Consider the following 112906-nt stretch of genomic DNA (forward strand, 5'->3'; position numbering starts at 1 on the left):
AAGGGCATGCAAGCCGCGACTATGCCTCACCTCACGTACGGATTGAGCACCTCAGGACCAGCGAGCATTATAAAGAAGGGAGTTTCAACGATGGATGGTGTCCCAGGGCAGGTTCGAACTGCCAACCTTCCCCTTAGGAGGGGGATGCTCTATCCAATTGAGCTACTGGGACATTCGTTTGTCGCAGCAGACGCTGCATAACGGACGGCGTGCATGTTAACCACCGAACCCCGATTTGTCATGTCGTCCGTAGGCTTTTTAAGTGTAGGCAGGAGCCCTGTGATGCTGCGGGAAGAATTACCGTGCATTTTGCACTCCCCCTAAAAAGCCATCATTGCAGATTGCAACCTGCACAATCCGAAAAACCCGCTCAAATGCTTGTTTTTAAAGGACTTAACAGAGGTTAAACTGTTGGCACGAGGGCTGCTTTGTCTGTTCTATTAGAAGAACATTCGGAGCTACACCCATGAACAGCACCCTTTTGCTTGCAAACGCAATTGCTCTAGCGGTTTTGGTGGGTTTCCATTTTGTGGCCGAAAGCGACTCGCCGGAGCCATTGGCCCAGCGCATGCCACATTACTTGCAGGTTCAAAGAGCACCCCAACTGGCGGTGCTGAGCGATCAGGACACCTCTACCCCACAGGCCGTCAGCAACTCTGAGCAGGTGCGACCAGCACTGACCTCCGAACGTCTGGTTTTTTGAAATATTTTCAGGAGTACAACATGTCCAAGTCAGCTGCGGGATTTCTGATCCTCGCCCTATTGAGCGGCGTTGTGCATTTATCGCTGTTCGAGGGCGCTGAAATCACCCTGCCCCTGATTGGCTGCGCTGTTTGTACCGTGCTATTTGTGCTCGCATTGGCCGCAGGACGAAAGATCAAATTTGATCCGGTTTTACGCTGAGCCTGATCAGACGCAAGAGACCATTCACGGCATCCGCCAAGTCTCCGGAATTGTCGATTAGATGTACCGGCGCATCACTTGATCTTCTATCCTTGAACAACACGTTGCGAGCCAGCCTTGCGTTAATCTGCTCAAGCGTTTCTCGGCCGCGCCTGAGCAAGCGCTCTCGCAACACTTCATCCCTGACCGTCAACAAAACCGGCAGCAGTTCTGGATAGCGCTCCATTGCCTGACGCAGATTGGCCCGCGAGCCATTGACCAATACATGCCGTCCAGCATTCAGCCATTGATCCATTTTCACTGGAATCCCGTAGGCAAGGCCGTTGGCACGCCAGGCCAGTGAGAAACCGCCGACGAGCTCGCGGCGCTCGAACTCCTCCGGCGTCACGCCAATAGCATCCTCCCCCACCGATTCAGCAGATCGCGTGATCACCCGGCGAATCACTTGGCAGTTCAACGCAAGTAATGGCTCGCGCGCGGCCTCAATCAAACTGTCCTTGCCTGAACCGGACGGCCCCATCAAATAAATTAGCTTGCCATCCATCCCGAAAATGCCCTCGGCAGGTGTCTGCCACTAGTAAATCGGCAATTTGCCACTATTCTGTAAAGGTAAGGAACAAGGATGCAGAACCCGCATAGCATGCACGTTCTGATGCCATCGGACATCAATTGATGTGCAGCAAGAAGCGGACAAGGATGCGGGCAGAGGTAAAGATTTCAAACCAGTCCGCATTTCTGATGATTGGTGCTGGCATTACGCCTTTACCCAGCTCAATATTTGTCACAGAATTGACGCCAATGATCTGGCAATTTTGAGGCATGATGCGGGCCTCTTAACAATTCAGGTTGAACCATTTGGCGCGGATGCTTGTCCTACCACACATCCTGCGGCCAATCCCGAGAACCGCTCCCCTGAACTAACCGGTTAAATATATGCGCCCATTGAAACAGGCAATTTATTCCAGCCGTACGGCTGACAAGTTCGTCGTACGTCTGCCAGACGGAATGCGTGAACGCATTGCCGAGGTGGCTCGCAATCATCATCGCAGCATGAACTCCGAGATCATCGCGCGCCTTGAGCAGAGTCTTATTCAGGAAGGCGCACTGGGCGAAGAGCTGAGCATGCGCCTGGACAGCCCGGAGCTGTCGTTGCACGAGCGCGAGCTGTTGCAACGTTTCCGTCAACTGTCTCACCGCCAACAGAACGCACTGGTGTCCTTGATTGCCCACGACGCCGAAATGGCAGCAGACGCGTCCTGAGTCATACCGAACATCTCAAGCCAGCTTAACCGCTGGCTTTTTTTTGCGTGGAATTTGAGATTTCGCAGACACAAAAAAGCCCGCCAATTGGCGGGCAGTTTCGCTAATACCGATCAGAGCAGGAAGATTGTCGCCAACCCCAAGAAGATGAAGAAGCCGCCACTGTCAGTCATCGCGGTAATCATCACGCTCGCACCCATGGCAGGGTCCCGCCCCATTTTTGCCAGGGTCATCGGAATCAATACCCCCATCAGGGCTGCCAACAACAGATTGAGCGTCATTGCCGCAGTCATTACCACGCCCAACGACCAACTGCCGTAAAGCAGGTAAGCAACCACACCAATCACACCACCCCAGACAAGGCCATTGATCAAGCCAACGGCCAATTCCTTGCGCATCAGGCGCGAAGTATTGCCGGTGCTGACCTGGTCGAGCGCCATGGCGCGAACGATCATGGTGATGGTCTGGTTACCGGAGTTGCCGCCAATACCGGCCACGATCGGCATCAGTGCTGCGAGCGCTACCAGTTTCTCGATCGAGCCTTCGAACAGACCGATCACTCGAGAGGCGACAAACGCAGTGATCAGGTTGACCGCCAGCCATGCCCAACGGTTGCGTAAAGACTTCCAGACGGAGGCAAAGATGTCTTCCTCTTCACGCAGACCGGCCATGTTGAGAACTTCGCTCTCACTCTCTTCACGAATCAGGTCAACCATTTCATCAATGGTCAGACGACCGATCAGCTTGCCGTTCTTGTCGACCACAGGAGCCGAGATCAAGTCGTAACGTTCGAACGCCTGAGCAGCGTCGTAAGCATCTTCGTCCGGATGGAAACTTACCGGATCGCTAGCCATCACCTCGGCAACCTGCTTGTCTGGATCATTGACCAACAGACGCTTGATCGGCAGCACACCTTTGAGCACACCGTCGTAGTCGACAACGAACAGCTTGTCGGTGTGACCCGGCAACTCTTTGAGGCGACGCAGGTAACGCAGAACCACTTCAAGGCTGACATCCTCACGGATAGTCACCATCTCGAAGTCCATCAACGCACCGACCTGCTCCTCGTCGTAAGACAAGGCCGACCGCACGCGCTCACGCTGCTGGTTATCCAGACTCTCCATCAGTTCATGGACGACGTCTCGCGGCAGCTCGGAAGCCAGGTCAGCAAGTTCATCGGCATCCATGTCCTTGGCGGCAGCCAGGAGCTCGTGATCATCCATGTCGGCGATCAGCGTTTCACGAACGGAGTCGGATACTTCGAGAAGAATGTCGCCGTCGCGATCAGCCTTGACCAATTGCCAGAGCGTCAGACGATCGTCCAGCGGCAAGGCTTCAAGGATATAGGCGACGTCGGCGGAGTGCAGATCATCAAGCTTGCGTTGCAGCTCGACGAGATTTTGCCGGTGAACCAGATTTTCGACGCGATCGTGATGCGCGCCTTCCTGGCGATGAGTCAGGTCTTCGACGACCCGCTGACGCTGCAGCAGTTCGACGACCTGAGCCAGGCGATCCTGCAGGCTTTCTTGTGTTTTCTTTACTTCGATTTCAGACATAGGCGAACTCCACTCCCAGCAGCGGGGCACGCCGGAAGGATCAATCAGTCAATTCATGATTGGTGAAACTATTTACTGAGTAACTACTGGGTAAGTCCATGGAGGTTTTCCATAAGCCCCGGCGGGGCTGACGGGCGCAATGATACACCGCCTGACGGTTTTAAACGTTAAAAAATCACGGTCGAAACAAGCGCTTGCGAAACAAACCTGAGCACTGTCCTGATCCCTGCAAATGCGACGACTCATCCTGAAAAGAAAACACACCGGCACCGAAAAATGCATCGACTACCCTTGAGCGTAGATCGTCATGGAGGACGTCGAATGCCATTTAAAACACCTCACCTTGTAGTCGCCAGCCTGCTCTGCCTGCCCCCTGACGCCGCCGCGATCACGCTTCATCGCTGTGAAGCCGCTGATGGCAGCGTCACGTTCACCTCGATGAGCTGTGCGCACGGTGAACGGCGCTCAGCACAGGAAGTCCACCCCTACTCCCCCGGATCAGTCACGGCAGTGATGCCGGAGCACAACCACGAAGAAACATCAGGCATGACAACGCGAAATAGAGAACCAGGCATCATTGGTCACAATGAAGACAAATGCGGAAACCTGATCGACGCGAGACAACGTCGCGCAGCGATCATCAATCAACGCGTGATTGCCGGCATGAATCAGCAAGACGTCGAAAGCGCGCTAGGCAAACCGGACAAGGTGAATATTCGAACGTCGACGACGAGCTACCGATACGACCTCAAGCGAGGCCGTAGTGCTCAAATAGATTTTGATGAGCGAGGATGCGTAAAGGCAAAAACCAAATCCCGGACAGCAAAAAGCCCGCGTTAAACGCGGGCTTTTCGGTATATGGTGCACTCGACAGGATTCGAACCTGTGACCGCTCGGTTCGTAGCCGAGTACTCTATCCAGCTGAGCTACGAGTGCATTTGTGTTTTTAGCCCAGACCACAACTGGATGAAGCCAAGTTAGCTGCATTACTGCAATCAACTCTTAAATGGTGCACTCGACAGGATTCGAACCTGTGACCGCTCGGTTCGTAGCCGAGTACTCTATCCAGCTGAGCTACGAGTGCATTTGTGTTTTTAGACCAGATCACATCTGGTTGAAGCCAAGTCATTTACATTGCTGTAACTGACTCTTAAATGGTGCACTCGACAGGATTCGAACCTGTGACCGCTCGGTTCGTAGCCGAGTACTCTATCCAGCTGAGCTACGAGTGCATTTGTTGCGCCGCATTATAGCCCGTCTAATCTCTATTCCAACCACTTTTTCTATTAATTTCAACAACTTACAGAAAAAGCCAGATTACGACGTACTAAGCAAATAATGGCGGAGAACGGGGGATTCGAACCCCCGACACCCTTGTGAGGTGTACTCCCTTAGCAGGGGAGCGCCTTCGGCCACTCGGCCAGCTCTCCGCAACACGGGGCGTATCTTAACCAACCTTTTCCCCGTTTGCAAACATAAAAATCGATAAAAATTAATGGCTTGGTTCTTCGTCCTTCTCTTTCTTTATACGCAGGTAAATTTCCTCACGGTGCACGGCAACCTCTTTCGGGGCGTTGACGCCGATACGCACTTGGTTTCCTTTAACGCCGAGCACGGTCACGGTGATTTCGCCATCACCAATAATCAGGCTTTCTGCGCACCGACGAGTCAGAATCAGCATACCTTTCTCCTCACGCAATTCAGTTCAGGGACAACAGTCTGCAAAAAAAAGGCACCCGACCTACAACCGGAGCGATCGTAGCCCTACATGCCTGAGTATTGACCAGCGCGAGCAAAAGAACAGTTGAGGGCTCGCGCCATTCAAAAAATAAAGGGCGCGGTCAGACCGCGCCCTTCAAGAAACGGAATTACTCGCCTTGACGGGCGGGAGCATCCAGTTCGAAAGCCGTGTGCAGGGCGCGCACGGCCAGTTCCAGGTACTTCTCTTCGATGACCACGGAAACCTTGATTTCCGAAGTCGAGATCATCTGGATGTTGATGCTTTCTTTTGCCAGGGATTCGAACATGCGGCTGGCCACGCCTGCGTGGGAACGCATGCCGACGCCGACGATCGAGACCTTGGCAATCTTGGTGTCGCCTACGACTTCACGGGCACCGATCTCGCGAGCGGTGTTTTCCAGCACGGTCTGTGCGGCCTGGTAGTCGTTGCGGTGCACGGTGAAGGTGAAGTCGGTGGTGTTATCGTGCGCGACGTTCTGCACGATCATGTCGACTTCGATGTTCGCGGCACTGATCGGGCCGAGAATCTTGAACGCCACGCCCGGGGTGTCTGGCACGCCACGGATGGTCAGCTTGGCTTCATCGCGGTTGAAAGCGATGCCGGAAATGATCGGCTGTTCCATGGTTTCCTCTTCATCAATAGTAATGAGGGTGCCCGGACCCTCCTTGAAGCTGTGCAGTACGCGCAGCGGAACGTTGTATTTGCCGGCGAATTCCACCGCACGGATCTGCAACACCTTGGAACCGAGGCTGGCCATTTCCAGCATCTCTTCAAAGGTAATCTTGTCGAGACGCTGAGCGACTGGCACGACACGCGGGTCAGTGGTGTAAACACCATCGACGTCGGTGTAGATCTGGCACTCGTCAGCCTTCAACGCAGCAGCCAGCGCCACGCCGGTGGTATCCGAACCGCCACGACCGAGGGTGGTGATGTTGCCGTGTTCGTCGACGCCCTGGAAACCGGCGACAACCACCACGCGACCCGCTTTCAGATCACCGCGAATCTTCTGGTCATCAATCTGCAAGATACGCGCTTTATTGTGCGCACTGTCGGTCAGGATCCGCACCTGATTACCGGTGTACGACACCGCTGGCACGCCGCGCTTGATCAGCGCCATGGCCAACAGGGCAATCGTCACCTGCTCACCAGTGGAAACGATCACATCCAGTTCACGCGGAACCGGTTGAGTGTCGCCACTGATTTGTTTGGCCAGATCGATCAGACGGTTGGTTTCGCCGCTCATTGCAGACAGCACAACCACCAGGTCATCGCCGGCATCGCGGAATTTCTTAACCTTGTCGGCGACCTGCTCGATTCTCTCGACAGTACCGACCGAGGTGCCTCCAAATTTCTGTACGATCAAAGCCATTTCAAAGCCGCCTCTGCCCATGAAGGGCGCCCAATAATCACTCGAACAGCCGCCGGGCCCGCCACTAGACTGCGGGCCCGACGGGCCGTCTTATAAACCCTGCTCGACGAATGGAACGGTCAGCGCCAGTGCGCCATCCAGTGCGCCGGCGTCAATACCGCCGCCCTGCGCCATGTCCGGACGACCACCGCCCTTCCCGCCCACTGCCGCAGCAGCCTGCTTCATCAAATCACCGGCTTTGAGTTGGCCAGTCAGGTCCTTGGTTACGCCTGCAACCAGTACGACCTTTTCCTCATGGACACTGCCGAGCAGGATCACTGCGCGGCCGAGTTTGTTCTTCAACTGATCAACCAGCGCCAGTAGCGCCTTGGCGTCCTGCCCATCCAGACGTGCGGCCAAGACCTTCACGCCCTTGACGTCCAGTGCCGAAGACGACAGATCGTCACCCGCAGCGCTGGCCGCCTTGGCTTGCAACTGCTCGAGTTGCTTCTCCAGTTGGCGATTGCGCTCCAGCACAGCCGACAGCTTGTCGATCAGGTTGTCGCGGCTGCCCTTGACCAGGCTGGCCGCTTCCTTGAGTTGTTCTTCTGCCGCGTTCAAGTAGGCCAGTGCCGCAGCACCAGTGACTGCCTCGATACGACGCACGCCCGATGCCACACCGCCTTCGCTGATGATTTTCAGCAGGCCGATGTCGCCGGTACGGTTGGCGTGGATACCGCCGCACAGCTCGACGGAGAAATCACCGCCCATGCTCAGGACGCGCACGTTGTCGCCGTACTTCTCGCCGAACAGCGCCATCGCGCCTTTGTTCTTCGCGGTTTCGATGTCGGTTTCTTCGGTTTCAACGGCGGAGTTCTTGCGGATCTCGGCGTTGACGATGTCTTCCAGCGCTTTGATCTGCTCAGGCTTGATCGCTTCGAAGTGGCTGAAGTCGAAACGCAGGCGCTGGCTATCCACCAACGAACCTTTCTGCTGAACGTGCTCGCCCAGTACCTGACGCAGCGCAGCGTGCAGCAAGTGCGTGGCCGAATGGTTCAGCGAAGTCGCGTGACGCACTTCGGCGTCGACGTGGGTTTCCACTGGCGCGCCGATGGTCAGGCTGCCCGAATCCAGCACGCCGTGGTGCAGGAAGGCGCCGCCAGTCTTGGTGGTGTCACGTACGTCGAAACGCGCGCTGCCCGCCTGAAGGAAACCGCAGTCGCCGATCTGGCCGCCGGATTCAGCGTAGAACGGCGTCTGGTTCAGAACGATCACCGCCTCTTCGCCTTCATTCAAGACGTCGACCGACTGGCCATCTTTATAGATAGCGACAATTTTTGCCGAACCGCTGGTGTCTTTGTAACCGGTGAACTCGGTGGCCACATCAACCTTGACCAGGGTGTTGTAGTCCAGACCGAAGGAGCTGGCCGAACGCGCGCGAACACGCTGGGCTTCCATCTCACGTTCGAAGCCGACTTCGTCGACCGTCAGGCTGCGCTCGCGGGCGATGTCGGCGGTCAGGTCCATCGGGAAACCGTAGGTGTCGTAGAGTTTGAACACCACGTCGCCCGGCACCACGGTGCCTTTGAGTTCCAGCAGATCCTGCTCGAGAATTTTCAGGCCGTGCTCCAGAGTCTTGGAGAACTGCTCTTCTTCAGCCTTGAGCACGCGCTCGATGTTGCTCTGCTGCTTCTTCAGTTCCGGGAAGGCTTCGCCCATCTCGGCAACCAGCGCCGCGACGATCTTGTAGAAGAAGCTGCCAGTGGCGCCCAGCTTGTTACCGTGACGGCAGGCGCGACGGATGATCCGGCGCAGCACATAACCGCGACCTTCGTTGGACGGCAGCACGCCATCGGCAATCAGGAAACCGCACGAACGGATGTGGTCAGACACGACTTTCAGCGAAGACTGGTCGCCGTTTTCGCAACCGATTGCCTCAGCCGAAGCTTTCAGCAGGTTCTTGAACAGGTCGATGTCGTAGTTGGAATTGACGTGCTGCATCACCGCACTGATCCGCTCCAGGCCCATACCGGTATCGACCGACGGCGCTGGCAACGGATGCAACACGCCGTCGGCGGTGCGGTTGAACTGCATGAACACGTTGTTCCAGATCTCGATGTAACGGTCGCCGTCTTCTTCCGGCGAGCCCGGCGGGCCACCCCAGATGTGATCGCCGTGATCGTAGAAAATCTCGGTGCATGGGCCGCACGGGCCGGTATCGCCCATGGTCCAGAAGTTGTCGGAGGCGTACGGTGCGCCTTTGTTGTCGCCGATGCGGATCATGCGCTCGGCAGGCACACCGATTTCTTTGGTCCAGATGTCATACGCTTCGTCATCCGAGGCGTAAACGGTAACCCAGAGTTTTTCCTTCGGCAGTTGCAGTACGCCGGTCAGGAAGGTCCACGCGTAGGTGATCGCGTCCTTCTTGAAATAGTCACCGAAGCTGAAGTTACCGAGCATTTCGAAGAACGTGTGGTGACGAGCGGTATAACCGACGTTTTCCAGGTCGCTGTTCTTGCCACCGGCACGCACGCATTTCTGGCTGCTGGTCGCGCGGGTGTACGCACGTTTTTCCTGGCCCAGGAAGCAGTCCTTGAACTGGTTCATCCCCGCGTTAGTGAACAGCAGGGTTGGGTCGTTGCCCGGAATCAAAGAGCTGGAGGCTACACGGGTGTGGCCTTGCTCTTCGAAGAAGCGAAGGAAGGCTTCACGGATTTCTGCGCTTTTCATTAGGTTCTTCCACGGAGGCTGCGGCCAAAGGCCTGTTCGAAACGTCAACAGACGAAGCGACGGCAAAGGGCCGCATTATATCGGCCCTGCGCGCGGGGTACAGCGTGTTTATACGATAGAAACGGTCAATTGGACGGCTAACGCTGTCACTTGCGCGAAAAGTCGACGAATGTCGCGATCACTTGCTCGATTTGCGAGCGATTGACGTCCATGTGCGTGACCATGCGCAGACGCGCGGCGGCGCTCAATTTGATCCCGCGCTCGCCGGCAAAGGCCTTGATCGCTTCGGCTTTGTCGCCCATTTGCACATAAACCATGTTGGTTTGCACCGGTTCGACGATGAAACCTGCTTCACGCAAGCCGTCGGCGAGCAATTGCGCGTTGGCGTGGTCGTCCGCCAGACGCTCAACGTTGTGATCCAGCGCATACAGACCCGCCGCCGCCAACAGCCCGGCCTGGCGCATGCCGCCACCAACCATTTTGCGCAAACGACGAGCCTTGCCGATCAGTTGCTCAGAACCGCACAACACCGAGCCGACCGGCGCGCCAAGACCTTTGGACAGGCACACCGATACCGAATCAAAGTACTGAGTGATTTCCCGGGCATCGACGCCCAGCTTGACCGCCGCGTTGTACAGGCGCGCGCCGTCGAGGTGCAGTTGCAAGCCTTTATCCTGAGTGAAGCGGCGGGCCCGAGCCAGATATTCCAGTGGCAGCACTTTGCCCTGCATGGTGTTTTCCAGCGCCAGCAAACGGGTCCGGGCGAAATGGAAGTCGTCAGGCTTGATCGCCGCCGCGACCTGATCCAGATCCAGCGAGCCGTCAGCCTGCACTTCCAGTGGTTGCGGCTGGATCGAACCGAGCACCGCCGCGCCACCGCCCTCGTACTTGTAGGTATGCGCCTGTTGGCCAACGATATATTCGTCGCCGCGCTCGCAATGCGCCATCAACCCCAGCAAGTTGCTCATGGTGCCAGTCGGCACGAACAGCGCGGCGGCAAAGCCCAGACGCTTGGCCAGTTCGGCTTCCAGGCGATTGACCGTCGGATCTTCGCCGTACACGTCATCACCGGTGTCCGCCGCGGTCATCGCGTCGAGCATGGCGGGAGTCGGTTGGGTGACGGTGTCGCTGCGAAGATCGATAACGCTCATGAACCTGGCCTCAAGTCAGCAGGGGAAATCCCTTTACGAAGTTGAATTACTGCGGTCATCGCGCGGATTAATCAAGCCTTGCGCAAGGAAAAGCCGTTTCGAACCGCCAGAAAATTCGATGGCAATCATCAGAAAGGCGCAATGCACAGAGCCACAATCTGTGTTAAAAACGCTGCGCCGCCCGAGAAAGGGCGGCAAAAACGTTCTCAGGGCGGGGTGCAATTCCCCACCGGCGGTAATTGCGCGCAATGCGCATAGCCCGCGAGCGCTTGGCGACGAACACGGCAAAAGCTGTGATCGCGGCAAGGTCAGCAGACCCGGTGTGATTCCGGGGCCGACGGTCATAGTCCGGATGAAGAGAGAACGGGATTAACGCCAAAGGGCCGTCCGCGCGATGTTGTGCGTGTGCGCACCCTTGAATCCCTTTCGATTCATAACGCCCTGTTTTTCACACAAACAGGAGTCAGAACATGCAACCCACCGCTATCGACAGCAAAAGCAAACACCCTCACGGCGAGCGCGTCGCGTTCATCCAGGCCTGCTGGCACAAGGAAATCGTCGACCAGAGCCGTAAAGGCTTCGTCGCCGAAATGATTGCCTTGGGTTATCAGGAATCGGACATCGATATCTTCGAAGTCGGCGGCGCCTTTGAAATGCCTCTGCACGCGAAGTTGCTGGCCAAGACCGGTCGTTATGCCGGCATCGTCGCCGCAGCCCTGGTTGTCGACGGCGGCATCTATCGTCACGAGTTCGTCGCTCAGTCGGTGGTCAGCGGCCTGATGCAGGTGCAGCTGGAAACCGAAGTGCCGGTGTTCTCGGTGTCCCTCACTCCGCACCACTTCCATGCTGGCGACGAACATCAGAAGTTCTTCTTTGACCACTTTGTGCACAAGGGTCAGGAAGCGGCGCGGACTTGCGCGGATACGCTGCGCAAGGTTCGCGCTCTGCGCCGCACCGAGCCGCATGCTGTAGCGGTCTGACGCCGAGTGAGGTTTTGACCTCACTCAAATCAAATGCGGGAGCGAGCCTGCTCGCGAAGAGGGACTGCCAGCCGACGACAAGTTGACTGGTAGACCGCTTTCGCGAGCAGGCTCGCTCCCACATTGGTTTTGTGCCGGTTTAGAGATCGCTATCAGGCGAGGTTTTCGTCGGTGGTCGGGACGATCAGGATGCCCGCGCGCAAGCCATTCTTGACCTTGGGATTGGGGAAGATGATCCGCGCGCCCTGCTCTTCGATGATCCAGCGGGTATTGGCCAGATCTTCGGCCAGCACATAACCCATCTCCAGCTCTGAAAAGTTCTCGATGTCCTGCGGCAGGTTCAGGCGGAACGCATCGCTGTGCTTGATGATTTCCCGGGCGACACTGAACAGCTGCAAACCGTCCAGCCCCTGCTCCGCCATCTCCGGCTCGGTGCCTTCAATGATCTGTTTCAAACGGGTTTCCAGCAGCGATACGTTAACCCCGTCGTTCTGCCCGAACGGCCGCGCCTTGCCCAATTCCAGCGTGAAAGCCTCGGCACCGAGCTTGTCGTAGGTGTACGAGCTGAACACGATTGAAGGCTTGTTCTGCAACAGCACTGCTTCCATGCCAGCAGCACGCAAACGCGCCAGCTCAACACGCGAATGCTGGCGACCTTCCTTCCACGGATACAGCGCGAACTGTTCGATCTTCGAGCCACGAATCGCCGTGTGCAGGTCGTAGTGCAGACGCTGGCGATCCGGCAGGCTGAAGAAACTCGCCGCCAGACGCTCCAGCTCACAGGCACGCAGTGCTTCGCTGCCACTGCTTTGTTCATGACGGCCGTTGAACAGCCGATTGACGTCCTGCTCGATGAAACGCTCGCCTTTGCGAATCGCCTCGGGGTTACCGAACAGGAACAGAATGCGTGCGCGCGGCTTCAGATCGCCACGTGCGATGTCGTGCAGCAACCGATCAAGCAACTCGATCGGCGCTGTTTCGTTGCCGTGGATACCTGCCGACAGCAGCAGGTCCAGGCCATTGTCGCGGGCTTCGGGTGGCCGGACTTCCAGCGCACCTTCGCTCAACCAGCGCATACGCACGCCTTCGACAGTCAGTTGAGTCTTCTCCGCCGGTTCGCGGCCGGCGAGGGTCAGTTCAAGCAGTTTGCCGAGGGCGAGCATAGAGCGGTTTCCTTAGTGATCGTGGTTGCAATCCGGGCCGTGCACGTGGTCTTCGTCGTCGCCGACATCAGCCGGTTCCATTTCCAGTTGCAGACTTACCAGATTAGTCGCCAATGGGCGCAGCAGCAGGTTGGCGTACTCGGCGTCACCTTCTTCAACGTCCACGCCGATCAGCAGTTGGCCACGGCCGTCCTGCTGGATCCACAGCTCTTTGCCTTGCCACATGACCGCGACGCGGGTGCACGAGGTTTGCAGTTGCGTGCCGTCGGTGTCTTCAAGGATCAGCTGCAGGGAATCGCTCATGTTTTTACTCTCTTGGGGAGACAAGCCGCGCGCCGCGTTCAGGCGACGCGCCGGCCATCAATTGATCTGGAATGGATAAACCGCGCCCAGTTTAAGGATTTGCGTCAGTTCATCCAGTGCCGTCCGGCATTCAAGCAGCAATTGCGGATCCGCCAGATCGGTTTCACTCAGGCGGTCGCGGTAGTGCTTTTCAACCCATGCGGTCAACGAACCGTACAACGGTGGCGTCATGATAACCCCTGGGTTGACCGCCGCCAGTTCGGTTTCGTTAAGCGCGACACGAAGACGCAGACACGCCGGGCCACCGCCGTTCTGCATGCTTTGCTTGAGGTCGAAGACTTTCACTTCGCGGATCAGACCGCCGGAGCTGGTCAGACTTTGCAGGTAAGTCCAGACGCGTTCGTTGGCCTGGCACTCTTGCGGCACGATCAACAACATCGAGCCATCAGGACGCGAGAGCAACTGGCTGTTGAACAGGTAGGAACGCACCGCATCATCCACGGTGACTGCCGAACGCGGCACACACACGGACTGGAAGTTGCCACCGACCTTGGCCAGTTTGCCTTGCAGTTCGGCCAGCATCTGGTCGGTCTCGAGGAAGGCATCCTCGTGATAGAACAGCACCTCGCCATTGCCCACGGCGATCACGTCGTTGTGGAACACGCCCTGATCGATCACGTTCGGGTTTTGCTGAGCGTAAACCACGCCTTCATCACGCAGACCGTGCAGACGCGCAACCGCTTGCGAGGCTTCGAGGGTCTGGCGCGCCGGGTACTTTTGCGGCGCCGGGAAACGATTGTCGAAGGCACTGCGACCGAACACAAAAAACTCGACGCCCGCCTCGCCATATTCACGGCAGAAACGCGTGTGGTTGGCCGCGCCTTCGTCACCGAACTGTGCCACTGCCGGCAGGGCGGCGTGGTGGGCGAAGTGCTGCTGATTGGCGAACATCGCGCCGAGCACGCGGCTGGTGGTCGGGTGCTCGATGCTGCGGTGGTATTTGCAGTTGAGGTTGGCGGCGGTGAAATGCACGCGACCGTCAGCGGTGTCGGCACTCGGGCTAACCGTGGCGGCGTTGGCCACCCACATGCTCGACGCCGAGCAACTGGCGACCAGCAGCGGCATGGCTTCTTTAGCGGCGCGCTCGATCACCTGAGCGTCGGTGCCACTGAAACCCAGACGGCGCAGAGCGGCCACGTCCGGACGTTCCTGCGGTGCCAGCACACCTTGCTGAAAGCCCATTTCCATCAGCGCTTTCATCTTCGCCAGACCTTGCAGCGCCGCTTCCTTCGGGTTCGAGGACTGCTGGCTGTTGCTCTGGGAGGCAACGTTGCCGTAGGACAGACCACCGTAGTTATGGGTCGGCCCCACTAGACCGTCAAAATTGACTTCATAGGATTTCATCAGCGAGGCTCCACGAGAATCTGTTGTTATAGGCTTCAGTAACTGTTCTTTAAGACCGCGGTGCGGCCATCGCTGGCAAGCCAGCTCCCACAGGATTGGTGGTGTTCACAGATTCTGTGGACGACTCGACCCCTGTGGGAGCTGGCTTGCCAGCGATTGGCATCACGCCATCTTCACGCCAGGCGTCAGGGCGGCAGGCAACACCAGGCTTGGAGTCTCCAGCGACGCCACCGGGTACGCGCAGTAATCCGCTGCGTAATAGGCGCTGGCGCGATGGTTACCCGAGGCACCGACACCGCCGAACGGCGCGCTGCTCGCAGCACCGGTCAGCTGTTTGTTCCAGTTGACGATCCCGGCGCGGCTTTCCAGCCAGAACTGCTGATAACGCGCTTCGGAATCCGACAACAAACCAGCGGCCAAGCCGTAAGCGGTGTTGTTCGCCTCAGTGATCGCCGCTTCGAAGTCGATGTAGCGAATTACTTGCAGCAACGGGCCAAACAGCTCTTCGTCCGGACGCTCGGCAACCGCCGTCACATCGAGAATGCCCGGGGTCAGCAACGCGGCCTGTGCCTGTGGCTGAGTCATCGCCAGCAACGACACCGCGCCATTGGCCAACAGATGTGCTTGAGCGTCCATCAGCGCTTTCGCCGCGCCGAGGGAAATCACCGAGCCCATGAACGGCGCGGGTTGCTGATCGAATGCACCGACCTCGATGGTCGAGCTGACTTCAACCAAACGCTTGAGCAGGCTGTCGCCCCACGCGCCTTGGGGCACCAGCAGACGGCGTGCACAGGTGCAACGCTGGCCGGCAGAAATGAACGCCGACTGAATGATCGTGTAAACAGCTGCATCGAGATCCGCGACCTGGTCGACCACCAGCGGGTTATTCCCGCCCATTTCCAGCGCGAGAATCTTGTCCGGACGCCCGGCGAATTGCTGGTGCAGATGATTGCCGGTGCGGCTCGAACCGGTGAAGAACAGACCATCGATGCCCGGGTTCGCCGCCAGCGCGATGCCGGTTTCGCGAGCGCCTTGCAGCAGGTTCAAAACGCCTGCCGGCAAGCCCGCTTCGATCCAGCATTTAACCGTCAGCTCGGCAACTTTCGGGGTCAGTTCGCTCGGTTTGAACAGCACGCTGTTACCGGCCAGCAGCGCCGGAACGATGTGACCGTTGGGCAAGTGACCGGGGAAGTTGTAAGGGCCGAACACCGCGACCACGCCGTGCGGTTTGTGGCGCAACACGGCAGTGGCGTCGCCCAACGGGCCGCTCTTCTCGCCAGTACGCTCGCGGTAGCTCTGCACCGAGATCGCGATCTTGTTGACCATGCTGGTCACTTCGGTCGCAGCTTCCCACAGCGGTTTGCCGGTCTCTTCACCAATGGTGCGAGCCAGTTCGTCAGCGTGGTTTTTCAGCGACGCGGCGAAAGCCTCAAGCACGCTGATGCGCTCTTCCAGCGTACGACGTGCCCAACCCGGAAACGCCTGACGCGCAGCCTGCACCGCCGATTCAACCTGAGCAGCGGTGGCGCCCTCCCCCGACCACAGCACTTGCTGTGTCACCGGGTTCAACGATTGAAAGGCTTCGCCCTGACCGGCCAGCCACTCACCTGCGATGTATAGCGAATTCATTATTTCGACTCCCGTGCAGCGGACAACGCCACGGCGCGCACTTGGTCGCCAGCGTTGAGTTGAAGACGTTTTGCGGTCTGCGGATCGACCACCAGCGTACCGGCAGCCAGACGCGCCGGCGCAGCGGTGATACGGCAGTCTTCGCGCTTGCGGTTATGGATGATGAACGGCGTGGCGTCGTCGCCCGGTGTACCGACAGCGAGCACCAGCGCTTCACTGTCACGCACCGCGCGGATCTTGCCGGTTTCGCATTCGATGGCGGGACCTGCGTCGAAGATGTCGACGTAACCCTGATAGCTGAAACCTTCGCCCTTGAGCATCGCCAAGGCTGGCTCGGTGTCCGGGTGAACCTGACCGATGACACTGCGCGCGCCTTCGGAGAGGAAGCAGGTGTACAGCGGGAATTTCGGCATCAGTTCAGCGATGAACGCCTTGTTGCCAACCCCGGTGAGGTAGTCAGCCTGACTGAATTCCATTTTGAAGAAGTGCCGACCGAGGCTTTCCCAGAACGGCGAACGGCCAGCGTCATCGGAGACACCGCGCATTTCGGCAATGATCTTGTTGCCGAACAGCTCAGGGAATTCCGCGATGAACAGCATCCGCGCCTTCGACAGCATGCGACCGTTCAGACCGCTGCGGTAATCGGCATGCAGGAACAGCGAGCACAGTTCGGAATTGCCGGTCAGGTCGTTGGCCAGAAACAGCGTCGGAATCTCGCGATAGATGTTCAGCTCTTGCGAAGCGCTGACAGTGAGGCCGACACGGAAGTTGTACCAGGGCTCACGCATACCGACCGCGCCGGCGATGGCAGAAATCCCCACCACGCGGCCGTCGTCGTCTTCGAGCACGAACAGGTAGTCCGCATCGCCACGGCCGGCTTCGCCGCGAAAGGTCTTCTCGGCCCAGCCGACCCGGTGGGCCAGACGTTCTTCGTTGGCCGGCAATGTGGTCAGGCCGGTGCCGGTGCTGCGGGCCAGGTCGATCAGCGCGGATAAATCGCTGCTGCGTACGGGACGAACAATCATGCTATCTCCTCAAACGGGCCGCCTTCGCCACCCGTGAAACTCGCTAAGGCGTTAAACCGCCACCAGGCGCACGCTGGCACCTTCACCGACGCCCAGGGCTTCGGCCGCTTCCAGATCCAGAGTCACCGGTTTGCCCGGCGCGTAATCCAGTTCCAGCAGCACCGCGCGGTAATCCTGCAACTGCGCATTGGCCACCAGATACTGGCGCCCGGCACCTTTGACCGGCTCGCCGATCTTCACCGGCACCACGCGGCTCTGGGCGATCGAACGGATCCCCGAAACGCGCGCATGCAGGGTCGGGCCACCGTCGAAAATGTCGATGTAGTGATCGGTCTCGAAGCCTTCGCGCATCAGGATGTCGAAGGTGATCTGCGCACGCGGATGCACCTGGCCCATCGCCTCTTGGGCGGAATCCGGCAGCAGCGGCACGTAGATCGGGTAATGCGGCATCAGCTCGGCAAGGAACGTGCGGCTTTTCAGCCCGCACAGACGTTCGGCTTCGGCGTAGTTGAGGTCGAAGAAGTTGCGACCGATCGCATCCCAGAATGGCGAGTCGCCGTTCTCGTCGCTGTAACCGACGATCTCGGTGACCACCGAATCAGCGAAACGCTCCGGATGGCTGGCGACGAATAACAGACGGCCACGGGAATTGAGCTCGGACCACGGCGAACCGACCAGCTCGCGCTGCACGTAGAAACTGGTCAGCAAGCTGTTGCCGGTCAGGTCGTGGCACTGCGAGAGCACGTGGATCTTGTTGTGGATCTTCAGCTCGCGCGAAGCATGCACGAAGGTCTCGTTGCGGAAGCTGTAGAAAGGTTCCGAATAACCGGCCGAAGCGACGATGGCCGAGCAGCCGACCAGCTTGCCGGTGGTGGAATCTTCAAGGACGAAGAAGTAACTCTCTTCGCCGTTGAAGCTCACTTCGGCGGCGAACGACGCTTCGCTCGCCGCGATCTTGTCGCTCAGACGTTCCACGTCATCCGGCAAGGAAGTGACACCAATCGGGCTGTCCGCAGCCAGACGCTGTACCTCGCCCAGATCAGCCATTTGCGCGGGGCGCATCACCAGCATGGTGTCACTCCTTTCTCTTATCAATTCACAGAAAAAAACACCGGACACTGTGGGAGCGAGCTTGCTCGCGAAAGCGGTGTATCAGTCAGCATAGATGGCGACTGAAACTCCCTCTTCGCGAGCAAGCTCGCTCCCACAATGAATCTCACCGGCATCAAAAATTGGGTTCGACGCCTGAAAAACTCCAGGCGTCGAAGGCTCTATCAGGCTTGCGTCAGTGCTGCAGCAGCGCGTTCGAAACGGTCGAGACCGGCATCGATATCAGCGTCTTCCACCACCAGGCTCGGGGCGAAACGAATCACGTCCGGGCCGGCTTGCAGAATCATCAGGCCTTCTTTTTCAGCGGCGTTGAAGATGTCTTTGGCCTTGCCTTTCCAGGCATCGTTCAGTACGCAACCGATCAGCAGACCGAGGCCACGCACCTGAGTGAACAGGCCGTACTTCTCGCCGATCTGCTCAAGGCGCGCTTTGAACTTGTCGTGTTTGGCGTTCACACCGTTCAGCACTTCTGGCGTGTTGATCACGTCGATTACCGCTTCAGCGACCGCACACGCCAGCGGGTTGCCGCCGTACGTGGTGCCGTGAGTACCGACGACCAGATGTTTGGCCAGCGCTTCGGTGGTCAGCATTGCCGCGATCGGGAAACCGCCGCCCAGGCTCTTGGCGCTGGTCAGGATGTCCGGAGTCACGCCGTAATGCTGGTAGGCGAACAGCTTGCCGCTGCGGCCCATGCCGGTCTGCACTTCGTCGAACACCAGCAGCGCGTTGTTCGCGTCGCACAGTTCGCGGGCACCTTGCAGGTAAGCCAGTTCGGCCGGCAGCACGCCGCCCTCGCCCTGGATCGGTTCCAGCACGACTGCGCAGGTCTTGTCGGAAACGGCGGCTTTCAGCGCGGCCAGATCGTTATAAGGCACGTGAGTGATGCCGGTGATTTTCGGGCCGAAACCGTCGGAGTACTTCGACTGGCCACCGACGTTGACGGTGAACAGGGTACGGCCGTGGAAGCTGTTCAGCGCGGCGATGATTTCGTACTTCTCAGTGCCAAAACGGTCGAACGCCACACGGCGGGCCAGCTTGAACGCGGCCTCGTTGGCTTCAGCGCCGGAGTTGCAGAAGAACACGCGCTCAGCGAACGTGGCGTCGATCAGCTTGTGCGCCAGGCGCAGGGCTGGCTCGTTGGTGAACACGTTGGACACATGCCACAGCTTGTTCGCCTGTTCGGTCAAGGCACCGACCAGCGCCGGGTGCGCGTGGCCCAATACGTTGACGGCGATGCCGCCGGCGAAGTCGATCAGCTCGCGGCCGGCCTGATCCCAGACGCGGGAACCGGCGCCACGCACTGGAATGAAAGCGGCAGGCGCGTAGTTGGGAACCATTACCTGGTCGAAGTCGGCGCGTTGTACCGCAGCGTGCTCAACGGACATCGGAGTCTCCTGATGAGAAACACTCGCCTGAAACTGGCGAGCTTGGTGAGGATTGTAAGGACAGTTTTCAGCCCGGCCTTGTCGCCAAGCGACAACTTCTTATAGCGCAAACCCCGGATTTTCACGGGTTTACGGCAATGCGACAAATAGCGTCGCAAAGGCGCAGTTTAACTGGCGCCGCCGATTTGCGGCAGGCCGCAGAGAATACCAACTCAACCTCGCTGCAAAGCTATAAATATGTACCGCACCTCGATCCGCACTTGCTGATTTGCTTGGCATCTTCAATGGCCCAAGGATCGACACCATGCAGCAAGCTGACGGATTGCCCTCCAGCGACTCCACCGATACAGACTCTCCACAGAACCCCGACAGTCATTATCAGCCCCTCAGAGACCGCCTCCCCGACTGGCTGGGCAGCGCTTCAGAAACCCGGCGTCTGGCACTCACAAATATCACACCGCAACGCTCGAGCAATCTGCACACGGCACCGGCGGCTCAGCACGAAGCACTGAACGACCTCAACATCGCTCACTGGAACGCGCAAAGCGCGGTCGACCGAAGCCTGGAACACCTGCAGGACGCCAGCGCCTTTGCCGAACCGCTGCTCAGGCAAGCACTGAAGAAGGACTTCGATCTGGATGTGGATGTGCGCAATACTTTCGTGCGCCTGTACATCCCCGCGACCACGCCGTGGTTCCCGATCAGGACCGGCACGCGCGCCTGGACCGTCTCGCTGCTGGATGCTGCGTTGCATAACTTCGAAGAAAAGGAGACGGACGAAAACGCCTTCGAACCCGACTCCACCTTCATTACCCGGCCCTCCGTCACCGGCCAGTTCATGACCTTGCCGTGGATCAAGGCCAAATTGAGCATTGCAGCCTTCACCAGGCTGTGCCGAACACTGGATATCGGTGCGCAGTACAAAACCCGTCTCGAAGAAAACCTCGGTTACACCGATCCGATGGTGGCGTCCGTCCTGCGCCTGAAAATAGACACCAGCCAGAAAGCCGCAATGAAAGCGGCCCTGCAGTGGGCGCGGATGAACCGCGATGTTTCGGAAAGTTATTTTCGCTTGATCGACGCCGTGCTCGACGGCATGAAAGGCCTGTATGTCGGCGGCGCACCCGTTCTGTGCCATGACATGGGCATGCTGTGTGCGCCGCTCACCGGCATCGTCGTGTTTGCCCCCGACCTGTACATTTCGCGAACCGCTGCGCGCGTAGTGGCTTACGTCCCGGACGACCCCGAGCACCCCTTCAAGGAGTACGCCACGACCTATGATCTGATCGTCGAACTGACACGCCAGTTACGCTCGAAGGATTACCAAGAGTTTTTCAGTCGCTTCGTGAACCACGAACATCGAGGGTTTTTCTTCAGCACACTCAACAGTCGCTTGAGCCAGCTGAAGTGGCATCCGACCGAACCAGGCAGTTCTCTGCCGGCGTGGCGCGACACCCCTGTCGAGCGACCTGATCTGCAGACCACGCTCACGCCGTTTCAAGACAATCTGTGGCAACACTTCTATCAGGCGAAACTGAACAAGATCTTCAATGACGCCAGAGTGATCGCCGTGCCCACCGCGGTGGTCGATCAAAAAGCACGCTGGGCTTTCTGGGACTCCGTCACCAACATCATCTCGACCATCGTGCAGACCGCCGCGCTGATCGTCGCGCCGTTCGTGCCGGTACTCGGCGAAGCGATGATGGCGTACATGGCTTATCAAATGCTCGACGAGGTCTTCGAGGGCATCATCGAATGGGGGCAAGGTCGCACTACCGAAGCCTTTGAACACTTGATGGGCACCCTGGAGTCGATGATTCAACTGGGCATGTTCGCGGTGGGCGGGGCGATTGGCGCCGGTGAATTTCGCAAGGTCCTGCCCAAAGAGATCGTCGCGTTCATCGACCGCTTCAAACCAGTGCAACTGGCCAATGGCAAAACCCGCTACTGGGATCCCGATCTGGCCCGTTACGAACACCCGGCTGTGCCTGACGCCAGCTCGACACCCAACGAGTTGGGCCTGCACCCGCACCAGGGCAAACAACTGCTGCCAATCGAAGACGCTCGTTTTGCCGTGAGCGAAAGCCCGGTTCCCGGCCAGTACCGTATTGAACACCCGACCCGCGCCGACGCCTACCAACCGGTATTGCGCCACAACGGCGCCGGCGCCTGGCATACCGAACTGGAACAACCACTGGGATGGGACACCGACACCGCACTGCGGCGAATCGGCCCGGCAGTCGAGTCGTTTTCACCCGCCGAGCGCGAGACCATTCTTCAGGTCAGCGGCGTCAACGAAGATGCCGTGCGCAAGATGCACGCCGACCAGCAAACACCTCCCCCGCTGCTGGCCGACAGCATCCAGCGCTTCAAGATCGATCAGGAGCTGCAACGCCTGGTCGATCGGCTCGAGAGTGACGTGGCCGACGAATATCGCCGCGCCGATCCCGTAGCCCAACTGCAACTGTTGACCGAGCACGGGCGCTGGCCGAGTAACCAACGCCTGCGTCTGGTTGATCGACAGGGCGAACTGATCTGGCAATCTTCGGCAGACGAAACCTTGCCGCTGACCGAGCTGGATCAAAGCAGCCTGATCGGTGACGACCTGCTCAAGACCCTGCTGTATTCGCTCGACGAGCAACAAACCAAAGCCTTGCTCGCAGAACCCTTCGGCGGGCCGACACCTTCGCTGGACGTGCGCAGCCAAACCCTGCGCAAGCAATTGGCTCATCTCGCCCGACGACACAGAAGTTCCCTGTTCGAAGCGCGCTATCAGGCACTCCAGTCCATCGATGATCCGCTGGCACGACAGCTGAGCCAACACCCACCGGCATTACCCGCCAGCGTGACCCGCGAACTGCTCGACACCGCCAGTGGCGAAGAACTGCTGCAGATCAGCGCGGGACAATTGCCACCGCGCCAACAGGAGCTCATGCAACTGGCCAGCCAGGAAGTGCGCATCACCCGCGCTTATGAGGGTCTGGAACTGAACGCCGTGAACAATCCCGATTCCGACGCTCTTGCGCTGCACAGCCTCAAGCTGTTGCCAGGCTGGAGCGGCGATGTGCGCATCGAGATTCGCGACGGACATTACGAAGGGGCTGCGCTCGACAGCATCGGGCGCGAAGATGCCCCCGCGCAAAAAGTCCTGGTTCGCCAGCCTGACGGCCGCTATCAACCTTTTGATGACCGCGGCCAGGAATTGCATTCGTCCACGGACTTCTACTCCAGCCTGTTGTACGCGCTGCCGGATGGCGAGCGTCAGAGCCTGAACCTGCAGATCGGCCAGGGTGCTGCGCTGAAAGCGGCAATTCGCGAGCGAACACTGGAGCGTAACGCTTTGCGCACAGTGATGTTCGACACACCGATTCGCCAGCCTGCCGTGGACACACTGCGCCTGGCAGGTTTGGGAGATGAGCAGCCGAACCTATCAAGACGCCTTGAAGATGCGAACTTTTTTGAAGCGGGCGAACTGGGCGCAATCAGCATAGAGAACCAGGACTTTCTGACCACCACGGGCCGGCCGATCACCAGCCCCGAAGCGCGCGTGCAAGCGCTCTATCGAGGCATGTCCACCGAAGAAGCGCAAAACTTTGTCGCCGCGTTCCGCAATGATCCGGGAGCGTTCAACGCCGAACTGGCCAGGGGTCGCAACGAATACGCCAGACTCAGCGATGACTTGAGCCGCTGGGAGCACGACGTCCCCACCCATCACCCAGCGACCGGCCAGCCATTGAGTTACATCGAACGCCGTGCAGCCCAGCAGAATCGTGCGTTGTTCAGGGACGCGGTGCTGCGTTGCTGGCGTCGGGAAACCCGCGGCCCCGCCGGGCATATGTTGCAGATTGCGCAACCGGTATTGGGTGACCTGCCCGCGCTGGAAGCAGATTTCAGCCACGTCCACATGCTGTCCATCAATGGCAGCGCCAGCACCGGGGCCGTGGACGCCTTCATGCAACGTTTTCCGAGCCTGAGGTATCTGGATGCACAAAATCTCGATATGCCAAGCCTGCCCCCGTCCGTTGCTGCAATGCCCAATCTGCGCCAATTGATCTTGCGCAATTGTGGTATCAAGCACTCGGCTGCCAACCAGCAAGTGCTGACATCCTTGCCCAATCTCTCGTTACTGGATTTGCGGGGCAATCCATTGGGCACGCCTCCCGACATCAGCGCGATGGCCCGGTTACGCTACCTCAATCTGTCGAACACGGGCATCTCCACGCCGCCCGCCAATGTGCTCGATCATCCGCATCTGATCGTCGGCAATTTCGAAGGCAACCATCTGACGGAAATACCGGAACCCTTTTTCAACCTGGCCAGTTCCCTCAGTGACGGTTTCGGTTTCGCCGACAACCCGCTGTCGACCGCCACACGCGAGAAGCTGAAAACGTTCTATGAGCAAACCGGCAAACACTTTGGGGTCGGCGCGGAGCCAGCGGATGTTCTGCGCACCACAACGTTGTTTCCTGCCCTGAGTGCCGAGCAGGCCAGTGAGTTGCTTTATCGACTTCCAGGCACATGGAGCGAAAGCCTGACCCAGCTCGCCCGTTGGGAAAACGAGTTCACCACGCTACAGATCGAGCTCGGCGAATGGGTCAACCAGATTCCTGCACTCGACCCCGTGTTCCAAAGGCCATTGACGCTCAATGAGCAAACGCTGGAACGCGAGGCGAGGCGCGTGTTCAGTCAAAAGCTGGAACAGTTCTGGCGCTCCAGAACATTCACTGGCAGAGAGTCCGAACTGACCGCAACGCTTGGTTTCATGGGTGACCTGCCGGCACTCAGCGCCAACTTCGACCACGTCTCGCGACTGACGCTGATGGGCAATAAAACCGTCACGGCAACCCTGCCATTCCTCCAGCGCTTTACCAATCTGACCACGCTGGAGATGCACGCCTTTGACCTGGAACCGATTACGCTGTCACAGATCAGGCAGCCTCACCTGCGTGTATTGGAGCTCAACGACTGCGGTGTCGTATTGACCCCGGAGAACGAGGCCACACTGCTTTCTCTCAACAACCTGCACAGACTGGATTTGAGCAACAACCCCTTGGGGACTTTTCCCGATCTGAACCTTCTCCCCGAACTGACTCACCTCGACCTGTCCAATTGCGGCATCACCGCAGTGCCCGATGGGGTGGCCAGCCACCCGAATCTGGACACGGCCATTTTCAACGGTAACCGCATCACCGAAATACCCGATGAGCTATTCGAGCTGTCGGGCGATCTGAGTGACAGCCTGGATTTCTCTGAAAACCCGCTGTCGCTTGCCACACGCAACAAGATCAAGACCTTTTTCCGACGTACCGGTTACGATTTTGCGGTGCGCGCCGAAAACACCGACATCGCCCTCACACGACAACTGTTCCCGGCCCTGGACGAGCAACAGGCCAGCGATCTGATCTACGACTTGCCCGGAACAATCACGGACAGTCGTACGCAGCTCGTGGCATGGCGGGCGGAACTCAATCAAATGACAGCGAACCTGAACTCTTGGGCAACACAGGTTCCAAGCGTACATCCCGTGACTGGAGAGGTCCTCACGCCGATCGAGGTGTTTGATCAGTTCGCGGCGCGGTCCGAGTTCGGACAACTGCTGGAGCGGTTCTGGCGCTACAGAAATGGCGAGTCAGGCATGCGCGCGGACTTTCTCGAAGCCGACGCGAAGTTTTTCGGTGACTTCCCCCAACTGACAACCGACTTCAGTCATGTTTCAACGGTGAAGCTCAAGGGCAACGCTGCCATTGGTGCTCCGGACGGGTTCATCAATCTGTTCACCAATGCACGTGAACTGGCGCTGCGACAGTTTCCACTGGGTGAAATCCCCCAGACCGTGACTCAACTGTCCAACCTGACGGAACTCACGCTGAGCGACTGTGGCGTGACACTCACCCCCGCCGATCAGAGCACACTCGCCACACTCAACGGCCTTGAACTTCTGGATCTGAGCGACAACCCACTGACGGTAGCACCTGACCTTCAGTCGCTACCGGCCATGCGTGACATCCTGCTGTCCAATACCGGCATTACGTCGCTGCCAAATGGCCTCGCCACTCACCCGAGCCTGAAAAACGCCCTGCTGAACGGCAACCGCATCACTAACCTGCCCGAGGCTTTTTTCAGCCTCGATCTGGACCTCGCCGATGGCGTCAGTCTGGCCAGCAACCCGTTGTCCCTGGCCGCTCGCGAACGCATCAAAACCTACTACGTCGAGCACGGGCGCCTGTTTGACGTCATGCCGGACGTCGGTGACCTGGCCAGCGCGCAAAGGCTGTATCCGTGGATGGACATCGATGACGCCAGTCACATGATCTATCACCTGCCCGGCACACTGCAGGCCGGCACCGATCAACTGGTGCGCTGGGAAGCGGAGATCAGCCAGATGATCAGCGATCTGAGCGCCTGGTCCGAACGCGTGCCCGTGCGCAATCCTTCGACAGGCGAACACTGGGACGCTGTAGAACGAACGACAGAACAACTCAGGAGAAAGCGGTTCAGTCAGCAACTTGAGCAGTTCTGGCGCGCCAGAACCGTCGACAGGCCGGAACTGCGACTCAACACGCTGGAAATCGAGGCGCCTCTCGCCGGTGAGTTACCGACGCTGACGGCCGACTTCAATCACGTCATCCGCTTGTCCATCCAGGGTAATCCGGCCTTGAATGCTCCGGATGGGTTTCTCGCACGCTTCGGCGGATTGCAGTCTCTGGAGATGCGCAATTTCGCCCTGCGCCGGTTCCCCTCGGCACTGACAGCCATGCCGGGTCTCGAAACGCTGACGTTGAGCCGTTGCGGTGTTGAATTCGATGCGGCGGGACAAGCGACGCTTTCCACGCTGACGCGACTGAAAGAACTGGATCTTTACGGCAATCCCTTGGGCACCGCACCGGATATCCGCACCTTGCCAGCGCTGACGACCCTGGACCTCACACGCACAGGGATCAGTCAGATTCCCGTCGGCGTTGGGCAATCGCTGCGGCTGCGTGATGCCTTCCTCGGCGAAAACGCGATCGTGGAGTTGCCGGAAGACTTGCGAGGCCTTTCCGCCAATGGCGTCGTCCTGAGAGCCAATCCGCTCTCCGCTGCGTCAAGAGAACGCATAAAGATCTTTTCCCGGGACTCTTATCAGTACCTGGGCGTTACGGCCGACCCGGAGGAAATTGCCTTGGTACGAGCACTGTACCCCGCCATCAGCGAAGTAGAAGCCAACCGCCTGATCTATCGTCTGCCCGGTACATTGGCCGATGGCCATAGCGAATTGCTGCGGCGCCATAACAACCTCACCACGCTGCTCGGCGAGCTCGATGTGTGGGTGAGAGAAACGCCACGAGACCCGCTCACGGGCACCGAGCTGGAGGGCGAAGCGCTACGCCTGGAAAATGCCCGGCGCATGGGCTTCAGGGATAACCTGGAAGGAGAGTTACGCAAGGCGCCAAGGTATCTTCCGTCCACTGAGGTTACGCTCGACCTGTCTTTAAACGGCGAGCTGCCGGCACTGAGCGGACGTTTCGAGCAAATCAGAGAATTGACGCTGACGAGCACCGCCAATGTACCGCCTCGAGTTGACCGACTGCTTGAGCTGTTCCCGAACCTGGAGGAACTGAATATCAAGGGCTATCCACTCAACGAAATTCCCCTGGCGGTTTTCGACATGAACCAGCTGACCGACCTGAGATTGCCGCGCTGTCGCATCGTCCTGACTGAGCAAACCGTGAACGCACTGGCAGCCATGAAAAACCTGGAAGGACTGGACTTGAGTCACAACCCGCTGGACCGGGCACCCGACCTGAGAAACCTGCAGAAGTGTCAGACGCTGCGCTTGAACAACACCGGACTGACCGACGTCCCGACCGGCCTGTTTGGCATGCAACGATTGACGTACGCAGACCTTTCGGAAAACGCCATCGCCGAACTCCCTGACCCACTGCCTGCTCCCGGTGACGACAGGCCGGTGACCTACAACTTCAGTGAAAATCCATTGACCCCCCGGAGTCAGCGCAGCCTGGCGACGTACAACGCGGCAAATGACCTACGACTGCTCGAGGAGCGCAGGAGGATGGACGAAATACACAGAGCGCTCGAAGACTTCGAGGATTCAGATTTTTCCAACGGTGAAGAACAACCATAAGCGCAGTGATCACTGGCCAGTGTTGGCCAACCAGTGTCTAGCCGCGTTCAGGTGGCACTGACGACAATTCGAACGGGCTGCTGCTGCGCCGCTGGTTGCGATCTTCCCGCGGCGTGGCACCGAAGAAGTTGCGATAGGCGCTGGAGAAATGCGGCCCCGAAGAGAAGCCACACGAAAGGCCGATCTGGATGATCGACTTGCTGGTTTGCATCAACATTTGCCGTGCCTTGTTCAGGCGCAATTCCAGGTAATACTGGCTCGGCACACGGTTGAGGTATTGCTTGAAGATCCGCTCCAACTGCCGACGGGACACGCACACATGCTGGGCGATTTCGTCGGTGGTCAGCGGTTCTTCGATGTTGGCTTCCATCAGCAACACCGCTTGGGTGAGCTTCGGATGGCTGGAACCGAGACGGTTCTGCAACGGGATGCGCTGACGCTCGCCACCTTCGCGGATGCGTTCAACCACCAGTTCTTCCGAAACCGCACCGGCCAGTTCCGCACCGTGATCACGGGCCAGCACCGCCAGCAACAGATCAAGCACCGACATGCCGCCACACGCGGTCAGACGATCGCGATCCCAGTCGAACAAGTGACTGGTGGCGATGACTTTCGGGAAGCGCTCGGCGAAATCGTCCTGCCAGCGCCAGTGCACGGCAGCGCGATAACCGTCGAGCAAACCGAGTTGCGCCAACGGGTACACACCGGCGGACAGACCGCCGATGACCGTGCCCGCACGCACCAGTTGCTTGAGCGCACTGCTAAGAGCCGGGGCCAACGTGGTCGGCGGCTCATCAGCGAGCAGGAATAGTTTCTGGAAGTTTTCGAGCTTGCCGGTCCAGGCTTCACCGGGTAATTGCCAGGCACCTTCGGCCGGTGGCTCGGCTTGCAGGAACGACAGTTCGTAAACCACGTCCGGGTGCACACGCTGAGCAACACGCAAGGCTTCCTCCGCCAGCGCCAGCGTCAACGCTTTAGTGCTGGGCCAAATCAGGAAACCAATTCGATGGGCAGTCATGGGCGGGCAATCCGAAGCGAAGAACAGTGATGAAGGCATGGGCCAATGCTAGCCCGTAAATGAACACAAATCTTGAAACCAACACCGATCCATTGTGGGAGCTGGCTTGCCAGCGATGGCGATATGTCTGTACCAGATATGCAATCTGATACTCCGCTATCGCTGGCAAGCCAGCTCCCACAGGGATTGGAGCCGGCTTTCAGGTCGCGAAGCATGACCTAATCTGGTGCATAACGGCAGCGATTACTTGAGGCTGCCCGAGAGGAATTGTTGCAGACGTTCCGATTGCGGATTGACCAGCACTTCGCGCGGGTTGCCGCTTTCTTCAACAACGCCTTTGTGCAGGAACACCAACTGGTTAGACACTTCACGGGCGAAGCCCATTTCGTGTGTCACCACAACCATGGTGCGACCTTCCTGAGCCAGTGCTTGCATGACCTTCAGCACGTCGCCCACCAGTTCCGGGTCGAGGGCCGAAGTCGGTTCGTCGAACAGCATCACTTCCGGTTCCATCGCCAACGCACGGGCAATCGCCACACGCTGCTGCTCGCCACCGGACATGTGCCCAGGGAACGCGTCTTTACGATGGGCCACGCCGACCTTGTTCAGGTAGTGCTCGGCTTTCTCGCGAGCTTCAGCCTTGGAGACGCCGAGTACATGCACCGGCGCTTCCATGATGTTTTCCAGCGCGGTCATGTGCGACCACAGGTTGAAATGCTGGAACACCATCGACAGGCGCGAACGCATGCGTTGCAGCTGTTTCGGGTCAGCGGCTTTCAGCGCGCCGTCCTTGTTCGCTACCAGTTTCAGCTCTTCGTTGTTGAGCAGAATCTTGCCCGCGTGCGGCTGCTCGAGCAGGTTGATGCAGCGCAGGAAAGTACTTTTGCCGGAGCCACTGGAGCCGATGATGCTGATCACATCGCCGGCTACCGCTTTCAGGGACACGCCCTTGAGCACTTCGTGACTGCCATAGCGTTTATGCAGGTCTTGGACTTCAAGTTTGTACATGCGGTCGGTTCTCACAAAAACAGTCAGTCGTTGAGCAAGCGCCCGTGACGCAGCGCTTCGCGCCCCGCCACCTTGGCCAGCCAGAAACCGGGTTGGGCATAACGCAGCCGTTCAATGGCAAACAGCACCCCGGAGGTACCAGCACACACCGTGCTGACCCGATCGGACAGAGGATCAATCACTTCAAAAATCTCGTCGCCGGCCTCGACCCATTCGCCGGGCTTGCGCAGAAAACTCACGACGCCCGGGTGCGGTGCGAGCAGCAACTCGGTGCCCTCGAAAGGCATGCCTTCACAGGCTTCGTGCGCCGGGTTCGGCCACTCGCCGGTGATCAAGCCCTGCTCGGCGAGGAACGCGAGAATGCCTTCTGCATAGGCGCAGGCTTCAGCGCGACCGGTGTCGGCCTGACCGCCCAATTCGATTGTCGTCGCCAGACAGGCCAGCGGAATCTGCGCATCGGGGAACTGCCGCGACAGACGCAGCCACGGCAACGAGCAGGCTTCATCGAACGAGCTGCCGCCGGAATCTTCCGCGAGCAGCCCCACCTTCACACTCAGGTGCGCAGCCAGCGAACGCCACTGCGGCCAGTGCTGCGGCAACGCGTACATGTGCAGCGCGGCTTCGGCATCGCAGTGCAAGTCCAGCACCACATCAGCGGTGCAAGCGTGGCTGAGCAACACGCGCTGCATGCCTTGCAACTGGTTGCTCGCCTCCGGCAATGCCGCCAGATGATCAGCCATCGCCTGACGGATCAGGCGCACATTGGCGTGCGGATCATCACCGAGGCTGTCGGCCAGCGCGGCGGCAACCGGCGCACTCAGCTCGACGAAATCACGGTTGAAATTCTTGCCGCTGCCCGCTTCAAAACGGCCCTGGTGATTGCCTTGCAGCAATTGCCCGAGACCCAACGGATTGGCGACCGGCACTAGTTCGATGACGCCGTTGAGCAGGCCTTTGGCTTCGAGTTCGCCGAGGCGCTTTTTCAGCTCCCAAGCGGTGCGCATGCCCGGTAATTCGTCAGCATGGAGGCTGGCCTGAATGTAGGCCTTGCGCTCGCCGTGGCCAAAGCGGAACACGGAAATCTTGCGCTCGCTGCCCAGATGGCTCCACGGCAATACGTGGTCGATGCGTTCCATATCAGTGCTTCCGCGGGGCCAGGTAGCTCAACCAGCGACGCTCGGCCAGTTTGAACAGCTTGACCAGAATGAACGTCAGGCACAGGTAGAACACGCCAGCGGTGATGTACGCCTCGAACGGCAGATAGAACTGCGCGTTGACCGTGCGCGCCGCACCGGTGATGTCGATCAGGGTGACGATGGAGGCCAGACTGGTGGTCTGCAGCATCATGATCACTTCGTTGCTGTACTGCGGCAGTGCCCGGCGCAGGGCCGATGGCAGCAGGATGCGTTTGTACAGTTTGAAGCGCGACATGCCCATGGCCTTGGCCGCTTCGATCTCACCGTTCGGCGTAGCCTTGAGGCTGCCGGCGATGATCTCGGCGGTGTAGGCGCTGGTGTTGACGGCGAAGGCCAGACACGCGCAGAACGTTGCGCTGGACAGCCACGGCCACAAGAAGCTTTCGCGTACCGCTTCAAACTGCGCCAGACCGTAGTAGATCAGGAACAGTTGCACCAGCATCGGCGTGCCACGGATCACGTAGGTGTAAAGCCACGCGGCGCCGTTGACGACCGGGTTCTTCGAGACGCGCATCAGCCCCAGCGGCAGGGCAGCGAGCAGACCGAAAAACAGCGACAGCGCGAGCAATTTGAGGGTGGTCAGCAGGCCGCCGAGGTACAGCGGCATGGCCTCCCAAATGACGTTGTAGTCGAAGATCATAGATCAGCCGCCCTTACGCCTACCGAGTAGCGCTTCTCAAGGTGACGCAATGCCAGCAACGAGACACTGGTGATCACCAGGTACATCGCCGCCACTGCGAGGAAGAAGGTGAAAGGCTCGCGAGTGGCATCTGCCGCCTGCTTGGCCTTGAACATCATGTCTTGCAGACCGACCACGGAAATCAGTGCGGTCGCCTTGGTCAGTACCAGCCAGTTGTTGGTGAAGCCCGGTATCGCCAGGCGAATCATCTGCGGCACCATCACCCGGAAGAACACCTGAAAACTGCTCATGCCGTACGCCATGCCCGCTTCAGCCTGACCTTTCGGAATGGCCATGAACGCGCCACGGAAGGTTTCCGACAGGTACGCACCGAAGATGAAACCGAGGGTGCCGATACCGGCGGCCAATGGATTCAGGTCGATGTAATCGTCATATCCGAGCATCGGTGCGACGCGGTTGAGCAAGTCCTGACCGCCGTAGAAGATCAGCAGGATCAGCACCAGATCGGGAATCCCGCGGATCACCGTGGAATACAGATCGCCCAGCCAGGCCAGCCAGCGCACCGGCGACAGGCGCAACGCGACACCGATCAGCCCGAGAACGATGGCCAGAGCCATGGACGACAAGGCGAGCTGAAGCGTCAGCCATGCGCCATCGAGGATGACAGCCCCGTAGCCTTTCAACATGATTCAGGTCCTCGAAAGTTGGGATGAAAAAATGGCGCAAACCGCAGAGATCCTGTTGCTTGCGCCATTTCGGACTTGTCGCAGAGACGTCTTACTTGCCGTAGATATCGAAGGCGAAGTACTTGTCCTGGATTGCTTTGTATTTGCCGTTTTCGCGGATGGCCGCGATGGCAGCGTTGATCTTGTCTTTCAGGGCGTCGCCCTTGCGCACTGCAATGCCTACGCCGTCGCCGAAGTATTTGACGTCGGTGAACGCCGGGCCGGCGAAGGCGAAACCTTTGCCGGCGTCGGTGTTCAGGAAGCCGTCTTGCAGCAGGGTAGCGTCAGCCACGGTACCGTCGAGACGACCGGCAGCCACGTCGAGGTAGATTTCGTTCTGCGAACCGTACGGCTTGATCTCGGCGCCCAGTGGGGCCAGGACTTCGCGAGCGAAGCGCTCGTGGATCGAACCACGTTGCACGCCGATGTTCTTGCCCTTCAGCTCAGACAGGTTGTCGCTGACAACGGAGCCTTGCTTCATGACCAGACGGGCCGGGGTGTTGTAGTACTTGTTGGTGAAGTCGACCGACTTCTTGCGATCTTCAGTGATCGACATGGACGACAGAATCGCGTCGATCTTGCGCACTTTCAGTGCCGGGATCAGACCGTCGAACTCTTGCTCGACCCACACACACTTGACCTGCATCTGCTCGCACAGAGCGTTGCCGATGTCGTAGTCGAAACCAACGATGCTGCCATCCGGCGCCTTCGAGGCGAACGGAGGGTAAGCCGCTTCGATACCGATCTTCAGAGGTTTTTCGTCAGCGAAGGCGTTCATCGACAGCACGGACAGTGCCAGGGCGCCAAGCAGCACAAGTTTCTTCATCTTGGGACTCCATCGGTAAAGGGCAAAAACGGCAGAGTGAGCGACAGCCCAATATGCGAATGGGTGAATCGGGAAATCGGTTGCTGCATCGGTGGGAAATTTCCCGTCGAAACCGTCGGAGGTTTCAACGTCAGCCACGATGAGCGAGTGATCGGCATTCTAACGACAGGCCGGAAGCCGATATTTCTTCAATGCGACAACTAATTACAGATGCATAGAGAAAGCGACTTTGGCGCATTGACAGCCTTGCAATTTCATGCAAGAGCGAAAGACAGTGAACCGATCTATGCTGCAAATTGCGGGCCTATTATTCGCAAACCCTTCTAATCCGGCAAGCGCAGCGTTGTGTCTTATTTTTCACCGGGGGTTTGGAGGCTCTAAAACGGGGCGATGCGTTTCCCTTTGCCCCGTCGCGGGGCGAGCGGTTACACATTCGGTTACGTGGAAGATGTTGGGTAACAGAGGGAAATGTCTTACGGGGGAGATCGATAATTATTGGTTGGGTGGTCTTGTGTTCCGACAGTGGACTACACAGTTGCCTGACAGATTGCTATCGCTGGCAAGCCAGCTCCCACAGGGATATGCGGCGAAGCTGAAATTTCCGACACACCACAAACTCTGTGGGAGCTGGCTTGCCAGCGATGAGGCCAACCCTATCAACCCAAATCCGCGCAGGACCACAAACTGCCAACACACCACAAAACCTGTGGGAGCTGGCTTGCCAGCGATGAGGCCAACCCTATCAACCCAAATCCGCGCAGGACCACAAACTGCCAACACACCACAAACTCTGTGGGAGCTGGCTTGCCAGCGATGAGGCCCGCCCAGCCAACACAAAACCTGCAGACACAAAAAAGCCCCGCCCGGCAAAACCGGACAGGGCTTCTATGGTGCTAATGCTTAAGCAACATTCATGGTCTTGTGCGTATCAATCAAATGCTGCACCACACCCGGATCCGCCAGCGTCGAGATATCCCCCAACCCGTCATATTCCGCCGTGGCAATCTTGCGCAGAATCCGGCGCATGATCTTGCCCGAACGGGTCTTCGGCAGCCCCGGTGCCCACTGGATCACGTCCGGCGAAGCAATCGGCCCGATCTCTTTGCGTACCCAGTTCTTCAACTCCAGACGCAGTTGCTCGGTCGGCTCCTCGCCATTCTTCAACGTGACATAGACATAAATGCCCTGCCCCTTGATGTCGTGCGGCACACCCACCACCGCCGCTTCAGCGACTTTCGGATGCGCAACCATCGCGCTCTCGATCTCGGCCGTGCCCATACGGTGGCCGGACACGTTGAGCACGTCATCGACACGCCCGGTGATCCAGTAGTAACCATCGGCATCACGGCGTGCGCCGTCACCGGTGAAATACATGCCACGGAAGGTCTTGAAGTAGGTATCCACGAAACGATCATGGTCGCCATACAGCGTGCGCGCCTGACCTGGCCACGAATCGAGAATCACCAGATTGCCCTCAGCCTCGCCCTCAATAATGTTACCGAGGTTGTCGACCAGCGCCGGCACCACACCAAAGAACGGACGCGCCGCCGAACCCGGCTTCAGCGCGTGCGCACCCGGCAACGGGCTCATCATGTTGCCGCCGGTTTCGGTCTGCCACCAGGTATCAACGATCGGGCAACGCGACTTGCCGACATTCTTGTAGTACCAGTCCCACGCTTCCGGGTTGATCGGCTCGCCGACCGAACCGAGCAGACGCAGACTGCTGCCATCCGCGCCTTCAACAGCGGCTTGACCCGAGGCCATCATCGCGCGAATCGCGGTCGGTGCGGTGTAGAGGATGTTGACCTTGTGCTTGTCGACGATCTTCGCCACCCGGGTGATGTCCGGATAGTTCGGCACGCCTTCGAACAGCAGCGTGGTCGCGCCGTTGGCCAGCGGGCCGTAGACGATGTAGCTGTGGCCGGTGACCCAGCCGACGTCGGCGGTGCACCAGTAGACTTCGCCCGGACGGTAATCGAACACGCGCTCGTGGGTCATTGCCGCATACAGCAGATAACCGCCGGTGGTGTGCTGCACGCCCTTCGGCTTGCCGGTGGAGCCTGAGGTATAAAGGATGAACAGCGCTTCTTCAGCGCCCATCTCTTTCGGCGCGCAAACGGTGCCCGCCACTTTCATCAGGTCTTCGTACCAGATGTCGCGATGCTGGTTCCACTTGATGTCGCCACCGGTGCGCTTGCAGACGATGACTTTCTGGATGCTGCTGGTTTCCGGGTTGGTCAGCGCATCGTCGACGTTGGCCTTGAGGGAAATCTTCTTGCCAGCGCGGATACCTTCGTCAGCGGTGATCACCACTTTCGATTTGCAGTCGATGATGCGACCGGCCAGGGCTTCCGGTGAGAAACCACCGAACACCACCGAGTGAATCGCGCCGATCCGGGTGCAGGCCAGCATGGCGACCACGGCTTCGGGAATCATCGGCATATAAATGGTCACCACGTCGCCGCGGTGCACGTCCTGACCGCGCAGGGCGTTGGCCAGTTTGCACACTTGCTCGTGCAGTTCGCGGTAGGTGATGTTGCGGCTTTCGGAAGGATCGTCGCCTTCCCAGATGATCGCGACTTGATCGCCGCGCTCGGCCAGATGACGGTCGAGGCAGTTGTAGGAAACATTCAGGGTGCCGTCGGCAAACCACTTGATGTCGACATGGTGATCGTCGAACGACGTCTGTTTCACCGTGGTGAAAGGTTTGATCCAGTCGAGGCGCTGAGCTTGCTCGCGCCAGAAACCGTCAGGGTTGACGACCGACTGCTGGTACATGGCTTTGTAGGTCGCCTCGTCAGTCAGCGTGTTAGCCAGAACCTCGGGACGAACGGGATACAGAGAAGCCGCACTCATCTTTCCTACCTCGGTGTAATAGTTGTTTTTGTATGACCCTGTTGTAACGGGGCGGGGGCCATAGAACCATTCGACGATGGTAGTAACAAGCCCCTACAAATCCTCCACCTACCTCGTTTACTAGCCAGACACCAACCTCCAAAACACCCGCGAACCCTGTGGGAGCTGGCTTGCCAGCGATTCAGACAACTCGGTCCCACAGACAAAACACCCGGTTTTCAATCCAGCCTCTACCCCATCTCAAGGGATTGTTACCAAATCTGCCAAAGGTGTTTATCAAAACCCGCTCTGTTTACCCCCGCCCCATCTCCCTAAAATTCACCTCGCCAACAAGGCAAACGCGATTAACAACGATACAGCCCCCACGAAGGCCGTTAATCCAGCTCTCAAGTAATAACTGCAAACGATGAAGTTACACACGCAACCCCATAAAGGTTGCGTGACCCCACTCGACCTCAAAAAGGTAAATCCGAATGAAAGCTTTATTGGTTCTGGCCCTCAGCAGTCTGTGCGCAACCGCCATGGCAGATGAGGGTCCGACTGATGTCGCGCAGCAACAACCGGTTATCGAGGAATACACTTACTCCACCCACCTGGACATCGCCAACGTTGTATCGATGAGTGAAATTCCCAACGTCTGCGAAGTAGTACCGGCAAAAATGGAGTACGACGACTCCAAAGGCCAGCGCCACATCCTGCGTTACAGCGTCATGGGCAACGGCTGCACCAATTGATGATTCGAGACTGCACCGAATTGGATCTCTCAGCGCTTCATTGAGGGTCGATTCCAGCCCGACTTCGGTCGGGCTCAGTTGTGTCTGAAGTCATCAAAAATGCTTGCAAACCACTAGATGTAGTGAAAACCGCCGTTTTTTGTTCGTTTTTTGAGCAAATTCACATTGGCGAGATTTTTACGAAAAAAAATCTATCCCCGGCAAAGCCCTGTAAACCCTCACTCTCGTCGAAAAACCACCCTCCTCGACCGCTCCATGCGCGGATTCGCCTCAGCACAGCCGTGTTTTTTTCCCTATAATGCCGCCCCATACGGGTCAGCAATATTCCCTTACAGGGAGCAAAAGCCATTCTGAAGCCCCGCAGCAGCGTTCAACGCTGATTGCGCCCATCAGAGGCTCTCGGAACCCGTCAAAATTTCTGTTTATTTGCCTGCGTGCATCGCTGCAAAAAACGACATCCAACGCGGTCTGTACGACCGTGTGAAAAACCAACCAATCAGGTTTCACACGGGCACAGGCCCTCACGCAGGAGACGACACGTCATGCTGAGCTGGGACGAATTCGACAAAGAAGACAGTGAAGTAGCAACCGTGAAAGGCGCCAACGCCGGCCACGCTACTGAAGCCAACATGGACCGCCTCGACAACGCTGGCGGTGCTGCCGCCATCGAAGCTCGCGCCGTGACCGCCGACGACTCGGCCGCTGTCGCCCGCGCCAAGGCTGCACTGAACTCCCTCGACGTCGCCGAAGGCCTCGCCGAACTCGAAGGCGCCTCCGCCCGTGTCGCCGTTGACGAAAAGCGCATGATCAACTGCCGCGCCGACCTCAACCAACTCGTGCCATTCAAGTACGACTGGGCCTGGCAGAAGTATCTGGACGGTTGCGCAAACCACTGGATGCCGCAAGAAGTCAACATGACCGCCGACATCGCCCTCTGGAAAGACCCGGAAGGCCTGACCGACGACGAGCGCCGCATCGTCATGCGCAACCTCGGCTTCTTCTCCACCGCCGACTCCCTGGTTGCCAACAACCTGGTACTGGCCGTTTACCGCCTGATCACCAACCCGGAATGCCGCCAGTACATCCTGCGCCAGGCTTTCGAAGAGGCGATCCACACCCACGCCTACCAGTACTGCATCGAATCGCTGGCCATGGATGAAGGCGAAATCTTCAACATGTACCACGAGATCCCATCGGTCGCGAAAAAAGCAGCCTGGGGCTTGAAATACACCCGTTCGATCTCCGATCCGAAGTTCGAAACCGGCACCCCGGATACCGATAAAGAGCTGCTGCGCAACCTGATCGCCTACTACTGCGTTCTGGAAGGCATCTTCTTCTACTGCGGCTTCACCCAAATCCTCTCCATGGGCCGCCGCAACAAAATGACCGGCGTCGCCGAGCAGTTCCAATACATCCTGCGCGACGAATCCATGCACCTGAACTTCGGCATCGACGTGATCAACCAGATCAAAATCGAAAACCCGCACTTGTGGGATGCTGAGATGAAGGAAGAAGCGACCCAGATGATCCTGCAGGGTACGCAGCTGGAGATCGAATACGCGCGTGACACCATGCCTCGCGGGGTGTTGGGTATGAACGCGGCGATGATGGAGGATTATCTGAAGTTCATCGCTAACCGTCGTTTGTCGCAGATTGGCTTGAAAGAAGAGTATCCAGGGACGACTAACCCGTTCCCTTGGATGAGCGAGATTATGGACTTGAAGAAAGAGAAGAATTTCTTTGAGACGCGGGTTATTGAGTATCAGACTGGTGGGGCGTTGAGCTGGGACTAACTAACAGTCTCGCTCGCCACGATTTGACGATTGCTGCCTGAGTCGACAAGTCGAGAAAGCAAAAAGCCCCGATCTGATCGGGGCTTTTTTATTGGGCATGTCGAAATATAAGCCGGTTGTATGACTAAGCACTTCTTTCTACAGAGGAATAATCATTGAAGGACGCTTCGACCTCACCTCATCATCGAAAAACTGTCGGAACGTAATGACGTTATCGTAGCCCGCATAAGCAGACTCGTTAGCTTTCTTCAAGGACTCCGGTACGATCAGGGTGATTGAATTTTTATCCATCTCAGTAATGGCCTCACCCGACACACGATCATCAACAGTCGCGAGAAAAATTGCCCCAAACGGTTTCTCTAGCGCCAACTGTTTCCATCTTTCACGCAGGGTTGTCTTCAAGGAAACGATTACAGCGTCCCCCTTGATGTTGAGTTCCTTAACGTCCGGCAAAACAAAGTCCGGGCGACGACCACCAAAGACAGCCTGCGCTTCGTGGCGAATTCGGCCGTCCTTGAAAAGTCTACCTACATGATGCTCGAACGATAGCCCCGCCCTGCTCTTTCGGGTTTGCGCCGCACTGAGAAATATTGAGTCGAGCTCAGAGAACGCCCGAACCAGATTTCCAACAGGATCACCTCCTCCATGAAGGAGAAGTCGGGCGACCTGAGCTGCACGAAAACGGAGTTCCGCCTGCTTGTAGATAGAATATTCAATGTCCCTGCTAATGCGCATTACCGCGTCACCAGGCATGGAGACACAGTACGGATTCATATCACTCAGATCATTTTCACCGAGCCATTTTTCCTGGGCCATTCCCGCTAGTGTCTCTGGAGATGGCAGAGTCTGCTTCTTGATAAATTGCTCTAACGTTCCATCCTTGATCGCCTGCGACAATTCAGCAATGAGCTGGTCGGTTTCGGAAGCAGGCTTGGCAAGAGCAGTCGGATCGAATAATCCATAGTGAAAATCGGCCCCCAACTCGAACGCAGTCTCAATAATTTCTGCTTCTTCGCTCACCGAATCGACGACGATGAACCAATAGCTTGAACCAAAATGCGCTTGCTTGAGCTTTCCAATAACGAGCAGCGATGCTGGAGAAAGCTGCTGGAATTGCTCCTTAGGTATACCCGTATGCTGCCACTCGTACCTTGGCCTTGCCTTCTCTTTATCAGCCGGATTACGCATCGAAAAATATTTGATTGTCGATGTTTTGATCTCGCCAGAGGCTGGCCAGAACGTTGGATACTCCACATCGTAAATATGCGGTTTTTCCGGATTTGAATTACTCAGCTTGGGAAAGAAGTCAGACTCAGCCACAGGACGAGGGATAAAAAATCCGTTCTGATGCCCATTCTTGGAACTATCCGCCCATGATGAGTCATTGCGAGACAGCTTCTTAATGAAGATGCTCTCGCTTTGATTGACCAAAGCAGAAATATCATTCCATTCAGGATGGAAACCCATCGTAATTCCTTATTTATGATATTCAGGTGAACCTTAATAGGCTCAAACAGCTCGACTGGGATCACTACAATTGCATATTTTAGCGAACTGCCAATGAGCTTCAGCCCACGCTAATGTGAGGAGCCACATCCCGGACTCAACATATTTTCGTCGATCTGGATATATTTAGATCCATTTTTAAGCCAGCTAGCAATCAGGTCAACAAGCAATAAGGACTTCTCTTTTCTCATCGACCTTACAGCACACTCCCAAACGACAAGAATTCTCCAGCCCATCGCTTTGAGCGCTTCTTCCTGCAGGCTATCGCGTCTTTGATTTTTGCCGATCTTCTCCAGCCAGAACTCGGGGCGAGTCTGAGGAACCTTGAAATATCTACACGCATGCCCGTGCCAAAAACACCCATGTACGAAGATGAGAGCGCGATATTTCGGCAACACCAGATCTGGTTTACCGGGAAGGTCTTTGACGTGCAAACGAAAGCGAAAGCCCCGCGCATGCAGGGCTTTGCGGATTAGAATTTCAGGCTTGGTATTTTTACCCTGAATTCCAGCCATCATTCTTGAACGAGTAGCTACATCCACGACATCAGTCATTTCGCATCCATATTGTCGTCAGATCGGCCGAAGCGTCTCCAGCATCAAGTGGGAAGGGCGAACTCCAATTGAGGCTGCCCAGTATCGGCCATTTTCTCCTTCGCTTTCAGGATGCGCTCTTTCATCAACTGGGCCACCGCTTCGAAAACCGGAACGGCAACCGAGTTTCCAAACTGACGATATGCCTGGGTATCAGATACTGGAATCACAAACTTGCTTTCCCCCGGCTTGTCGAAACCCATCAGGCGCGAGCACTCATGCGGAGTCAGACGACGCGGACGATTGAGCTGATTCAATTCACTGTTGAAGTCCAGCGTTTCCACAAATCCACGGTCAACCAGAATTTCCGACCCGTCTTTGTGATATCTCGCGGAGAGGGTGCGAGCAACGTCGTTAGGACGGGTCAAACCAAAACCAAAGCCGTTGCCCTTCTCACGATGCTTGGCAGCGTAGCGGTAGAGGTAATCCCAAAGCTTCGGAGTCAGGATGTATTTTTCGTCCACTTCCTTATCAAGCAGATCACCGAAACTAGGTCGCTGCTTTGGTATGAGCTTACTGATTTCGCTCAGCGTGAATCCTTGGTGAACGTTCAAGTCGCGGCGGAAGCCGACCAGCACGATTCGCTCACGATGCTGTGGCACGAAATGCCTGGCATCAATGACCTTCGGATCTGATCCCTTTGGCGCATTTACATCTGCAACCTCATAGCCCAATTCATCCAGCGCTTCGCAAATGATCCGGAAGGTATTGCCCTTGTCATGGCTTTTCAGGTTTTTTACGTTTTCAAGCAAGAATGCGGCTGGCCGCTTCGCGGCAATGATCCGGGCCACGTCGAAGAACAGAGTGCCTTGGGTCTCACATTCAAAACCGTGCTTGCGCCCCAAAGAGTTCTTCTTGGATACACCTGCAAGCGAAAACGGCTGGCATGGGAAACCTGCCAGCAGAACATCGTGGTCAGGAATTTCGCGATCAATGTTCTTGTAGGCTTCCTCGTCACTGATTTCTGGCTTGTCTGAGAGCGTGACCGAGCGGATATCGAGATTGAAGCGATGACGGGCAGGATCGCAATAGTGGTTCGCTTTGTACGTTTTAACGGCGTACTTGTTCCATTCGGATGTGAACAAGCACTCGCCACCGATGGCTTCAAACCCTTTCCTAATACCGCCAATGCCGGCAAAGAGATCGATAAAGGTGAATGAAGGTTTGTGGTTCAAACGCTTGGGCAAAAGATCCTTGAGACGAGTGAACTCAATATGGGAGAGCTTCGGCGAGGCCTTGCCCTTGATCCAGCGATTGATGGTTTCTCGGCACCAGTGGCTCGGGCTAACGTCGTTGAGAATTTCGGCCAGCTGCCCTTGGTCGTAAATCTCCAAGAGCTTGTTCAGCAGCGCCAAGTCGGTCACAGGATGGGTATCAGGCTCGTACGAACCCGAGGTTGTTTCGCTCAAGGATTCAAAAGACGGTATTTCAAAAAGATTCATGAGCCCGAAATTCCTCTGGGTCAAAGCTGTGACGAATGGTCACCATTCTAGCCCGCAAAACTTCAAAGTAAATGAAATTTCCTGGATTCCGTGAGATGAGTCATGGCTACACGGATGTGGGAGCTGCGGGGTTCGATGGCGACCAAAGGCTGGATATAAACACAGCATAATTTACTCCGCATCTTTGTCCAGGTTTCCTTTCGCCTCAGGACCAGTAGGAAAAGTCGCTGGTTGACGACCATCCCTGATGCCCCTACCCTCAGCTCCGAGCCTAAGAAACTCTAAAAACCAGAGCGGTTCTCCGCACCCGACAGTCATGCGGCTTTTTTTCGTCTGCGGTTTCTCTACGTCTGCGAAAAATCCCGTTATGTCGGGAGTGGGCGAATACAAGACCCGAAAGGGGAATATGTCCGGCCCGTCTCTGGTGGGTTTCTTAGCTCCCGACACCCTAACGAATGCCCTAAGAAAGCAGCCAGAGGTAAATGGAAATGCCTGGATATCAAACCTTCATGATGAAGGTGAATCGCTGTACCCGCCGTTCGAATCCCGTGCTTCCAGGTCAGGAGGCATACCATGTCTGAACCACTTCTCCCGACTCGTTTCATACGCAACAAAACCCACCTGCACGCCCTTCTGGTTGAGAACCAAGCGTGGTTCTGTGTCCATGAACTGGGCCGGTTGATGGGCAAACATCTTGATGAGCGCCAATTGCGTAAACTCGACGCTGATCAGCAGCAGATGATGCGCGTGGAGATCTATGGCGAAGCTGAGGACCACATGATGGTGAGTGAGTCCGGCGTATATGCGCTACTGATCTATCACTACTGTCCTGAGCATCGGCAGCTTCGTGAGTGGCTGACGCATCAGGTTGTGCCTGCTCTGCGTGATGCTCGTAAGGCGCGCTCGGTTGAGCGTCCGACGTTGAGTGTTTTGAGTTGGCCGCGAATGTCGTTGAGTACGTTGCACTGGCAGGACGAGCCGTGGATTCGGTTGCGGGATATGCCTTGTTTGTTGGCGGAGGATCCGTTCAATCGGCAGGAATCCTGGTGGCGTAGAGCTTCGCGATTGTTGCGTGGTTGCTGAGGGTTTCAAGATCCGCTGTTTGAGGTTCAAGCAGCGGATTTTTTGTGCCTCAAAATGCTTGGGGCTGTTTCGCAGTCCAGCGGGAGCAAGCTCCCTCGACACAGCGTGATGCGTGGCCTGCGATGTCGGCGTGAGTATTGAATCTGGTTGATGCCGAGAATCCCCAGCAGTCTTGCTCCCACAGGTTTTGCATCATCCTGAAAACAATCAGTGCAACCCGCGCCGCCTCCCGCTATTAATACCCCTCCCCCACTCAAGGAACCGAGCCCCACCATGAAATTCGATCTCGCCTACTGCCTCAGCCTCGACGACAAGTTGTCGATCTATGATGTTCGCGATCTCAATTTCGATGAGACGGTGGCCTTCGACTCCGCGAAGGAACACTTCCAGTGCCCCAACGATGCCTGTCGTTCGGCGTTCGAGGCTTCCAATGAGTTGGGCACGTTCAACGCCAAGAATGTGAATTACGTGCGCACGCCGCACTTCAAGAATCTGCCCACGACGCAGCATGTGGCGGGTTGTCCGTATGTGAGTTTGAAGGCTTCAGCGTCTGGTGTTGAGACAGCGGATGGTGAGGTGGATGACGGTCGCGAAGAACACTTCCCATCAGAGTTGTTACTGACCCGGCGTGAGTATGTGCGCAAGCCTGTCGCGCCAGCGGGGGTGGCGGATGTGTTGCGGGATGATCCGGTGCGGGTGGCGGCGGAGAGTGGTAGAGAGTCGGCGGGTCGTGAGTCGGCGCCGGACAAGACCAGTGTGTTTGCGCATCCGGTGGAGTGTTTTGTTTCGAACTTCGCCGACAAGGAGTTGCTTAAGCGGATGCCGTTGAAGGTCGGTGAGCATTCGGCGCCGTACAGTTCGTTCTTCAAGAAGATCGAGTATCTGACGGACAACAAGGGGCTGATTTACTGGGGGCGGATCAAGAAGATCGAGGACTTCCACAGTGCCAGTTTTCGTATCGATTTCGAGGATAAGGTCTGGTTCAAGAAGCCCGAGGACAGTAAGAAGAAGCCGTATCCGGTCAGCGTTTATCTGAACAAGAAGCTGATCGACAACTACCGCAAGCGCAAGGCGTTTCTGGAGGAGATCAAGCACGCGGTGGATAGCGACAAGGCGTTGTTCTGTTTCTTCTATGGGGTGACGCCGGAGTTGAAGCAGGTGCCGGGCAAGAAGAACCCCGAAAAGCCTTTCGAGGTCTTCAATGCCAATATCGAGAATCTGGATCACTTCATTATTCGTGAAGCGCCGGGGCTGGAGTGACGGTTAACCCTGGGGCAGTTGCAGGTTGACGGCGCCGGGGTGTTGTTTGACGAGTGAGTACGGCAGGATCGACCAGTCGGGTGAATCGCAGGCTCGCTCGACGCGGGCGAAATACGCGCCGATGTACAAACCTTTTTCGGTGAAGTGCCAGTTGGAATAGCTCCAGTTATCTTCATTGGTGAAGTCGCAACTGTCTTCATCTCCGCCTACCGGTTTCTTCATTTCATCCGGATACAGCGCGGTGAGTTGTTTGATCAGCCACGGCTTGAAGACTTCGCTTTGGTACTTTGAGCGCGCTGCGTCTTCGGCCTCGGTCAATGGCTGGTCACCACCTCGGTAGCGATCAGCGTGAAGGATTGGCTGACCCTCGCCCACCCAGAGCACGTCTTCGAGCGACAACGGATGGCCGGTTTTCACATCGATGTTAAGTGGTGAATCGCCGAAGTCTGGGTGCGCACCGCCGCAGTCGTAGCTGGTGGAAATGTTCAGGCTGATGACGCTGGGCGAGATAAATGTCGGGGTGACGTCCTGAAGGAATTCGGCGTAACCGCGACCTCGCAACTGGCAACCGTAGTAACTGATGGCCTCGTCCCACAAGCGCCCGAGCAACTGCTGGTTAACCCGTTGCAGATCTTCTTTTGGCATCCCGGATTCGATGCTGAACATGGACATCTTGGTATCAGGCTCTTCCCACCATTGCAGGGAGTAGCCCATGAAGTCCTGCTTTTTACCAGGTTTGAGTTTCAATCCCTGAAGCCGCAGATATTCGTAGGGCTCGCTCTTGGGCAACTTGGCGATGTAGGGCAATGCATTCGCCGGCACTTCGGGAAGTGGCGTATCAGTGACGAGTACGGGCAACTTTTTGCCCTTCGGGTTTTGCCATTCGCCCTTCCAGCCGCCATCAATCTGTTGCAGTTTCAGCGTGGGTAACGGCTTGCCCGGCTCCATACGATCACTGCCCTCTGTGAGCAGCAAGACGTCATTTTTATAGGTGCCGTTAAGCTCTAGATCGCGGTGAAATTTCTCATAAAAGTAACGACCGGTGACTTGCTCCGGGTCACTAATATCGACTTCGAAAACGATCGGCATTTTGCCCAACGTGCCGGTGAACACCATCCGGTTATCTTCGGCGTGTGCGAAGGATAGCAGCGAGAACAGCACAGCGGCGCAGGTTGCCAGACGCATCAGTCCCTTGAGCATTGATCGTTCCTTGAAAGAGGCGGAGGCCGCGCCGCCATTGGAGGACCGGCGCGGATAAATTCGCGGCGATTATGGCGGGGTTACGCCTGGTAATCGAGAGTCTGCGCTTGAAAGATAACGCCACCTCAAGGCAGTTGCAGTGCAACCCCGCCCGGATGTTGTTTGACGATTGTGTACGGCAGAACGCTCCAGTCCACGAATCCGCAGACCGCCGCGACGTGGGCAAATGATGGCTCGAGCTTGATGCCCTGTTCCGTGAAGTACCAACCCGGATAATGCCAGGGATAATCCTCGTCGTAGCCGCAATCGTTTTCACCCTCGGGGGTGACGGTCATTTCGTTTGGGTAGAGTTTCAGCAACTGTGCGACCAACCAAGGTGCCAGTTCAGTGTTGCGGTAGTTCGACCACGCTGTCGAAGAGCCGGGTGAGCCCGCGGCGAAATCTTCATGTTCCTCGTAGTGCAACGGCTTGCCCTGCCCCACCCACAAAACATCATCAAGGGTCAGAAGCTTGCCTGTCTTGGTATCGATGTTGAGCGCGTCGTGGCTTTGATCCGGATAGGCACCGCCACAGTAATAGTCCGATGAAATCCGCACACTCATCACTGTGGGCGACATCCACAGTGGCTGGCTCCACTGCGCATAACTTCCAGAACAGCCATAAGACGACAACACTTCGCCCCACAAACGCGCCATCAATTGTTGGTTGATACGTCGACGCTCTTCGAGGGAGTAACCGGTCACCACTTCGAACAGAGAAGTGTCTGTCTTCGGCTCGGTCCACCACTGCAGCGTGTAGCCCATGAAGGTGTCGGTCTTGCCTTTTTTGAGGGTGACGCCCTGCAGTCGCAGATATTCGTAAGGATACTTGTCGTGAAGGATGGTGAAAAAGGGCAAGGCATCGTCGGGTACATCGGGGATGACGGCTGGTTCTAACTCGACCTTCAGGATTTTCCCAGCGGTACTCGTCCACTCGCCATACCAACCATGAGTTGTCGGCTGCAGACGAAGGGTCGGGCGCGAGTCTTCCATCCGCGAACCTTCTTCCAGCATCAGTGTTTCCCCGTCCAGGGCACCGTCGAGTGGCAGATCCTTGCGATACTTCTTATAGAAGTAACGACCGTCTCCAGTGCGAGTATTTATTTCGAGGACGATGGCCGCTTTACCCAAGGTGCCGGTGTACACCTGCGCGCCGTTGTCGGCCCACGTTGCAGTCGAGACAAACAAGCCCGTCAGAAAAAGAACAGCGAACAGGCGTAACAATCCTCGGAACATCACTTCATCCTTGAATAAACGAGCAACTGCCCGCCAAAAGAAGCTGCGGATTATGTCGAGGTTGCGCGAGGGAATCGAGCGCTGTCGCCTTCAACTCAAGCACATGCTGATCATCACCATCAGCAACAGCCCGATGTACACACGCGCATGCACCCGATCCGGGATCCGCCCAATCCATGGCTCGGCCAATCGAATCCCGATGAGCGCCCCCACCGTCAGCACCGCAAACGCCAGCAAATCCACATACCCGACAAACCATGCGCCCAGGTCAGCCTGACTGAACCCGGCCAACGCCATATACGTCAGCGTCCCGGCCAATGCCACCGGCACGCTCAACGGATTGGCCATGGACGTCGCTTGCGACATGCTCAATCCACAACGGCGCAACAACGGCACGGTCATGACGCTTCCTCCTACACCGAGAAACGTCGCGATGGCGCCAATGCCTACACCACCTGCGGAAGTTTCCGTAGTGCCAAGTCGGCGTGGGATGACATCTGCATTTTGAGTGAGGAATCCGCGTCGTAACAGGCAATCGATAATGGTCACGCCGAGGTAGCCGATGAACGCATAGCGAATCACGTCGCCGCTAACCCACGCCGCCGCTATTGCACCCACGACCGCACCCACTCCGATGAACCCTCCCAACGGCCACAGGTAATGGCGGATGAGATTGCCAGCGCGACGGTGTTTGTCGGTGGCGATCAGGGCGTTGACGATCATCACGCAGGTCGAGGTGGCGACGGCGATGTGCATCGCCGATTGGCTGATCGGGCCGTCGGCGCCGTGGCTCGAGGTGAGCAGGCGATACAGCAGCGGCACCACGACGAAGCCGCCGCCGAAGCCGAACAGGACTGCGGTGATGCCGGTCAGGCAGCCGAAGAGGGTCAGCAGTAAATAGAACATGTCGAGGCGTCCGTGGTGGGAGAGCGGTCGACGATAGAGCGGTGGCGCTTGGCCTGCTTCAGCAAGTCAGCCAATAATGTTTGCGTTTACGCCAACCACCGGGAAAAGCCTGATGCGCAATGTTTCGATCAATCTGCTGGATGACACGCCGCGCGCGGTGGTGGCGATCGGTACGGATTATTCCCACGGTCACTTGCTGCCTTTTCATACGCATAGACGGGCGCAGTTGCTGTACGGCGCGACCGGGGTGATGCAGGTAAGTACCCATGACGGCAATTGGGTGGTGCCGCCGCAGCGAGCGGTGTGGATTCCGCCGGGTGTGGCGCATGAGGTGTTGATGCTTGGGGTCAGCACTCGCAGCTTGTATATCGAACCCGGTGCGGTGGATTTGGGTGAGCGCTGCCAGGTGATCAGTGTGTCGCCGTTGATGCGGCATTTGCTGATGGAGGCCGTGGAGTTACCGCTGACCTATGACTTGGGCGGACGCGATGGCGTGTTGATCGACCTGTTGTTGCATGAACTGAGGCGCAGTGCGCCGCTGCCGTTGCACATTCCGCTGCCGACTGACGGAAAGCTCCTGTCTCTGTGTCAGACCTTTCTGCATCAGCCGTACGCCCATCAATCTCCACAGCAGTGGGCCGAGCAGTTACACATAAGCTTGCGCACCTTCAACAGGATGTTTCGGCAACAGACCGGATTGAGCTTCAGGCAATGGCGGCAGCAGGCGTGCGTGGTCCTGGCGCTGGCGCGACTGGCCTCGGGTGAAGCGGTGACGCGCATCGCGCTGGACTTCGGTTATGAAAGCCCGGCGGCGTTCTCGACGATGTTCCGGCGGATCCTCGGGCAGGCACCGTCCGTCTGGTTGGAGGCGGCGAATTAGCGCAAATCAAAAAATGCGTTTGATCCCGGCCGAAAACAACTGTACAAAAACACAGTACATTTTCAATCAGCACTCTTGAGCCCGGAGCACACCATGGCCTCTCTTGCGATGAACCACATCCTCGAACGCATTGCCCTTTTCCAGTTCACCCCGACGCACTGCGTCCAGGCCCGAGCGATGCTGGGCTGGAGCGTGGAACAGCTATCGCGGGAGGCTGAAGTTTCGGTTGAAGACATTCAACGCTTTGAAACGCAGCAGGATGTCGCGGATGCGGCGCGGCTGGCGTTGGCTTACCGGTTCGAGGCGCAGGGGCTGGTGTTCTTTCCCGGGTTTGCACCGGGGCGTAGTGCGAGTGTTCAGGGCGTGTCATCGGAAGCGGTGGGACGTGGGGATTTTGCGATGGCTGAGTAAGACAATCGCCCCCGAAGGGGCGAACTGGCGAAGATCTATCAGGCGCTCTGCACCACCGCCTCACTCTCCCCTTCAACCGCCAACCACCACGCCTCCCCGCGTTGCGGTTGAGCGATGTTAAACGCCTGCCCCATCTGCGGCGTGGTAATGGAAATACTACGTTCCCACGCCAGTGCCAGAATACGGTCGAACGGTTCGTGCCAGGCGTGCATCGCCAAGTCGAAGGTGCCGTTGTGGATCGGGAAGAGCCAACGGCCCTTGAGGTCGATGTGCGCTTGCAGGGTTTCTTCTGGCTGCATGTGCACGTGCGGCCATTCGACGTTGTAGGCGCCGGTTTCCATCAGGGTCAGGTCGAACGGGCCGTATTGTTCGCCGATGCGTTTGAAGCCGTCGAAGTAACCGCTGTCGCCGCTGAAGAAAATCCGGGTGTCGCCGTCGATCATCACCCAGGACGCCCACAGGGAGCTGTTGCCATCGAACAGGCCACGGCCGGAAAAGTGTTGCGACGGTGTGGCGACGAAACGGATGCCGGCAATCTCGGCGCCCTGCCACCAGTCGTACTGGCGGACTTTGCTGGCGTCGATGCCCCATTTGATCAGGGTATCGCCGACGCCCAGCGGGGTCAGAAACAGGTTGGTTTTGGCCGCCAGTCTGAGCACGGCCTGGTAATCGAGGTGGTCGTAATGGTTGTGCGACAGGATCACCGCTTCGATCGGTGGCAACTGGTCGATGCTGATCGGTGGCTGGTGGAAACGTTTCGGCCCGGCCCATTGTACCGGCGATGCGCGCTCGGCGAAGACCGGGTCAGTGATGAAGAATTTGTCGCGCAGCTTCAGCAACAGGGTCGAGTGACCGAGGCGATAGACGCTGTGGTTGGGCGCTGCCAACAGTTCTTCCCGGGTCAACGCTTGCACCGGGATTGGTGCTGCGGGCCGGGTGTTGCGCGGTTTGTGGAAAATCATGTTCCACATGATCCGCAGCATTTTGCGCAGGCCTTCGCGTTGCACAGGTGCGTGGTTGCGAAACAGCCCCTGATGCTGCCGCGAGGCTTCAGGCGTGGATGTGTTATCCGGGATCGAAACTGGATTGGCCATGACTGAATGACTCCAGAAAAACCGCGCAATTCACGGTTTTTCCACGGTGGGACGATAAATGGCCAAAGCTGCACGCATAGGCCGAACTGTCTGGTTTTTAAGTTACGAGGATTAACGCAACATTACACTGCTCGGTGTAGTTTCTAGGTTGCATCAAAGCGGATGACAAGTAAACTGCCAAGTGTAATTTCATCTTTTCTCTGCCGAAGCGTACTTATGACAGCTCCACTGCGACTCACCGACCGTAAACGCGAAGCCATTATTCAGGCGGCGATTGCCGAATTCCGTGCCCACGGTTTCGAGATCACCAGCATGGACAAGATCGCGGCCACCGCCGGTGTGTCGAAGCGCACGGTGTACAACCATTTCCCCAGCAAAGAAGAGTTGTTCGCCGAAATTCTCAACCAGTTGTGGGCACGAATCAGCGCCGAGCAAGCAGTGACCTACAGCCGCGATCAGCCGTTGCGCGAGCAATTACGGCAGATGCTGCAGGCCAAGGTGCAGTTGATGGCTGACGAAAATTTTCTGACCCTGGCACGGGTGGCGATTGCTGCGACCATTCACTCGCCTGAGCGCGCGCAGAACATGGTCGAGCGTATGGGCGAACGCGAAGAAGGTCTGACCGTGTGGATTCGCGCCGCGCAGGCCGATGGACGATTGAAACCGGTCGACCCGGAATTCGCCGCGCATCAAGTGCAAGGCCTGCTCAAGACCTTTGGCTTCTGGCCACAGATGTCGATGGGCCGCGCCGCTCTTGATGTCGACATGCAGAACACCGTCGCCGAATCGGCGCTGGAAATGTTTTTGGCCCACTATCAGCTCTAAATCGCCCTTTTCCTGTGCGAGTCATCGATTAAATGGCTCGGAAGGACACTGATTATTCCCGTTGGAATAAATGACAATGTCCGACAATCGACCGACGAACGGTTAGCCTGAGAAAATACTGCAAAGTATTTCAGGATGAATTTCGCGCAGGGCACCATGGAAAACCAACGCGGCAAAGGCTTGTCATTCGCCCGACGCATTTACCTGCCCAGGGCCATCGGTCTGGGGATCGGCTTCTTCAGCGTCGGTGCTGCGTTGTATCCGCTGAACATGCCCGGCTGGGTCTGGGCGCTGTTGCTGTTCAACGGCTTCGCCTGGCCACATCTGGCTTATCAACTCTCCACTCGCTCGGCGTTCCCGTATCAGGCTGAACGCCGCAACTTGCTGTATGACTCGCTGTGCGGGGGATTCTGGGCGGCGAGCTTTCAATTCAGTCCGCTGACCACCGTGACCATCCTGTCGATGATGACCATGAACAACGTCGCCGCTGGCGGCTATCGACTGTTCGTGTTCGGTGCCCTCGCCCAACTTGCTGGTGTGCTGCTGGGCTGGGCGATGTTTGGCGTCAAATTCAGCCTGACGATGACACAGGAGCAAGTCTGGGCCTGCCTGCCGATGCTGACTCTTTATCCGCTGGCGCTGGGCATGGTCTGTTATCGGCTGGCGATCAAACTCTCCCAACACAAACGCGCACTGAGCGCCCTCAGCCGTACCGACAGCCTCACCGGCCTGCTCAACCACGGTGCCTGGAAAGACCTGCTGCACCTGAAATTTCAGCAGTGCCGCCAACACAACAGCCAAGCCACGCTGGCGTTGATCGACATCGACCATTTCAAGGACATCAACGACAGCTTCGGGCACATCGTCGGCGATGCGGTGCTGCGGCAATTGAGTCACGACCTCAAACGCCTGCTCGATCAATACGAACTGGCCGGACGCTACGGCGGTGACGAGTTCTGCGTGATCCTGCCGACACTGCCGCTGAACAAGGCTGAAGCGCTGATGGAGCAGTTGCGCGAGGCATTGCAGCAGTATCGTCATCCGCAGGTGCCAGACTTGCGAGTGGGTCTGAGTATCGGTCTGGCGCGGTATCAGCCTTTGTACAAGGATGCCCTCGACTGGCTGGACGATGCCGACAAAGCGCTCTACACCGCCAAACATACGGGCCGCAACACCATCAGCACTGCCTTGAGCCATGCCGTGGCGGACAATGCCTGCGCCTAAAAAGTTATACAAAATTACAAATAATTACTTCCTTGTACAACTTTATGAAGTTTTGTATAAGTAGCCATCTGCCAGTTAAGGAATGCTGGCATTGAGCAGCCACCGCCGAATGCCGTCCGCGCATTCGGTCTGCCAGCGCGGAAATAGGGACTGAATCCTCGATATTCCCCTCTTCCAGAGTACTGCGAGCATGTTCTTCAATCGCCACAAAGCCGTCGTCGACGATCTTCAGCGCACCCTCACCGAACAAGCCGGCCTGCTCGATGCGATCAATCGCTCGATGGCGGTGATCGAGTTCGACCTCGATGGCGTGGTGCTGCGCGCCAACGACAACTTTCTCAAAACCATGGGTTACACCGCCGAACAAGCGATCGGTCAACCGCATCGGCGCTTTTGCACACCAGAGTTCGGCCGTAGTGCTCAGTACACGGATTTGTGGTCTCGCCTGAAAAACGGCCAGTTTCAGTCCGGTACGTTTGAACGGGTCGACGGCAAGGGCCAGCCGATCTGGCTGGAAGCCAGTTACAACCCGATCAAGGATGCCTCGGGCCGTGTGGTGAAAGTGGTCAAGTACGCCATGGACGTGACCGCCAAGGTGCAGCAGGAAAGTGAGGCCAATGCCAAGTTGCAGGCGATTGACCGGGCAATGGCGGTCATCGAGTTCAATCTCGACGGCAGTATTCTTACGGCCAATCAGAATTTTCTGACGCGCATGGGTTACACCCTCGCCGAGCTGAAAGGTAAACATCACCGTTTGTTCTGCACGTCGGCACTGGTCAACAGCAGCGCCTATGAGGATTTCTGGCGGCGTTTGAATCAGGGCGAGCTTTTCCAGGGCCAGTTCGAACGCGTGGATAAACGCGGGCAAACGGTGTGGCTCGAAGCCAACTACAACCCGGTTTACGACGCTGCCGGACGCTTGTGCAAAGTGGTGAAGTTCGCCTCCGACGTGACTAACCGCGTCGAGCAACACGAACAGGACGCGCGCAGTGCCAGCGCGGCGTATCACATCTCGGTGGCGACACGAAAAGTCGCCGAGCAAGGTACGCAGGTGATCCAGCAAGCCGCCAGCGAAATGCGCGAAATCGCCGAGGACATTGCCGAGTCTTCAACGCTGATTGCACAACTGGGGGAACGCTCCGAGCAGATCACCGCGATCGTCAACACCATCCGCGCGATTGCCGACCAGACTAATTTGTTGGCGCTCAATGCCGCGATTGAAGCCGCGCGTGCCGGTGAACAGGGGCGAGGGTTTGCCGTGGTCGCCGATGAAGTGCGGCAATTGGCGGCTCGAACCAGCGGCTCGACCGCGGAGATTTCCAGCATGATCGGGCTGATCCAGAACGAGACCCGCCAAGCCATCAAGAGCATGGAAGGCACCCGGGGTCGCGCGGCTGAAGGGGTCGAGTTGGCGAATCAAGCGGGGACGGTGATTCTGCAGATTCGTGATGGCGCCAGCGAGGCGGTGGATGCGGTGAGCATGTTTGCCAATGAGCGGGTGCCGGGTTAAGGCTTGTGCAAGGCAGGTAGACCGCGTCGCGGCCTTCGCGAGCAGGCTCGCTCCCACAGGGAAATGCATTCCAGTGTGGGAGCGAGCCTGCTCGCGAAAGGGCCATGAGCTGCAATGCAGGACTATAGTGACTTTCAGTCCCAAGCCCTGCCGAGTGCATCATGACCACTGATAAACCCGCCCCCACCACCGCTCCCGTCGATCACCTGCGCTTCCACCGCCCCCACGCCCACCTCAGCACCACCTTCGGCAACGACAAATTCGCCCTGCGCGCCGAGGCGTTTGCACGTTTTTTCGGTACGCCGATGTTTCTCGGCGCACAAACCCTGATTGTGCTGTTGTGGGTTTGCCTCAACGTGTTTGGCGTGACCACTTTCGACGTCTACCCGTTCATTCTGTTGAACCTCGCTTTCAGCCTGCAATCGGCCTACGCCGCGCCGCTGATTCTGCTGGCACAAACCCGTCAGGCCGCCCGCGACAAGGCGCAAGCCGATGCCGATGCGCAACACCGTGAAGCGCTGGCACAGGCCAATACCGAGCGCCAGGCCCAAGCCGCGAAGAACACCGCGCAACTGCTTGAACTGCTGGAGCAGAACACCCGCCTCACCGAAATGACCAAAAACCTCACCGAACGCATCGCCAGCCTGACCAGCGAGCTGCACGATCACATGCGCCAGAACCCGCAGCGCTGATCACGGCAACCGCAGCGCCCGCCCCAATTCATCGAACAGCGTCACCACCGAGCGCAGCGCCCGGCAATCCGGGCGAGTCAGCAGCCACAGCGCGGTGTCGTAACCGTGCAGCGGCTCGCTCAACGCCTGCATACCCTCGGTGATCAGAAAGTCCGGTAACGCCGCCACGCCGAGGCCCGCGCGAACCAGCTCAGTGACTGACAACATGCTGTTGCATCGATAGCCCGGTGTCACGCCCGGCAGGTGTTGCCGACGCCAGGCGATGGTTGGGTGATCGGGGAGAAAGTCGTCCGGGGCGATCCAGGTCAGCGCTGCCAGATCCGCCGCATCGACGTTTTGCAGATAGCGCGTACTGGCGCAGACCCGGTAGGAAATCTTCGCCAGTTGCCGTCCGACCAGATGCTCCGGCGGTGTACGCGTCAGGCGCAGGGCAATGTCGGCATCGCGACGGCTGAGATTGGCAAAATCGTTGGAGGTGCTCAATTCGAGGGTCAGCGCCGGGTAATTGGGCATGAAGTGCGCCAGCGCCGGCAGCAGCAAGCTCTGCAACACCGAATCGGTGCAGGTCAGCCGCACCGTGCCGCTGACCACTTCGCCGCCCTGCTCCACGCCAATGCGCGCGGCCTCTAGTGCTTGTTCGGCACGTTCGGCTTGTTCGGCCAGCGTCTGCGCGAGAGTTGTCGGTAAATAGCCGGCGCGGCTTTTTTCGAACAGTTGCTGACCGAGTGCAGCTTCGAGACGGCGCACGGCGCGAAACACCGTCGACACGTCGACTTTCAACAGCTGCGCGGCCCGGGCCAGCGAGCCGCCGCGCACCAAGGCCAGAATCAGGGCGAGATCGGGGTAATCGAGTCGATAGTGCGTCGCTGCATTAATCACTTGGGTAAACGCCCATATTGAGTGCGTGAACGCCAATCTATAGTGAGTGCCATCAATCAACAAGCGCAGGGAACTCCCATGGAAAACAGCGCCATCCTTATCGCTCTGATCGGCGATTACGACCCGCAGGTCACCGCTCACCAAGCCATTCCCGTCGCCCTCGGGCTGGTCGCCGAACACCTCAACCGCGACGTGCAATTCGAATGGTTGCCCACCGAGCAGATCCACGCCGATACGCCGCTCGAGCGGTTCGACGGTTTCTGGTGCGTACCGGCCAGCCCTTACAAAAGTGAAGCCGGCGCACTGCGAGCAATCCGTTTTGCCCGCGAACACCAGCGACCTTTTCTCGGCACTTGCGGCGGTTTTCAGCATGCGGTGCTGGAATTTTCCCGCAACGTGTTGGGTTGGGAGGATGCGGAACACGGTGAAACATCGCCCGACTCTGAACGCGCGGTACTCACTCCGTTGACCTGTTCGCTGGTCGAAGCAGTGGACAGCATTCACTTGGTTCCCGGTTCGTTGATCGCCCGGGCGTACGAAACGTCGCAGATTCGTGAAGGCTATCGCTGCCGCTTCGGTGTGAATCCGCTGTTCGAACGGGAATTGTTGAACGATCGGCTACAAGCTGTCGGTCATGATTCGTCAGGGGATTTACGCGCGATTGAACTCAAGGATCATCCATTCTTTGTGGCGACGTTGTTCCAACCGGAACGCGCGGCGCTCAAAGGGTTGATGCCGCCGCTGGTGCGCGCGTTTGTTGAAGCCTGCGCGGAGCGACGCTGATGACTTCTTGCTTTGCGGTGATTTTTACGTCGACCCGCACCGAGGGTGACAACGGGTATGCCGAGGCGGCTGAGCGCATGGCCGCGTTAGTGAGTGAGCAGCCGGGGTTTCTGGGTGTCGAGTCGGTTCGTGGGGCGGATGGCGTGGGGATTACGGTGTCTTATTGGGAAAGCGAAGCGGCGATTCTGGCGTGGCGGCAGCATCCTGAGCATCGGGAGATTCAAGCGCGTGGTCGCTCGCAATGGTATTCGGCTTTTCATACGCGGGTGTGTCGGGTTGAGCGGGAGTATCAATTCAGCCTGTGATATTGGTGGTGAATTCACCGGCCTCATCGCTGGCAAGCCAGCTCCCACAGGTTATGCGCGGCTCGGAGGATTACATCGTACCTGTGGGAGCTGGCTTGCCAGCGATGGGGCCAGTACAGCCACTACAAAATCTCAGCCGCGCACCAGACTCCGCAACGCGACAATCTCCGGCACCTCGACCTTGCTCATATAAACGCGCAACGGCTCGGTGATGTTGATCCGGTCATCAATATTCTGATCCAGTAGCAACTGAATCAACTCGCGTTTAAGCGTCATGGTCTGCGCTGTCGCCGGCGCCCAGACGAATTCGTTCACAGGAATAATGCCGTCATCGGCCACGTCCATGCCGAACGAATCTTCGCTAAATCTGACGATGTACTGACCGGTCTTGCGGTTGAGGCCGACAAAACCCTTGAGATCGTCGGCAGCCTGGCAGATGAGTTGGGAGGTGATGCGCATGGTAAACCTCACGAAAAATGATCGATGGTTTACACGCAGGGCAACGGAGCGGCGCGCCCTCTACCGTGACGTCTGCCGTGGGCAAGCGTACTGCAAACCGCGCCACAAAAGTGCAGGAAAAATCGCTTTTAATACGTTTATGTCGGTCCTGCGATAGCACGCAATCGATTCAGTTGTTAAAAGGTACGTCTTTGAAAATGCCCTGCGAAAGGAACTCGAACATGCCCGCCACTTTCACCAAAAGCGCTCTGGTCCTGAGCCTGCTGCTCGGTCTTGGTCAGGCACACGCTGCCAGCCAAACCGATCCGAAAGCGATCGCTGCCGCCAACGGCATCCCGCACCCAGCGGTTATCGCTCACCGTGGCGCGTCTTTCGATGCACCGGAATCCACCGCTGCCTCCTACAAACTGGCTCGCGATCTGGGCGCCGATTACCTGGAAATGGACTTGCAGCGCAGCAAGGACGGCGTGCTGTTCGCCCTGCACGACGACAATCTGCAACGCACTACCGACGTCGCCACCAGGTTTCCGGAGCGTAAAGACAGTTCGGCCACCGCGTTCACCATGGCCGAACTGAAAACCCTCGATGCCGGTAGCTGGTTTAACGCCAAGTACCCGGATCGCGCTCGCCCGTCCTACGCCGGGCTGAAAATTCTGACCCTCGATGAAATCATCGACATCGCCCAGGCCAACCCGCAACACAAACCGGGCCTGTACATCGAGACCAAAGAGCCGCAGCTGTTTCCCGGGATCGAGAAAGACCTGAAAGAGAAATTGCAGGATCGAGGCTGGCTGAGCCCGGCCGGTTCGAAACTGGCGAAAAGCGCATTGGGCGTGGGTCAGGGCAAAGGCAAGGTGATCCTGCAAACGTTCGAGAAAAACAGCCTCGAACTGCTGGAAAAAGAAATGCCGCAGGTGCCGAAAATCCTTCTGTTGTGGGTGGGCGAAGGCAGCATCGAGCCGAAATCGAAAGTGACGTTTGCCGAATCCGGCGAGAAAGACAAAAACGTTTTTTACGGCAAACAAGAGCCGAAGTCTGAAGCTGAATTCAAGCAATGGGTGGACTACGCGAAGTCGCAAGGTGCCATCGGTACCGGTCCGTCGGCGAAGCTGACCAAGGGCGGCGACCAGAGCTATTCGGATCTGGTGCAACCGTGGATGAATAAATACACCCACGATCAAGGCCTGCTGGTGCACGTCTACACCGTCGACGAGCCGGTGGACTTCGAGAAAGTCATGGCGGCCGGTGTCGACGGCATCTTCACCAACCGCGCCAGCGAGCTGTTGAAATTCTACAAACGCCCGGCGGCCGGCAGTGTTGATCAGGTGTTGAAGAACAACGGTTTCTGATCTGAAATCGAGGCGCCTTCATCGCGGGCAGCCACGCTCCCACAGGTTCTGTGCAGGTGCATGGCTTGCCCGTTTTGTTTGGGGTTGGCGTTTTAAGGGTAAGTTAAGTTGTGGCGGTTAACCTGAGGCCACTTAAACGAATCACCCCAAGGAACGAACCGATGAAAACTTTGACTGCTCTGTTTACCGCCGCTGCCCTGACTCTTACCGCTGGCCTGGCCCAGGCTGATGTTCGCGTCGACCAGATTCCTGAACTGGTTAAGTCGGGCAAGATCAAGCCGCTGGAGTCGATGAACGCCGAAGCGCTGAAACTGCATCCGGGTGCGACTATTACTGACACTGACCTGGATAACCACTTCAATGGTTATGAGTACGAAGTTGAGCTGAAGACGGCTGACGGTAAAGAGTTCGATGTGGACTTTGATGCGACCACTGGCAAGGTGTTGAGCAACAAGCAAGACACTTGATACCGAGCATAAAGAAAGCCGCACGATTGAGAGATCGTGCGGCTTTTTTGTGTTCGGCTTTTTAATTGGTTGTCAGTGAGATTTTCTCCCCCTCACCCCAGCCCTCTCCCCCAGGGGGGCGAGGGGGAAAGGGAGCCGATCGGGGGCTATTCAAGTCCTGAGCGCGCCTCGATATTTCAGGTCGGCGTACCTCAAATAGTCACCACGGTCAGTCCCCTCTCCCTCTGGGAGAGGGCTAGGGTGAGGGGAAAAGGCATCACGCCGAGGTGCTGACCAGCGAACCGGAAGTGCTGCTGTCGGAATCCTGCAACGCCTGCAACAGCGAGGCTGTGGCGGTTGACAGAGAAGCCGAGGTAGCGGTGATCTGCGCCTGTGCGGCAGCGACCTCGGCGACCTTCGCATCAGATTTTTCCTGCTTCGCCTGTGCCGCTTGCAATGCCTGCTGTTCTTCCTGCAATTGCTTCTGCAACTCGGCAATCTGCTTGCGCAGTTCCTTCACCGAATCCGATTCTTCACTGCTGCCGGAACCGCTGTCACCCGCCGGAGCGGCACCACCACCGGCGGCGACTTTACCGGTATCGGCAGTCGCACCCGTGCTGGCGGTTGCGGTAGTAGACGTGTCGTCACCAACGTCACTGATCGACGTTTTGCTGGTCGGTGCGCTGACGGTCTGATTGATCGAAACAGAAGTGATGCTGACCATGGAAAGGCTCCAATGCCGGTTATAGATAACCGGTCATCGACCACGGCCGCCTCAATTTGAGATCGACTGTGTACCGACTCGGTATCCGAACCGGTACACAGTCAATTGCGTCAGGCGCTCAGGCGCGCAGTGACTTCGTTCAGTTGCCCGGACAGACCATGCAGGTTCTGGCTGGCGCTTTCGGTGCGCTGCACGTTGTCGAGGTTGGTGCTGGCGATCGAGGTGATCTCGGTGAGGTTGCGCGAGATGTCTTCGGCCACCGAGGTCTGCTCTTCCGCAGCAGTAGCGATCTGACGGTTCATGTCGCGGATCGCTTCCACGGCGTGCGTGATGCGCTCCAGCATCGCGCCCGCCTGGGTCACTTGCTCAACGCTTTCATCACTGCGCGTCTGGCCGCTGTCGATGGCTTGTGCGGCGTCCACCGCACCGGTCTGCACGCTCTGAATGATTTGGTTGATCTCGATAATCGACTCGGCGGTGCGCTGCGCGAGATTACGCACTTCATCGGCGACCACGGCAAAACCACGCCCGGCCTCACCAGCCCGCGCCGCCTCGATCGCAGCATTGAGCGCCAGCAGGTTGGTCTGTTCGGCGATGCCGCGAATCACTTCCAGCACTTTGCCGATACGGCCGCTGTCGGCTTCGAGACGACGAATCACCGAGGCGGTATTGGCGATTTCACCGCGCATCTGGGTGATCGAGTGGATGGTGCTCTGCATGACCTTTTCACCCTGCTGCGCAGACTGATCGGCATCGTCAGCCGCACGCGCGGCGTCTGCGGCGTGACGCGCCACTTCCTGGGCGGTGGCGGACATTTCGTTCATCGCCGTGGCCACTTGGTCGGTGCGATTGAACTGCTCGTTGGTGCCGCCGGCCATGGTCGTGGCGATCGCATTCAACTCACCGCTGGCGCTGTCCAGATCACTGGCGCTGCGTTGCAAACGGGTGAAGGTGTCGGCGAGGAAATCGCGCAGGGTGTTGGCAGCGGCGGCAAGATTGCCCAGTTCATCCTGACGGTCGCTGACCACACGCTCGGCCAGTTTGCCGCGACTCAACTGCGTGACGTAATCGATCAGTTTGCGGATCGGTTCGACCAGGTTGCGGTTGACCAGCCACAGGCTGAGCAGGCCGATCAACAGGCCCGACGCGAGCATCACCAGCAGACCGAACAACACCGTACGATCGGCCTCGGCACTGATCAGCGCCGACTGCTCTGTCCCTTGCTTGCGCAACTCGCTGACCAGTTCGCTCATCTGATCGCTGGTGGCGCGGTCAACGCCTTTGACCGCGGCGTCACCTGCCGTTGGATCGCCACCAGCCGCCACGTAGGCATCGCGGCCCTTCTGATAGGCGGAACCGAGTTGACGATGCTCATCACGCAAACGTTCGATGCGGCTTTTCAGGCTCGGCTCGAGGCCTTTCTGGCTGGCCAGTTCTCCGAGGATGTTTTGCACATCGCGCTGGCGATCTTCGAACTGGCTCCAGTATTTGGCCAGGTCCGCCGGTTGTTTGCCGCGCAGCAGAACGTTTTTCCACTCCTGCACCTGCACCTTGAATTGCAGGTTGGCTTCGTCGATCAATTGCGAGGTGTGCAAGGGACCGGCGATCAACTGGCTGTAGCTTTGCACGCCGTTGGACAGGAAATGAAAACACGCCAGCGCAATCAACAGCATCGCCAGCAGGCTGCCGCTCAGCAGGGCGAGAATTTGCGCTCTCAAGGATTTTTGCAGCATCGAAAGATACTCAGGACAAGGATGAGGCACGCCCGGTAAGGCGTGAAAGTTTGCCGGACATCCATGTCGGCGAGCCTTGGCTCATGGCCAAGCGCGCGCAACGTAACCTAAGCGTGATCGGCGCACCAGAGCGCTTCTTGAAGAGAATCCGACCACCGGTAAGTCGCTGATTTGACGTCACTTTGCTGTCACATAAATGTCATGTGACATTGCGATGATGCGGCTCAGTGAACCTGCCATTTGCGCACCGACGCACCCTCCTCGCAGCGAGCCTTCATGAACCACAGCCTCGATATCAGTCATCGCGATCCTGATCTGTTTGGCCTGCTCTACGGCTATCGCTTCCTGCCCGGCGAACGGGGCCGCGAGGTCGACTCGGCCACGGCGTTGCGCTGTTTGCAGGACGACAGCGACAGTGGCGAATTTCTTTGGCTGCACCTCAATCTGGCGCATGCGGCGTGCGAGCGCTGGATGAAAAGTCATCTGCAATTGCCCGAAGAATTTTTCGAGGCGCTGCACGAAGGCTCGCGTTCGACGCGCATTGAGCATGTCGACTCGGCGTTGCTGGCGGTGGTCAACGATGTGGTGTTCAACCTCAGCAGCATGGTCTCCTCGGATGTGTCGACGCTGTGGGTTTGTGTGCGCAGCAAACTGATCGTCAGCGCGCGCTTGCAACCGCTGCACTCGGTGGACAAATTGCGTTCGTCGGTGAAGGCCGGCGAGCGCTTTCGTTCGCCCTCGGAACTGCTGGTGCACCTGCTCCGTGATCAAGGCGAAGTGCTGACGCAGATCGTGCGCAAGACCAGCCTGAGCGTCGATCAGGTCGAGGACGAATTGCTTTCCTCGCGACTGTCGACCAACCGCGCCGAACTCGGTGCCAATCGTCGGGTGCTGGTGCGTTTGCAACGGCTGCTGGCGCTGGAACCCGGATCGCTGCTGCGTCTGCTTAACCGGCCGCCGCCGTGGTTGCAGAAGGAGGACGTCAAGGAACTGCGCAAATCCACCGAGGAGTTTGCGCTGATCATCAACGACCTCACTGCCCTCGGTGAGCGGATCAAATTGCTCCAGGAAGAGATCGCCGCCAACCTCAACGAACAGAGCAACCGCACGCTGTTCACCCTGACGGTGGTCACGGTGCTGGCGCTGCCGATCAACATCATTGCCGGTTTTTTCGGGATGAATGTGGGTGGCGTGCCGTTGTCGCAGGATCCACAAGGGTTCTGGATATTGGTCGCGCTGGTGGCGACGTTTACCGTGATTGCCGGGCGTTGGGCGTTTCGCAAGCGCGGGGATTATTGACCACCGAACCTTATGTCCAGCACAGATCCCCTGTGGGAGCGAGCCTGCTCGCGAAAGCGATCTGTCATTCAACAATGATGGTGACTGACACTCCGTCTTCGCGAGCAGGCTCGCTCCCACAGGGGACCTCATCGGCCTTAAGACCGACGGCGGGATTAATCAGCCCAAACACTGACATGGCGCAGTCTCTCTGTAACATTCTGCAACGATCATGGGCGACATTCCTTCCCTCGCTCAGGATTGTCCGCTCATGGCTACTCCCTCCCTGACCGCCAGCCCCGCGTCCGCCGCCAGCGGCAGGCCGGCCCTCGACAAGAAAACCGGCCCGTTTACCTACGTGATCTTTTTCGCCGTGCTGGCGATGGGAATGCTGTTCACCGCTTACAGCCTGATGCACGACATGCACGAACTCGGCACGGTGGTCACCACGTGGACGCCGTTCCTGCTGCTCGGAGTGGCGCTGCTGATTGCCCTGGGCTTTGAGTTCGTTAACGGTTTCCATGACACCGCCAACGCCGTCGCGACGGTGATCTACACCCACTCGCTGCCACCGAATGTCGCGGTGGTCTGGTCGGGGTTCTTCAACTTTCTCGGTGTGCTGCTTTCGAGTGGCGCGGTGGCGTTCGGCATCATTGCGTTGCTGCCGGTGGAGCTGATTCTGCAGGTCGGTTCGTCTGCCGGCTTCTCGATGATTTTCGCCCTGCTGATCGCGGCGATCCTGTGGAACCTCGGCACCTGGTGGTTGGGCTTGCCGGCCTCGTCGTCGCACACCTTGATCGGTTCGATCATCGGCGTCGGTGTGGCCAATGCCTTGATGCACGGCCGCGACGGCACCAGCGGTGTCGACTGGGCGCAGGCGACCAAAATCGGTTACGCCTTGCTGCTGTCGCCGCTGGTGGGTTTCGGTTGTGCGGCGCTGTTGCTGTTGGCACTGCGGGCGTTCGTGAAGAATCGTTCGCTGTATAAAGCGCCGGAAGGCAACACGCCGCCGCCATGGTGGATTCGCGGTTTGCTGATTCTGACCTGCACCGGCGTGTCCTTCGCTCACGGCTCCAACGACGGCCAGAAAGGCATGGGCCTGATCATGTTGATTCTGGTCGGCACCTTGCCGATGGCCTATGCCTTGAACCGCACCATGCCGGAAGAACAGTCGTTGCAGTTTGCCGCCGTGGCGCAAGTCACCCAGCAAGCGCTGGTGAAAAGTGCACCGCTGCCGACGCCGGCCGATCCGCGTGCGGTGCTCTCCGATTACGTGCGCAGCAAGGACGCCACGCCACAACTGATTCCCGCCCTCGCCGCCCTCACCGGGCACATTGGCGAAGAAGTCAGGGGCTACGGCTCGCTGGCAAAAGTCCCGGCCGAAGCCATGGGCAACGTCCGTAACGACATGTACCTGGCCAGCGAAAGCATTCGCCTGATGGACAAGAACAAGGTCGGCAATTTCGACGCTGACACCAGCAGCAAGCTGCAACTGTTCAAGCAACAGATCGACAACGCCACGCGGTTTATTCCGCTGTGGGTGAAGATCGCCGTGGCCATCGCGCTCGGGCTGGGCACCATGGTCGGCTGGAAGCGGATTGTGGTGACGGTGGGTGAGAAGATCGGCAAGACCCACCTGACCTATGCGCAGGGTGCATCGGCGGAAACCGTGGCGATGCTGACCATTGGCGCGGCGGACATGTTTGGTTTGCCGGTGTCGACCACGCATGTGTTGTCATCCGGTGTGGCCGGGACCATGGTCGCCAACGGTGGCGGGTTGCAGATGAAGACCATCCGTAATCTGTTGATGGCGTGGGTGCTGACGCTACCGGCGGCGATCCTGCTGTCAGGCAGCCTCTATTGGCTGTTCACCCAGATCTTCTGATCCGCACAACTCCCCTGTAGGAGCTGCCGAAGGCTCGGGCCGCGATCGGACGATCTTTTGATCTTGTTTTTAAAAAGCAAAATCAAAAGATCGCAGCCTCCGGCAGCTCCTACATTTGGATTTGTGGTGTTGGTTAGAGCGCGGAGCGAATCAGATCGCCCAGCCAGTCCATAAACACCCTCACCCGCAACGGCAAATGCCGCTGCCGCGCGTACAACAATGAAATCCCCATCGCCGGCGCGGTGAATTGCGGCAGCACGGTCACCAGTTCACCGTTTTCCAGATGCGGCTGCATGCCGGTGCGCGGCACCTGAGTAAGACCGAAGCCTCCGAGGCACGCCGACTCGTAAGCGTCAGTGCTGTTGACCGTAATGCTGCCAGCCATCGGCAAGCGCTTAACCTGACCGCCCTCCTCATACACAAAGCCTTCCGAACGCGAACCGAGTACGCCCACGTAATGCACCAGCCGATGCTGCGCTAGGTCCTCCAGCGTCTGCGGCACGCCATAGCGCGCGAGGTACGCGGGGCTGGCGCAGTTGACCATGGGAAAGTCACCGAGGTGTCGCGCGACCACTGATTGATCCGGTTGCGCGCCAATCCTCACCACGCAATCGAAGCCTTCGCTGAGCAGGTCGACGCGGCGGTCGGTGCTGCTGATTTCCAGCTCCAGATTCGGGTGCCGATCCATGAACTGCGGCAGGCGCGGCATGATCAGGCGCCGCGCGAGAATGTTCGGCAGGTCGACACGAATGCGCCCGGTCAGCGACGCCTCATCCTGGCGGAACAAGCCCTCGATCTCATCCATGTGCGAGAGCAGATCCTTGCTGCGTTCGTACAGCACCAGACCGTCCTGTGTCGCCTGTACCTTGCGTGTGGTGCGTTGCAGCAGACGCGTGCCGAGTAACGCCTCCAGCGCCTGCACATGCTCGGACACGGTTGATCGCGGCAGTCCGAGATTTTCCCCGGCGAGGGTAAAACTCGACAGTTCGCTGACCCGCACGAAAGTACGCAGCAGTTCCAGTTTGTTCATGGCGGGCCTTTGATTGTTCGGCTGAGCCGATCAGTGATTCCGGATTCACTCTGTTTATCACCTCAGGGCGGATAAATAAACTGAGTCCCATCACCACTCACCGCATCGAGGAAGCTTCCATGAATCGTAAAATCGCATTGATCACCGGCGCCAGCCGTGGCCTGGGCAAGAACGCCGCTCTGCACCTCGCCGCTCAAGGCATCGACATCATCGGCACTTACCACAGCCGTGCTGATGAAGCTCAAGCGCTGGTGAAAGAAGTGCAAGCACTTGGCGGCAAAGCCGTGATGCTGCAACTCGATGTTGGCCGCAGCGAAAGCTTTTCTCAATTCGCCGGGCAGGTCGAGCAAGCCTTGGCGCAAACCTTCGAGCGCCAGCGTTTTGATTTCCTGATCAACAATGCCGGGGTCGGCCTGCATGTCAGCTTCGCCGAGACCAGCGTGGAGCAATTCGACATGCTGATGAACGTGCATTTGAAAGGGCCGTTCTTTCTGACTCAGCAACTGCTGCCGCTGATTAACGACGGTGGTCGGATCATCAACATCTCCAGCGGCCTCGCGCGTTTCACGATCCCCGGCGCCAGCGCCTATGCAGCAATGAAAGGCGCGATCGAAGTGCTGACCCGCTATCAGGCGAAAGAACTGGGTGCGCGGCAAATTGCCGTGAATACCCTGGCGCCCGGTGCGATTGAAACCGACTTTGGTGGCGGTACCGTGCGCGACAATGCGGCGGTGAATGCGATGGTCGCCGACAACACTGCGCTGGGGCGCGCCGGTCAGCCGGATGACATTGGCGGGGCATTGGCGTTGTTGCTGTCGCCGGGGGCGCAGTGGATCAATGGTCAACGGGTTGAAGCCTCTGGCGGCATGTTCCTTTAATCAACGCTGAAACACCTTCCCTTGTAGGAGCTGCCGCAGGCTCGGGCCGCGATCGGACGATCTTTTGATCTTGCTGTTAAAAATCAAAATCAAAAGATCGTCCGATCGCGGCCCGAGCCTTCGGCAGCTCCTACACGGGGATCGAGGTTAGTTCTGACAGGCGTTGCGGGTCATAAAGCGCTCACGCACCACGTCATAACCCCAGTGATACACGTAGGTGTACGGCAGGAAAAACAGCAACACGCCGATGTCGAGCAAAAACGCCTGCCACAGGCTGACCGACAGCCACCAGGCAATCAGCGGCACGCCCATCACGATCAAACCACCCTCGAACAGCAGCGCGTGCACCACCCGTACCCAGGCGTTGTGCGCAACGTTCAGGCGTTCCAGCAGACGGTCGAAGAAACGGTTGAACACCACGTTCCAAGCGAGCGCCAACAGCGCGATCAGCACCGTCACTGCGCCCATTTCAAGCATCGGTTTCTGCATGATCCACGCCAGCAACGGGGTGCAGATCAGGATGGCCAGCAGTTCGAAACCAACGGCCTGGAAAATACGTTCAGTGATGGATTTGTGGGCAGTCATGGCCTGAGTCCTTGAGTGAAGATGGTTGCCATGATCTATGCTCGCATCGATACTTCATAACCAATAACCATCGATCAAGGCGATAGTTGATGATTTCGCAGGAAGTGCTGCTGGCTTTCGTCCAGGCTGCCACCCAAGGTTCGTTTTCGGCAGCGGCGCGCAAGCTCGGGCGCAGCCAGTCGACTATCAGCGCGGCGGTGGCCAGCCTTGAGATTGATCTGGACCTGGTGCTGTTTGATCGCAGCAGCCGCAAACCGACCCTGACCCCGGCCGGGCATGTGATGCTGCAACGCGCCGAGGCGATTCTGGCGGCCAGCAGTCGCCTGGAAATGACCGCGCGACAGTTGTCCCAAGGCGTCGAGCCGAAGTTGACCGTGGCGATTTCCGACACTTATCAATCGGACCGGTTTGAAGCGGCGTTGGTCGGGTTTGAGCAGCGTTATCCGGATCTGGAGCTGGAATGTTTGATTGCCGAATGTGATGACCTGATCGAACTGGTGCAGCGTGGTCGTGCTCATCTGGCCTTCGCGGAGATGCAAGAAAACTATCCGCCGGATCTGGCGACGTCGACGGTGGCCGAACGCACGGAAATCGCATTGTTCGTCAATCGCGACCACCCGCTGGCCAAGCTTGATCGCATTGATCAGCAGATCCTCGAGCAGCATCGCGAATTGCGTCTGGCGACCATCGTCAATCCTTACGACAGTCGCGGCAAAGGTCGGGTGTGGTCGGCACCGAGTTATCTGATGTTGCTGGAAATGGCCGAGAAAGGTTTTGGCTGGGCGCCATTGCCGCGTTGGCTGGCGCAGCGCTTTGGCAATGATTTGCTGGTGGAGTTGAAGGTGCGTGGGTGGCCGAAACCGGTGTTTGTTGATGCCTTGTGGTCGCGGCTTTATCCACCGGGGCCGGCGGGGAGTTGGTTGCTCAGCAAGATGCTGGAATAGCGGCGCTGCTGATCGCTGGCAAGCCTGAAGTCAAAAGCCCCTCACCCCAGCCCTCCCGAAACGTCGGACCGCCCGGAGGGAGAGGGAGCTGACCGAGGTGTCTTGCGTCAGACATCGACCTGAGAGACCGAGTCGATTATGGATTCATTGGATATGAGCTCAAAAGCCCATCACCCCAGCCCTCTCCCGGAGGGAGAGGGAGCTGACCGAGGTGTCTTGCGTCAGACATCGACCTGAAAGACCGAGTCGATTATGGATTCACTGCGACCTTAAACCCCAACCAGATTGGGTCGATTATGGATTTCATTGCGACCGTACCTCGACCAGACTGGGTCGATTCTGGATTCAAAGCCGGTCGTTCAAGTCGGTGAATTCTCCAATATCCCCCAATCGGTCCCCTCTCCCCCTGGGAGAGGGCTAGGGTGAGGGCAATTCCAGCGCCATGAGCCGCCCTTCAATAAACCGCCGCTCCGGCTCTTGTCGGGTCAACTCCAAGGCGCGCAGATACGCCGCCCTCGCCTCTTCCACCCTGCCCAACTGCCGACAAAACTCCGCCCGCGCCGAATGCGCCAAGTGGTAATCCTGCAACTCGCCCCGCGCCAAAATCCCTTCAATCAGATTCAACCCGGCCAACACGCCATCGCGCTTGGCCACCGCCACCGCCCGGTTCAGCTCGATCACCGGCGAAGGCACCGCGCGCAGCAGTACGTCATACAAGCCAACGATCTGCTCCCAATCCGTCTCCGCCGCCGACGGTGCCTCAGCATGAACCGCCGCAATCGCCGCCTGCAAACAATACGGTCCAAACCGCCGCGTGGTCAGCGCGCGCTCGACCAGCGCACAACCCTCAGCGATCAATTGGCTGTCCCACAATGATCGATCCTGATCGTCGAGCAAGACCAATTCACCGTCCGGCGAGGTGCGCGCCGAGCGTCGCGATTCGTGCAACAACATCATCGCCAACAGCCCCATCACCTCCGGTTCTGGCAGCAACTCCATCAACAGTCGCCCCAACCTGATCGCCTCGCGGGTCAGATCCTCACGGGTCACCTCGGCCCCACCCGACGCCGAATACCCTTCGTTGAACACCAGATAAATCACCCGCAACACACTGTCGAGTCGTTCGGGCAATTCGTTCAGGCTCGGTACTTGATAAGGGATTTTCGCGTCACGGATCTTGGCTTTCGCCCGCACGATGCGCTGGGCTATCGCCGCTGGCGCGGAGAGAAAGGCGCGGGCGATTTCCTCGGTGGTCAGGTCGCAGACTTCGCGCAAGGTCAGCGGCACTTGTGCATCCGCCGCCAGCGCCGGGTGGCAGCAGGTGAAGATCAGCCGCAGGCGATCATCTTCCACGTCTTCACCGCTCCAGTCGGCCTGTTCCAGTTCTTCCAGTTGCGCCAACAACAATGGCTGCGAGGCCTTGAACCGAGCGCGGCGGCGCAATACATCAATCGCCTTGAAGCGCCCGGTGGACACCAGCCAAGTGCGCGGGTTGTCGGGCACGCCGTCGCGTTGCCAGCGCTCGACCGCGACGAAGAACGCCTCGTGCAAGGCTTCTTCGGCGAGGTCGAAATCACCGAGCAGACGAATCAGCGTCGCCAGAATCCGTCGCGAGTCTTCGCGATAGACCTGCTCGACCCGCGCCCGAACCTCAGACATTCAACTGCCGCACCGGGCGCACTTCAACACTCCCAACCCGCGCCGCCGGAATGTTGCCGGCGACCTGGATTGCTTCGTTGAGATCCTTGGCGTCGATCAGATAGAAGCCGGCCAGTTGCTCCTTGGTTTCGGCGAACGGGCCATCGGTAATCGACAGTTTGCCGTTGCGCATACGCACCGTGGTGGCGGTCTGCACCGACTCCAGCGCTTCGGCGGCAACCATCCGCCCGCTGCCCTGAATCGACTCGGCGTAGGCCCAGCACTCGGCATCCTCCGGGCTGTCGGGCGACGAATGCAGCAGATGTTCATCGCTGTAGACCAGGCATAAATACTTCATGGCGTTCTCCTGAAGCGGACGGTTCAACTATGGCTGAAGATCAGGGGGTCACATCGAACAGGGTCGCGCCGCTCATCGGATCGAACGGCGCCGACCAGTGTTCATGGGCGATTTTCCACGCCCCGCCGACCTGCCGGTAGCAAGCGGTGACGCGCATCCAGCAGCTCTGGGTTTCGCCTTTGTCATTGGTGCCGCCGCAATTGGCTACCCAGTGGGCGAAGGCGATGTTGTCGGCGCTTTCGATGGCAATTTCGTGGAACTCGAAAATGTGCGGGCCGGGGCACATTTCCATGCATTCGACCCAGTGCGCGCGGTAGGCGGGTTTGCCCTTGAATTGCAGCGCCTTGATCGCGTCGAAGGAGACGATGTCGTCGGCGTACAACGCCATGACTTTCTCCACGTCCTTTTTCATGACGGCTTCGCGGTAGGTGTTGATCAGGGTCTGGATCTCGGTTTGTGCGCTCATGGTGTTCACCGTGGTTTTTGTTGTGAAGACACCTTTAGTCGTTCGGCGAACAGGCAGATCGACAGTCGAAACAAAAAATTTCCACTGAGGCCAAAATCGCTAGAATCCGAGGCTCATCTTTGTAGGAAAAAGGAAATTCCCGTGTCAGCCCAACTCGTACCGTACGACAGCCTTAACGCCTTGCAGCGTGAGCAAGTCGAGGCGATTGAAATCCATGCCGAGCAGATCAAGTTTTCCGGCGACATTCATGGTGCCTTGCACACCCTCCTGTCGAAACCCGGCCCGGGCGTAAAAGGTTTTGCCCTGCTGGCGGATGAAGTGCCGGTGGCGTTTCTGCTGCTCAAACGCCCGCCGGTGTTGCCAGCCTGGGCCGATGAACACAGCGCCACCTTGCATGCGTTGCAGGTCGATCGCCGCGCCCAGGGCAAGGGTTACGGCAAGGCCTGCCTGCAAGCGTTGCCCGAAGTCGCGCGTCAGGCCTGGCCGGAGATCAAGGGGCTGGAATTGTCGGTGGACGCGGATAACGACGCAGCCATCGCGCTGTATGCCAAACACGGCTATGTCGACAGCGGCGAAGCGTACAAGGGCCGGATCGGTTACGAACGGCGCATGGGGCTGTTTTTCTAAGTGAGTGGGAGAACAAGGATGATCGATTCAATCGCAGCGCTGGAAGCGATTTACGGACTGCCCCACGAGCGCGCGGTGCGCAAGCAGATCGGTTTTCTCAACGAGGATTATCAGGCGATGGTGCGGGTCTCGCCGCTGGTGATTGTCAGCTCGGTGGGCGCCGATGGCCTGGATAATTCGCCGCGTGGGGACCAGCCCGGATTTGTGCGGATCATTGATGAACACACGCTGGCCCTGCCGGATCGCCCGGGCAACAACCGCATCGATACCTTGCGCAATGTGCTGCAGGATTCGCGTGTGTCGCTGCTGTTCATCATTCCGGGGATTGGCGAGACGCTGCGGGTTAATGGTACGGCGGTGATCAGCGATGAACCGGCCTTGCTGGAGAGTTTTGCGGTGAATGGCAAACCGGCGAAGACCGTGTTGCTGGTGACGGTAGAAGCGGCGTTCTTCCATTGCTCGAAAGCCTTCGTCCGTTCGGATGCGTGGAATCCTGAAACGCATCTGCCGCGCTCGGCCCTGCCCTCTGCCGGCGCCTTCCACAAGCGCCTGAACGATGGCGAGTTCGATGCCGAAACCTACGACCGCGAAGCGCCAAAAAGAGTAAACGACACCCTCTACTAAACGCGGATTTTCAAACGCCACAACAACCTGTGGGAGCGAGCCTGCTCGCGAAAGCGTCATATCAGTCAACAAATTGGTTGGCTGACACGGCCTCTTCGCGAGCAGGCTCGCTCCCACAGTTTTGATCAGTGCTGGGTCAGAGGGTCAGGATCATCTCGTGCCACGCCATGCCGCCGTGATCCGACTCCGACGGTTTGATGTAGGCAAAGCCAAACCCGGCATACAGCGGGATGTGTATTTCTTTGCACATCAAATGAATGGTCGCCTTATCCATCCCGCGCATACGCTCGATGAACTCGGCCATCAAACGCTTGGCCAAGCCCTGCCCCTGATAATCCGGGTGCACCACCACCGACATGATCACCACGTTCGGCCCCTTCGGGTCGTGGCCGATCAACTCCTTGAACGCCTCGTCGGACATCTGCACATCAAACGCCGCGCCGGAGTTGACGAAGCCTGCGACCTCACCATCCACCTCGGCAACGATAAAACCTTCCGGCCAGGTGGCGATGCGCGTGGCGATCTTCTCGCGAGTAGCCGCTTCGTCACCTTCATAGGCGACGGTTTCGATGGCGTAGCAGCGGTCCAGATCGGCGGCGGTGACATTGCGGATGACGGTGTTCATGGCAGCTCGGAAATCAGCAGAAGAAAGTGCCGAAAGCATAAAGGAATAAGGTCTGCATATCGATGCGCACGGGCGGCGTAAAGCCTGCGTATAAGCGCTTTTCTTCAGATTCGGGGCGGGCTATTTCTCAGGTATGTCTCTGATCACCCGTGGGGGAAACAACTAATGAGCAGTGTTCAGATCGGTCTGTTGATGGTGTTGGGCATCAGTACTTTCGGCTTCATCACGCTGGCGGTCGACCTGCTGCGCACGCGGCGTAAACAGCGTTGAAAGCATGAGGCGGATCACTGATCCGCCTCAGGTTTGTTGGCTCAGGCCTTGGTATCAACCGGCACGCAGATTTCCAGTTTGCCGGTGTTCAGTTTCGGATTGAAGTCGGCGCTGTAACGCTCCAGCTCCGGGGCGTTGAGCTCTACGTAGTGGGAGGTTGGCAACCAGGTCTTGTAGATGTATTGCAGGGTTTGTGGCAATTGCTCGAGCGGTCCTTTGTGCTCGAACACTGCGTACTGGCGAGGCAGCACTTCGACCCACTGGTACACCTTCTGATCGAGGTCATCGAGCTTGCTGATTTCCACCCCGGCGATGTAATCGAAGCCACCCTTGCCATCGAAATTGCTGCAGACCCCGTAGGTCACTTCGTTCTTTTGCCCCGGGATCTTTCCCAGGTGCGGCAAGAACTTTTCCCACAGCGCCGGGATGTCTTTTGCTGTGTCTTGGGTAAATCGACCACGAAAACCTGCAATCAGCAGGAAGTGTCCATGTTCGAAGCGAGGTTCAGCCACTTCGACGCGTGTTTGCTCATCCATGACTCGACTCCTGGAACAAAAAAAGGGGTTCGGCTGGGAGTATAGAAAGCCCGACCCAATTCGCACGCTTACAGCGCGTGCAACTGCTCGACGGCGCCAGAACCGACAAATTCGTTGTAGCCGGATACGATCACGTACACCGCGAAATAGCAGAAGATCGCTGCAGATGCCATGTAGGAATAGCGCAACAGCTTGTCACCCAGCAGCTTTCCACCGTGGCTCGCAGCGAAGCACAAACCCGCCGACCAGAGCAGCCCGGCGCAAAGGAAACCGCCAAGGAACAGCGCCGAACTCACCGGACCGCCGCCACCGGAACGGGCGATCAACGTACCGCCAACCGCGGCAAACCAGAGAATCGCACTCGGCGACGACATTGCCAGAAAAATCCCCCGGAAAAACTCCTTGCGATGGGAGTTGTGCCCAACCTCCGCCGTCTCGGCCAGCAGTGCTTCGTGATGGATCGCCGAGTAAATCATCTTCGCCGCGAAGTAGATCAGCAGCGCCGAACCACCAATCCACAACACCCAGCGCACGGTCTCGTACTGCAACAGAACCGTCATCCCGGCCAGCGCCAGCACCGCATAAATCAGGTCGCCGACACAGGTGCCGAGGCCGAGGGCAAAGCCCTGAAAGTAACCGCGCTGCATCGCCAGCGTGATCATTGCGATGTTGGCCACGCCGATATCCAGGCACAGCGAAAGGCTCAGCAAGAAGCCGCTGGTGAATTCCATCTACCGATTTCCTTGGGACAAAATTGTTTACAAACGGGCTGGACAGTATGCCATCACTGACCTTATCTTCCGCCACAGGTCACCGCAGTGACCAGCGTCGCTCGGACGGTTCCGGGCGCTTACGTTATCCGAGGCAACAATGGCCGAACAAGGTTCGCCGCGCCGCTTTGCGCGCATAGATCGACTCCCCCCTTACGTTTTCAACATCACCGCCGAGCTGAAAATGGCCGCGCGGCGTCGTGGTGAAGACATCATCGACTTGAGCATGGGCAACCCCGACGGCGCCACGCCGCCGCACATTGTCGAAAAACTCGTGCAAGTTGCCCAACGCGAAGACACCCACGGTTATTCCACATCCAAGGGTATTCCGCGCCTGCGCCGGGCGATTTCCAACTGGTACAAGGATCGCTACGCGGTCGATATCGACCCGGAAAGCGAAGCGATTGTCACCATCGGTTCCAAGGAAGGCCTGGCGCATTTGATGCTGGCGACCCTGGACCAAGGCGACACCGTGCTGGTGCCGAATCCGAGCTACCCGATTCACATCTACGGTGCGGTGATTGCCGGCGCCCAGGTGCGTTCGGTGCCGCTGGTGCCGGGCGTGGACTTCTTCGATGAACTGGAACGGGCGATTCGCGGTTCGATCCCGAAGCCGAAAATGATGATCCTCGGCTTCCCGTCGAACCCGACCGCGCAGTGCGTGGAGCTGGATTTCTTCGAGCGGGTGATCGCCCTCGCCAAGCAGTACGACGTGCTGGTGATTCACGATCTGGCGTACGCCGACATCGTCTACGACGGCTGGAAAGCCCCGTCGATCATGCAAGTGCCGGGCGCCAAGGACATTGCGGTGGAGTTTTTTACCCTGTCGAAGAGCTACAACATGGCCGGCTGGCGCATCGGTTTCATGGTCGGCAACCCGGAACTGGTCAACGCGCTGGCACGGATCAAGAGCTACCACGACTACGGCACGTTTACCCCGCTGCAAGTGGCGGCGATCGCTGCGCTGGAAGGCGATCAGCAATGCGTGCGCGACATCGCCGAGCAGTATCGCCAGCGTCGTAATGTGCTGGTCAAAGGCCTGCATGAGCTGGGCTGGATGGTCGAGAATCCAAAGGCTTCGATGTATGTCTGGGCGAAGATTCCTGAGCAGTACGCGCATCTGGGTTCGCTGGAATTCGCCAAGAAACTGCTGGCCGAGGCTAAAGTTTGTGTCTCGCCGGGGGTGGGGTTTGGTGAGTACGGCGACGATCACGTGCGCTTTGCGCTGATCGAAAACCAGGACCGGATTCGTCAGGCGGTGCGCGGGATTCGCGGGATGTTCCGGGCGGATGGTCTGAGTCCAAAAACTTCCGCCTGACACCTATCCCCTGTGGGAGCGAGCCTGCTCGCGAAAGCGGTATGTCAGTCAGCATATTGGCTGGCTGACATGGCCTCTTCGCGAGCAGGCTCGCTCCCACATTGGTTTTGGGTGAACCACGAAATCCACCCACAAAAAAAACCGCATCGCTGCGGTTTTTTTGTGTCTGCAAGAAGCTGCTTAAACGAACAGCGACAACAGCAGGATAAAGCCCAACGCGACGATGGAGAGGATGGTTTCCATCGCTGTCCAGGTCTTGAACGTCTCGGCCACGGTCATGTTGAAGTACTGCTTCACCAGCCAGAAACCGGCGTCGTTAACGTGGGACAGGATCAACGAACCGGCGCCGGTAGCCAGCACCAGCAACTCACGGTTAACGCCCGGAATCATCCCCACCACCGGCACAACAATGCCGGCGCCCGTGATGGTCGCCACAGTTGCCGAACCGGTCGCGATACGAATCACCGCCGCCACCAGCCACGCCAGCAGGATCGGCGAGATCTGTGCGCTGACCGCCATGTGGCCGATCACGTCGCCCACGCCGCTGGTCACCAGCATCTGCTTGAAGCCACCACCAGCACCGATGATCAGGATGATCGCGGCGGTTGGCGCCAGGCTCGCATCCAGCCACTTAAGCATCTGTTGCGAACCGATGCCCTGCTTGTGCCCGAAGGTGTACAGCGACAGCAGCAAGGCCAGCAGCAGTGCGGAGATCGGGTGACCGATCATGTCCATCCAGGTGCGGAAGAAGTGACCGTCCGGCAGCGCCACATCAGCGAAGGTTTTCAGCAGCATCAGGAACACCGGCAGCAGCACGGTGATCAGGGTGATGGTGAAGCTCGGCAGCTTGGCCGAGTCGTCATTTTCGCGGGCCAGTTGATCGACCAGTTCCTGATTCGGGTGACCCGGAATGTGCTTGGCGATGAACGTACCGAAGATAGGACCGGCAATGATTGCCGTCGGCAGCGCAACGATCAGACCATAAAGAATGGTCTTGCCGATGTCAGCGCCGAACACACCGATGGCCAGCAGCGGCCCCGGGTGCGGTGGCACCAGACCGTGCACGGCGGACAGGCCGGCGAGCAGCGGGATACCGATCTTGATGATCGACACACCGGTGCGGCGCGCAACGATGAACACCAACGGAATCAGCAGCACGAAGCCGATTTCGAAGAACAGCGGAATGCCCACCAGGAATGCGGCGAACATCATTGCCCACTGGACTTTGTCTTTGCCGAACGCCCGGATCAGGGTCTGGGCGATCTGATCCGCCCCGCCCGACTCGGCCATCATTTTGCCGAGCATGGTGCCCAGCGCAAGGATGATGCCGACAAAACCGAGCACGCCGCCGAAGCCGTCCTGGAACGCCTTGATGATGGTGCCGATCGGCATGCCCGACGTCAGGCCGAGGAACGCGGCGGCGATGGTCAGGGAGATAAATGGGTGAATCTTGAATTTGGTGATCAGGATAATCAGGCCGATTACCGTGACCACTGCATCGAGCAGCAGGTAGGCGTCGTGGGACATGCCAAACATTGGGGGTGTCTCCTGGATTGTTGTTGTTATTAAAGCGGGTTAAACAGAAGTCGTGAGGACAGCGCTATCTCTTTCAACACACTCATACCGCCTGTTTCAGACCGTGGGCCTGCCACCAGACGTGAGCCTGGGACGCCAGTTCTTCAACGCTGTGGATCGAAGCATTCAACGCCAGGGTCAACGGCTCGCCCTTCGGCGATTCGAGGGTGGCGAACTGGCTTTCGATCAACGTGGCCGGCATGAAGTGGCCCGGACGATGGGACACACGTTCAGCGGCAACTTCAGGGGTCAATTCAAGAAACACGAAACCCAGGCCCGGCAAGGCACTGCGCAACACTTCGCGATAACTGAGTTTAAGGGCCGAGCAGGTCAGCACCGGGCGTTTGCCCAGCGCGTCGACGCGACGCAGTTCATCGCACAGGCTGTCGAGCCAGCCGGCACGGTCGTCGTCGTTCAGGGGGATCCCCGCGCTCATCTTTTCGATGTTCGCGGCCGGATGGAAAGTATCGCCTTCAATGGCAGTGGCGCCGCTCAATTGGCACAGGGCCTCGCTGACGCACGTCTTGCCGCAACCGGCAACGCCCATGATGACCAGGGCGGTGATGGGATGACTCATATAACACCTCAGCGCGCAGACAGCGCTACCTTTGCTAGCTATGACTCTAGTGCACAGGCAGAAGTTGCCGACGCCTTCTTGTCGTTTTTTTGGGTTGCAGCAGGTTTGTTCCCAACGCCAAAAAGCGAAGATCAGGCAGGACCTCGCTTACGCATTTACAGCTGCATCAGGACAGCGCTACCTTAGTGCCTTGATTTTTGTTTGGCAAGCCGTCGATGACCACCCCTAAAAACGATAAAAATACCCGCACCACCGGCCGTCCCACCCTGAATGAAGTTGCCCGCCTGGCCGGTGTCAGTCCGATTACCGCCTCTCGCGCCTTGCGTGGGGTCAGCACGGTCGCCACCGAACTGGTGGAAAAAGTGCAGAAAGCAGCCAGTGAACTCAACTACGTAGTGAACCCTGCTGCCCGTGCGTTGGCCTCGGCGCAGAGCCATTCGGTCGTGGTCTTAGTGCCTTCGCTGTCCAACTTATTGTTCATCGACACGCTGGAAGCCATTCATCGGGTGCTCACGCCCAAAGGCTTTGAAGTGCTGATCGGCAACTTCCACTATTCACGCGATGAAGAAGAAAACCTGCTGCGCAACTACATGGCCTATCAGCCGCGCGGTTTCTTGTTGACCGGGTTTGATCGCACGGAAAGTTCGCGGCGGATGATCGAGGCGAGCAACATTCCCTGCGTGTACATGATGGAACTGGACAGTGCGGCCGGGGTGAACTGCGTGGGTTTCTCGCAACTGAGTGCCGGTGAAACGGCGGCCGAACATTTGCTTTCGCGAGGGCGCAAGCGTCTGGCTTACATCGGTGCGCAACTTGATCAGCGCACGTTGTTGCGCGGTGAGGGTTTTCGCAAAGCGCTGCAGAAGGCCGGGCGTTATGACCCGGACCTCGAAGTGCTGACGCCTCGCTCTTCATCGGTAGGCTTGGGCGGGGAACTGTTTATGCAATTGCTCGCGGCGCATCCGGATGTTGATGCGATCTTCTTTGGTAACGACGACCTGGCGCAGGGTGCGTTGCTGGAAGCGCTGCGTCACGGCATCAAGATTCCCGAGCAGGTGGCGATTTTGGGCTTCAACGATTTGCCGATGTCCGAGCACATGGTGCCGCGCTTGAGCAGCATCAACACCCCGCGCGAAGCGATCGGCCGGCGCGCGGCGGAGCAGATGCTGACATTGATGGCCGGTAACAGCGTGGCGCGTCCTGTTGAAGACATGGGCTTTGAACTGAAGATTCGCGAAAGTACCTGACAACAGGTAACCGATCGTTCCCACGCTCTGCGTGGGAATGCCTCAACGGACGCTCCGCGTTCGGCTTTTGATGGGACGCAGAGCGTCCCGGGCTGCATTCCCACGCAGAGCGTGGGAACGATCAACTGCCCAACAATTCGACGAGGGCATGCGCGCCCTTCTGCAATGGCTGGCTCTTGAGCCACACCGCATGCACCGGCATCACCAGACCGTTTTCGATGTTGCGGAAATTCAGGCGTTTCAGCCGCCCGGACTCAATCCGCGCCTGCACCACCGACAGCGGAAAATTGCCCCAACCCAATCCCGCCTCGACCATTTCCATCGCTGTTTCAAGGCTGTCGGTACGCCAATACGACTCCGCCACCAACGGTCGCGTCTCACTGATCGGTAAGTCCCGGCTGGCGACGATGATCTGTCGCACATGCACCAGGTCTTCAAGAAACACATCCTGCCCCTGCAACAGCGGACTGTCCGCCGCCAGCGTGGCGATCATCCGTTCGTTGCCGACAAACTGAAATCGCTCCAGCACGTTCATGCTCAACCCGGCGAACGCCAGACACACGCTGACCCGGCCGCTGTGCAGCATCGCCAGCACGTCATCCTGCGGTGCAGTGAGCACTTCGATATCGAGCAATGGATGGAGCTCGGCGATCACCTTGATCGCCGCCAGCAAGCGCCGCCGGTCGATGTCCGCGACCACGCCAATCGACAACTTGCTCTCCAGCCCCAGCGACAATTCCACGGCATGCACTTGCAGTTGCTTGAGCTGTTCGGCGATCAGTCGCGCGTGAGGCACCAGCGACAGTGCCATCGGCGTCGGTTGCGGTTCGCGATGGCTGCGGTCGAAGAGCAGATAACCCAGTTCGGCTTCAAGGTTGCCAATGCTCATGCTGACGGCGGAAGGCACCCGACCTAATGCCCGTGCCGCCGCCGAAAACGAGCCGCGTTCAATTACGGCAAGAAACAGCTCGATGCTGTCGCTGTTGAAATTCACTTCACACACCTATCAACAAAACTGAAAGTAGCTGACTTTTTCTGTCAGCTCTATTGAAGCTATCTTTCGCCGCCTTCGCCAGTCCCACTGGCCCAAAAGTCGCAAGAAAGAGGCAATCCCCATGCAAGGCGTCAAACGCAAACTGGTCTACGTATCGCTCTACGAAGTGATCGGCATGACCTTCTCCGCCCTCGGTCTGGCGCTGTTGTCCGGCACCTCACCGGGCAGCACCGGGCCATTGGCGGTGATCATCACCACCATCGCCGTGACCTGGAATTTCATCTACACCTCGTTGTTCGAGCACTGGGAAAGCCGCCAGCAATCGCGCACCCGCACGGTAAAACGACGCATTGCTCACGCCGTCGGCTTTCAACTGACGCTGATCGTGTTCCTGATTCCGTTGATCGCGTGGTGGATGAACATCAGCTTGGTACAGGCGTTTCTGCTCGATCTGGCGTTGATCATTTTCATCCCGTGCTACACGTTCGCCTTCAACTGGCTGTTCGACCGGATCTTCGGACTGCCTGCATCGGCATTGCCGGATTCGGCGGCTGCGGCATAAATCGTTAATTCGTAAGCAGATATTGCGAGAATTCAGCGGTTTATCTGTGTAAACCGCCGATATTCACAATCCGTGAACTCCGATAGCAGGCTAAGCTTTTCCATCAATAAAAAATGGACCAGCCCATGACTGCTCACGCCCCCGCCGCCGCGCAAAGCGACGGCATCGACCCGATCCGCGCCGCCCAAGTGTCCGCCCGCATTGATCGTCTTCCGGCGGTCGCGACGATCTGGCGGCTGGTGGCGCTGCTGTCGATCGGTGGTTTTTTCGAACTGTACGACCTGTTCCAGACCGCCTACATCAGCCCCGGGCTGATCCGCGACGGGATCTTTGCCACTGGCAATCAGGGTGTGTTCGGTTTCTCCGATCAAGCGGCGTTTGCCTCGGCGACGTTCCTCGGCCTGTTCCTCGGCGCCAGCCTGCTCAGCCCGTTGGCCGATCGCTTTGGCCGCCGCGCGATCTTCACCTTCGCCCTGGTCTGGTACACAGTGGCGACGGTGCTGATGGGCATTGAGAGTTCGGCGCTGGGCATCATCTGCATGCGCTTTCTGGTCGGCATCGGTTTGGGCATCGAACTGGTGACCATCGACGCCTACCTCTCGGAACTGGTGCCCAAGCGCATGCGCAGTTCGGCATTTGCCTTTGCGTTTTTCGTGCAGTTCCTGTCGGTGCCGGCGGTGGCGTTGATGTCGTGGTGGCTGGTGCCGCAAGCGCCGTTCGGCGTGTCCGGCTGGCGTTGGGTGGTGTTGGCCAGTGCAGTGTTTGCGCTGTTTATCTGGTGGCTGCGCAAGCGTCTGCCGGAATCGCCGCGCTGGCTCGCGCAGCATGGCCGCTTTGATGAAGCCAACCGGATTCTTGATGGCATCGAAGCACGCTGCGAGAAAGATCACGGCAAGCCGCTGGACGTTCCCGAAACGGTCCCGGTCGACGTCGAAGGCAAGGGTCGCTTCGCCGATATCTGGCAGCCACCGTATCGTCGTCGCGCATTGATGCTGATCGTTTTCCACATCTTCCAGGCCATCGGGTTCTTCGGTTTCGGCAACTGGTTGCCGGCGCTGCTCTCCGGCCAGGGCGTCAGCGTCACCCACAGTTTGATGTACGCCTTCATCATCACCCTCGCCTACCCGCTCGGGCCGCTGCTGTTCGTCAAGTTCGCCAACCGTTTCGAAAACAAATGGCAGATCGTCGGTTCGGCCCTCGGCGCGATGACCTTCGGCACCTTGTTCGCCCTGCAGACCAGCGCCTTCGGGCTGATCTTCTGCGGAGTGATGATCACCTTCTGCAACGCCTGGCTGAGCTTCAGTTATCACTCGTACCAGAGCGAACTGTTCCCGACCAACATTCGCGCCCGCGCCGTGGGTTTCTGTTATTCGTTCAGTCGCTTGTCGACGGTGTTCAGCAGCTTGCTGATCGGGATGTTCCTGGATAATTTCGGCACGCCGGGAGTGTTGGCATTCATCGTCAGCAGCATGCTGATCGTGATGCTGACCATTGGCTGGTTCGGTCCGCGCACGCGCAATCTGGCACTAGAGAACATTGCCCATCGCTGACGGGCGCAACGGTCATCCTCTGCCGCTTATCGGCAATGGATGACCGCCGCGAACACCTGACTGATGATCAAATTGTTGAAATAAAAGGATTTATTCAGAAGGCACGGTAATTGCTCCGTTACGCCAGTCAGCAATTACCTACAGGTCTACACATCATGTTGATCAGTGCCAAACAACAGCAAATCATTCACCTGCCAAAAGCGCTGAATGACGATGCGACGTCCACCGCCGCAGCCGGTCTGCAAGGTGGCCTGCACGGCGCCATGCTGCAAACCCTGCAAAACCAGACGCAGGCGCAAACCGCCGAAGCCACTGCCAAGGTGCAGGACTCGGCCACGCAGATCGCCACCCAGCAAGTCAGCGAAGCCTCGCGTATCAGCGACAACGTCGACGAAGCGTTCGCCAAGACCCGCGTGGGCCTGCAGTCGACCGACGCCACCAGCGCCTCGGCGACATCCGCCACTGACGAGTTCAAGGATTACATGAGCAAGACGCCGGAACAGCGTTTGCGCGACAGTATCCTGCAGTCCATGGGGCTGACCGAAGATGACATCAAAGCCATGCCGCCGGAGAAACAACTGGCCGTCGGCAAGGAGATCGCCGAGCGCTTGCAGGACAAGATGAAGTTGGCGCAGGCGGAGAAAGACAACGACGTGAAGGACAGTGACAAGCAGGCGGACAAGTTTCTCGCTGCACTCTGAGACCACGGATTCCTGGCTACCGCACGGTATCCCTGTAGGAGCTGCCGAAGGCTGCGATCTTTTGATCTTGCTTCCACCAACGAATCAAAAGATCGCAGCCTCGTTCCACTCGACAGCTCCTACAGGCCACTTTGTGGAATCAGTTCAGTTGCAGGGTCTCATTGAACTGGCTGATCGCATCCACCACATGCCGCGAGCCCTGCTGAATCTCCAGAATCACCTCCCCCGCCTCGTTCGCCAGCTCCACCCCGAGCCCGGTGCGGCTCAGGCTTGATTGCATGCTCGACACCGCACTCAGCGACAGGTCATGGTTCTTGCGCACTACCTCGACAATTTCCAGGGTTGCCTGACTGGTTCGCGCAGCCAGGCTGCGCACTTCATCCGCAACCACGGCAAACCCGCGTCCATGTTCACCGGCCCGCGCCGCTTCGATGGCGGCGTTGAGCGCCAGCAGGTTGGTCTGGTCGGCAATGCCGCGAATGGTCTGCACGATGGTGCCGATGATGTCCGACTGTTTGCTCACTGCATCGATACTGGACGCAGCTTCGTTGAGGTCGCGGGAAATGTCCTGAATGATCTGCACGGTTTGCTGCACGACCTGTGAGCCTTTTTGCGCGCAGGCGTCGTTTTGTACCGAGGTGCTGTGGGCCGATTCGGCAGCGTTCTGCAATGTAGTCATCTGATGGGTGATGTCGCTGGCGAATTTCACCACTTTGTACAGTCGCCCTTTGGCATCGAACAGCGGGTTGTACGAGGCTTCGAGGTAAACCATCTGCCCGGTTTTGTTCTTGCGTTCGAAACGATGTGAGTGATATTCGCCGCGATTGAGCGAAGCCCAGAATGCCTTGTACTGCGCAGACTCGGCTTCGGCACGATGGCAGAACAGGCTGTGATGATGGCCGACGATTTCGTTGAGCGAGTACTGCATGGTTTGCAGAAAGTTGTCGTTGGCGGTAATGACATTGCCTTCCGGGGTGAACTCGATCACCGCCATGGAACGGCTGATCGCCGCCAGCATGCTTTCTTCTTCGTGTTCTTTATTCACCCGAGCGGTGATGTCGGCAGCCACTTTGATCACGCTCTGGACTTGCTTGTCCGGGCCATATACCGGCATGTAACTGGCTTCGAGCCAGACTTCCCTGCCGGCCTTGTTCAAGCGCAGGAAAGTCCCGCTGATCGGTTCACCACGCGCCAGGTCACGCCACAATCTGGCGTACTCTTCGCTGCGGTAAAAAGCCTCTTCACAAAACACCCGATGATGTTTGCCACGCACTTCATCGGCGCTGTAGCCCATGGTCTTGCAGAAGTTTTCATTGGCATCGAGAACGATGCCGTCAGGGCTGAACTCGATCATGGCCATCGAACGGCTGATCGCGGCCAGTTTGGCGTTGGCCTCGGTCAGGGCGCAGCTGAAGCGCTCGATTTCCTGCAGGTCAGCCTTGTGATGTAGGTTGAACATGGTTGTATCACCTTCCGCGCGGACTTTTGATTTGATGAAAGTTCAGTTCTTTCACGATCCACCACTACGTTCCACAGAACAGGCACACGCATTCCTCCACGGGAGGAAGTTGTCAGGTGATAAATGATGATCAATCGGAGAGTCCATGCAGCGACGCTCTAATCAAGACATCCTTCTCTTGATAGCCCGCACGCGGGCCAGCCCTAACGCGTTGAAGAACTTCCATGTAAGCGACGCTCCTTGTTGGTTCAGTGTCGGTGCCTTGGGTTGCGCACTCTGGCAGCATGAATTCACGGACCAATCTGTGCATCCGCCATGTTTTGACATGACGGTCGACATAGTTAGTTACAGGAAGCATAGCCAGTGCCAAGACCAGCGCAAGGCCACTAGTCGGCCAGTATCTGGCACTTTTTGCACAAGAAACGGTTCAGCGCGGGGAGAATTGTTGGCGGGGCGGACGTTTTCGCGAGCAAGTTCGCTCCCACAGGAGAAACGCATTCCAATGTGGGAGCGAGCCTGCTCGCGAAGGCGCCATAAGAAGCACTGCAAAAACAACAGAAACGACTTACAGACTTCCAGTCACTTTGGTTGCCACCTCAGCAGGCACCCAAGGCTTCCAGACCTGCGGCTGATCACGCAAAAACGCCTGCGCCACCACTCTCGGCTGCAAGCGCTTTTCACTCATCCCCGCCAAAGTCTGGTTCAACAGATCAATCGGCAAATCGACCTTTTCAAAGAACGTTACCAGTTCCGGGTACTGCGCCTTGAACGGCGCCGACACGCCAATCGCCAGACTCGCCGGCATCGACCGGGTGCCTTTTGGATTCGGGTTATTGGCATCGGCGAGGGTTTTCCAGGCCTCGGCATCGAACGGCGGTTCTTCCAGTTTCACCAGTTTGAATCGCCCCAGCAGCGGCGTCGGTGACCAGTAGTAGAACAACACCGGTTTGCCCCGTTTGATCGACGACGCCACCTCGGCATCCAGTGCCGCGCCGGAACCGGTGCGGAAGTTGACGAAGCTGTCGTTCAGCGCATAAGCCTTGAGTTTCTGGCTGTTGACGATTTCCGAGGTCCAACCGGTCGGGCTGTTGAGGAAACGTCCGCGAGCCGGGTCTTCCGGGTCGCGGAACACATCCTTGTAGCGCGGCAAGTCCGCCACCGACTTCAACTCCGGCGCCAACGCTTTGATGCCCCGCTCGGGGTCACCCTTGATCACATACTCCGGCACCCACCAGCCTTCGGTTGCGCCTTTGACCGTGTCGCCCAGGCCGAACACCTTGCCTTCTGCGGCAGCCTTGACCCACGCCGGACTGCGCCCGGCCCATTCCTCGCCGATCACCTGAATATCGTTTTTCGCCAGCGCCGCTTCCAGGCTGACGGTGCTGCCGGGCAACGTGTCGGTCGGGTAGCCGTAGCCTTTCTCGACGATCAGGCGCAGCACTTCAGTGATGAAACTGCCGCTTTCCCAAGTGATGTCGCCGAAGTGGATCGGCGTGGTTTTCTCCGATGCCGCCACAGCGCCAACACTCAGGCTCAGTGCCAGCAGCGAAGTGCCGAGCAGGGTTTTGATCGATCTCATGCGGACCTCTTGTCTTGCAGGGATTGGTTGGCGCTGTGGCGATCGCACAGCGCTTGGGAACGGCTCATGTAGACGCTGACCGAACGCTGGGAGATGCCCAGTTCGGCGGCGATTTGCGGGTAGGTCATGCCGTCGATGCGGGCGAGCAGAAACGTCGTGCGGACCTTGTCGGGCAAGCGTTGCAAGCTGTGATCGAGGCGGTTGAGGGTTTGCGATAGGGTGACGAGATCTTCAGGCGAAACGGCGTAATCGACATCGAGTTGCTGGCGATGACGACGCTCCAGATCACTGCGCCGCCAGCGTTGATAGAGCAGGCGCTGGGCGATGGTCGTCAGCAAGGCGCGGGGTTCGCGGATGGCCCTCAGCGACGGGGCTTCGAGCAATTGCGCAAAGGTCTCAGCGGCGATGTCCTCGCTGCCGGCCGCGTCGTGCAGATGCCCGCGCAGGTATGCGCAGAGCCAGCGATAGTGAGCGCGAAACAGATCGTCCACGGTGTTGCGATGGGAAAGCTCGGCGCCGGACATAGGGGCTCCTGGTTAGGGGTCGCTGAATGTCCGGTGTTCCGGTGGCGCGATCGTAGCAAGGCGCCTTATTCTTTAAAAATACTTAAATTTCATTTTTATATTCTATTTTGAAATATAAAAACAAAAGATCGCAGCCTTCGGCAGCTGCTACACCGATCCCCTGTAGGAGCTGCCGAAGGCTGCGATCTTTTAGCGCAAGCGGCCATAGCCAAGTTCTTCAGCCTCACCCTGATAGTCGAGGAGGATCTGATAATCGCTCTCGCTAGCCGCAAGCACCTCAGGCAATCCCAAGGTCTCCACGACATCAGGGAGTTCGCGCAAGGTTTCATTCATTACCTGTCGGAGCTGCTCGATCTGCTCATCCGTAGCGCTACCGACCGTAATGAACGGCAAGGTCGGGCTCAGGGCACTGCGCGCAATCACCCGCAAGGCACGGACTTCTTCCGGCGCATGTTGCAACAGATAGGCGTAGGTGACGCTGTCGATGGCGGCCAGATCGGCGCGGTTTTCGCGCAACCAGCGCAGGCTCTCGCGATGGCCGCCGCTGATGCCGACCGAGGCGAAGAAGTGTCCGTCCTGATTCAGTGGCGCCAAGCGCTGACGCAGCAGGTTCATGCCACTGTTGGAGTCTTCGCTGTTGATCACCCCCCGACTGTTGTGAAAGTCCGCCAGGGTTTTGCGTGGGTCGTCAACTCGGCCGAGGATCAGGCTGCAATGATTGCCGGCGCTGGCGTCGGGCAGTTCGTAGCGTGGGCGGCCGACGATGCGCACTTGTCCGCGCAATGCAGTCATCAGCGGATAGCCGCAGGTTTGCGTGAGCAGCAACTCGGGGGATAACCAGAGTTCGGGCAATGACAGGCCTTCAGCGCTCAGGCGAGTGTGGCCAAGTTGCTCGAGAATGCGCGCAATCCAACGCTCATTGGCCGCGCGGATCGGCTCGGGGGCGACGTACATCAAGAGTTCGGTGTGGTGTTGGGTCATACACGTTTTTCCCGAGTTACAAATATCCAATGTGGGAGCGAGCCTGCTCGCGAAAGCGCTGGGTCAGACAACAGACCTATCAACTGACACGACGCCTTCGCGAGCAGGCTCGCTCCCACAGGGTTTTGTGGTGGTCTTGGGTCAGTGGAAGGGATGCTCGGGGCTGTCTATCGGTTTCAAGGCATGGCGCCGCCAGAACTCGCCATACCCGCGCACCAGAAACCCGCCACTGCGCGCGATCCACTGCTCGCGATGCATCCGGTAAACCTTCGGCAAGTCGTACCACGCCAGCTTCGGCAAGTCGTGATGCACCAGATGAAAATTCAGATTCAGGAACAACCAGCGCCACGGCCAAGCGGCTTCGTTCAACACCGTGCGCTGCTCCGGTTGCGCATGTGGGCGATGTTCATAGTAAGAGCGGATCATCGCGATCGACAGCGCCGGCACGCTGATCAGCAACAGGTAATGCCACACCGGCAGCACACTGAATCGGGCGACGAACCACAGCACCAGCAACGTGAACACGCCATGGGGCAGCCACATAAACCAGGCCTGGCGTTCAGCGTTTTTCAGCCGCAGCAACTCTTCTTTGGCCAGCGCCATCAGCGCCAGCGGAGCACCGATCAAAAAGCGCCCGAGCACGGTTTTGTTCAACCAGTGCAGGCTGCGTTCGAACAGCGAACTGCCCTGCCAGCCCGCGCGGGTCAGGTAACGGCTTTCCGGATCGACGCCGGGCACGGTCAGATCCTCATCGCGGTGATGCAGCAAATGGCTGTCGCGATACAGCGTGTACGGATACCAGACCGCGAACGGCGCATAGCCAAGGATTTTGTTGACGAGGGTCCAGCGCGTCGGATGCCCGTGAAGCAGTTCGTGCTGTACCGACAACCACAGCACCAGCAGCGGGATCAGCAGCATCGTGCTCAAGCCACGACCGAGCCAGTGACTATTGAGAACAATGGCGATCCAGCCGCCGTAGACGCCGATCAGCAACAGCCAGGTTGGCCATTCAGTGCGGGCAGTGAAACGTTGGCGCAGGGTTTCGATCTGCTGACGATGGGCGGCGTCGAAGTAATGGGACATGGCGTTGCTCGGAACGGGATTCTTGCCCTTCTGTGCAACGACGCTGCGCAATCTTGCAGATTATTTTCGGGTGCAGGCTGGAGCCCGAGAACCGGGCTCCGAAAAGGCGTGATCAATGGCCGAATATGTCGACCTTTTTGGCTTTCTTCTCCGCACGTTTTTCAATCGCGGTCTTGGCCGGTTTCTTCTTCGCGGCTTTCTTTGAATCCATACCTTTGGACATGATGCGTACTCCACTCACAGGGGATGTGAGGTCAGGTATACACCTATCCAGAGCCGTGCGTTCTTTTATAATCGGCGCTTTGCCCACCGACAGTCCGATCCCATGCCCGACACCCAATACAGCCTGCTCGACGAGTCGCTTTGGCCGTTGATGAACAAGTTTTACCGCAGCCATCAATCGTCGATGAAAGCTGTTCGCGAGGCACAATTATGGGTGGCGCGGCGCGGAGAGATTGTGGGCGCGTTGTGCTTGCGGCCGGTGGCGGGTGGGCATTGGTTGACCGGGTTGTTTGTTGATCCGGGCTGTCGCGAACAAGGCGTTGCCGCACAGCTGATCGCGGCGGCGGTGCTGGATGTGAGCGAGCCGGTGTGGCTGTTCTGTCATCCGGATTTGCGCGAGTTTTATGAGCGACGCGGGTTCACGTTCGACCCGGTGCTGCCGCAAGCGATGGCAGAGCGATTGAGCCGGTATGCCCGGAGCAAGCCGATGATTGCGATGGAGCTGGCCCCCTCACAATCCTGATGTGCAATGCAAAACCAATGTGGGAGCGAGCCTGCTCGCGAAAGCACTGTGTCAGTCACAGAATCTGTCACTGATATTGCGCATTCGCGAGCAGGCTCGCTCCCACAGGGGATGTGTTGGGTCTTGAATTAATCGTCGGCTGCGGGATCGAGATCCGGGAACATCACTTCAGTGAAGCCGAATTTGCTGAAGTCAGTGATGCGCGACGGGTACAAGCGGCCGATCAGGTGGTCGCATTCGTGCTGCACAACACGGGCATGGAAACCTGAAGCGATACGCACAATCGGCTCGCCCTTCGGGTCAAAACCCTCATAGCGAATCTGCTGGTAGCGATCGACCGCGCCACGCAAACCCGGCACTGACAGACAGCCTTCAAAGCCCTCCTCCGTCAACGGACTCAGCGGCGTGATCAGCGGATTGATCAGGATTGTCTGCGGCACGGCTTCAGCGTCCGGATAACGTTCGCTGTGTTCGAAACCAAAGATCACCAATTGCAGATCGACACCGATCTGCGGCGCCGCCAGGCCGACGCCGCCGACGCTTTCCATGGTCTGGAACATGTCGTCGATCAGTTGCCACAGCTCAGGGCTGTCGAACATTTCGGCTGGCACTGGCGGGGCGATACGCAGCAAGCGCTCGTCGCCCATTTTCAGAATTTCACGAATCATGATTCAGACTTCGTCAGTGTCCGGCTTGAGCGAGTGATCGCGGCCCAGGCCCGAGACGTGTTGTTTGGGATGTTCATCGAGTTCGCCGGGGACTTTCTCACCCGCATCCTTGCCCTCGCTGGACATGTGCTCGATCACCGCATTCATCTCCGCGCCGAGCAACAGCACCGCCGCGGAAATGTAGAAGTACAGCAACAGCACGATGATCGCCCCGATGCTGCCATACATCGCGTTGTAGTTGGCGAAGGTTTTCACGTAGAACGCGAAACCCAGTGAGGCGATGATCCACACCACCACGGCCAATACCGAACCGGGTGTAATGAAGCGGAATTCCTGTTTGACGTCGGGCATCACGTAGTAGATCAGTGCCACGGCGACCATCATCAGAATCACGATCACCGGCCAGCGCGCGATGGTCCACACGGTGACGATGAAGTCTTCCAGCCCCACCTGCGCGGCGATCCAGCCCATCACCTGCGGCCCGAGCACCATCAGCGCGGCGGCCACCAGCAACATGCCGGCTATGCCGACGGTGTAGAAAATCGACAATGGGAAGCGCTTCCAGACCGGCCGCCCTTCGACCACGTCATACGCGGCGTTCATTGCGCTCATCATCAAACGCACGCCAGCGGAGGCGGTGTACAGGGCGATGACGATACCGACGGAAAGCAGGCCACCCTTGGACTGCTGCAACTGGTCGATCACCGGGTTGACCTGCTCCAGCGCCTGCGGTGGCAGGACCAGTTCCGATTGCAGGCGCAGCCAGGAGAAGAAGTCCGGCAGGTGCAGGAAACCGATCAGGGCTATCAGAAACAGGATGAACGGGAACAGCGAGAACAGCATCTGGTAAGCCAGTGCCGAGGCGTAGGTCGACATCTCGTCGTCGACGAATTCTGTGACCGTGCGCACCATCACCCGGTGCAGGGGCAGACCTTTCATGTCCGGAAAAATCATTCGCGTCTCCTTTCGCCGCAGAACAGGTTGAAGTCGTGGCGACTCAGGGGCGTTTTTTACATCACGTTAGCCTGTTTGGCGAACCTCGTCGGGTCGCTGCAGGCTTTTGACACAAAAACGGCCATCCTTGGATGGCCGTTCATGTATTTCGTTCAAGGCTGGATTACGCCTTGTCGACGCCTTTTTTGACCGCGTCCTTGGCTTTGCCGACCGCTTGCTGGGCTTCGCCTTTTTTCTCTTGAATCTTGCCTTCGGCCTGCAGCTTGGTGTTGTCGGTAGCTTTACCGACGCCTTGCTTGACGTTGCCGACGGCTTCGTTGGCCATGCCTTTTACTTTATCGCCTGTGCTACTCATGGTGTTTCTCCTTGGTGCAATTAGGGGGAAAAGTCAGTACGTAATGATTGACTGGCCGGGTTTGCACCAAGTTTCATTTATTTTCGGGGGTTCATTTCGTCGCGGCGTGCAGGTTGGGCTTTATGTTTGCTGCCCAACCCACGAGAATGCCCACCATATGGGCGCCACGCGCCAGGAACCGATCCCGCAGGAATGTTATGAAACTCGATAAAACGCAGGCCATCGCCCGACGCAACAAGGAACTGGGCGGTGCCGTGCTCGGCACCAACAACTGCCACTTCGCCGAACTGAACCGTAACCGCAACATCTGGTGGTTCGACCTGCCAGTGTCGCGTCTGGCCATCGGTCAGTACGAGTGGATTCACCTGCTGATGCACACACCGGCCACCGACGAACTGCTGCACCTGAAAGTGCCGACGGTGTTCCTGCGTGAAAAGCTTGAAGGGCTGGTGATTCGCAACGAAGGCAAGCGTAAAGCGGCATTGAGCCTGGAATTGAGCGCGGACAAGGATTCGTATCTGCAGGACATGCGTCCGGCGGGGACTAACGTGAATTTTGCGCCGTTCCGTCAATAGCCCTCACCCTAGCCCTCTCCCAGAGGGAGAGGGGACTGATCGAGGTGTTTGGGCGAGCTACGCCGACTTGAGATATCGAGTCGAACTCAGGTTCTGAACAGCATCCGATCGGCTCCCACCCCTCCTCGCCCATTGGGAAAAGGAACTGACCGAGGTATTCGAGCGAGATACACCGACCTGAGATATCGAGTTGAACTCAGGTTTTGAACAGTCCCCGATCGGCTCCCTCTCCCTCGGGAGAGGGCTGGGGTGAGGGGTAGGCTCAACGCGAAATCCAAGCCCTGCCCCGCACCAACAAAAAGCCCCGCATCTGCGGGGCTTCTTGTTTTAGGCGGCGGACTTGGCCTTGATCTTCTTCAGCTCTTCATCACGCAACTCGCGGCGCAGGATCTTGCCGACGTTGGTCGTCGGCAGCGCATCGCGGAACTCCACCGAGCGCGGCACCTTGTAGCCCGTGACGTTGGCACGCATGTGATCCATCACCTGCTCTTTGGTCAGGGTCACGCCCGGCTTGGCAACGATGAAAATCTTGATCGCCTCGCCCGACTTCTCGTCCGGCACGCCGATGGCCGCGCACTGCAACACGCCCGGCAGGGTCGCCAGCACGTCTTCCAGTTCGTTCGGGTAGACGTTGAAACCGGAGACCAGAATCATGTCTTTCTTGCGATCGACGATGCGCATGTAGCCGTCCGGCTGGATCAGCGCAATGTCACCGGTCTTCAGCCAGCCTTCGCTGTCGAGCATTTCGTCGGTGGCTTCCTGACGCTGCCAGTAGCCCTTCATCACTTGCGGGCCCTTGACGCACAGCTCGCCGATTTCACCCAGCGGCTGCTCGACGCCGGCATCGTCGATGACTTTGCACAGGGTCGATGGCACCGGAATACCAATGGTGCCGATCTGGATGTTCTGGATCGGGTTGACCGTGGCCACCGGGCTGGTTTCGGTCATGCCGTAACCTTCGCAGATGGCGCAACCAGTGACCGCTTTCCAGCGCTCGGCAGCGGCCAGTTGCAAGGCCATGCCGCCGGACAAGGTGACTTTCAGCGCGGAGAAATCCAGCTTGCGGAAACCTTCGTTATTGCACAGCGCCACAAACAACGTGTTGAGGCCGACGAAACCGCTGAACTTCCACTTCGACAGTTCCTTGACCATCGCCGGCAGGTCGCGCGGGTTGCTGATCAGGATGTTGTGGTTGCCGATCAGCATCATCGCCATGCAATGAAAGGTGAACGCATAGATGTGGTACAGCGGCAGCGGCGTGATCAGGATCTCGCAACCTTCATTGAGGTTGGAACCCATCAGCGCTTTGCACTGCAACATGTTGGCGACGAGGTTGCGATGGGTCAGCATCGCGCCCTTGGCCACGCCAGTGGTGCCGCCGGTGTATTGCAGCACAGCCACATCGCCGCTGTCGGGATTGGCTTCGGCCACCGGTTGGCCCTGGCCCTTGCTCAGCACGTCGTTGAACTTGACGGCTTTTGGCAAGTGATAGGCCGGGACCATTTTCTTCACGTACTTGATGACGCTGTTGATCAGCAAGCGTTTGATCGGTGGCAGCAGGTCGGCGACTTCAGTGACGATGACGTGTTTGACGCCGGTTTTCGGCACCACGGTTTCGGCCAGATGCGCCATGTTCGCCAGGCACACCAGCGCCTTGGCACCGGAGTCATTGAATTGGTGTTCCATTTCCCGCGCGGTGTACAGCGGGTTGGTGTTGACCACGATCAGCCCGGCGCGAATCGCACCGAAGACGGCCACCGGGTACTGCAGAACGTTGGGCAGTTGCACGGCGATTCGATCGCCGGGCTGCAAATCGGTATGCTGTTGCAGATACGCGGCAAACGCCCCGGACAATTCGTACAATTCACCGTAGGTGATTGTCTTGCCCAGGTTGCTGAAAGCCGGTTTGTTGGCGAAGCGTTGGCAGGATTGCTTCAACACTGCCTGAATGTTCGGATACTCGTCCGGATTGATGTCGGCAGCAATTCCAGCCGGGTATTTATCCTTCCAAAAGTCTTCGATCATGGAAGCCCACTCCTCAGCAACGCGAATTCTTCACCGCATTTGATGCGATTATTATTGGTGTGTGTCTGGTATTGGTGAATCTGGCTTTTATACAGGCCGAGAAGTCACAAAGCGCGCCGAGAGTAGCAGCTTTGCCAAGGGTCGACTAGAGCCAAAAGCGGCCCCTACAGTCATATTCATGACTCAAGACTATCTAGCAGTCATTTTAGAGCAAAAATCCTAGAACACCTCTGAAGCCCCGGTTTTCGGGGACTTAAAGCAAAAGATCACAGCCTTCGGCAGCTCCTACAGGAAATGCATTCCAAGGTAGGAGCTGCCGAAGGCTGCGATCTTTGTGTTTTTGACTTTTACGCGATATCGCGCAACTCACGCCGCAGAATTTTCCCGACAGGCGTCATCGGCAATGACTCACGCAACACGATGTGTTTCGGCACCTTATACGCAGTGAAATTCTCTTTGCAGTAAGCCTTGAGCTCTTCGAGGCTGACCCCGGTTTCCCGCGCCACCACAAACAGCTTCACCGCCTCCCCCGAACGCTCGTCCGGCACACCGATCACCGCGCAGTTGGCGACCTTCGGATGGGCCATCACAACGTCTTCGATTTCGTTGGGATACACGTTGAAACCGGAGACGATGATCATGTCCTTCTTGCGATCGACAATACGCACGAAACCGTCCGGATCGATCACCGCGATGTCACCGGACTTGAACCAGCCCTCGGCATCCAGCACTTCAGCAGTGGCTTCAGACTTGTGCCAATAACCTTTCATGATCTGCGGGCCCTTGATGCACAACTCGCCGCGCTCGCCCATCGGCTGTTCGACACCGTCATCGTTGATGACTTTGAGCAACGTGCCCGGCACCGGCAAGCCGACCGTGCCCAGCCGCGACTGGTCGCCGTACGGGTTGGTGCAGGCCACCGGTGAGGTTTCGGTGAGGCCGTAGCCTTCGGTGATGCGGCAACCGGTCATCTGCTCCCAGCGCTCGGCAGTGGCTTTGACCAGCGCAGTGCCGCCGGAGTTGGTGAGCTTGAGGCTGGAGAAATCGAGGGTCTTGAAATCCGGGTGATCCATCAGCGCCACGAACAAGGTGTTCAGGCCCAGCAGCGCCGAGAAGCGCCAGTTCTTCAGCTCCTTGATGAAACCGGCAATGTCGCGCGGGTTGCTGATCAGCACGTTGTGGTTACCGGAAACCATCATGCACATGCAGTTCGCCGTGAAGGCATAGATGTGATACAGCGGCAGCGGCGCGATCATCACTTCCTGGCCTTCGCGCAGCAGCGGCTGGCCGTCCGGGCCGAGCTGCGCCAGGCAGGCGCGCACTTGCTGCATGTTCGCCACCAGATTGCCGTGAGTCAGCATCGCGCCTTTCGCCAGCCCGGTGGTGCCACCGGTGTATTGCAGCACGGCGATGTCGTCGAGGCTGACCTTCAGTGGCTTGACCCCCAGGCCACGGCCCATGCGCAGTGCGCTCTTGAAGGAGATCGCCTGCGGCAGCGCATATGCCGGGACCATTTTTTTCACTTTGCTGACCACGGTGTTGACCAGCCAGCCCTTGGCGGTGGGCATCAGGTCGCCCATCTTCGCTTCGATCAGGTATTGAATGTCGGTGTCGGCCAGCACTTCCTGGACTTTCTGGCCGAACATGTTCAGGTACACCAGTGCCCGTGCGCCGGAATCCTTGAACTGGTGGCGCATCTCCCGCGCGGTATACAGCGGGTTGGTGTTGACCACGATCAGCCCGGCGCGCAAAGCACCGAACACGGCAATCGGATAATGCAGGACATTGGGCATCTGCACGGCGATGCGATCCCCCGGCACCAGATCGGTATGTGCTTGCAGGTAACCGGCGAAGGCAGCGCTCTGGCGCTCGAGCTCGGCGTAGGTCAGGGTGATGCCCATGTTGCTGAACGCCGGGCGATCGGCGAACTTCTTGCAGGAACGCTCGAACACCTCGATCACCGACTTGAACTCACCCATGTCGATGTCCAGCGGTACGCCGGCCGGGCGCTTGTCGTTCCAGAAATCAGGTTGCATTGTTCTTGTCCTCTTTACCTGAGCCGATCCGGGGCCGCTTTCTGTCATTTCTGAAAAAGCGGAGCTTCACGGACACTAGCAGCTATGGCCATTGAGGCAAATATGGACAAAGCCGTCATTGATCGTGTGAATCTTCCTGCCGTGGCGTGGGCTGATCAGACGCGCTATACAATGATCCGACTCTGAGCAAAGGAATCGCCATGATCCACGACACCCTATGGCTGGACGCGAGTGACCGCAGCCGCCTGTTCGTCAATCAATGGCTGCCGGCGGCGCCGTTGAAAGCGGTGATCCTGTTGGCCCACGGCATGGCCGAACACAGTGGTCGCTACGCGCGACTGGCCGACACGTTTTGCGACAAAGGATATGGCGTGTACGCGCCGGATTTGCGCGGACATGGCAAAACCGCCAATCACGGTACCCTCGGCCACTTCGCCGATGACGACGGCTGGTGCAAAGTGCTGGGCGATCTGGCCAGCCTCAATCAGCACCTCGGCCAGCAGCACCCCGGGGTACCGATCATCCTGCTGGGGCACAGCATGGGCAGCTATCTTGCCCAAGGCTATTTACTGCACCACAGCGCCAGTCTGCACGGGGCGATACTCAGCGGTTCCAATTTTCAGCCCGTTGCGCTGTATCGCGCTGCGCGGCAGATCGCCCGTCTGGAAAAACTGCGTCAGGGTGGCAAGGGTCGCAGTGCGCTGATCGAATGGCTGTCGTTCGGCTCGTTCAATAACAAATTCAAACCGGCGCGCACACCGTTCGACTGGTTGAGCCGCGACCCCGCCGAGGTTGACCTGTACGCCAACGACCCGCTGTGTGGCTTTCGCTGCACCAATCAACTGTGGATCGACCTGCTCGGCGGCTTGCAGCAGATCAGCAAAGCGTCCAATCTCGCGCAGATCGACCCGGGCCTGCCGCTGCTGGTAATCGGCGGCGAATGTGATCCGGTGAGTGAAGGCAAGCGTCTGACAGATCTGGCCAATGCGTTACGCACGGCCGGCAGCCAGCACCTGCAACTGAAGATCTATCCGCAGGCGCGGCACGAATTGTTCAACGAAACCAATCGCGACGAAGTGATCGCTGATGTGCTGGCCTGGATCGATCAGGTCCTGAGCCATCCGCGCCCTCAGCGCAGCGAATAATTTTTTCTGGATTCACTGAATCCGTCACAGGAATCGAGACCGATGACCCAGGTTACCAACATCCCTTACGAAGCCCTCGAAGTCGGCCAGACCGCCAGCTACAGCAAGACCGTCGAAGAGCGCGACATCCAACTGTTTGCCGCGATGTCGGGCGACCACAACCCGGTGCACCTGGACGCCGAGTTCGCCGCCGCGAGCATGTTCAAGGAGCGTATCGCTCACGGTATGTTCAGCGGTGCGCTGATCAGTGCCGCCGTTGCCTGCGAATTGCCTGGGCCGGGCACCATTTATATCGGTCAGCAGATGAGCTTTCAGAAGCCGGTGAAGATTGGCGACACGTTGACAGTACGTCTGGAAATCCTCGAGAAGCTGCCGAAGTTTCGTGTGCGCATTGCGACGCGCGTGTTCAATCAGCGTGATGAGTTGGTGGTGGATGGTGAGGCTGAGATTCTGGCGCCGCGTAAGCAGCAGACCGTAACACTGCCAACGCTGCCGGCGATTAGCATTGGCTGATTGATTAGCGGGGTGTCAGGTAAAGCTTTTCCCCCTCACCCCAGCCCTCTCCCCCAAGGGGGCGAGGGGGAAAGGGAGCCGATCTCTGCTGTTTTCAGATCTTGAGTTCGACTGGATATTTCAGGTCGATGTAGCTCGAAAGAACACCTCGTTCAGTCCCCTCTCCCTCCGGGAGAGGGCTAGGGTGAGGGGCTTTTTGCTTTTCAAAGTCCCATAAAAAAACGCCAGACTAGCTGGCGTTTTTTATAACCGGCAAACGCTTACGAACGAGCGCGAGCCTGGTTACGCAGGGCTTTCACCTGGTCGTGGTTGCGTTGCACGCCGTGGTATTGGCGCTCAACCAGATCACGAATACCGACCAGGTTGTGCTTGTTGATCTTCTCGATGGCTTCACGATATGCCTTCAGTGCATGGTCTTCACCACGCTCGGCTTCGTTCAGCACAGCCTCTTCGTCTTTGCCGGTGAACATGGCTTTGACGTCGACCCAGCGACGGTGCAGGTCACCGCTGACGCTGGTAGAGGTTTCCGGATCGCCGCCCAGCTTGCGAACTTCGGCTTGCAGTTCTGCTGCAGCGGTGGCGCAATCAGCGGAGCGAGTTACAAACAGGGTTTTCAGTTCTGGGTGCTTGATGTCTTCAGCGCAAGTCTTGAACCCTTCCTGACCGTCCTTGCTGGTTTCAATCAGGTCATTGAGTACAGAGATGGCTTCTTTATTCATGTCGGTCATTTTTCAATTCCTTGCGATTGGTTGAAGATGCAAGGGATATTGCAGTGTGCATGCCAGCTTTTTTATTTATAAAAAATCGTTATAAATCAATAGATTAAAGATAAATGAACTATCTGTATCACGGTTATTTGCATGATCTGTCATTTGGCCTGCATGCAGAATGCCTGTATTTTCCAAACTGATTTGAAGCCAGACGATCTCACTGATGAATCCCGAAAAACTCGAACTGCTGATCACCCAAGAAATGCCCTTCGGCAAATACAAGGGCCGGATCATTGCCGACCTGCCGGGGCCTTACCTGAACTGGTTTGCCCGTGAAGGTTTCCCGCACGGCGAACTCGGTGGCCTGCTCGCGCTGATGCAGGAGATCGACCATAACGGCCTCTCGGACCTGCTCGAACCGCTGCGCGCCAAACACGGCAAACCTGCCCCGCGCCACTGAAGCGCCCTCCTTTCTTAGAGTCAGCCGACCATGCCCGATAACACCCGCCGCGCCCGTGACGAAGCCTTTTGGCAAACGTTCGCCGACCGTTACGACGTTCAACCCGGCCCCGTGAACCTGGAAAACGGTTACTTCGGGCGCATGTCGCGCACGGTGATCGAGGAGTACCAGCGCAATATCGAGCTGATCAACACCAGCAATTCGGTGTACGTGCGCCAGCGTTTCGAGCAGCACGACAACCTCGATATCCGTGCGCAACTGGCCGAGCTGATTGGCGTACGTGCACAGAGCGTAGCCTTCACCCGCAACGCCACTGAAGGCCTGCAATCGCTGATCCGCAACTACAACCGCTTGCAGCCGGGCGATCAAGTGCTGATCAGCGACCTGGAATACGACACGGTCAAAGGCGCCATGCGCTGGCTGGCCAAACATCGCGGCGCCGAGGTGATCGAGATTGCCCACGCGCATCCAGCGAGTTACGACAGTCTGCTGGAGACTTACCGCGAAGCGTTCAGCGGCCACCCGAAGATCAAACTGATGGCCCTGACCCACGTCACTCACCGCACCGGCCTGGTCATGCCGGTACAAGCCATCGCCGCGCTCGCCAAGGAACATGGCGTCGATGTCATCCTCGACGGCGCCCATGCGCTCGGTCAGATCGAGTTCGATCTTGAAGCACTGGGCATCGCTTTCGCGGGTTATAACCTGCACAAATGGATCGGCGCACCGCTCACCCTCGGCTTCCTCTATATCGCGCCGCAACGCTTGGCCGATATCGATCCGGACATGGATGAAATGCATTACCCGGCCAATGATATCCGTGCGCGCACGTCGTACAGCACGCCCAACATTCCAGCACTGATGACCTTGCCGCTAGTGTTCGAGGAGCACCGCTCGCTCGGCGGTGCGCCGGCCAAAGGCGCTCGCGTCAATTATCTGCGCAATCTGTGGGTCAGCGCGGTGCGGCATTTGCCGGGTATCGAGGTGATGACGCCAGACGATCCACGACTGTATTGCGGCATCACCTCGCTGCGCTTCACCCGGCACGACGATCAACAGGCGATGGCCGAGCGTCTGCTCAACGAATACAACCTGTTTACCGTGGTGCGCAACGGTGCAGCCAGCGGGCCGAGCATCCGCATTACACCGGGGCTGACCACCACCGCTGCCGAGATGCAGTTGCTGGTACGGGCGCTGAACGAGCTGCGCTAAAACACCGCGCCCGTGGGCTTTTCGTAGCCCGCAAGGCCGATCTGCGACGACACCGCAAAGGTGTCGACGCCGATCGTCAGGCTGCCGAAATAGCCGTCCTCAAGACCTTCCCCGCCAATCGCTCGCAACACCAGCCGCGAGGCGTCATCGCCCACCGCTTCACAGCTACAGGCATTGGGAAGATGCAGCCGTCCTGTCCAGGCCTCCTGATGTGACTGCGGATTTTGATCATCACTGGCGATGCACACGGTCATGGCGATGCACGAGGCCCCGCCAGCGTGCAGACCCGGGTAAATACTGGTAAACCGCACAATGCCTTGACTGTCGGTCGACTGGGTGCCGCACAGGTTGTCGGCGCCGATGTTCTGTTCGATCTGGACCTGGGCGCCAACGACCGGTTCTCCGGTCATGGCGTCGACCAGGGCCAGACGCAATACCAGTGGCAGGCCTTCGACGCCACGGCTGATGTTGCGCACCTTGCCCGCCGTTTCTCGCCAGACCGGGCTGCCGCCTTGCGGCCCCGGTTGATGCAATGGGTTACGTATTACAGCGACAGATTGATGGTCGTCCATGAGGCGTTCTCTCTTCCGTAAGATGAACGCAGATTAGCGCCACGCAAACGCGGCTGTGCGGTAACTATGTATCGCGTCGTAACGGTGTCGATGCAGGAGCTGCCGAAGGCTGCGATCTTTTGATGTTGGCGCTCAAGAGCAACGTCAAAAGATCGCAGCCTCGTTTCACTCGACAGCTCCTACATAGCTTCTACACAGCAATTTTCAGGCAAAAAAAAACGGTGCACCGACCAAGCGCACCGTAAAGCCGTAGAACACACAACGAAGTGTCTGGTAACAATCAGTCCAGCAGCGCCAACGCCTCGGCGGTGCATTCCTGAATACGGGCCCAGTCGCCGTTCTTGATCCACTCCGGATCAAGCATCCAGCTACCGCCCACGCACATGACGTTTTTCAGCGCCATGTAGCTCTTGATGTTGGCCGGGCCGACGCCGCCAGTCGGGCAGAATTTCACTTCGCCGAACGGACCGCCAAGGGCTTTGATTGCCGCCACGCCACCGCTGACTTCAGCCGGAAACAGCTTGAAGCGGCGATAACCCAGACCATAGCCTTCCATGATGCCGGAGGCGTTGCTGATGCCCGGCAACAACGGAATCGGGCTGTCGACACTGGCTTCCAGCAGGTCACGGGTGATACCCGGAGTGACGATGAACTGCGAGCCAGCGGCTTCGGCAGCCGCGAGCATGTTGCGATCGAGCACGGTGCCGGCACCGGTCATCAGTTCCGGACGCTGGTCGCGCAGGATCTGAATGGCTTTGAGGCCGAACTGCGAACGCAGGGTCACTTCCAGCGCGGTCAGACCACCGGCGGCCAGGGCATCGGCCAGCGGCAGCACATCCTGTTCGCGAGCGATGGTGATCACCGGCAGGATCCGCGCCTTGGCGCAGAGGCTGTCGATCAGGGCAACTTTGTCCGCCATGGAAACGGTCGGGGATGGGGTTGTCATAGCGGCTGTTCCTTGGCTCATGGGCACCAGTAAATCTCTAACGTAGGTTGCAGAAACGCGCGCACTGGCATGGCGGCGACGTCGGATGCCAGTGCGGCATTCAGGGTGGTCAGTTTCGACTGACCGGAAATCGACAGAATCTTGTGTTTCGCCGAAGCCAGCAGCGCACGGCTCATGGTCAGGCGCTGACGCGGCACGCTCGGCGCCAGCATTGGCCAGCAACGGCGCGTGCCATCAGCCTGCAGCGCTTCGGCGAGGTTCGGGCTGTCGGGGAACAGCGACGCCGTGTGGCCGTCATCGCCCATGCCCAACACCAGCACATCAATCGGCGGCAACTCGGCGAGCAGACGATCAGCCTGTTCAGCAGCCTGCTCGACGTTGGCCGCCGCGCTATACAGGCTAAGGAACTGCGCCTTGGCCGCCGGGCCTTTGAGCAGGTATTGCTTGAGCAGGCCGGCATTGCTGTCGGCGTGTTCAACCGGAACCCAGCGTTCGTCGGCGAGGGTCACGACGACCTTCGACCAATCCAGTTCCTGCTTGGCCAGGTGCTGGAAAAACGCCACCGGGCTACGACCGCCGGACACCACCAGCACCGCGTTGCCGCGTGCCGCAATGGCCTCGCTCAATTGTTTGGCGACGTTCAGCGCCAGACCTTCGGCCAACAGCACCGGGCTCTTGAATTCGTGAGCGTTCACGCCCGCAGGCAGTTGCACATCAGATATCGCCATACCACGACCTCCCGTCCCGCGTGATCAATGCAATGGAGCTCATCGGCCCCCACGACCCGGCCGCATACGGCTTGGGCGAGTCACCGGATTTTTTCCACCCGGCGATCAGCTGGTCACACCACTTCCACGCGGCTTCGATTTCATCTTTACGGACAAACAGGTTCTGATTGCCGTTCATCACTTCCAGCAACAACCGCTCATAGGCATCGGGAATCCGCGCGCTACGCCAGGTGTCGGAGAAATTCAGTTGCAGCGGCCCGCTGCGCAGTTGCATGCCTTTGTCCAGGCCCTGCTCTTTGGTCATCACGCGCAAGGAAATGCCTTCGTCCGGTTGCAGGCGAATGATCAGTTTGTTGCTGATCTGCAAACGCTGCTCAGGGGCGAAAATGTAGTGCGACGGTTCCTTGAAGTGGATGACGATCTGCGACAGTTTCTGCGGCATGCGCTTGCCGGTACGCAGGTAGAACGGCACGCCGGCCCAGCGCCAGTTGCGGATATCGGCACGCAAAGCGACGAAGGTTTCGGTGTCGCTCTGGGTATTGGAATTCGGTTCTTCGAGGTAACCCGGTACGGATTTGCCTTCGCTGTGGCCGGCGATGTACTGACCACGCACCACTTGGGTGGTCAGGCCTTCCGGACTGATCGGCGCCAGCGCCTTGAGCACTTTTACCTTTTCGTCACGGATGCTGTCGGCGGACAAGTCAGCCGGCGGGTCCATGGCGATCAGGCAGAGCAGTTGCAACAGGTGATTCTGGATCATGTCGCGCAGCTGGCCGGCCTTGTCGAAGTAGCCCCAGCGGCCTTCGATACCGACCTTCTCGGCCACGGTGATTTCCACGTGGGAGATGTAGTTCTGGTTCCACTGGGTTTCGAACAGGCTGTTGGCGAAACGCAGGGCGATCAGGTTCTGAACGGTTTCTTTGCCCAGGTAGTGGTCGATGCGGTAGGTGCGGTTCTCCGGGAAGAACTGCGCCACGGCGTCGTTGACCTTGCGCGACGATTCGAGGTCGGAGCCAATCGGTTTTTCCAGCACCACGCGGGTGTTTTCTGCCAGACCGACTTTCGCCAGGTTCTCGCAAATAGCGCCATACACCGCTGCCGGCGTGGCGAAGTAGGCAATCATGCGTTGCGTGCTGCCGGCCAGTTCGGCCAGCGCTACATAATCTTCAGATCTGAGGAAGTCGACGTGCAGGTAGGTCAGGCGTGCGAGAAAACGCTCGGCGACGGCCTCGTCCAGCTCTTTGCCCACATAACGACGCAGTTCGGCGGCGATGAACGCCATGTGCTGTTGCTCGGAACCTTCTTCACGGGCCAACGCGATGATGCGCGTGTCCTCGTGCAGCAGGTCAGCGCCATCGAGGTGATAAAGGGCAGGAAACAACTTGCGCAGGGCCAGATCGCCAAGCGCGCCGAACAAGGCAAAGGTGCACGGTTCAACCGTAATCGAAGGCATGATGTTTGTTCTTTTATCAAGTTAAGCTACAAATACCTTTTTTCAAGGCATCACTCAAGGGAAAATGTAGTAATAACCACAACATTTTCGCAAAATACAGATTCCGAGTGGTGGTCGGTCGGAGCCATCAGTAGGATAGGCCACCGTTACGGGCCATATCAAAGGCCCAATTTGCATAGCCCGGCGCACCTTTGCGCAGGTGAATTAGGAATTCCATATGGACCGCGTGCGAAATTTACTGGAACAGATCCAGAGTCGCCTTGAAGACCTGAACAAGGCCGAACGCAAAGTCGCCGAGGTGATCCTGCTCAACCCGCAGCAGGCCACCCGCTTCAGCATCGCCGCCCTCGCCCAGGCAGCCTCGGTGAGCGAACCGACGGTCAACCGCTTCTGCCGTTCGTTCGGTGTCAGCGGCTATCCCGAGCTGAAACTGCAACTGGCGCAGAGCCTGGCCAGCGGCGCGGCGTATGTCAGTCGCGCGGTCGAGGCAGACGACAATCCCGAGGCGTACACGCAGAAGATTTTCGGCAGCGCCATCGCCTCACTGGACAGTGCTTGCCAAGCGCTCGATCCGAACCTGATCAGCCGCGCCGTCGACCTGTTGATTCAGGCGCGGCAGATCCACTTCTTCGGCCTCGGCGCTTCGGCACCGGTGGCGCTGGATGCGCAGCACAAGTTCTTCCGCTTCAACCTCGCCGTCACCGCGCATGCCGATGTGCTGATGCAGCGGATGATTGCTTCGGTGGCGCACACCGGTGAGTTGTTCGTGATCATTTCCTACACCGGCCGCACCCGCGAGCTGGTGGAAGTGGCGCGCATTGCTCGGGAGAACGGTGCTTCGGTGCTGGGCCTGACGGCGGAGAATTCGCCGCTGGCCAAGGCGAGTACCTTGAGCCTGAATATTCCGTTGCCGGAAGACACCGACATTTATATGCCGATGACGTCGCGGATCATTCAGTTGACGGTGCTGGATGTGTTGGCGACCGGGATGACGTTGCGTCGCGGGGTGGATTTCCAGCCGCATTTGCGCAAGATCAAAGAGAGTTTGAATGCTAGCCGGTATCCGGTTGGGGATGAATTCAACTAAAAGTCAAAAGCACCCTCATCGGAACGCCGCCCGCCCAGCCCTCTCCCGGAGGGAGAGGGGGCCGATCGAGGTGTCTTGCGCTATACATCGACCTGAATGATCGAGTCGATTATGGATTCAGCACTGCACTTTCACCTCGGCGTAACTCTTAAGCATCCCCCATTCGGTCCCCTCTCCCTCCGGGAGAGGGCTAGGGTGAGGGTAGCGGTGTACTTGACACACTCAAGCCGCCGCCCACGCCTGCAAACTCAAATGCGCCTTCTCCCCCGGCGCCAGATGCAGGCTGTCAGTCCCACCCGCCGCCGCTTCAACACAGACAAACTCCGAAATCTCATCCCACGTCACACCAAGCAAAGGCCGCGCGCCCGGATGCCAGACCACCGTGTCGGCACTGTCGCCGGTATCAATGCACAACTCGCGCTGCCAGGCGTGATCTTTCAGCTGCAATTCACCGTCATGCTGGAACACCCGCTGACAACCGCCATCGACCCGCAACTCGCCTTCCTGCTGGCAAACCTGGCGATTCAACTGGTCATAACCCTGCGCCCCTTCGAGCCCAGACAGCGCTATCTCACCAACATCGCCAATACGCCAGTAAGCATGCAAAGCCTGGCTCAACTGGCACGGCATGTCGTCCTGATGCTCGGTGCTCAGACGCAGTTCCATGCGTTCGCCCAGATGCGCATGCAGGTCAACCTGCCAGTCGCACAGCTGCAACTGCCAGTGCAGGCGCACGCCATCGTCAGCGGTGCTGCTGTCGAGCAACTTCCAGTCGAGCAAACGCGCCCAACCATGGGACGGCCAGGCGTTTTCGCTGGGATGACGGCCATACCACGGCCAGCACACCGGCACGCCACCACGGATCGCGCCGACATGCGGCCACTTCGCCGCACACCACAACCACGGCTTTTGCCCGCGCGGTTGAAAGTGCAACAACTGCGCGCCCTGACGACTGAACACCGCCTGACACAGCGGATGATCGATCACCAACACGTCGCGCATCTGATAGCGCTCCCAGGCGAACACCGGTTGTTCACGCAGGGATTTGAAGAAGCGTTGTAGCGGATGCTCATGCATTTGCCACGGTTCCGAATTCATCTGTGACGGGCTGCGCCTGCCCCCAAAAAAAAGCGGACAGCCTAGGGGGCGTTCTCAATTGTTTTTCCCACCGCGCCGGGTCTGCTGTTGTGCAGGGCAAGGCGCGAGAAGCGTAGTTTGGTCATTCCAAATAAGCTTCGAGCAACGCAGCCCTGCACAACAGCAGGCCCGGCCCTTCGGGTTGTGCCTTAAAGCGAGCCAGGCTGCGTTGCAGGCCTTGGAAAGGGAAAAACCATTCCCATCGGCCTGCGCCTTGCCTGGCTCGCTTTAAGGCGACAACGCGGCGGGTAAAACAATTGAGAACGCCCCCTCGCTGTCCGCAAATATGCGCACATAGAGAGGAGCTTATCGCAGACGCGTTAGAACGTAGACTGAATTTTCAGGCCAGCGACCAAAGCGTTGTCCACTTCATCCACACCACCCGGGTGAGTGATGTACTGCAGGTTAGGACGTACGGTCAGCCAGTTGGTGACGTGGAAGCCGTAGTTGATCTCGTAGTTGTATTCGGTTTCACGAATCGGCGAGAACACCGGGTTGTCGTAATCCGACACACCGTTGGAAGCGTTCAGCAGCTCGGCGTTCTTCTTCACGTCATCGTTGACGTGGATACGCGCCGCGCCGATACCGACGTCATCTTTCGGACGCGCGTCGAACGGGCCTTTGTAGACAAACATCACCGACTGATAGTTGTCGATGAAGTTGGTGTCTTTGTCGTGGAACGTAGCGTTGGCCGCGATGTTCAGACCGCGAGAAGCATCACCGTTGTGGCTGGTGAGTTGCTGTTGCGCCACGAACCAGTAGCCATGTTTGCTGCTGTGAGTCTTGTAGGCATCGCCAGTGGTTGCCGCGTCGAAACCGTTGACGTCTTCACGAACATCGTCGGCATCGGCCGTGCTCTTGTAGTAACCGACGCGGTATTCGCCCGGCAGGCTGTTGACCTTCGGCGACCAGACCAACTCCACCGGCAACACAGTACCTTTGGTGCCGCTGCCGCTGAGCTTGAAGCCGTTGCCGTGTTCCAGCTGCGACGGGTTCTGGTTGTACGCACCAATTTGCGCGTAGAGTTCGTCGTTGATGTTGTACTTCACGCGGATCGCGGCCTGGCTGACGGGCCAGTTGTACCAGATGTTGGTCGCCCAGTTGCCCACTTGGGAACCGCAGAACGCCAGGTTCTGGAAGTCGCACGGGAAGGTGTTGAAGTCTTCGCCTTCACCGAAGTAACCGGCCTTGACGTCGAGTTTGTTGTCGAAGAACTGGTGCTGAATCCACAACTGGGTCAGACGCACCATGTGGCCACGACCGTAGACTTCCTGCGAGGAGCTGAGGGTGCCGGCACGCGGATCGCCAACGCGGTCGTTGGAGATGTTGTAGCCATTACGGTTGGTCAGCTGGATCTTCGCCTGGGTGTTATCCCAGCCCCACAGCTTTTGCAGATCGAGTGCCACGCCCAGACCGAACTGGTCAGCGTAACGCGCGGTCTTGTCGTCGTTGTAGCCACCGTGCAGGTTGCCACCGACTTCCCCAACGTAGTCGGCTTTGATGTCGATACCCTGCTCGATCAGCTTGGTACGCTCGCCACCCCAGTCGCCGGTCATCCATTTCGAATCGGAACTGAAGGCGTCCGCCGCCATGGCGTTACCGGCCAGCACCAATGCCGCCGCAGCTGATACTTGGCAGATCAACCGGGCATTGACGTGTTTCTTTTTCATCCCTACATCCTCGTCTTTATTGTTATTAACTGTTTTTATCTAACGCGGTTTACATAAAGTGCGATGGATTACAGGCCATCCACCGCGTGCTCCTTTTGGAATCCAATCCCTGTGGGAGCTGGCTTGCCAGCGATGGCGGTGCTTCAGGCGACATCCATGTTGGATGTGCCGGCCTCATCGCTGGCAAGCCAGCTCCCACATGACCGCATTCCAGCATTGTTCTTCAGCGGCCTTTGAATTGCGCCACGTTCGCAGACCGCGCATCGGTCTGTGGTTGCCCGGCAGTACCCAGACGCTCACCGGTGTTTGCATCGAACAACAACACTTTCGACGGATCGAATTGCAGCGTCAGGCTCTCGCCTACCTGCGGTGCCACGTCTGGCGCCAGACGGCAGCAGACTTTTGTTTCATTCAAATTGACGAACACCAGGGTGTCCGGGCCGGTCGGCTCGGTCACCTGCACTTCGGCGCGAATGCTCGGCAGGCCATTGCCCTCGCCGTTCGCCAGAACGATCTGTTCAGGGCGCAGACCAAGGATCACTTCGCGATCTTCAAGCCCGGCGTCCTGCATGCTCATCGGCAACTCGCAACGCGCCTGACCACTGTCGAGCAGCGCCAGCAGACGACCGTCCTTGCGTTGCAGACGCAGCGGGATGAAGTTCATCGGCGGCGAACCGATGAAGCTCGCCACGAACAGATTGGCCGGGTTGTTGTAGATGTCTTTCGGCGTGCCGAACTGCTGGATGATGCCGTCCTTCATCACCGCAACCTTGTCGCCCAGGGTCATCGCTTCGATCTGGTCGTGGGTCACGTAGACCGTGGTGGTTTTCAGGCGCTGGTGCATCAGTTTCATTTCGGTGCGCATCTCGACACGCAGCTTGGCGTCGAGGTTGGACAGCGGTTCGTCGAACAGATAAATCTTCGGCCGACGCGCCAGTGCACGGCCCATCGCCACGCGCTGTTGCTGACCACCGGAGAGCTGACCCGGTTTACGGTTCAGCAAGTGTTCGATCTGCAGCAGCTTGGCCACGCGCGCGACTTCTTCGTCGATCGCCGACTGCGCCATCTTGCGGATCTTCAGACCGAACTCGATGTTCTCGCGCACGCTCATGGTCGGGTACAGCGCGTAGGACTGGAACACCATGGCGATGTCGCGATCCTTCGGGCTCATGCCGCTGACGTCCTGATCGCCGATCATGATCGCGCCGCCGGTGATGGTTTCCAGACCGGCGATGCAGTTCATCAGGGTCGACTTGCCGCAGCCCGACGGGCCGACGAGGATCAGGAACTCACCGTCCTTGATCGACAGTTCGATGTTTTTCAGGGTGTCCGGCAGGCCGGCACCGTAGGTCTTGTTGACGTTGCGAAGTTCGAGCGTTGCCATGATTACCCCTTGACTGCGCCGGCCGTCAGCCCGCGCACGAAATACTTGCCTGCGACCACATAGACCAGCAGGGTCGGCAGGCCGGCGATCATCGCCGCTGCCATATCAACGTTGTATTCCTTGGCGCCGGTGCTGGTGTTGACCAGGTTGTTCAACGCCACCGTGATCGGTTGCGAATCACCACTGGAGAACACCACACCGAACAGGAAGTCGTTCCAGATCTGGGTGAACTGCCAGATCAGGCAGACCATGATGATCGGCGTCGACATCGGCAGAATGATCCGGCGGAAAATCGTGAAGAAACCTGCGCCGTCGAGGCGTGCAGCTTTCACCAGCGCATCCGGAATGCTCACGTAGTAGTTACGGAAGAACAGCGTGGTGAACGCCAGACCGTAAACCACGTGGATAAACACCAGACCGGTGGTGGTGCTTGCCAGGCCCATCTTGCCGAGGGTGAACGAGGCCGGCAGCAGCACCGTCTGGAACGGCAGGAAGCAGCCGAACAACAGCAGACCGAAGAACAACTGCGAACCACGGAAGCGCCAGAACGACAGCACGTAACCGTTCAATGCACCGATGGCGGTGGAGATGATTACGGCCGGAACGGTGATCTTGATCGAGTTCCAGAAGTAACCGTCAACCGTGGCCCAGGCCTTGACCCAGCCGATGCCGCTGACCACGGTCGGCCAGCTCAACAGGTTGCCGGTGCTGATGTCTTCCGGGGTCTTGAAGCTGGTCAGCAACATGACCACCAGCGGCACCAGATAAAGCAGTACAGCGATGATCAGCACTGCGTAGATCGCGATGCGACTCAGGCTGATAGCAGGTTTGGCAGCGAGACTAGTCATTGCGCTTGGTCCTCAGCTCGGAATACAGGTAAGGCACGATGATCGCGAGGATCGCACCGAGCATCAGAATCGCACTGGCCGAGCCCATGCCCATCTGGCCGCGACTGAAGGTGAAGGAATACATGAACATCGCCGGCAGGTCGGAGGAATAACCCGGGCCACCGGCGGTCATTGCGGCGACAAGGTCAAAGCTCTTGATCGCGATGTGCGCCAGAATCATCACGGCACTGAAGAACACCGGGCGCAGGCTTGGCAGCACCACTTTCCAGTAGATCGTCGGCATGCTCGCGCCATCGATCTGCGCGGCACGGATGATCGATTGATCAACGCCACGCAGGCCGGCGAGGAACATCGCCATGATGAAGCCCGAGGCTTGCCACACAGCAGCGATTACCAGGCAGTAGACCACGCGATCCGGGTCGATCAGCCAGTCGAGACGGAAGCCTTCCCAGCCCCAGTCACGCAACAATTTGTCCAGGCCCATGCCCGGGTTGAGCAGCCATTTCCACGCGGTACCGGTGACGATCATCGAGAGCGCCATCGGGTACAGGTAAATGGTGCGGATAAAGCCTTCACGACGGATGCGCTGGTCGAGGAACACCGCCAGCAACACGCCGATCACCAAGGTGATGCCGATGAACATACCGCCGAACACTGCGAGGTTTTTGCTCGCGACCCACCAGCGATCGTTGTCGAACAACCGCGCGTATTGCGCAAGGCCAGCCCACTTGTAGTTGGGCAGGAAGGTCGAGGTGGTGAACGACAGCACGAACGTCCACAGGATGTAGCCATAGAAGCCCACCAGCACGATGAACATGCTCGGCGCCAGTACCAGTTTGGGTAGCCAGCGTTGCAATGCATCGAACGGCGAGGCCTTGCTGAACACAGCAACAGAACTCATGGGGAAATCCATCAAAAAAAGTGAAGAGCAGCTACAAGCCGCAAGCTGCAAGACCGCTAGAGCTCAAGCTTGTAGCTTGCGGCTCGCAGCTCGCAGCTTGCCGTTACGGCTTATTTGGACGACTTGATCGCTGCGCCGAGTTTCTTGGCGGTGTCGGCCGGGTCGGCTTTCGGGTCGTTGATGTAGTTGGTCACGACATCAAAGAACGCGCCTTGCACCGCCAGCGTGGTCGCCATGTTGTGCGCCATGCTTGGTTGCAGGCCGCCGGACTTGGCGTCTGCCAGGAAGTCTTTGGCAGCGGTCTGCGCGCAAGAGTCGAAGCCGAGCTTGTCCATGTTGTTCAACATGTCGTTGCGCACCGGGATCGAGCCTTTGTTGATGCTGAAGACTTTCTGGAAGTTTTCACCCAGCACGACTTTGGCGATGTCCTGCTGACCGGCCGCAGTGCCTGCGTCCTTCTGCTTGAACACGGCCAGCGAGTCGATGTTGTAGGTGAACGCCTTGTCGGTGCCCGGGAACGCTACGCACTCGTAGTCTTTGCCAGCGACTTTCTTGGCGGCGGTCCATTCGGACTTGGCCCAGTCACCCATGATCTGCATGCCGGCCTTGCCGTTGATGACTTTGGCCGCTTCCAGGTTCCAGTCCTGACCTTTGCCATCGGCGTCCATGTAGGTCGCGACTTTTTTCAGCTCGGTCAGCGCCTTGACCATTTCCGGGCCGGTCAGCGCAGCGTTGTCCAGGTCAACCAGGGCTTTCTTGTAACCATCGACACCCATGACCGAAAGCACCACGGCTTCGAACACGGTGCTGTCCTGCCAAGGCTGACCGCCGTGAGCCAGCGGGATGAAGCCCGCAGCCTTGAGCTTGTCGCCAGCGGCGTAGAATTCTTCGAGGGTGGTCGGGTTCTTGGTGATCCCGGCTTTCTTGAACACTTCCGGGTTGATCCACAGCCAGTTCACGCGGTGAATGTTCACCGGCACGGCCACGTAATCACCGTCGTACTTCACGGTATCGGAGACTTTCTTGTCGAGCAGGCTGTCCCATTTTTCCGACTTGGCGACGTCTTTCAGCACGTCGGTGTCGAGCAGGCCGGTCGACGCCCATTCCTGAATGTCCGGGCCTTTGATCTGGGCTACGCCAGGCGGGTTGCCGGCAACGGCACGGCTTTTCAGCACGGTCATGGCAGTCGCACCGCCACCGCCGGCGACAGCGCCGTCTTTCCAGGTGAAACCGTCTTTTTCGACTTGTGCCTTGAGCACATCAACAGCGGCTTTTTCGCCACCGGAGGTCCACCAGTGCACGACTTCGACCGAACCTTTGGATTCGGCAGCGGAAACACTGAGCGGCAGGATTGCGAGCGGGAACAGGGAGGCGACAGAAATGACAGTAGCGAGGCGAGAAATCGCATTCATTCGAAATGTACCTTTCTTGTTGTTATGCATTGCAAGTCTGGTGCTTGCGCTGCACAGGAGTTTAAACAGGACGTTTCCCTTCGCAGGTAACGAAGGGACGCGCGAATGTCACCACATGGTTACACAGGAGTGCCCTGAGACAACTGCGCCAAAGCAGTCGCCATGCTCGGTGACAAGGGTAGACGAGGGATCAGCACGGCTTGCCAGGCGTGATACAGATCGGGTTTGCCCGGCCAGATATCAGCGCTCGGGATGTTTTGCGGGTTGAGTTCGTGGTGCCAGCTGCCGTCGCAACGGTCGATGAAATTCACTTCGCAGAATTCCCAGAAAAGCCGATACCAGAATTCGTATTGTTCATCGCCGCTGCGTTTGAGCAAGGCGCTGGCAGCGGCGCTGGCTTCGGCGTGGGTCCAGTGCAAGCGGTGGCGGACCACGGCTTTGTTGTCCCAGTCGAGGGTGTAGACGATGCCCGGCAAACCATCGACGTTCCAGCCGTTGCGGCAGTTGTTCTCGAAGAGTTTCTGCGCATCAGTGACGAGCCAGCCGGGCGTGAGCATGCCGGCCTGCACCCGCGCCGCTTCGAGGTGCAGCAACAGCCGCGCCCATTCGAAACCGTGGCCCGGCGTGGTGCCGTAGGGGCGGAAGCCGTCGGCGGGATTGTCATGGTTGTATTCACGCAGCGGTTGCCAGTTGCGGTCGAAGTGCTCGATGACCATGTAACCGTTACCGGCAGCGTGACCGTGGATCACCCGCTCGACAATGCGTTGCGCACGCACCAGCCAGCGCGGATCTTCAGTGACATCGGCCAGCGCGAGGAACGCCTCGGTCGCGTGCATGTTGCTGTTGGCGCCGCGATAGGCTTCTTCTTCGCTCCAGTCGCGATTGAAGAATTCGCGCATGGCGCCCTCTTCTTCGCTCCAGAAATACGTGTCGATGATGTCGATGGCGTCATCCAGCAACGCTTGCGCGCCGGGACGCTGCGCGACTACTGCGGAACTGGCCGCCAGTGCGACAAAGGCATGCAGATAGGCATTCTTGCCGGTGTTGTCATCGCGGTGTTCGGCGACCGCGAACCAGCCGCCATGCAGGGCGTCACGCAGCGGCCCACGCAGGGCGGCGATGCCGTGATCGACCAGTTCGGCGAAACCCGGCAGGCCCTGAATGTGGGCCATGGCGAAGCTGTGGGTCATGCGCGCGGTGTTCATGGTTTCGGCTTGCGCGTTCGCTGGCAGACGGCCGCGTTCATCGAGGTTGCCGAAGCCTTGCGGGAGTTTTGCTGCCTTGGCGAAATCCAGCAGACGCAGGCCTTCGGCGGCGAGCCATTGCTGGTGGGCAGGGGCGTTCAGCCAACTGCTGAAGCCGGGTTGGAAGAGATCCATGGGTGGCCTTTTTTGTTGTTATGACTGCGGGGAGTCTAAACAACGGGCCGGGGTGGGCTTGTAACGAAGGGGGCGGGGTTTGTCACTGAGCGGTGACAAAGAGCTACCCTCACCCCAGCCCTCTCCCCGAGGGAGAGGGG

Annotated in this window: 101 protein-coding genes, 5 tRNA genes, 3 pseudogenes and 1 riboswitch; of the genes and pseudogenes, 39 read left to right on the forward strand and 70 right to left on the reverse strand. The window is 58.3% G+C overall.

What is annotated here, in order from left to right:
- Positions 1-95: 95 nt before the first annotated feature.
- Positions 96-172, reverse strand: a tRNA-Arg gene (locus RMV17_RS22175).
- 294 nt (positions 173-466) lie between these two features.
- Between RMV17_RS22175 and RMV17_RS22180 the strand changes: the two genes are divergently transcribed.
- A complete protein-coding gene (locus RMV17_RS22180) occupies positions 467-703 on the forward strand; it encodes a hypothetical protein (RefSeq protein ID WP_108227165.1) in 237 nt (78 codons plus the stop codon).
- Positions 704-723: 20 nt separating this feature from the next.
- On the forward strand, positions 724-903 hold the full coding sequence (locus tag RMV17_RS22185) for a PA3371 family protein (RefSeq protein WP_034153318.1): 180 nt from the start codon (positions 724-726) through the stop codon (positions 901-903).
- Here RMV17_RS22185 and phnN read toward each other — a convergent pair.
- Positions 878-1447 carry a phosphonate metabolism protein/1,5-bisphosphokinase (PRPP-forming) PhnN gene (gene phnN / locus RMV17_RS22190; RefSeq protein ID WP_311882583.1) on the reverse strand — a complete coding sequence of 190 codons (570 nt, stop codon included), beginning with the start codon at positions 1445-1447 and terminating at the stop codon, positions 878-880. The genes RMV17_RS22185 and phnN overlap by 26 nt on opposite strands.
- 389 nt (positions 1448-1836) lie before the next feature.
- Between phnN and RMV17_RS22195 the strand changes: the two genes are divergently transcribed.
- Positions 1837-2163 carry an Arc family DNA-binding protein gene (locus RMV17_RS22195; protein WP_003178899.1) on the forward strand — a complete coding sequence of 109 codons (327 nt, stop codon included), beginning with the start codon at positions 1837-1839 and terminating at the stop codon, positions 2161-2163.
- Positions 2164-2276: 113 nt separating this feature from the next.
- Here the strand turns inward: RMV17_RS22195 and mgtE are convergent, their stop codons facing one another.
- Entirely contained in the window at positions 2277-3719 is a 1443-nt protein-coding gene (gene mgtE, locus RMV17_RS22200) for a magnesium transporter (protein WP_034153320.1), read from the reverse strand.
- A gap of 321 nt (positions 3720-4040) precedes the next feature.
- On the opposite strand from mgtE, the gene RMV17_RS22205 reads away from it, so the two are divergent.
- The gene (locus RMV17_RS22205) at positions 4041-4559 is read left to right on the forward strand and encodes a cell envelope protein SmpA (RefSeq protein WP_311882586.1); all 519 of its coding nucleotides are present in this window, start codon (positions 4041-4043) and stop codon (positions 4557-4559) included.
- Positions 4560-4578: 19 nt separating this feature from the next.
- On the opposite strand, the gene RMV17_RS22210 is transcribed toward RMV17_RS22205, so the two are convergent.
- From RMV17_RS22210 to ltaE, 8 genes are all read right to left on the reverse strand, one after another.
- Positions 4579-4655 (reverse strand) — tRNA-Arg (locus RMV17_RS22210).
- Between the two features lie 71 nt (positions 4656-4726).
- A tRNA-Arg gene (locus RMV17_RS22215) sits at positions 4727-4803 on the reverse strand.
- 71 nt (positions 4804-4874) lie between these two features.
- A tRNA-Arg gene (locus tag RMV17_RS22220) sits at positions 4875-4951 on the reverse strand.
- 107 nt (positions 4952-5058) lie between these two features.
- Positions 5059-5149 (reverse strand) — tRNA-Ser (locus tag RMV17_RS22225).
- A gap of 62 nt (positions 5150-5211) precedes the next feature.
- Positions 5212-5400, reverse strand: a complete 189-nt coding sequence (gene csrA, locus RMV17_RS22230; RefSeq protein ID WP_002554426.1) for a carbon storage regulator CsrA — start codon at positions 5398-5400, stop codon at positions 5212-5214.
- 187 nt (positions 5401-5587) lie between these two features.
- Positions 5588-6829, reverse strand: coding sequence for an aspartate kinase (locus RMV17_RS22235; protein ID WP_007919332.1), 1242 nt, complete (start codon positions 6827-6829; stop codon positions 5588-5590).
- Positions 6830-6919: 90 nt separating this feature from the next.
- A complete protein-coding gene (gene alaS / locus RMV17_RS22240; RefSeq protein ID WP_311882590.1) occupies positions 6920-9538 on the reverse strand; it encodes an alanine--tRNA ligase in 2619 nt (872 codons plus the stop codon).
- A gap of 146 nt (positions 9539-9684) precedes the next feature.
- Positions 9685-10689, reverse strand: a complete 1005-nt coding sequence (ltaE, locus tag RMV17_RS22245; RefSeq protein WP_311882592.1) for a low-specificity L-threonine aldolase — start codon at positions 10687-10689, stop codon at positions 9685-9687.
- A 198-nt stretch (positions 10690-10887) separates the two neighbouring features.
- Positions 10888-11058: riboswitch (FMN riboswitch) on the forward strand.
- Positions 11059-11159: 101 nt separating this feature from the next.
- Here ltaE and RMV17_RS22250 point away from each other — a divergent pair.
- The gene (locus tag RMV17_RS22250; protein ID WP_311882594.1) at positions 11160-11669 is read left to right on the forward strand and encodes a 6,7-dimethyl-8-ribityllumazine synthase; all 510 of its coding nucleotides are present in this window, start codon (positions 11160-11162) and stop codon (positions 11667-11669) included.
- A gap of 152 nt (positions 11670-11821) precedes the next feature.
- Here RMV17_RS22250 and astE read toward each other — a convergent pair whose 3' ends face one another.
- The 7 genes from astE to RMV17_RS22285 form a co-directional block, all read right to left on the reverse strand.
- Positions 11822-12832 carry a succinylglutamate desuccinylase gene (astE, locus tag RMV17_RS22255; RefSeq protein ID WP_311882596.1) on the reverse strand — a complete coding sequence of 337 codons (1011 nt, stop codon included), beginning with the start codon at positions 12830-12832 and terminating at the stop codon, positions 11822-11824.
- Positions 12833-12844: 12 nt separating this feature from the next.
- Complete coding sequence (locus RMV17_RS22260; RefSeq protein ID WP_016983958.1) at positions 12845-13135, reverse strand: hypothetical protein; 291 nt, start codon at positions 13133-13135, stop codon at positions 12845-12847.
- 57 nt (positions 13136-13192) lie between these two features.
- Positions 13193-14539, reverse strand: a complete 1347-nt coding sequence (gene astB / locus RMV17_RS22265; RefSeq protein WP_311882598.1) for an N-succinylarginine dihydrolase — start codon at positions 14537-14539, stop codon at positions 13193-13195.
- A gap of 162 nt (positions 14540-14701) precedes the next feature.
- Entirely contained in the window at positions 14702-16171 is a 1470-nt protein-coding gene (gene astD / locus RMV17_RS22270) for a succinylglutamate-semialdehyde dehydrogenase (RefSeq protein ID WP_311887080.1), read from the reverse strand.
- Entirely contained in the window at positions 16168-17193 is a 1026-nt protein-coding gene (astA, locus tag RMV17_RS22275) for an arginine N-succinyltransferase (RefSeq protein WP_077574191.1), read from the reverse strand. The genes astD and astA overlap by 4 nt, the downstream gene beginning before the upstream one ends.
- Positions 17194-17244: 51 nt before the next feature.
- Entirely contained in the window at positions 17245-18264 is a 1020-nt protein-coding gene (aruF, locus tag RMV17_RS22280; RefSeq protein ID WP_007919353.1) for an arginine/ornithine succinyltransferase subunit alpha, read from the reverse strand.
- A 203-nt stretch (positions 18265-18467) separates the two neighbouring features.
- On the reverse strand, positions 18468-19688 hold the full coding sequence (locus tag RMV17_RS22285) for an aspartate aminotransferase family protein (protein WP_016983954.1): 1221 nt from the start codon (positions 19686-19688) through the stop codon (positions 18468-18470).
- 304 nt (positions 19689-19992) lie between these two features.
- On the opposite strand from RMV17_RS22285, the gene RMV17_RS22290 reads away from it, so the two are divergent.
- Positions 19993-27813 carry a dermonecrotic toxin domain-containing protein gene (locus RMV17_RS22290; protein WP_311882603.1) on the forward strand — a complete coding sequence of 2607 codons (7821 nt, stop codon included), beginning with the start codon at positions 19993-19995 and terminating at the stop codon, positions 27811-27813.
- Between the two features lie 37 nt (positions 27814-27850).
- Here RMV17_RS22290 and argR read toward each other — a convergent pair whose 3' ends face one another.
- The 7 genes from argR to acs all read right to left on the reverse strand — a co-directional run bounded on the left by argR (position 27851) and on the right by acs (position 36082).
- Entirely contained in the window at positions 27851-28831 is a 981-nt protein-coding gene (argR, locus tag RMV17_RS22295) for a transcriptional regulator ArgR (protein WP_034153329.1), read from the reverse strand.
- Positions 28832-29074: 243 nt separating this feature from the next.
- A complete protein-coding gene (locus RMV17_RS22300) occupies positions 29075-29839 on the reverse strand; it encodes an ATP-binding cassette domain-containing protein (RefSeq protein WP_311882607.1) in 765 nt (254 codons plus the stop codon).
- A gap of 23 nt (positions 29840-29862) precedes the next feature.
- Positions 29863-30975, reverse strand: a complete 1113-nt coding sequence (locus RMV17_RS22305) for a M14 family metallopeptidase (protein ID WP_311882609.1) — start codon at positions 30973-30975, stop codon at positions 29863-29865.
- A 1-nt stretch (position 30976) separates the two neighbouring features.
- Positions 30977-31675 (reverse strand): ABC transporter permease, encoded by a 699-nt coding sequence (locus tag RMV17_RS22310; protein ID WP_007912703.1) that lies wholly within the window; start codon positions 31673-31675, stop codon positions 30977-30979.
- Positions 31672-32361 carry an ABC transporter permease gene (locus RMV17_RS22315; RefSeq protein WP_016773583.1) on the reverse strand — a complete coding sequence of 230 codons (690 nt, stop codon included), beginning with the start codon at positions 32359-32361 and terminating at the stop codon, positions 31672-31674. Before RMV17_RS22315 ends, RMV17_RS22310 begins: the two co-directional genes overlap by 4 nt.
- 91 nt (positions 32362-32452) lie before the next feature.
- The gene (locus tag RMV17_RS22320) at positions 32453-33226 is read right to left on the reverse strand and encodes an ABC transporter substrate-binding protein (RefSeq protein WP_311882613.1); all 774 of its coding nucleotides are present in this window, start codon (positions 33224-33226) and stop codon (positions 32453-32455) included.
- Positions 33227-34126: 900 nt separating this feature from the next.
- On the reverse strand, positions 34127-36082 hold the full coding sequence (gene acs, locus RMV17_RS22325; RefSeq protein WP_034153332.1) for an acetate--CoA ligase: 1956 nt from the start codon (positions 36080-36082) through the stop codon (positions 34127-34129).
- Positions 36083-36555: 473 nt separating this feature from the next.
- Between acs and RMV17_RS22330 the strand changes: the two genes are divergently transcribed.
- The gene (locus RMV17_RS22330) at positions 36556-36816 is read left to right on the forward strand and encodes a DUF2790 domain-containing protein (protein WP_311882617.1); all 261 of its coding nucleotides are present in this window, start codon (positions 36556-36558) and stop codon (positions 36814-36816) included.
- 542 nt (positions 36817-37358) lie between these two features.
- The gene (locus RMV17_RS22335; protein ID WP_008084848.1) at positions 37359-38609 is read left to right on the forward strand and encodes a ribonucleotide-diphosphate reductase subunit beta; all 1251 of its coding nucleotides are present in this window, start codon (positions 37359-37361) and stop codon (positions 38607-38609) included.
- A gap of 138 nt (positions 38610-38747) precedes the next feature.
- On the opposite strand, the gene RMV17_RS22340 is transcribed toward RMV17_RS22335, so the two are convergent.
- The 3 genes from RMV17_RS22340 to dcm all read right to left on the reverse strand — a co-directional run bounded on the left by RMV17_RS22340 (position 38748) and on the right by dcm (position 42150).
- Positions 38748-40076 (reverse strand): type II restriction endonuclease, encoded by a 1329-nt coding sequence (locus RMV17_RS22340; protein WP_311882619.1) that lies wholly within the window; start codon positions 40074-40076, stop codon positions 38748-38750.
- A gap of 110 nt (positions 40077-40186) precedes the next feature.
- Positions 40187-40669: a very short patch repair endonuclease gene (locus RMV17_RS22345; protein WP_016983948.1), complete on the reverse strand. Its 483-nt coding sequence runs from the start codon at positions 40667-40669 to the stop codon at positions 40187-40189.
- A 44-nt stretch (positions 40670-40713) separates the two neighbouring features.
- A complete protein-coding gene (gene dcm / locus RMV17_RS22350) occupies positions 40714-42150 on the reverse strand; it encodes a DNA (cytosine-5-)-methyltransferase (RefSeq protein WP_311882620.1) in 1437 nt (478 codons plus the stop codon).
- Positions 42151-42723: 573 nt separating this feature from the next.
- Between dcm and RMV17_RS22355 the strand changes: the two genes are divergently transcribed.
- Positions 42724-43233 (forward strand): Bro-N domain-containing protein, encoded by a 510-nt coding sequence (locus RMV17_RS22355; protein WP_311882621.1) that lies wholly within the window; start codon positions 42724-42726, stop codon positions 43231-43233.
- Between the two features lie 273 nt (positions 43234-43506).
- Positions 43507-44493: a hypothetical protein gene (locus tag RMV17_RS22360; protein WP_311882622.1), complete on the forward strand. Its 987-nt coding sequence runs from the start codon at positions 43507-43509 to the stop codon at positions 44491-44493.
- A gap of 3 nt (positions 44494-44496) precedes the next feature.
- Here RMV17_RS22360 and RMV17_RS22365 read toward each other — a convergent pair whose 3' ends face one another.
- The 3 genes from RMV17_RS22365 to RMV17_RS22375 form a co-directional block, all read right to left on the reverse strand.
- Entirely contained in the window at positions 44497-45693 is a 1197-nt protein-coding gene (locus RMV17_RS22365) for a hypothetical protein (RefSeq protein ID WP_311882623.1), read from the reverse strand.
- Positions 45694-45818: 125 nt separating this feature from the next.
- Complete coding sequence (locus RMV17_RS22370; RefSeq protein ID WP_311882624.1) at positions 45819-46967, reverse strand: hypothetical protein; 1149 nt, start codon at positions 46965-46967, stop codon at positions 45819-45821.
- A 90-nt stretch (positions 46968-47057) separates the two neighbouring features.
- Positions 47058-47873 carry a sulfite exporter TauE/SafE family protein gene (locus tag RMV17_RS22375; RefSeq protein WP_311882625.1) on the reverse strand — a complete coding sequence of 272 codons (816 nt, stop codon included), beginning with the start codon at positions 47871-47873 and terminating at the stop codon, positions 47058-47060.
- A 112-nt stretch (positions 47874-47985) separates the two neighbouring features.
- Between RMV17_RS22375 and RMV17_RS22380 the strand changes: the two genes are divergently transcribed.
- Positions 47986-48753 carry a helix-turn-helix transcriptional regulator gene (locus tag RMV17_RS22380; RefSeq protein ID WP_311882626.1) on the forward strand — a complete coding sequence of 256 codons (768 nt, stop codon included), beginning with the start codon at positions 47986-47988 and terminating at the stop codon, positions 48751-48753.
- Positions 48754-48846: 93 nt separating this feature from the next.
- On the forward strand, positions 48847-49164 hold the full coding sequence (locus tag RMV17_RS22385; RefSeq protein WP_311882627.1) for an XRE family transcriptional regulator: 318 nt from the start codon (positions 48847-48849) through the stop codon (positions 49162-49164).
- A gap of 38 nt (positions 49165-49202) precedes the next feature.
- On the opposite strand, the gene RMV17_RS22390 is transcribed toward RMV17_RS22385, so the two are convergent.
- Positions 49203-50258, reverse strand: a complete 1056-nt coding sequence (locus tag RMV17_RS22390; protein ID WP_311882628.1) for an MBL fold metallo-hydrolase — start codon at positions 50256-50258, stop codon at positions 49203-49205.
- Between the two features lie 216 nt (positions 50259-50474).
- On the opposite strand from RMV17_RS22390, the gene RMV17_RS22395 reads away from it, so the two are divergent.
- From RMV17_RS22395 to RMV17_RS22410, 5 genes and pseudogenes are all read left to right on the forward strand, one after another.
- Complete coding sequence (locus RMV17_RS22395) at positions 50475-51083, forward strand: TetR/AcrR family transcriptional regulator (protein WP_311882629.1); 609 nt, start codon at positions 50475-50477, stop codon at positions 51081-51083.
- A 156-nt stretch (positions 51084-51239) separates the two neighbouring features.
- The gene (locus RMV17_RS22400) at positions 51240-52307 is read left to right on the forward strand and encodes a diguanylate cyclase (RefSeq protein ID WP_311887081.1); all 1068 of its coding nucleotides are present in this window, start codon (positions 51240-51242) and stop codon (positions 52305-52307) included.
- A 280-nt stretch (positions 52308-52587) separates the two neighbouring features.
- Positions 52588-53223: pseudogene (locus tag RMV17_RS30180) on the forward strand (PAS domain-containing protein); the annotation flags it as partial.
- Between the two features lie 156 nt (positions 53224-53379).
- Positions 53380-53817: pseudogene (locus RMV17_RS30185) on the forward strand (methyl-accepting chemotaxis protein); the annotation flags it as partial.
- Between the two features lie 161 nt (positions 53818-53978).
- Positions 53979-54509 (forward strand): DUF1003 domain-containing protein, encoded by a 531-nt coding sequence (locus RMV17_RS22410; RefSeq protein ID WP_311882631.1) that lies wholly within the window; start codon positions 53979-53981, stop codon positions 54507-54509.
- On the opposite strand, the gene RMV17_RS22415 is transcribed toward RMV17_RS22410, so the two are convergent.
- The gene (locus RMV17_RS22415; protein WP_311882632.1) at positions 54510-55451 is read right to left on the reverse strand and encodes a LysR family transcriptional regulator; all 942 of its coding nucleotides are present in this window, start codon (positions 55449-55451) and stop codon (positions 54510-54512) included.
- A 15-nt stretch (positions 55452-55466) separates the two neighbouring features.
- On the opposite strand from RMV17_RS22415, the gene RMV17_RS22420 reads away from it, so the two are divergent.
- The gene (locus RMV17_RS22420; protein ID WP_311882633.1) at positions 55467-56171 is read left to right on the forward strand and encodes a CTP synthase; all 705 of its coding nucleotides are present in this window, start codon (positions 55467-55469) and stop codon (positions 56169-56171) included.
- Positions 56171-56476: an antibiotic biosynthesis monooxygenase gene (locus RMV17_RS22425; RefSeq protein ID WP_034153348.1), complete on the forward strand. Its 306-nt coding sequence runs from the start codon at positions 56171-56173 to the stop codon at positions 56474-56476. The genes RMV17_RS22420 and RMV17_RS22425 overlap by 1 nt, the downstream gene beginning before the upstream one ends.
- A 132-nt stretch (positions 56477-56608) precedes the next feature.
- Here RMV17_RS22425 and RMV17_RS22430 read toward each other — a convergent pair whose 3' ends face one another.
- Positions 56609-56935 carry a DUF2025 family protein gene (locus tag RMV17_RS22430; RefSeq protein ID WP_311882634.1) on the reverse strand — a complete coding sequence of 109 codons (327 nt, stop codon included), beginning with the start codon at positions 56933-56935 and terminating at the stop codon, positions 56609-56611.
- Positions 56936-57156: 221 nt separating this feature from the next.
- Between RMV17_RS22430 and RMV17_RS22435 the strand changes: the two genes are divergently transcribed.
- Together RMV17_RS22435 and RMV17_RS22440 are read left to right on the forward strand one after the other, a co-directional pair.
- Positions 57157-58284 carry a glycerophosphodiester phosphodiesterase gene (locus RMV17_RS22435; RefSeq protein ID WP_311882635.1) on the forward strand — a complete coding sequence of 376 codons (1128 nt, stop codon included), beginning with the start codon at positions 57157-57159 and terminating at the stop codon, positions 58282-58284.
- 161 nt (positions 58285-58445) lie between these two features.
- Entirely contained in the window at positions 58446-58751 is a 306-nt protein-coding gene (locus RMV17_RS22440; protein WP_108227134.1) for a PepSY domain-containing protein, read from the forward strand.
- 256 nt (positions 58752-59007) lie between these two features.
- On the opposite strand, the gene RMV17_RS22445 is transcribed toward RMV17_RS22440, so the two are convergent.
- Positions 59008-59454 carry a hypothetical protein gene (locus RMV17_RS22445; RefSeq protein ID WP_311882636.1) on the reverse strand — a complete coding sequence of 149 codons (447 nt, stop codon included), beginning with the start codon at positions 59452-59454 and terminating at the stop codon, positions 59008-59010.
- Between the two features lie 110 nt (positions 59455-59564).
- Positions 59565-61187, reverse strand: coding sequence for a methyl-accepting chemotaxis protein (locus RMV17_RS22450; RefSeq protein WP_311882637.1), 1623 nt, complete (start codon positions 61185-61187; stop codon positions 59565-59567).
- Between the two features lie 276 nt (positions 61188-61463).
- Between RMV17_RS22450 and RMV17_RS22455 the strand changes: the two genes are divergently transcribed.
- Entirely contained in the window at positions 61464-62486 is a 1023-nt protein-coding gene (locus RMV17_RS22455; RefSeq protein WP_108225474.1) for a transporter, read from the forward strand.
- Positions 62487-62736: 250 nt separating this feature from the next.
- Complete coding sequence (locus RMV17_RS22460; RefSeq protein ID WP_108225475.1) at positions 62737-64350, forward strand: inorganic phosphate transporter; 1614 nt, start codon at positions 62737-62739, stop codon at positions 64348-64350.
- Positions 64351-64483: 133 nt separating this feature from the next.
- On the opposite strand, the gene RMV17_RS22465 is transcribed toward RMV17_RS22460, so the two are convergent.
- A complete protein-coding gene (locus RMV17_RS22465; RefSeq protein WP_212621247.1) occupies positions 64484-65380 on the reverse strand; it encodes a LysR family transcriptional regulator in 897 nt (298 codons plus the stop codon).
- Between the two features lie 119 nt (positions 65381-65499).
- Here RMV17_RS22465 and RMV17_RS22470 point away from each other — a divergent pair, with 119 nt between their 5' ends.
- Positions 65500-66258 carry an SDR family oxidoreductase gene (locus RMV17_RS22470; protein WP_311882638.1) on the forward strand — a complete coding sequence of 253 codons (759 nt, stop codon included), beginning with the start codon at positions 65500-65502 and terminating at the stop codon, positions 66256-66258.
- Positions 66259-66405: 147 nt separating this feature from the next.
- Here RMV17_RS22470 and RMV17_RS22475 read toward each other — a convergent pair whose 3' ends face one another.
- Entirely contained in the window at positions 66406-66843 is a 438-nt protein-coding gene (locus RMV17_RS22475; protein WP_034153357.1) for a multidrug/biocide efflux PACE transporter, read from the reverse strand.
- An 89-nt stretch (positions 66844-66932) separates the two neighbouring features.
- Between RMV17_RS22475 and RMV17_RS22480 the strand changes: the two genes are divergently transcribed.
- Complete coding sequence (locus tag RMV17_RS22480; RefSeq protein ID WP_034153358.1) at positions 66933-67787, forward strand: LysR family transcriptional regulator; 855 nt, start codon at positions 66933-66935, stop codon at positions 67785-67787.
- 417 nt (positions 67788-68204) lie between these two features.
- Here RMV17_RS22480 and RMV17_RS22485 read toward each other — a convergent pair whose 3' ends face one another.
- The 3 genes from RMV17_RS22485 to RMV17_RS22495 are packed head-to-tail and all read right to left on the reverse strand — an operon-like array spanning position 68205 to position 70249.
- The gene (locus RMV17_RS22485) at positions 68205-69446 is read right to left on the reverse strand and encodes an RNA polymerase sigma factor (RefSeq protein ID WP_311882639.1); all 1242 of its coding nucleotides are present in this window, start codon (positions 69444-69446) and stop codon (positions 68205-68207) included.
- A complete protein-coding gene (locus RMV17_RS22490; protein ID WP_034153360.1) occupies positions 69439-69783 on the reverse strand; it encodes a YciI family protein in 345 nt (114 codons plus the stop codon). Before RMV17_RS22490 ends, RMV17_RS22485 begins: the two co-directional genes overlap by 8 nt.
- Before the next feature lie 40 nt (positions 69784-69823).
- Complete coding sequence (locus RMV17_RS22495; RefSeq protein ID WP_034153361.1) at positions 69824-70249, reverse strand: nuclear transport factor 2 family protein; 426 nt, start codon at positions 70247-70249, stop codon at positions 69824-69826.
- Positions 70250-70390: 141 nt separating this feature from the next.
- Here RMV17_RS22495 and RMV17_RS22500 point away from each other — a divergent pair, with 141 nt between their 5' ends.
- Both RMV17_RS22500 and RMV17_RS22505 read left to right on the forward strand, forming a co-directional pair.
- Complete coding sequence (locus RMV17_RS22500; protein ID WP_034153362.1) at positions 70391-70876, forward strand: GNAT family N-acetyltransferase; 486 nt, start codon at positions 70391-70393, stop codon at positions 70874-70876.
- Positions 70877-70894: 18 nt separating this feature from the next.
- On the forward strand, positions 70895-71500 hold the full coding sequence (locus RMV17_RS22505) for a pyridoxamine 5'-phosphate oxidase family protein (protein ID WP_311882640.1): 606 nt from the start codon (positions 70895-70897) through the stop codon (positions 71498-71500).
- Positions 71501-71636: 136 nt separating this feature from the next.
- Here RMV17_RS22505 and RMV17_RS22510 read toward each other — a convergent pair whose 3' ends face one another.
- The 3 genes from RMV17_RS22510 to RMV17_RS22520 all read right to left on the reverse strand — a co-directional run bounded on the left by RMV17_RS22510 (position 71637) and on the right by RMV17_RS22520 (position 73662).
- On the reverse strand, positions 71637-72125 hold the full coding sequence (locus RMV17_RS22510; protein ID WP_108225481.1) for a GNAT family N-acetyltransferase: 489 nt from the start codon (positions 72123-72125) through the stop codon (positions 71637-71639).
- Between the two features lie 311 nt (positions 72126-72436).
- Positions 72437-72931, reverse strand: a complete 495-nt coding sequence (locus RMV17_RS22515) for a GyrI-like domain-containing protein (RefSeq protein WP_311882641.1) — start codon at positions 72929-72931, stop codon at positions 72437-72439.
- A 68-nt stretch (positions 72932-72999) separates the two neighbouring features.
- On the reverse strand, positions 73000-73662 hold the full coding sequence (locus RMV17_RS22520) for a LysE family translocator (RefSeq protein WP_311882642.1): 663 nt from the start codon (positions 73660-73662) through the stop codon (positions 73000-73002).
- Positions 73663-73801: 139 nt separating this feature from the next.
- Between RMV17_RS22520 and alaC the strand changes: the two genes are divergently transcribed.
- Positions 73802-75019 carry an alanine transaminase gene (alaC, locus tag RMV17_RS22525; protein WP_095121254.1) on the forward strand — a complete coding sequence of 406 codons (1218 nt, stop codon included), beginning with the start codon at positions 73802-73804 and terminating at the stop codon, positions 75017-75019.
- Between the two features lie 180 nt (positions 75020-75199).
- Here the strand turns inward: alaC and RMV17_RS22530 are convergent, their stop codons facing one another.
- Positions 75200-76555 carry a GntP family permease gene (locus RMV17_RS22530; RefSeq protein ID WP_099756982.1) on the reverse strand — a complete coding sequence of 452 codons (1356 nt, stop codon included), beginning with the start codon at positions 76553-76555 and terminating at the stop codon, positions 75200-75202.
- 82 nt (positions 76556-76637) lie between these two features.
- Entirely contained in the window at positions 76638-77171 is a 534-nt protein-coding gene (locus tag RMV17_RS22535; RefSeq protein WP_034153368.1) for a gluconokinase, read from the reverse strand.
- Between the two features lie 215 nt (positions 77172-77386).
- On the opposite strand from RMV17_RS22535, the gene RMV17_RS22540 reads away from it, so the two are divergent.
- On the forward strand, positions 77387-78418 hold the full coding sequence (locus RMV17_RS22540; RefSeq protein ID WP_016983674.1) for a LacI family DNA-binding transcriptional regulator: 1032 nt from the start codon (positions 77387-77389) through the stop codon (positions 78416-78418).
- Positions 78419-78539: 121 nt separating this feature from the next.
- Here the strand turns inward: RMV17_RS22540 and RMV17_RS22545 are convergent, their stop codons facing one another.
- Positions 78540-79412: a LysR family transcriptional regulator gene (locus RMV17_RS22545; RefSeq protein ID WP_108225485.1), complete on the reverse strand. Its 873-nt coding sequence runs from the start codon at positions 79410-79412 to the stop codon at positions 78540-78542.
- A gap of 121 nt (positions 79413-79533) precedes the next feature.
- Here RMV17_RS22545 and RMV17_RS22550 point away from each other — a divergent pair, with 121 nt between their 5' ends.
- The 3 genes from RMV17_RS22550 (at position 79534) to RMV17_RS22560 (ending at position 82225) form a co-directional block, all read left to right on the forward strand.
- Positions 79534-79974 (forward strand): PACE efflux transporter, encoded by a 441-nt coding sequence (locus RMV17_RS22550; protein WP_034153370.1) that lies wholly within the window; start codon positions 79534-79536, stop codon positions 79972-79974.
- A 125-nt stretch (positions 79975-80099) separates the two neighbouring features.
- Positions 80100-81524: an MFS transporter gene (locus RMV17_RS22555; protein ID WP_311882643.1), complete on the forward strand. Its 1425-nt coding sequence runs from the start codon at positions 80100-80102 to the stop codon at positions 81522-81524.
- 155 nt (positions 81525-81679) lie between these two features.
- Entirely contained in the window at positions 81680-82225 is a 546-nt protein-coding gene (locus tag RMV17_RS22560; RefSeq protein ID WP_150652120.1) for a hypothetical protein, read from the forward strand.
- Between the two features lie 139 nt (positions 82226-82364).
- Here RMV17_RS22560 and RMV17_RS30190 read toward each other — a convergent pair whose 3' ends face one another.
- From RMV17_RS30190 to RMV17_RS22585, 6 genes and pseudogenes are all read right to left on the reverse strand, one after another.
- The gene (locus RMV17_RS30190; protein WP_409373139.1) at positions 82365-82904 is read right to left on the reverse strand and encodes a methyl-accepting chemotaxis protein; all 540 of its coding nucleotides are present in this window, start codon (positions 82902-82904) and stop codon (positions 82365-82367) included.
- Positions 82905-82955: 51 nt separating this feature from the next.
- Positions 82956-83684: pseudogene (locus tag RMV17_RS30195) on the reverse strand (PAS domain-containing protein); the annotation flags it as partial.
- Positions 83685-84249: 565 nt separating this feature from the next.
- On the reverse strand, positions 84250-85263 hold the full coding sequence (locus tag RMV17_RS22570; protein ID WP_311882645.1) for an ABC transporter substrate-binding protein: 1014 nt from the start codon (positions 85261-85263) through the stop codon (positions 84250-84252).
- The gene (locus tag RMV17_RS22575; protein WP_311882646.1) at positions 85260-85787 is read right to left on the reverse strand and encodes a sigma-70 family RNA polymerase sigma factor; all 528 of its coding nucleotides are present in this window, start codon (positions 85785-85787) and stop codon (positions 85260-85262) included. The genes RMV17_RS22570 and RMV17_RS22575 overlap by 4 nt, the downstream gene beginning before the upstream one ends.
- A gap of 189 nt (positions 85788-85976) precedes the next feature.
- The gene (locus RMV17_RS22580; RefSeq protein WP_311882647.1) at positions 85977-86768 is read right to left on the reverse strand and encodes a PhnD/SsuA/transferrin family substrate-binding protein; all 792 of its coding nucleotides are present in this window, start codon (positions 86766-86768) and stop codon (positions 85977-85979) included.
- 141 nt (positions 86769-86909) lie between these two features.
- Positions 86910-87851, reverse strand: coding sequence for a fatty acid desaturase (locus tag RMV17_RS22585; protein ID WP_311882648.1), 942 nt, complete (start codon positions 87849-87851; stop codon positions 86910-86912).
- A 325-nt stretch (positions 87852-88176) separates the two neighbouring features.
- Here RMV17_RS22585 and RMV17_RS22590 point away from each other — a divergent pair, with 325 nt between their 5' ends.
- Entirely contained in the window at positions 88177-88596 is a 420-nt protein-coding gene (locus tag RMV17_RS22590) for a GNAT family N-acetyltransferase (protein WP_311882649.1), read from the forward strand.
- A 128-nt stretch (positions 88597-88724) separates the two neighbouring features.
- Here RMV17_RS22590 and def read toward each other — a convergent pair whose 3' ends face one another.
- The 3 genes from def to RMV17_RS22605 form a co-directional block, all read right to left on the reverse strand.
- Positions 88725-89264: a peptide deformylase gene (gene def, locus RMV17_RS22595; RefSeq protein WP_311882650.1), complete on the reverse strand. Its 540-nt coding sequence runs from the start codon at positions 89262-89264 to the stop codon at positions 88725-88727.
- A gap of 3 nt (positions 89265-89267) precedes the next feature.
- A complete protein-coding gene (locus tag RMV17_RS22600) occupies positions 89268-90218 on the reverse strand; it encodes a YihY/virulence factor BrkB family protein (protein ID WP_034153379.1) in 951 nt (316 codons plus the stop codon).
- A gap of 163 nt (positions 90219-90381) precedes the next feature.
- Entirely contained in the window at positions 90382-90573 is a 192-nt protein-coding gene (locus RMV17_RS22605) for a CsbD family protein (protein WP_008082339.1), read from the reverse strand.
- Between the two features lie 197 nt (positions 90574-90770).
- Between RMV17_RS22605 and RMV17_RS22610 the strand changes: the two genes are divergently transcribed.
- On the forward strand, positions 90771-91148 hold the full coding sequence (locus tag RMV17_RS22610) for a hypothetical protein (protein WP_007917843.1): 378 nt from the start codon (positions 90771-90773) through the stop codon (positions 91146-91148).
- 327 nt (positions 91149-91475) lie between these two features.
- Here the strand turns inward: RMV17_RS22610 and fadD1 are convergent, their stop codons facing one another.
- Positions 91476-93173, reverse strand: a complete 1698-nt coding sequence (fadD1, locus tag RMV17_RS22615; protein WP_034153380.1) for a long-chain-fatty-acid--CoA ligase FadD1 — start codon at positions 93171-93173, stop codon at positions 91476-91478.
- A 347-nt stretch (positions 93174-93520) separates the two neighbouring features.
- A complete protein-coding gene (gene fadD2 / locus RMV17_RS22620) occupies positions 93521-95209 on the reverse strand; it encodes a long-chain-fatty-acid--CoA ligase FadD2 (protein WP_311882651.1) in 1689 nt (562 codons plus the stop codon).
- A gap of 200 nt (positions 95210-95409) precedes the next feature.
- On the opposite strand from fadD2, the gene RMV17_RS22625 reads away from it, so the two are divergent.
- Complete coding sequence (locus RMV17_RS22625) at positions 95410-96354, forward strand: alpha/beta hydrolase (RefSeq protein WP_311882652.1); 945 nt, start codon at positions 95410-95412, stop codon at positions 96352-96354.
- A gap of 42 nt (positions 96355-96396) precedes the next feature.
- Positions 96397-96867 carry a MaoC family dehydratase gene (locus RMV17_RS22630; protein WP_003227420.1) on the forward strand — a complete coding sequence of 157 codons (471 nt, stop codon included), beginning with the start codon at positions 96397-96399 and terminating at the stop codon, positions 96865-96867.
- A gap of 260 nt (positions 96868-97127) precedes the next feature.
- Here the strand turns inward: RMV17_RS22630 and RMV17_RS22635 are convergent, their stop codons facing one another.
- Positions 97128-97595: a ferritin-like domain-containing protein gene (locus tag RMV17_RS22635; RefSeq protein WP_034153383.1), complete on the reverse strand. Its 468-nt coding sequence runs from the start codon at positions 97593-97595 to the stop codon at positions 97128-97130.
- Between the two features lie 205 nt (positions 97596-97800).
- Here RMV17_RS22635 and RMV17_RS22640 point away from each other — a divergent pair, with 205 nt between their 5' ends.
- Entirely contained in the window at positions 97801-98037 is a 237-nt protein-coding gene (locus RMV17_RS22640; protein ID WP_311882653.1) for a DUF3820 family protein, read from the forward strand.
- A gap of 30 nt (positions 98038-98067) precedes the next feature.
- A complete protein-coding gene (locus RMV17_RS22645) occupies positions 98068-99249 on the forward strand; it encodes an aminotransferase class V-fold PLP-dependent enzyme (RefSeq protein WP_311882654.1) in 1182 nt (393 codons plus the stop codon).
- Here the strand turns inward: RMV17_RS22645 and RMV17_RS22650 are convergent.
- From RMV17_RS22650 to zwf, 4 genes are all read right to left on the reverse strand, one after another.
- The gene (locus RMV17_RS22650) at positions 99246-99821 is read right to left on the reverse strand and encodes a hypothetical protein (RefSeq protein WP_108225495.1); all 576 of its coding nucleotides are present in this window, start codon (positions 99819-99821) and stop codon (positions 99246-99248) included. The two genes, RMV17_RS22645 and RMV17_RS22650, sit on opposite strands and share 4 nt — an antisense overlap.
- Positions 99822-100101: 280 nt before the next feature.
- Entirely contained in the window at positions 100102-100767 is a 666-nt protein-coding gene (locus tag RMV17_RS22655) for a bifunctional 4-hydroxy-2-oxoglutarate aldolase/2-dehydro-3-deoxy-phosphogluconate aldolase (RefSeq protein WP_008082815.1), read from the reverse strand.
- A 17-nt stretch (positions 100768-100784) separates the two neighbouring features.
- Complete coding sequence (gene pgl, locus RMV17_RS22660) at positions 100785-101495, reverse strand: 6-phosphogluconolactonase (RefSeq protein ID WP_034153386.1); 711 nt, start codon at positions 101493-101495, stop codon at positions 100785-100787.
- The gene (gene zwf, locus RMV17_RS22665; RefSeq protein ID WP_311882656.1) at positions 101482-102948 is read right to left on the reverse strand and encodes a glucose-6-phosphate dehydrogenase; all 1467 of its coding nucleotides are present in this window, start codon (positions 102946-102948) and stop codon (positions 101482-101484) included. Before zwf ends, pgl begins: the two co-directional genes overlap by 14 nt.
- A 226-nt stretch (positions 102949-103174) precedes the next feature.
- On the opposite strand from zwf, the gene RMV17_RS22670 reads away from it, so the two are divergent.
- The gene (locus RMV17_RS22670; protein WP_171057240.1) at positions 103175-104035 is read left to right on the forward strand and encodes a MurR/RpiR family transcriptional regulator; all 861 of its coding nucleotides are present in this window, start codon (positions 103175-103177) and stop codon (positions 104033-104035) included.
- Between the two features lie 222 nt (positions 104036-104257).
- On the opposite strand, the gene RMV17_RS22675 is transcribed toward RMV17_RS22670, so the two are convergent.
- The 7 genes from RMV17_RS22675 to RMV17_RS22705 all read right to left on the reverse strand — a co-directional run bounded on the left by RMV17_RS22675 (position 104258) and on the right by RMV17_RS22705 (position 112766).
- Positions 104258-105112 carry a D-hexose-6-phosphate mutarotase gene (locus RMV17_RS22675; RefSeq protein WP_034153388.1) on the reverse strand — a complete coding sequence of 285 codons (855 nt, stop codon included), beginning with the start codon at positions 105110-105112 and terminating at the stop codon, positions 104258-104260.
- Positions 105113-105492: 380 nt separating this feature from the next.
- Positions 105493-106842, reverse strand: coding sequence for a carbohydrate porin (locus tag RMV17_RS22680; RefSeq protein ID WP_311882658.1), 1350 nt, complete (start codon positions 106840-106842; stop codon positions 105493-105495).
- Positions 106843-107065: 223 nt separating this feature from the next.
- A complete protein-coding gene (locus tag RMV17_RS22685; RefSeq protein WP_034153390.1) occupies positions 107066-108226 on the reverse strand; it encodes an ABC transporter ATP-binding protein in 1161 nt (386 codons plus the stop codon).
- A 2-nt stretch (positions 108227-108228) separates the two neighbouring features.
- Entirely contained in the window at positions 108229-109074 is an 846-nt protein-coding gene (locus RMV17_RS22690) for a carbohydrate ABC transporter permease (protein WP_093430462.1), read from the reverse strand.
- Complete coding sequence (locus RMV17_RS22695) at positions 109067-109975, reverse strand: carbohydrate ABC transporter permease (protein WP_007917874.1); 909 nt, start codon at positions 109973-109975, stop codon at positions 109067-109069. The genes RMV17_RS22690 and RMV17_RS22695 overlap by 8 nt, the downstream gene beginning before the upstream one ends.
- A gap of 110 nt (positions 109976-110085) precedes the next feature.
- A complete protein-coding gene (locus RMV17_RS22700; RefSeq protein WP_016983700.1) occupies positions 110086-111387 on the reverse strand; it encodes an ABC transporter substrate-binding protein in 1302 nt (433 codons plus the stop codon).
- 119 nt (positions 111388-111506) lie between these two features.
- Positions 111507-112766, reverse strand: a complete 1260-nt coding sequence (locus RMV17_RS22705) for an AGE family epimerase/isomerase (protein ID WP_311882668.1) — start codon at positions 112764-112766, stop codon at positions 111507-111509.
- Between the last annotated feature and the right edge of the window lie 140 nt (positions 112767-112906).

This window comes from Pseudomonas sp. VD-NE ins (assembly GCF_031882575.1).
Taxonomy (GTDB): Bacteria; Pseudomonadota; Gammaproteobacteria; order Pseudomonadales; family Pseudomonadaceae; genus Aquipseudomonas; species Aquipseudomonas fluorescens_BZ.

What these genes read in the sequence shown, in the direction of transcription:
- RMV17_RS22180 (WP_108227165.1), top strand. Translation starts at nt 467, where the DNA reads ATGAACAGCACCCTTTTGCTTGCAAACGCAATTGCTCTAGCGGTTTTG.
- RMV17_RS22185 (WP_034153318.1), top strand. Translation starts at nt 724, where the DNA reads ATGTCCAAGTCAGCTGCGGGATTTCTGATCCTCGCCCTATTGAGCGGC.
- phnN (WP_311882583.1), bottom strand. Translation starts at nt 1,447, where the DNA reads ATGGATGGCAAGCTAATTTATTTGATGGGGCCGTCCGGTTCAGGCAAG.
- RMV17_RS22195 (WP_003178899.1), top strand. Translation starts at nt 1,837, where the DNA reads ATGCGCCCATTGAAACAGGCAATTTATTCCAGCCGTACGGCTGACAAG.
- mgtE (WP_034153320.1), bottom strand. Translation starts at nt 3,719, where the DNA reads ATGTCTGAAATCGAAGTAAAGAAAACACAAGAAAGCCTGCAGGATCGC.
- RMV17_RS22205 (WP_311882586.1), top strand. Translation starts at nt 4,041, where the DNA reads ATGCCATTTAAAACACCTCACCTTGTAGTCGCCAGCCTGCTCTGCCTG.
- csrA (WP_002554426.1), bottom strand. Translation starts at nt 5,400, where the DNA reads ATGCTGATTCTGACTCGTCGGTGCGCAGAAAGCCTGATTATTGGTGAT.
- RMV17_RS22235 (WP_007919332.1), bottom strand. Translation starts at nt 6,829, where the DNA reads ATGGCTTTGATCGTACAGAAATTTGGAGGCACCTCGGTCGGTACTGTC.
- alaS (WP_311882590.1), bottom strand. Translation starts at nt 9,538, where the DNA reads ATGAAAAGCGCAGAAATCCGTGAAGCCTTCCTTCGCTTCTTCGAAGAG.
- ltaE (WP_311882592.1), bottom strand. Translation starts at nt 10,689, where the DNA reads ATGAGCGTTATCGATCTTCGCAGCGACACCGTCACCCAACCGACTCCC.
- RMV17_RS22250 (WP_311882594.1), top strand. Translation starts at nt 11,160, where the DNA reads ATGCAACCCACCGCTATCGACAGCAAAAGCAAACACCCTCACGGCGAG.
- astE (WP_311882596.1), bottom strand. Translation starts at nt 12,832, where the DNA reads ATGCTCGCCCTCGGCAAACTGCTTGAACTGACCCTCGCCGGCCGCGAA.
- RMV17_RS22260 (WP_016983958.1), bottom strand. Translation starts at nt 13,135, where the DNA reads ATGAGCGATTCCCTGCAGCTGATCCTTGAAGACACCGACGGCACGCAA.
- astB (WP_311882598.1), bottom strand. Translation starts at nt 14,539, where the DNA reads ATGAAATCCTATGAAGTCAATTTTGACGGTCTAGTGGGGCCGACCCAT.
- astA (WP_077574191.1), bottom strand. Translation starts at nt 17,193, where the DNA reads ATGATTGTTCGTCCCGTACGCAGCAGCGATTTATCCGCGCTGATCGAC.
- aruF (WP_007919353.1), bottom strand. Translation starts at nt 18,264, where the DNA reads ATGCTGGTGATGCGCCCCGCGCAAATGGCTGATCTGGGCGAGGTACAG.
- RMV17_RS22285 (WP_016983954.1), bottom strand. Translation starts at nt 19,688, where the DNA reads ATGTCCGTTGAGCACGCTGCGGTACAACGCGCCGACTTCGACCAGGTA.
- RMV17_RS22290 (WP_311882603.1), top strand. Translation starts at nt 19,993, where the DNA reads ATGCAGCAAGCTGACGGATTGCCCTCCAGCGACTCCACCGATACAGAC.
- argR (WP_034153329.1), bottom strand. Translation starts at nt 28,831, where the DNA reads ATGACTGCCCATCGAATTGGTTTCCTGATTTGGCCCAGCACTAAAGCG.
- RMV17_RS22300 (WP_311882607.1), bottom strand. Translation starts at nt 29,839, where the DNA reads ATGTACAAACTTGAAGTCCAAGACCTGCATAAACGCTATGGCAGTCAC.
- RMV17_RS22305 (WP_311882609.1), bottom strand. Translation starts at nt 30,975, where the DNA reads ATGGAACGCATCGACCACGTATTGCCGTGGAGCCATCTGGGCAGCGAG.
- RMV17_RS22310 (WP_007912703.1), bottom strand. Translation starts at nt 31,675, where the DNA reads ATGATCTTCGACTACAACGTCATTTGGGAGGCCATGCCGCTGTACCTC.
- RMV17_RS22315 (WP_016773583.1), bottom strand. Translation starts at nt 32,361, where the DNA reads ATGTTGAAAGGCTACGGGGCTGTCATCCTCGATGGCGCATGGCTGACG.
- RMV17_RS22320 (WP_311882613.1), bottom strand. Translation starts at nt 33,226, where the DNA reads ATGAAGAAACTTGTGCTGCTTGGCGCCCTGGCACTGTCCGTGCTGTCG.
- acs (WP_034153332.1), bottom strand. Translation starts at nt 36,082, where the DNA reads ATGAGTGCGGCTTCTCTGTATCCCGTTCGTCCCGAGGTTCTGGCTAAC.
- RMV17_RS22330 (WP_311882617.1), top strand. Translation starts at nt 36,556, where the DNA reads ATGAAAGCTTTATTGGTTCTGGCCCTCAGCAGTCTGTGCGCAACCGCC.
- RMV17_RS22335 (WP_008084848.1), top strand. Translation starts at nt 37,359, where the DNA reads ATGCTGAGCTGGGACGAATTCGACAAAGAAGACAGTGAAGTAGCAACC.
- RMV17_RS22340 (WP_311882619.1), bottom strand. Translation starts at nt 40,076, where the DNA reads ATGGGTTTCCATCCTGAATGGAATGATATTTCTGCTTTGGTCAATCAA.
- RMV17_RS22345 (WP_016983948.1), bottom strand. Translation starts at nt 40,669, where the DNA reads ATGACTGATGTCGTGGATGTAGCTACTCGTTCAAGAATGATGGCTGGA.
- dcm (WP_311882620.1), bottom strand. Translation starts at nt 42,150, where the DNA reads ATGAATCTTTTTGAAATACCGTCTTTTGAATCCTTGAGCGAAACAACC.
- RMV17_RS22355 (WP_311882621.1), top strand. Translation starts at nt 42,724, where the DNA reads ATGTCTGAACCACTTCTCCCGACTCGTTTCATACGCAACAAAACCCAC.
- RMV17_RS22360 (WP_311882622.1), top strand. Translation starts at nt 43,507, where the DNA reads ATGAAATTCGATCTCGCCTACTGCCTCAGCCTCGACGACAAGTTGTCG.
- RMV17_RS22365 (WP_311882623.1), bottom strand. Translation starts at nt 45,693, where the DNA reads ATGCTCAAGGGACTGATGCGTCTGGCAACCTGCGCCGCTGTGCTGTTC.
- RMV17_RS22370 (WP_311882624.1), bottom strand. Translation starts at nt 46,967, where the DNA reads ATGTTCCGAGGATTGTTACGCCTGTTCGCTGTTCTTTTTCTGACGGGC.
- RMV17_RS22375 (WP_311882625.1), bottom strand. Translation starts at nt 47,873, where the DNA reads ATGTTCTATTTACTGCTGACCCTCTTCGGCTGCCTGACCGGCATCACC.
- RMV17_RS22380 (WP_311882626.1), top strand. Translation starts at nt 47,986, where the DNA reads ATGCGCAATGTTTCGATCAATCTGCTGGATGACACGCCGCGCGCGGTG.
- RMV17_RS22385 (WP_311882627.1), top strand. Translation starts at nt 48,847, where the DNA reads ATGGCCTCTCTTGCGATGAACCACATCCTCGAACGCATTGCCCTTTTC.
- RMV17_RS22390 (WP_311882628.1), bottom strand. Translation starts at nt 50,258, where the DNA reads ATGGCCAATCCAGTTTCGATCCCGGATAACACATCCACGCCTGAAGCC.
- RMV17_RS22395 (WP_311882629.1), top strand. Translation starts at nt 50,475, where the DNA reads ATGACAGCTCCACTGCGACTCACCGACCGTAAACGCGAAGCCATTATT.
- RMV17_RS22400 (WP_311887081.1), top strand. Translation starts at nt 51,240, where the DNA reads ATGGAAAACCAACGCGGCAAAGGCTTGTCATTCGCCCGACGCATTTAC.
- RMV17_RS22410 (WP_311882631.1), top strand. Translation starts at nt 53,979, where the DNA reads ATGACCACTGATAAACCCGCCCCCACCACCGCTCCCGTCGATCACCTG.
- RMV17_RS22420 (WP_311882633.1), top strand. Translation starts at nt 55,467, where the DNA reads ATGGAAAACAGCGCCATCCTTATCGCTCTGATCGGCGATTACGACCCG.
- RMV17_RS22425 (WP_034153348.1), top strand. Translation starts at nt 56,171, where the DNA reads ATGACTTCTTGCTTTGCGGTGATTTTTACGTCGACCCGCACCGAGGGT.
- RMV17_RS22430 (WP_311882634.1), bottom strand. Translation starts at nt 56,935, where the DNA reads ATGCGCATCACCTCCCAACTCATCTGCCAGGCTGCCGACGATCTCAAG.
- RMV17_RS22435 (WP_311882635.1), top strand. Translation starts at nt 57,157, where the DNA reads ATGCCCGCCACTTTCACCAAAAGCGCTCTGGTCCTGAGCCTGCTGCTC.
- RMV17_RS22440 (WP_108227134.1), top strand. Translation starts at nt 58,446, where the DNA reads ATGAAAACTTTGACTGCTCTGTTTACCGCCGCTGCCCTGACTCTTACC.
- RMV17_RS22445 (WP_311882636.1), bottom strand. Translation starts at nt 59,454, where the DNA reads ATGGTCAGCATCACTTCTGTTTCGATCAATCAGACCGTCAGCGCACCG.
- RMV17_RS22450 (WP_311882637.1), bottom strand. Translation starts at nt 61,187, where the DNA reads ATGCTGCAAAAATCCTTGAGAGCGCAAATTCTCGCCCTGCTGAGCGGC.
- RMV17_RS22455 (WP_108225474.1), top strand. Translation starts at nt 61,464, where the DNA reads ATGAACCACAGCCTCGATATCAGTCATCGCGATCCTGATCTGTTTGGC.
- RMV17_RS22460 (WP_108225475.1), top strand. Translation starts at nt 62,737, where the DNA reads ATGGCTACTCCCTCCCTGACCGCCAGCCCCGCGTCCGCCGCCAGCGGC.
- RMV17_RS22465 (WP_212621247.1), bottom strand. Translation starts at nt 65,380, where the DNA reads ATGAACAAACTGGAACTGCTGCGTACTTTCGTGCGGGTCAGCGAACTG.
- RMV17_RS22470 (WP_311882638.1), top strand. Translation starts at nt 65,500, where the DNA reads ATGAATCGTAAAATCGCATTGATCACCGGCGCCAGCCGTGGCCTGGGC.
- RMV17_RS22475 (WP_034153357.1), bottom strand. Translation starts at nt 66,843, where the DNA reads ATGACTGCCCACAAATCCATCACTGAACGTATTTTCCAGGCCGTTGGT.
- RMV17_RS22480 (WP_034153358.1), top strand. Translation starts at nt 66,933, where the DNA reads ATGATTTCGCAGGAAGTGCTGCTGGCTTTCGTCCAGGCTGCCACCCAA.
- RMV17_RS22485 (WP_311882639.1), bottom strand. Translation starts at nt 69,446, where the DNA reads ATGTCTGAGGTTCGGGCGCGGGTCGAGCAGGTCTATCGCGAAGACTCG.
- RMV17_RS22490 (WP_034153360.1), bottom strand. Translation starts at nt 69,783, where the DNA reads ATGAAGTATTTATGCCTGGTCTACAGCGATGAACATCTGCTGCATTCG.
- RMV17_RS22495 (WP_034153361.1), bottom strand. Translation starts at nt 70,249, where the DNA reads ATGAGCGCACAAACCGAGATCCAGACCCTGATCAACACCTACCGCGAA.
- RMV17_RS22505 (WP_311882640.1), top strand. Translation starts at nt 70,895, where the DNA reads ATGATCGATTCAATCGCAGCGCTGGAAGCGATTTACGGACTGCCCCAC.
- RMV17_RS22510 (WP_108225481.1), bottom strand. Translation starts at nt 72,125, where the DNA reads ATGAACACCGTCATCCGCAATGTCACCGCCGCCGATCTGGACCGCTGC.
- RMV17_RS22515 (WP_311882641.1), bottom strand. Translation starts at nt 72,931, where the DNA reads ATGGATGAGCAAACACGCGTCGAAGTGGCTGAACCTCGCTTCGAACAT.
- RMV17_RS22520 (WP_311882642.1), bottom strand. Translation starts at nt 73,662, where the DNA reads ATGGAATTCACCAGCGGCTTCTTGCTGAGCCTTTCGCTGTGCCTGGAT.
- alaC (WP_095121254.1), top strand. Translation starts at nt 73,802, where the DNA reads ATGGCCGAACAAGGTTCGCCGCGCCGCTTTGCGCGCATAGATCGACTC.
- RMV17_RS22530 (WP_099756982.1), bottom strand. Translation starts at nt 76,555, where the DNA reads ATGTTTGGCATGTCCCACGACGCCTACCTGCTGCTCGATGCAGTGGTC.
- RMV17_RS22535 (WP_034153368.1), bottom strand. Translation starts at nt 77,171, where the DNA reads ATGAGTCATCCCATCACCGCCCTGGTCATCATGGGCGTTGCCGGTTGC.
- RMV17_RS22540 (WP_016983674.1), top strand. Translation starts at nt 77,387, where the DNA reads ATGACCACCCCTAAAAACGATAAAAATACCCGCACCACCGGCCGTCCC.
- RMV17_RS22550 (WP_034153370.1), top strand. Translation starts at nt 79,534, where the DNA reads ATGCAAGGCGTCAAACGCAAACTGGTCTACGTATCGCTCTACGAAGTG.
- RMV17_RS22555 (WP_311882643.1), top strand. Translation starts at nt 80,100, where the DNA reads ATGACTGCTCACGCCCCCGCCGCCGCGCAAAGCGACGGCATCGACCCG.
- RMV17_RS22560 (WP_150652120.1), top strand. Translation starts at nt 81,680, where the DNA reads ATGTTGATCAGTGCCAAACAACAGCAAATCATTCACCTGCCAAAAGCG.
- RMV17_RS30190 (WP_409373139.1), bottom strand. Translation starts at nt 82,904, where the DNA reads ATGACTACATTGCAGAACGCTGCCGAATCGGCCCACAGCACCTCGGTA.
- RMV17_RS22570 (WP_311882645.1), bottom strand. Translation starts at nt 85,263, where the DNA reads ATGAGATCGATCAAAACCCTGCTCGGCACTTCGCTGCTGGCACTGAGC.
- RMV17_RS22575 (WP_311882646.1), bottom strand. Translation starts at nt 85,787, where the DNA reads ATGTCCGGCGCCGAGCTTTCCCATCGCAACACCGTGGACGATCTGTTT.
- RMV17_RS22580 (WP_311882647.1), bottom strand. Translation starts at nt 86,768, where the DNA reads ATGACCCAACACCACACCGAACTCTTGATGTACGTCGCCCCCGAGCCG.
- RMV17_RS22585 (WP_311882648.1), bottom strand. Translation starts at nt 87,851, where the DNA reads ATGTCCCATTACTTCGACGCCGCCCATCGTCAGCAGATCGAAACCCTG.
- RMV17_RS22590 (WP_311882649.1), top strand. Translation starts at nt 88,177, where the DNA reads ATGCCCGACACCCAATACAGCCTGCTCGACGAGTCGCTTTGGCCGTTG.
- def (WP_311882650.1), bottom strand. Translation starts at nt 89,264, where the DNA reads ATGATTCGTGAAATTCTGAAAATGGGCGACGAGCGCTTGCTGCGTATC.
- RMV17_RS22600 (WP_034153379.1), bottom strand. Translation starts at nt 90,218, where the DNA reads ATGATTTTTCCGGACATGAAAGGTCTGCCCCTGCACCGGGTGATGGTG.
- RMV17_RS22605 (WP_008082339.1), bottom strand. Translation starts at nt 90,573, where the DNA reads ATGAGTAGCACAGGCGATAAAGTAAAAGGCATGGCCAACGAAGCCGTC.
- RMV17_RS22610 (WP_007917843.1), top strand. Translation starts at nt 90,771, where the DNA reads ATGAAACTCGATAAAACGCAGGCCATCGCCCGACGCAACAAGGAACTG.
- fadD1 (WP_034153380.1), bottom strand. Translation starts at nt 93,173, where the DNA reads ATGATCGAAGACTTTTGGAAGGATAAATACCCGGCTGGAATTGCTGCC.
- fadD2 (WP_311882651.1), bottom strand. Translation starts at nt 95,209, where the DNA reads ATGCAACCTGATTTCTGGAACGACAAGCGCCCGGCCGGCGTACCGCTG.
- RMV17_RS22625 (WP_311882652.1), top strand. Translation starts at nt 95,410, where the DNA reads ATGATCCACGACACCCTATGGCTGGACGCGAGTGACCGCAGCCGCCTG.
- RMV17_RS22630 (WP_003227420.1), top strand. Translation starts at nt 96,397, where the DNA reads ATGACCCAGGTTACCAACATCCCTTACGAAGCCCTCGAAGTCGGCCAG.
- RMV17_RS22635 (WP_034153383.1), bottom strand. Translation starts at nt 97,595, where the DNA reads ATGACCGACATGAATAAAGAAGCCATCTCTGTACTCAATGACCTGATT.
- RMV17_RS22640 (WP_311882653.1), top strand. Translation starts at nt 97,801, where the DNA reads ATGAATCCCGAAAAACTCGAACTGCTGATCACCCAAGAAATGCCCTTC.
- RMV17_RS22645 (WP_311882654.1), top strand. Translation starts at nt 98,068, where the DNA reads ATGCCCGATAACACCCGCCGCGCCCGTGACGAAGCCTTTTGGCAAACG.
- RMV17_RS22650 (WP_108225495.1), bottom strand. Translation starts at nt 99,821, where the DNA reads ATGGACGACCATCAATCTGTCGCTGTAATACGTAACCCATTGCATCAA.
- RMV17_RS22655 (WP_008082815.1), bottom strand. Translation starts at nt 100,767, where the DNA reads ATGACAACCCCATCCCCGACCGTTTCCATGGCGGACAAAGTTGCCCTG.
- pgl (WP_034153386.1), bottom strand. Translation starts at nt 101,495, where the DNA reads ATGGCGATATCTGATGTGCAACTGCCTGCGGGCGTGAACGCTCACGAA.
- zwf (WP_311882656.1), bottom strand. Translation starts at nt 102,948, where the DNA reads ATGCCTTCGATTACGGTTGAACCGTGCACCTTTGCCTTGTTCGGCGCG.
- RMV17_RS22675 (WP_034153388.1), bottom strand. Translation starts at nt 105,112, where the DNA reads ATGCATGAGCATCCGCTACAACGCTTCTTCAAATCCCTGCGTGAACAA.
- RMV17_RS22680 (WP_311882658.1), bottom strand. Translation starts at nt 106,842, where the DNA reads ATGAAAAAGAAACACGTCAATGCCCGGTTGATCTGCCAAGTATCAGCT.
- RMV17_RS22685 (WP_034153390.1), bottom strand. Translation starts at nt 108,226, where the DNA reads ATGGCAACGCTCGAACTTCGCAACGTCAACAAGACCTACGGTGCCGGC.
- RMV17_RS22690 (WP_093430462.1), bottom strand. Translation starts at nt 109,074, where the DNA reads ATGACTAGTCTCGCTGCCAAACCTGCTATCAGCCTGAGTCGCATCGCG.
- RMV17_RS22695 (WP_007917874.1), bottom strand. Translation starts at nt 109,975, where the DNA reads ATGAGTTCTGTTGCTGTGTTCAGCAAGGCCTCGCCGTTCGATGCATTG.
- RMV17_RS22700 (WP_016983700.1), bottom strand. Translation starts at nt 111,387, where the DNA reads ATGAATGCGATTTCTCGCCTCGCTACTGTCATTTCTGTCGCCTCCCTG.
- RMV17_RS22705 (WP_311882668.1), bottom strand. Translation starts at nt 112,766, where the DNA reads ATGGATCTCTTCCAACCCGGCTTCAGCAGTTGGCTGAACGCCCCTGCC.